This window comes from Acidovorax sp. GW821-FHT11A03 (assembly GCF_058809075.1).
On sequence record NZ_JBXASG010000007.1, the window covers coordinates 105574 to 218685 of the forward strand.

A 113112-nucleotide genomic window follows, 5' to 3' on the forward strand; every position below is an offset into this window, starting at 1 on the left:
GGTGGAGGTAAACGGGATCGAACCGATGACCTCTTGCATGCCATGCAAGCGCTCTCCCAGCTGAGCTATACCCCCACTGAATGACTCGAAACACACTGTGTTTGTTGTCATCATCTGAGCCTTGAATTATAGACAGATTTTTAGCGGTTTCGCAAACGCGCTACAACTTTTTCACGTCCGACCAATTCCAGCACGGCATCGACCGACGGAGTGTGGGCCGTGCCCACGGTCAGAACCCGCGCAGGCATGGCCAGTTGCGGCATTTTCAGTCCCTGGCTGGCAAGCACCTGCTTGAATGCAGCGCTGATGGAAGCCTTGTCCCATTCGCAGGCGGCCAGCGCATCGGCCAGCGCATCGAGCGCCGGGGCAATGGCTTCGGTGACGTGCTGTGCGCGCTCGGCATCCACCGGGGTCACGTCACCGTAAAACACCTGGGCCCAGTTGGCGAGCGCCACCGTCGTGTCGCACCGGTCCTTGAACAGCGCGCAGATCCGCGCGAGCCGGCCGTCGGCCAGTGCCTGGGCCGTAATACCGCGCTGCTGCAATTGCGGCGCCACCAGGGCGGCCAGCGCATCGTCGGCCATGGCCTTCAGGTGCTGGGCGTTCACCCAGCGCAGCTTGGCCTCGTCGAACTGGGCTGCGCTGCGGCCCAGGTGGTCCAGGTTGAACCATTCCAGGAACTGCGCGCGGCTGAATATCTCGTCGTCGCCGTGGCTCCAGCCCAGGCGCGCCAGGTAGTTGACCATGGCGTCGGGCAGGTAGCCCTCATCGCGGTACTGCGTGACGGGCTTGGCGCCATTGCGCTTGCTCATCTTCTCGCCCTGCTCGTTCAGCACGGTGGGCAGGTGGGCATACACCGGCGGTTCCTTGCCCAGGGCGCGGAAGATGTTGATCTGGCGCGGCGTGTTGTTCACATGGTCGTCGCCACGGATCACGTGCGTGATCTCCATGTCGATATCGTCCACCACGACGCAGAAGTTATAGGTAGGCGTGCCGTCGGGGCGCGCAATCACCAGGTCGTCGAGCTCGTCGTTGCTGATCTCGATGCGGCCCTTGACCTTGTCGTCCCATGCCACCACGCCGCCTTGCGGGTTCTTGAAGCGCAGCACGGGCTGGACGCCTTGCGGCACGGGCGGCAGGGTCTTGCCGGCCTCGGGGCGCCAGGTGCCGTCATACCGGGGTTTTTCCTTGGCGGCCATCTGCTTCTCGCGCAAGGCATCCAGCTCGGCCACGCTCATGTAGCAGGAGTACACATGGCCCGCCGCCTGCAGGTCGGCCAGCACCGCCTTGTAGCGGTCCATGCGCTGCATCTGATAGAACGGCCCCTCGTCGTGGTCCAGGCCCAGCCAGCGCATGCCCTCGATGATCACATCCACGGCGGCCTGGCTGGAACGCTCGAGGTCGGTGTCTTCAATGCGCAGGATGAAATCCCCGTCCGTCGCCCGCGCGAAGGCCCAGGGATAAAGGGCCGAACGGATGTTGCCCAGGTGGATGAAGCCCGTCGGTGACGGGGCGAAGCGGGTGCGCACGCGGCCCGTGCTGGAAGCAATGGTGGATGTTTCAGTCATGTCAATAAGTTCTGGCCCCTCTCGGGGCCAGTTTCAAGATTCAGTCCGTCCGAAGGCAGGGGCGCCAGGCCGCGCCCCTGCCCCGGTACCCGGCAATTCAGGGCAGGGCACAAGGCGCCCTCCCCCCGTCACGCCTCCTGCGCGTTCGGAAGCGCCAGGCGGGAAGTATCCTCCTCGCCCTCTTCCATGCCCACGCGCCCCTCGTTCAGGCGGGCGATGTCGGCGGCGGTGATATCCCCCGTGACGTACACGCCGTCAAAGCACGATGCATCAAACCCCACGATGGACGCATTGAGCGAGCCCACGGCCTTCTTCATGCCATCCACATCCTGGTAGATCAGCGCATCGCAGCCGATGGCCTGGCGGATCTCTTCGACCGTGCGGCCGTGTGCCACGAGCTCGCTGCTGGTGGGCATGTCGATGCCGTACACGTTCGGGTAGCGCACCGGCGGGGCGGCGCTGGCCAGGTACACCTTGCGGGCGCCAGCGTCGCGCGCCATCTGCACGATTTCGCGGCTGGTGGTGCCGCGCACGATGGAATCATCCACCAGCAGCACATTGCGGCCCTTGAACTCGCTGGCGATCACATTGAGCTTCTGGCGCACGGACTTCTTGCGCACGCCCTGCCCCGGCATGATGAAGGTGCGGCCGACGTAGCGGTTCTTGACGAAACCTTCACGGTACGGAATACCCAAAAGGTGCGCCAGCTGTGTGGCGCTCGGACGGCTCGACTCGGGGATCGGGATGATCACGTCGATCTCATTGGGCGGCACGGTGGACACCACGCGCTTGGCCAGCGCTTCGCCGAGGTTCAGGCGGGCCTGGTAGACCGAAATCCCGTCGAGCACCGAGTCGGGACGCGCGAGGTACACGAACTCGAAGATGCACGGATTGAGCTGCGGGTTTTCCGCGCACTGGCTGGCATGCACCTTGCCATCGAGCGTGATGAAGATCGCCTCGCCAGGATCGATGTTGCGCTCGAACACATGCGAGGTGCCCTCCAGCGCCACCGACTCGCTGCCCACCATCACGGTGCCATCCTGGCTGCGCCCCATGGCCAGCGGGCGGATGCCATGCGGGTCACGAAAGGCCAGCAGACCATGGCCGGCGATCAGCGCGATCACGGCGTAGGAGCCCTTGATGCGCTTGTGCACGGCTCGCACCGCCGTGAAGACGTCCTCGGGCTGCAGCGGCACGCCGCGAGTCGACCGCTCCAGCTCATGCGCGAACACGTTCAGCAGGACCTCGGAGTCGCTTTCAGTGTTCGTGTGCCGGTGGTCGGTCAGGAACAGTTCGGTGCGCAGCTCGCGGGCATTGGTCAGGTTGCCGTTGTGCACCAGCACGATGCCAAAGGGGGCGTTGACGTAGAACGGCTGGGCTTCTTCCTCGCTGTAGGCGTTGCCTGCGGTCGGATAGCGCACCTGGCCCAGGCCCACATTGCCCGGCAGCGCCCGCATGTTGCGGGTGCGAAACACATCGCGCACCATGCCCTTGGCCTTGTGCATGAAGAATTTGCGGCCCTGCTGGGTCACGATGCCCGCTGCGTCCTGGCCGCGGTGCTGCAGGAGCAGCAATGCGTCATAGATCAGCTGATTGACGGGCGCTGGACTGACGACGCCGACGATTCCACACATAGTTGTATTCCATCCGTTTGCGGGAACAGCCCCGCGGCAACCTCGCAGCAGCAGCCTCTGGCCACTGCCGCATCGATATCAAGAAGGCAGATGCCTTCCAAATTCTTCCGGCAACGCCGGTTTCAAGCCCTTGAGCACTTCGGCCAGCAACGGTGCCCCCTGCGACTCCTGCCACCACGGCGCTTCTCGCAGGGGCGTGAGTCCGGCCACCACGGCCACCGCCAGCAGCAGCATCGCCCCTCGCAGCACTCCGAAAACGGCCCCCAGCGTGCGGTCCGCCGGACGCAGGCCGATGGAGTCCACCAGCTTCTTGATCAGCCAGGTCACGAACCCACAGGCAAATACCGAGGCGACAAACACCACCACGAAACCCACCGCATAGCGCAGCGAGCCCGCCGATTCGCCCATGGGCAGCACCGCCGCCATGTCCTCGGCAAACCACTGCGCCACGAAGAACGACACCACCCACCCCAGCAGGGACAGCACCTCGAACACCAGACCGCGCCAGGCGCCGATCAGCATCGATGCCAGCAGCACCGCCACGAAAATCCAGTCCAGGGCAGCCACGGATACGCTCAGCCTGCGCGCGCCTTACAGCGACAGCACGGACGCGGACAGGTCCAGCGCCTTGATCCGGGCTGCCGCCTTGTCGGCTTCGGCACGGTCGGCGAACGGCCCCACGCGAACCCGCGTGCGTTTTCCGTCCTTGGTATCCACCACCTGGGTATAGGTTTTCATGCCGGCGCGCTCCACCTTGGTGCGCGCTTCCCGGGCCTTGTCCGCGTCCGCGAAGGCACCGACCTGCACGATAAACCGGTTTTCATCGGCCTTGGCGGCAGCACCCACGGATTCCGCCGGACGGCCTTCCAGCAAGGCACGGGCGCGCGCAGCGTCGTCCGGACGCGGTGCTGCGGGCTTGTGTTCAGGCACGGGTTTGGGCTCAGGCCTGGGTTCGGGCTTTGCTTCCGGCTTGGCAGGCGTGACCGCCGCGGCCGGCCTGGATGCCGCGGGGCGCGACCCCTGCACCAGTTCCTCGCCCTCCGTCAGGCCATTGCCGGCCACGTTGCCACGTGCGGGGGGGGCCGGACGCTGGGCAGGCGCCTCCGGAGCCGTGGGTGTCGCAGGCCTGGGCGCTGGCGCTTCGGCCACGGGCCCGGGCACCACCAGGGGAGCGACCTTGTTGCGGTCCGGAATTTCGATGGGAATGTCCACCGGAATCGGGCGGGGCTGCGTGTCGAACAGCATCGGAAATCCGATCACCCCGATCAACACCAGGACGGCCGCGCCGATCAGCCGGTGGCGCGCACGCCGGCGCATCACTTCGATGCTCTCGGCCTGCGGGGTGCGCGGACGCTTGGACGGCTTTTCGGCCTGAGGTTGCTCACTGTGACCGGGCCACCGAAACTTGAAAAATGCCATGGAGTAACGACTCGTGCGGACCTTATGCGCCCAGATGTTTGGCGTGCAGGCGAGGTGTTCCATTGATCAGCACACCGCCCACCGTGTAAAACGAGCCAAAGACCACGATTCTATCAGCGGGGTCCGCCGCGGCGACTGCCGCCTGCAGGGCATCCATGGGGTCCGGGTGCAAGGTCGAGGTGACGTCGCGGCGCCCGCCCGCCACCATCTGCACGGCATTCCATTTCTGCTGCAGCACGGCGGCCGTCTCGGCCCGGGGCGTGGGCAGATTGGTGAAGTACCAGCGGTCGATCAGCGGCCCTACCTTGGCCAGCATGGGGGCCAGGTCCTTGTCGGCCATGGCCCCGAAGACCGCGTGGGTCGTGGGAAAGAAGCCCATGGCGTCCAGGTTGGCCGTGAGCGCGGCCACCGAGTGCGGGTTGTGCGCCACGTCCAGCACCAGCGTGGGCTGGCCAGGCACGATCTGGAACCGTCCCGGCAACTCCACCATGGCCAGGCCATTGCGCACCGCCTGGGCCGTCACCGGCAGGCGTTCGCGCAGGGCTTCCAGCGCGGCCAGCACGCCCGAGGCATTGATCAGCTGGTTCGCGCCACGCAGCGATGGATAGGCCAGCCCCGCGTAGCGGCGACCCCGGCCGGCCCAGTTCCACTGCAGCTTGTCGCCCGAGAAATTGAAATCCTTGCCGAACCGCCACAGATCAGCCCCGATTTCGAGGGCGTGGTCGGCGATGCTCTGCGGCGCCATGGGGTCGCTCACGATCACCGGGCGCCCCGTGCGCATGATGCCGGCCTTTTCCCGGCCGATGCTCTCGCGGTCCGGCCCGAGGAACTCGGTGTGGTCGATGTCGATGCTGGTGATGACGGCGCAATCGGCATCAATGATGTTGGTGGCATCCAGCCGCCCCCCGAGGCCCACTTCAAGGATGGCCACATCCAGCCGGGAATGGCTCATCAGGCGCAGGATGGCCAGCGTGGTGAATTCGAAGTAAGTAAGGGAGACTTCATCGCCATTTTGGGTCCTGGCGCTTTCCACAGCTTCGAAATGCGCTATCAGGTCCGAAGCAGGAATGATCTCGCCATGCACACGGCACCGTTCCTCGAAATGCACGAGGTGGGGCGATGTGTACACCCCGGTGCGGTAGCCCGCCTGCAGGGCCACGGCTTCCAGCATGGCGCAGGTGGAGCCTTTTCCATTGGTACCCGCCACGGTGACCACGGGGCAGTCGAACCGCAAGGCCATCCGGCGCGCCACTTCACGGACGCGGTCCAGGCCCATCTCGATATTGCGGGGGTGAAGCTGTTCGCAGTGGCGAAGCCAGCCTTCCAGGGTGTGGATTTTGGTATGCATACAGGGCGGGATTGTCGCCCAGGCCGCAATTGGCGGATGATGCGCGGCATGACAACCTCACACATCACCGTCTACGGCATTCCCAACTGCGACACCGTCAAGAAATCCCGCGCCTGGTTCACGGAACAGGGGCTGGACTACGCGTTCCATGATTTCAAGAAACAGGGCGTTCCCGCCGCCCGCCTCCCCGGCTGGATGTTGGCCGTCGGCTGGGAGAAGCTGGTCAATCGCCAGGGAACCACCTGGCGCAAGCTGGACTCGAACGTCCAGGCAGCCGTGCAAGGCGAAGACAGCGCCAGTGCCCTGATGCAGGCCCAGCCCAGCGTGATCAAGCGCCCGGTGGTCGAGTGGCAGCAGGGTGGCAAGACCCACATCTCGGTGGGTTTTGCCCCCGATCAGTGGCAAACCTGGATGGAACGGCCTGCGGCCGCGTGAATCAAGCGCACAGACCGGGGAAATTGCACAAATCTTTACGCAGATTTACGGCGACCAGGCCCTGGATTGACCTTGCCGGCCTAAACTTTTCCACAGTCTGGTGCGTTATGTACCGACCCGAAAGGAGTTTCTCCATGAAAAAGATCGTCATTTTTTCCGCCATGGCGGCCATCGCCACCATGGCCAGCGCGCAGGAGCAGGGCCGCGTGCTCTCCGCCACCCCCGTCGTGCAGCAGGTCGCCACGCCGCAGCAGGTGTGCGGCAATGAAACGGTGTACAGCGGCAACCGCACCAGTGGCGCTGGCGCCGTGATGGGCGCCATTGCCGGTGGCGCCGCCGGCAATGCCATCGGCAAAGGCAGCGGCCGTGCCGCCGCCACCGCCATCGGCGTGCTGGGCGGTGCCGTGCTGGGCAACCAGATCGAAGGCGGACAGCCCCAGTACCAGAACGTGCAGCGTTGCACCACCGAGACGTACTACGAAAATCGCACGGTCGGCTACGACGTGGTCTATGAGTACGCCGGGCGCCAGTACACCACCCGCACCCAGACGGATCCGGGCCGCTGGATTCCCTTGAGCGTGCAGCCCGCGGGCCAGACCTACTCCACGCAGCCCGACCCGTACGCTTCGCAAGGCGTGTACAGCCAGCCTGGCGTGGTGACCTCCACCTATCCCGCGCAACCGGTGTACCAGCAGCCCACCTATGTGACGCCGCCCGTCACCGTGATCGAATACGGCTACGACAGCCGCCCGTACTACCCGCACCACCGCAATCCCTACTGGCGCTGAGCCCCTGGCGCCAGCCATCGCAAAGAGCCCTTCGGGGCTCTTTTGCTTGGGCGATCTGCGGGCGGGGGGTTTTTAGTGGGGCCCCGCCAGCCAGGCCGCCGCCCCCCTGCCCTAAAATCGCGGGTTTCCTCCAACCTTATCCAGCGCACCCATGACCACCGAAAAAATCGACGGCGTGTCCGTCACCACCCAGGCCAATGTGTACTTTGACGGCAAGTGCGTGAGCCACGGCATCACCTTCCCCGATGGCACGAAGAAGTCGGTGGGCGTGGTGCTGCCAGCGACACTCACTTTCAACACCGGCGCGCCGGAAATCATGGAATGCGTGGCGGGCTCGTGCGAGTACAAGCTGGCGGGCACCGACAACTGGGTGAAGTCCTCCGCTGGCGAGAAGTTCAGCGTGCCAGGCAACTCCAAGTTCGACATCCGCGTGACCGAGGCCTACCACTACATCTGCCATTTCGGCTGAACCGGCATTTCCATCGACAAGAACAACGGACGACCGCACATGGCCACCATTCTCCAAAACCTGCCCCTGGGGCAAAAAGTCGGCATCGCCTTCTCGGGCGGCCTGGACACCAGCGCAGCCCTGCACTGGATGAAGCTCAAGGGCGCCGTGCCCTACGCCTACACCGCCAACCTGGGCCAGCCCGACGAACCCGACTACGACGCCATCCCCCGCAAGGCGATGGAGTACGGCGCCGAGAAGGCCCGCCTGGTCGACTGCCGCACGCAGCTGGCCCACGAAGGCATCGCCGCGCTGCAGGCCGGCGCCTTCCACATCTCCACCGGTGGCCTGACCTACTTCAACACCACGCCGCTGGGCCGTGCCGTGACTGGCACCATGCTCGTGGCGGCGATGAAGGAAGACGACGTCAACATCTGGGGCGATGGCTCGACCTTCAAGGGCAACGACATCGAGCGCTTCTACCGCTACGGCCTGCTCACCAACCCCTCGCTCAAGATCTACAAGCCCTGGCTGGACCAGCTGTTCATCGACGAGCTGGGCGGCCGCGCCGAGATGTCGGCGTTCATGACCCAGGCCGGATTCGGCTACAAGATGAGCGCCGAGAAGGCCTACAGCACCGACAGCAACATGCTGGGCGCCACGCACGAGGCCAAGGACCTGGAGTTCCTGTCCAGCGGCATCCGCATCGTCAACCCCATCATGGGTGTGGCGTTCTGGAAGGACGAAGTGACCGTCAAAGCCGAGGAAGTCTCGGTGCGCTTTGAAGAAGGCCAGCCCGTGGCCCTCAACGGCGTGGAGTTCAACGACCCGGTGGAACTGATCCTCGAAGCCAACCGCATCGGCGGGCGCCACGGCCTGGGCATGAGCGACCAGATCGAGAACCGCATCATCGAAGCCAAGAGCCGCGGCATCTACGAGGCCCCGGGCCTGGCGCTGCTGCACATCGCCTACGAGCGCCTGGTGACCGGCATCCACAACGAAGACACCATCGAGCAGTACCGCATGAACGGCCTGAAGCTGGGCCGCCTGCTGTACCAGGGCCGCTGGTTCGACCCGCAGGCCATCATGCTGCGCGAGACCGCCCAGCGCTGGGTGGCGCGCGCCGTGACCGGCACCGTGACGCTGGAGCTGCGCCGTGGCAACGACTACTCGCTGCTCAACACCGAATCGCCCAACCTGACCTACGCACCCGAGCGCCTGTCGATGGAAAAGGTGGAAGACGCGCCGTTCAGCCCGCTGGACCGCATCGGCCAGCTGACCATGCGCAACCTGGACATCTCGGACACCCGCGACAAGCTGGGCGTGTACTCGCGCGCCGGCCTGCTGTCGCTGGGTGGCAATGCGGCACTGGCGCAGCTGGAAAACGACCGCAAGTGATGCTGGCAAGGGCGCGGGCGGCCGGGAGCACGCCCGCCTCCGCGCCCTGCCAAACAGGCACAAAAACATGCCCTGCCGCTGGACAGGCAAGCGCGAAAAGCTATCAAATAAATAGCAAAGCCACCGATCAGGTGGCTTTTTTTTATGCGGCTCCGGCTGCCGGTGTTCTGGCGGACTCCGGGTGCCTGTGCAGAAGGCTATACCACCACGGGCTCGGGCTCCAGCCGGATGCCGAAGCGCTCGTACACGCTGGTCTGGATGGCCTTGGCCAGGGTCATCACCTCGCCGCCGGTCACGCTGTCGGCACCCCGCCCCCGGTTGACCAGCACGAGGGCCTGCTTTTCATACACGCCGGCCTTGCCGATGGACTTGCCCTTCCAGCCGCAGGCATCGATCAGCCAGCCCGCGGCCAGCTTGATGCTGCCGTCGGGCATGGGGTAGTGCACGATGCGCGGCTCGCGCGCGATGATGTCGGCGCACTGGTCCGGCGACACCGTGGGGTTCTTGAAGAAACTGCCCGCATTGCCCACCACGGCCGGGTCGGGCAGCTTGGCGCGGCGGATGTCGCAGACCCAGCCGAAGATCTGCCGCGCCGTGGGATGCTCCACGCCCTCTTCCATGCGGCGGCGCTCCAGGTCGAGGTAGCCCAGCACCGGTTTCCAGGGCTTGGGCAGGCGAAACCGCACATGGGTGATCACCGCCCGGCCTTCCAGGCCCATGCCGCGCGGCAACCCGCCCGCATCCAGTGCCTCCGACGGCGCATGCTTGAACACCGAATCCCGGTAGCCAAAGCCGCACTGGGCGGCATCCAGCGTGAACGACCGGCCCGTGGCCAGGTCCATCGCGTCCAGCGACTCGAAGCGATCCTGCAGTTCCACGCCATACGCGCCGATGTTCTGCACGGGTGCAGCCCCCACGGTGCCCGGGATCAGCGCCAGATTCTCCAGGCCCGCATAGCCCTGCTCCAACGTCCAGGCCACGCAGTCGTGCCAGACCTCGCCCGCGCCCGCCTCCACGATCCAGGCCTTGGGCGTGTCCTCCACCAGGCGCAGGCCCTTGATCTCCATCTTGAGCACGACGGGTTTCACATCGCCCGTCAGGATGATGTTGCTGCCGCCGCCCAGGACGAATTTGGGCGCCGCGGCCAGATCGGAATCGTTCAGCACGGCCAGCACATCGGCCGCCGAGTGCACGCGCACCAGGGTTTGGGCACGCGCAGCGATGCCAAAGGTGTTCCAGGGCTGCAAAGGGGCGTTTTTCTCGACTACCATTGGCCCGATTGTCGCACCGGGCCCTTCCGGCCCCCTGCGAATTGCACCGTTTCCCCTGAGATTGAGAGCCACCATGCCATCTTTTGACACCGTCTGCGAAGCCAACCTCGTCGAAGTGAAAAACGCGGTCGAGAACACGGCCAAGGAAATCGCCACCCGCTTCGACTTCAAGGGCACTTCGGCCAGCATCGAGATCAAGGACAAGGACATCACGCTGATCGGCGACGCCGACTTCCAGCTCACCCAGATCGAGGACGTGCTGCGCAACAAGCTCACCAAGCGCAACGTCGATGTGCGCTTTCTCGACCTGGGCGATGTCCAGAAAATGGGTGGCGACAAGGTCAAGCAGGTCATCAAGGTGCGCAATGGCATCGAGAGCGAGCTGGCCAAGAAGATCCAGAAGCTGCTCAAGGAGAGCAAGCTCAAGGTGCAGGGCGCCATCCAGGAAGACAAGGTGCGCGTGACCGGCGCCAAGCGCGACGACCTGCAGGCGGCCATGGCGCTCATCCGCAAGGACGTGACCGACGTGCCCCTGTCCTTCGACAACTTCCGCGACTGAGATGGAGCACCCCCTGAGTCGCTTCGCGCCTTCCCCGTCCAGGGGGACGACGCCCTCGCTGCGGGGCGGCCCTGGCTTGGCGTCCCTCACCTGGGCCGCGCCAGTTCCGAGGTACGGGGGAGGCGCACAGCGCCATCAACGAATGACGATCCACTCCTTTGCCCTGGCCGCGCTGGTTGCTCTGTGCTTGGCCCCGTCCTGGGCTCATGCGCAGGCGGTGGCGCTGGCGGGCATGCTGGGCAGCAAGGCCTTGCTGGTGGTGGATGCCACCCCCCCCAAGGCGGTGGGTGCTGGGGATGAGTACCAGGGCGTCAAGGTCATTACCGTCACCAAAGAAGAAGCCACCGTCGAAGTCAAGGGAGCGCGCCGCACCCTGCGGCTGGGCGAGGCCCCCGTGAGCGTGGGCAGCCGGGGAGGCAGCGGCAAGCGCATTGTGCTGATGGCCGACAGCCGCGGGCATTTCGTCAACAGCGGCACGATCAACGGCCGCGTGATGCAGTACATGGTCGACACGGGCGCCTCCACTGTGGCCATCGGGCGGCCCGACGCGGAGCGGATGGGCCTGAACTACCAGAGCGGCCAGCCCGTGCGCATGAGCACCGCCAACGGGGTGGCGCAAGGGTGGCGCATGAAGCTCGACTCGGTGCGCATCGGCGACGTCGAGGTGTTCGGGGTCGAAGCCGTCATCACCTCGCAGGCCATGCCCTACGTGCTGCTGGGCAACAGCTTCCTGACCGAGTTCCAGATGACCCGCATCAATGACCAGATGGTGCTGGAAAAGCGCAACTGAGCCCCCGACGCGCACCGCCATGTCCGTCCACCATCACGCCGGCCACCACCACGCCGAAGGCGAATACGAGGACCTGCTGAGCCTGTGGGCGGACCTGGAGTCCGCGCTGTCCGTGCTGCTGTCCCGCCCGCTGCAGGTGCAGGACTTCGCCGCCAAGGTGCGCCAGTTCGATGGCTGGCTGCAAGACCTGGTGGCGCACGATATCGACGCCGCCCTGTACCTGATGTTCCAGCTGGCCTCCACGTCCACCGTGGGCTACAGCGCCTCCCACGCCCTGGTGTGCGGCACGCTGTGCCACATCATGGCGCATGAACTGGAGTTGCCCGCGCGCGAGCGCGACAGCCTGGTGCGCGCGGCCTTGACCATGAACATCGGCATGACCGCCCTGCAGGACGAACTGGCCGAGCAGCGCGAGCGCCCCACCACGGCCCAGCAGGAGGCCATCAAGAGCCACCCGCTGGAAAGCCAGGCACTGCTGGAGCGCCTGTTCATCAATGACGCGCTCTGGCTGGACGTGGTCGGGCAGCACCACGCCAGCATTGCCGACCGTGTGCCGCTGGCCCAGCAAGAGCCCGAAGACCGCCTCACCCGCGTCCTGAGCACCATTGACCGCTACGCGGCCATGATCAGCCCGCGCAAGTCGCGCGCAGGCCGCAGCGCGACCGATTCGGTGCGCGCCCTCGTGGGCCAGGAGGTGGACCAGCGCGATGAAGTGAGCTACACCCTGGTGCGCTCCATCGGGCTGTGCCCGCCAGGCACCTTCGTGAAGCTCGACAACGGCGAGACGGCCATCGTGCTGCGCCGCAGCGAAAAGGCCAACCACCCTTTGGTGGCAAGCCTGCTGGACCGCAGCGGCCACCACCACGCCCAGCCCAGCCTGTACCAGACAGCCAGCGGAAAACCCCGCATCCAGTCCGCGCTGGCCCGCTCCGCCGTGGGGCTGGAGCTCAACCACCGCACCATGGTGCGCCTGGGACTGTATGCCGCACAGCACAGCGCGGGGCTGCGGGGACTCATCACCGGGCCAGGGTCCCTCTGACCCCGATGAAAAACCGGGTGGGGCCATGCAAAAAAAAGGCGGCTCCCGGCCGCCTTGGTGCCCGGCAGCGGCCAGCGCCGCCCGGCCTCAGCGCTTGCCGGGTGCCGCCTCGGCCCCCGGCTTGGCCTTCTTGCTGCCCAGGCGCGACTCCTTGCCTTCGATGAGCCGCTGGATGTTCTCCTTGTGGCGCCATGCCAGCAGCACGCCCATCACGACGATGGACGCGGCAATCGTGCCTTCGGCGTACCACACCACGCCATCCACCAGCAGGTAGTACACCGGAGCGAATGCCGCGGCCACCAGCGAGGCAAGCGACGAATACCGGAAGAAGAAGGCGATGATGAGCCAGGTGACGGCCGTGGCCAGCCCCAGCCAGACGCTGATGCCCAGCAGCACGCCCAGCGCCGTGGCCACGCCCTTGCCGCCCTGGAAGCGGAAGAAAACCGGCCACAGGTGGCCCAGGAAGGCGGCCAGACCCACCATGGCCACGGTGCCGTCCTCCAGCCCGTAGGGGCGGCCGAACCACATCACCAGCGCCACGGGCAGCCAGCCCTTCAGGGCGTCGAGCAGCAGCGTCACGATGGCCGCGGCCTTGCTGCCCGACCGCAACACATTGGTCGCCCCCGGATTCTTGCTGCCATAGGTGCGCGGGTCGCTCAGTCCCATCACGCGCGTCACGATGACGGCGAAAGAGAGCGAGCCCAGCAGGTAGGCGGCCACGGCGGCAAGAACGGGATAGACGGCGGTCAAAGCAACTCCTCGGTAATCGGATGGTTCAGCCCTTGGAGGCTGTTCAATGGCTATTCATGGGCTGTTTTTCCCGGCGGCCTATTCTGCCAGCGCGCAATGCACGGGCTTCGCCCCCAGCAGCCGCACACACACCTGCGGGTCCAGCTGCACCAGAAAGCCCCTGCGCCCGCCGTTGATGGCGATGCGGGGCAAGGCGAGGATGGTCTCCTCGATGTACACCGGCATGGCGCGCCGTGTGCCGAACGGCGAAGTGCCACCCACCAGGTAGCCACTGTGGCGGTTGGCCACCTCGGGGGCACAGGGCTCCACCGACTTGGCGCCGATCTGGCGTGCGAGGTTCTTGGTGGAGACCTTGCGGTTGCCATGCATCAGCACCAGCAGCGGCTTGGCATCCTGGTCCTGCATGACCAGCGTCTTGACCACGGTGAAGGGGTCGAGCCCCAGCACCTCGGCGCTGTGCAATGCGCCTCCGTGCTCCAGGTAGTCATAGGGGTGTTCGGTGAAAGCCACCTTGTTGGCCTTGAGCAACTGGGTGGCTTGGGTCTCGGAAACGTGTTCTTTCTTGGCCATGGTGCGGTGTGCGTAGGAAGCGAATGGTATCCAGTTGTGAACGCCCCTCGGCGGTCAGGGTGCGGCGGGCCGCATGGCCACCGCGGTCCTGCGCCGCCCCACCTTGCGCTTGCCGTACTGCTCGATGGCCGCCACCAGCGCCTGCGTGAACTGCAGCACCAGGGCCGACGGGACCCGCCCCTCGGCCGCCAGCACCTGCAGGCGCCGCTGCTGCAGCTGTGTTTCATCGAACGGCCTGGCCGCCAGCAGCCCGGCCTCCACCCAGCGCGCAGCCGTCAGATAGCTGGCCAGGGCCACGTCCTGGCCGCTGAGCAGCGGCAGCAGCGCCGAGGAAAAATTGCTCTCCACGGCAGGCACGTAGCGCAGGCCCTGCACCGCGCAGCTCAGGTCAAACAGCTGCCGCCCGGTGATGCTGCTGGCCCCCAGCAGCAGCGGGTAGCGCACCACATCGGCCACCGACACGCTGCGCTGGCGCGCGAGCGGGTGCTGCGCCGGCATGATGGCGTAGATCGGTGCAATGGCCGAGTGCAGCAGCTGCAGCCCCTTCTCGGGAGCGACGCTGTATTTCAGCGCCAGGTCGACCTCGCCGCGCAGCGCCAGGGCCGACACCTCGTGCGGCACGGCCACCTGCAACTGCAGCTGCACCCGCGGGTGCGCCTGCCGGAAGGCCGACATCACCAGGGGCATGAAGGTGGCGGCGAAGCCCTCGGTGCAGGCCACGCGCACGCGCACCGCGCCTTGGGCCGACAGCCCCCGCAACTGCGCCATGAGCTCCACGGACTGCACGTCATGGGCGTTGGCATGCGCCAGCAGGCGGGTGCCCGCCTCGGTCAAGGCCATGCCGCGCGCCTGGCGCTCGAACAGCACCACCCCCAGGCTGTCCTCCAGCTTGCCAAGCTGGCGGCTCACGGCGGACGCGGCCACATGCAGACGCTGCGCCGCCTGGTTGACGGAGCCGGTGCGCGCCACTTCCAGAAAGTAGCGCAGGGGCAGGCTGAGCAGTGAAACGGGCATGGTGGGGCAATGAACAAAAAGAGAATGGTCAATTGCCAAATCTCTATCCATGGCAATGGTAAACCGGCGCCCATCTTGCATGGTTTAAGGCTCCAATTCACCCATGGCCGTGTGCCACAGCGGTGCCGCCTTCAAGGTGGCACCGCCTGCGCCACGGGCCCCACCTTCCGGAGTCCGCATGAAACGCCTTGTTCAAGCCTCTTTGCTGTCCGCCGCCCTGTCCTGCGCCGCCAGCCTCTCCCATGCCCAGGCGGCGGCGCCCGCCGATGCGTGGCCCCAGCGCCCGGTGCGCATGGTCGTGCCCTTTCCGCCCGGCGGCGGCACGGATGCCGTGGCCCGCGCACTGGGCCAGAAGCTGTCGGTGCGCCTGGGCAAGCCCGTGGTCATCGACAACAAGCCAGGGGCCTCCACCATCATCGGGACCGAGGCCGTGGTGCGGGCAGACCCCGACGGCTACACGCTGCTGGTGTCTGGCTCCACCAGCTACACGGTGAACCCGGCCCTGCGCAGCAAGCTGCCCTACGACCCCGCCAGGGATCTGGTGCCCGTGGCCACCGTGGCCCGCGCGCCCCTGGTGCTGGTGGTCAGCGCCACCGCGCCCTACAAGGACCTGAACGCGCTGATCGCCGCAGCCAAGGCCGCGCCCAAGGGCATTCACTACGCCACGTTCGGTTCCGGCTCGGGCCCGCACCTGGCGGGGGCGCTGCTGGAGCAGGCCGCGGGCATCAAGCTGCAGGACGTGCCCTACCGGGGCAGCAGCCAGTCGCTGATGGCCCTCATCGGCGGGGAAATCCAGCTCGGCATCGACACCGTGGCCGCCGCCGCGCCGCAGGTGAAGGCCGGCAAGCTGCGCGCGCTGGCGATTGCGGGCAAATCGCGCTCGAGCATGCTGCCCGGCGTGCCCACGGTGGAAGAACTGAAGCTGCCCGATGCGGTGTTCGACGCCTGGTATGCCATTGCCGCACCCGCCAGGACACCGGCGGCCATCATCAGGAAGCTGGTGGCTGACGTGGAGGCCGTGACCCGCGACAGCGGCATGCAGGAGCAGATGCGCGCCCAGGGCATGGAACCCGTGCACCTGGGGCCCGCGGCCACGCGCGCCGTGATCGACGACGAGATCGGCCGCTACCGTGCGCTGGCCCACCGCGCGCAGATCGCGGTGGAGTGAAGCTGACACAAGGAGAACACGATGAACCGAGAGCAACTGATCCAGAACGTCCAGCGCTACTTCGACGACGGCCGCTTTGCCGGCGACCTGCGCCGCCGCGTGGCCTGGCGCACCGAGAGCGACACCGGCAAGGTGCCACCTGAACTGCGCACCTACCTCACCGACGAAATGGTGCCGTGGCTTGCGCCCCTGGGCTTCGAATGCCAAGTGCTGGACAACCCCTCGCCCCAGGGTGGGCCCTTCCTCATCGCCCGGCGCGTGGAAGACCCGGCCCTGCCGACCGTGCTGACCTACGGGCACGGCGACGTGGTCAATGGCCAAGAGAGCAACTGGCGCGAAGGCCTCTCGCCCTGGGAACTGACCATCGAGGGCGAGCGCTGGTATGGCCGTGGCACCGCCGACAACAAGGGCCAGCACACGGTGAGCCTGGCGGCCCTGGCCCACGCCATCGAGGCGCGCGGCGGCCGGCTGGGCTACAACGTGACCTTGATCATGGAGATGGGCGAAGAGGCCGGCTCGCCCGGCCTGGGCGCGTTCTGCGAGCAGCACAGCGACGCGCTGAAGGCCGACCTGTTCGTCGCCAGCGACGGCCCGCGCGTGAATGCGGGCCACCCCACCCTCTTCCTGGGCTCGCGCGGCGCGATCAACTTCTCGCTCACCGTGCGCAGCCGCGACAAGGCCTATCACTCGGGCAACTGGGGTGGCGTGCTGGCCAATCCGGCCACCGTGCTCACGCACACGCTGGCCACGCTCGTCGATGCCAAAGGCCGCATCCTCGTCAAGGGCCTGCTGCCGCCAGCGGTGCCCGGCAAGCTGCGCACCGCCCTCAAGGATGTGGTGATCGGCGCAGGCGCCGACGACCCCGCGCTCACGCCCGGCTGGGGCGAGCCGGGCCTCACGCCGGCCGAGCAGTTGGTGGGCTGGAACACGCTCGAAGTGCTGGCCCTGGGCGCGGGCTCTCCCCAGCGCCCGGTCAATGCCATTCCGTCCGGTGCGGTGGCGCACTGCCAGCTGCGCTTCGTGGTGGGCACCGACTGGCGCAACGTCGAGCGCACGCTGCGCGAACACCTGGACGCCCGAGGCTTCACCGACGTGGCCATCGGCATGGGCATGGTGTGCGGCGCCACGCGGCTGGACCTGCACAACCCCTGGGTGGACTGGACGCTGGCATCGCTGCAGGCCAGCGCGGGCCAGCGCGCCACGCTGCTGCCCAACCTGGCGGGCTCGCTGCCCAACGACATCTTCGCCGACCAGCTGGGCCTGCCCACGTTGTGGGTGCCGCATTCGTACCCGGCCTGTGCCCAGCACGCGCCCAACGAGCATCTGCTGGCCTCGGTGGCGCGCGAAGGGCTGGCGGTGATGGCGGGCTTGTTCTGGGACCTGGGCGAGGCCCAAGGCGTGCCGTGGAAAGCCGGCGCGCTGAGCACACCAGAAGCCCCGGCGGCGGCGTGAGCTACTGGCCGCGACCCATTGCGCGTGGCCTGAAAAACTGGCGCGGCCCCAGGCGAGAGACACCAGGCAAGGGCCGCCCCGCAGCGAGGGTGTCGTCCCCCTTCAAGGGGGAAGGCGCCGCAGGCGACTCAGGGGGAGCCCTTACAGTGCCGGGTCGCGCACTTCCCAGCGGATCGCGTCGATCGCCTGCAGCACCTCGGGCGGCAGCTGGGTGCCCCAGGCGTTCAGGTCTTCGTCGAGCTGCGCCACCGACGTGACGCCGATGATCGTGCTGGCCACCTGCCACTTGGTGTAGCAGAACGCCAGCGCCATCTGGGTGGGCGTGAGGCCGTTGTCGCGGGCCAGCTGGTTGTAGCGGCGCGCGGCGGCCAGCGCCTCGGGGCGGCCCCAGCGCTGCTTGCGCACGGATTCATACGTGGCGATGCGCGCACCCTGCGGGGCACCCGGGCCGGTGAGGCCGCTGCCGTCGTACTTGCCCGTCAGCAGGCCAAAGCCCAGGGGCGAATACGCCAGCAGCCCGACATTCAAGCGATGGCAGGTTTCATCCAGGCCGTTTTCCCAGGTCCGGTTGATCAGGCAATACGGGTTCTGCACCGTGGCCACGCGCGGCAGGCCGTGCTGCTCGGCCAGGCGCACGAACTCGTGCACGCCATAGGGTGTTTCGTTCGACAGGCCGATGTGGCGCACCTTGCCAGCCTTGACCAGGCCCGCCAGCGCGTCGAGCTGCTCGCGGATGGGGTTCTGCGACGTTTCCTTGGCCGGGTCGTAGTACAGGTTGCCGAAGGCAGGCACGTGGCGCTCGGGCCAGTGGATCTGATAGAGATCGATCACGTCGGTCTGCAGGCGGCGCAGGCTGCCCTCGCACGACGCCACGATGTCGGCGGCGGCCATGCCCTTGCCTTCGCGCACCCAGGGCATCCCGCGCGAAGGGCCCGCCACCTTGGTGGCCACCACCAGCTTCTGGCGCGCGCCGGGGTTCCGGGCAAACCAGTTGCCGATGATGGTTTCGGTGGCGCCAAAGGTCTCGGCCCTGGCGGGCACCGAGTACATCTCGGCCGTGTCGATGAAGTTCACGCCACGGTCGAGCGAGCGCGCCAGGATGGCGTGCGAATCGGCTTCACCCACCTGCTCGCCAAAGGTCATGGTGCCCAGACAGATGGGAGTGACCTGCAGATCGCTGGTGCCGAGTTGGATTTTTTGCATGGGAAGAAGGAGTACGGGCAAACGAAGGACTGCGCAGAATAATGGATTTCGCCGTGCTCTGCAGGCCGCCTCGCCATGCCCGAAGGCCCCTGCCCCGCCATCCCGCGCGAGCTGGCTGCCGCCCTTGCCGGCGGGGCGATCGAGGGCTCCGACCACAACACGTCCATCGGCAAGGACCGTCCAGCTCCACCCGCAAGTCCACCGCATCGCCGCTGAGCCACCAGCCGCGCAGGCGACACCGAGGGCGGCAGGCATCCGGCCGCCCCATTACCATCCGGGGGCACCCGCAGGCCCTGGGCTTTGCGGGACTTTCCTGCCGCCCCACTTCGCGCCGCCGCCCATGTACACCCCGCTCAAGCCCTCCCGCAGCAGCACGCTGCCCCTGCGCCACCTGAACTACCACGTCCGCCACTGGGGGCCCGAGCAAAGCCCGCTGCCCACGCTGGTGCTGCTGCACGGCTGGATGGACGTGAGCGCGTCCTACCAGTTCACGGTGGACGCGCTGCGGCAGGAGCGCCGCATCATCGCGCCCGACTGGCGCGGCTTCGGCCTGACCTCCGCCGCCCAGGCCGACCACTACTTCTTTGCCGACTACCTGGCCGACCTGGACCTGCTGCTGGACCACTGCGCACCCGGCGAAGCCATCGACCTCGTGGGCCACAGCATGGGCGGCAACATCGCCATGATGTACGCGGGCGTGCGGCCCGAGCGCATCCGCCGCCTCGTCAACCTGGAGGGCTTCGGCATGCCCGCCTCGCGGCCCGAGCAGGCGCCCAGGCGCTATGCGCAGTGGATCGACGAGCTCAAGCAGCTGCGCAGCGGCGAGCTGGCCCTCAAGACCTACGACAGCCAGGACGGCGTGGCCCGCCGCCTCATGAAGACCAACCCGCGCCTGTCCGAAGACAAGGCCCGGTGGCTGGCCGGCCACTGGGCCCGGCCCAACGCGCAGGGCCAGTGGGAAATCCTGGGCGACCCGGCCCACAAGATCACCAGCGCGCAGCTCTACCGGCTGGACGAGGCGCTCGCGCTGTACGGCCGCATCTCCGCGCCCGTGCTGGCCGTGGAGGCCAGCGACGACAGCCTGGGCCAGTGGTGGAAAGGCAAGTACAGCCTGGAGGAATACCACCAGCGCCTGACCCATGTGCGCGACGTGCGCACCGCCGTCGTGCAGGACGCCGGGCACATGCTGCACCACGACCAGCCCGGGCAGGTGGCACAGCTCATCGAGCAGTTTCTCGCCCCCTCCTGAGCAGCCTTCAAGCAAAAATGGCCTCCAGCGCTTATCCATCAAGCGCTGGCAGCTATCATTTTTGAAAGACCCGGCATCCGATGGCGCCACCACGGGCCAAGGCGGCCCGGGCGGGCGGCCCGCCTGGGGGCTTTGCCGGGGCGCGGTGCCGTCCCATGAGAAAATCGCTGGTTATTCCACAGAACACACAGGACAAGAATCATGGACGCAGAACGCATCAACCTCATCGGCACCACCCTCGGCGACCTGGCCCTGCGCACGCAAGAGTTACGGAGGTATCTTTGACTTCGATGCCAAATTCGAACGCCTGCGCACGGTAAACGCGTCGCTGGAAGACCCTTCGGTCTGGAATGATCCCAAAAAGGCCCAGGAGCTGGGCAAGGAACAGAAGTCGCTGAACTCCGTCGTGCTCACGCTCGACAAGCTCACGCGCGAGCTGGCAGACAACACCGAGCTCTATGAAATGAGCAAGGAAGAAGGCGACGAACCCGGCCTCCTGACCATCGAGGCCGAGACGGCCAAGCTGCGCCCGCTCATCGAAGAGCTGGAGTTCCGCCGCATGTTCAGCAACGAGGCCGACCCGCTCAACTGCTTTGTGGACATCCAGGCCGGCGCCGGCGGCACCGAGGCCTGCGACTGGGCCAGCATGCTGCTGCGCCAGTACCTCAAGTACGCCGAGCGCAAGGGCTTCAAGACCACCGTCGAGGAAGAAACCCCGGGCGACGTGGCGGGCATCAAGAGCGCCACGATCAAGGTCGAGGGCGAATACGCCTACGGCCTGCTGCGCACCGAAACCGGCGTGCACCGACTGGTGCGCAAGAGCCCGTTCGACTCGTCGGGCGGCCGCCACACCAGCTTCGCCAGCCTGTTCGTCTACCCCGAGATCGATGACTCGATCCAGATCGACATCAATCCGGCCGACGTGCGCACCGACACCTACCGCGCCTCCGGCGCGGGTGGGCAGCACATCAACAAGACCGACTCGGCCGTGCGCCTCACGCACATCCCCACCGGGATCGTGGTGCAGTGCCAGGACGGCCGCAGCCAGCACGGCAACCGCGACATCGCGTGGCAGCGACTGCGCTCGCGCCTGTACGACCACGAGATGCGCAAGCGCCAGGAAGAACAGCAAAAGCTCGAGGACACCAAGACCGACGTGGGCTGGGGCCACCAGATCCGCAGCTACGTGCTGGACAACAGCCGCATCAAGGACCTGCGCACCAACGTCGAGATCTCGGCCACGCAGAAGGTGCTGGACGGCGATCTGGACGCGTTCATCGAAGCCAGCCTGAAGCAGGGCGTGTGATGCACGCCGAGGCCATCATCTTCGACATGGACGGCACCATGATCGACTCCATGCCCTGGCACGCCAAGGCCTGGGTCGAATTCACCCGGCGCCGCGGCATGGACATCGACGTGCCCGATCTCATGGCGCGCACCACGGGCCGCAACGGCACCGAGTGCATCCGCGAGCTGCTGGGCCGCGATGTGCCGCAGGATGAGGCCGACGCGCTCACCCGCGAGAAGGAAGACATCTACCGCGAGCTGTTCGGGCCCCGCTTCACCGAAGTGGCGGGCTTTCGCCGCTTTGCCGCACAGCTCGGCGAACGCGGCCTGAAAGTGGCCGTGGGCACCGCCGGCGATATCCACAACGTGCAGTTCGCGATGACACGCCTGGGCCTGGAGCCCGCGCCCCTGGCCATCGTGCGCGGCGACGAAGGCCTGCCCGGCAAACCCCAGCCCGCGATCTTCCTGGAGGCGGCGCGCCGCATCGGCGCCAGCCCCGCACACTGCATCGTCTTCGAGGATGCGCCTTTCGGCATCGAAGCCGCGCGCCGCGCGGGCATGCGCGCCGTGGCGATCTGCAGCACGCACAGCGCGCAGGAACTGGCCGGGCCCCACGTGCTGGCCGCCGTGCGCGACTACACCGAACTCATGAACACCGACTTTCTGGAGAGCCTCCATGTTGCAACTGCATAAAGCCGACGGAAGCGGAGAAGGCGCCGGCCCGGCCGTCGCCATCCGCCGCGAGGACTACACCGCGCCTGCCTACTGGATCGACAGCGTCGAGCTCACGTTCGACCTGGACCCCGCCAAGACCCGCGTGCTCAACCGCATGCTGCTGCGCCGCAACCCCGAGGTGGCCGAGCAGCCGCTCAAGCTCGACGGCGAGGACCTGAACCTGGCGCGCGTGCTGGTCAACGGCCAGGGCACCTCGTTCAAGATGGAGGGCTCGCGCCTGGTGCTGGAGAACCTGCCCACGGGCACGAACGCCTTCGCGCTCGAGATATTCACCACCTGCTGCCCCGCCAAGAACACGCACCTGATGGGCCTGTACGTGAGCCAGGGCACGTTCTTCACGCAGTGCGAGGCCGAGGGCTTTCGCCGCATCACCTACTTCCTGGACCGCCCGGACGTGATGGCCAGCTACACCGTCACCCTGCGCGCCGACAAGGCCCAGTACCCGGTGCTGCTGTCCAACGGCAACCTGGTGGACAGCGGCGACCTGGAGGACGGCCGCCACTTCGCCAAGTGGGTGGACCCGCACAAGAAGCCCTGCTACCTGTTCGCCCTGGTGGCGGGCAAGCTGGTGGCCCGCGAGCAGAAGATCAAGAGCCGTTCGGGCACCGAGCACCTGCTGCAGGTGTACGTGCGCCCCGGCGACCTGGGCAAGACTGAACACGCCATGAATTCGCTGATGTACAGCGTGGCCTGGGACGAGGCCCGCTTCGGCCTGCCGCTGGACCTGGAGCGCTTCATGATCGTCGCCACCAGCGACTTCAACATGGGCGCCATGGAGAACAAGGGCCTGAACATCTTCAACACGAAGTACGTTCTGGCCAGCGAGGCCACGGCCACCGACACCGACTTCGCCAACATCGAAAGCGTGGTGGGCCACGAATACTTCCACAACTGGACCGGCAACCGCGTGACCTGCCGCGACTGGTTCCAGCTGAGCCTGAAGGAAGGCCTGACCGTCTTTCGCGACCAGGAATTCAGCCAGGACCTGGCGGGCAGCCCCTCGGCCCGCGCCGTCAAGCGCATCGAGGACGTGCGCGTGCTGCGCACCGCCCAGTTCCCCGAGGACGCGGGCCCCATGGCCCACCCGGTGCGCCCCGACAGCTACGTCGAGATCAACAACTTCTACACCGTCACCATCTACGAAAAGGGTGCCGAGGTGGTGCGCATGATGCACACCCTGGTGGGCCGCGACGGCTTCGCCAGGGGCATGAAGCTGTACTTCGAGCGCCACGACGGCCAGGCCGTGACCTGCGACGACTTCGCCCAGGCCATCGCCGATGCCAACCCCGCGAGCGACCTTGCACGCCTTCTGCCCCAGTTCAAGCGCTGGTACAGCCAGGCAGGCACGCCGCGCGTTCGGGCCACGGGCCGCTACGACGCCGCCACGCGCTGCTATGCGCTCACGCTGTCGCAAAGCTGCGCCCCCACGCCCGGCCAGCCCGCCAAGGAACCCTTCGTCATCCCCGTGGAGCTGGGCCTGCTCAGCGACAGCGGCGCCCCCCTGCCCCTTCACCTGGCGGGCGAAGGCGCCGCGCAGGCAGCCTCGCGCGTGGTGGTGCTGACCGAAGCCTCGCAGACGCTGACCTTCACGGACCTGGACAGTGAACCCGTGCCCTCGCTGCTGCGCAACTTCAGCGCGCCCGTGGTGCTGGACATCGACTACACCGATGCCCAGCTGCTCACCTTGCTGGCGCACGATGCCGACGCCTTCAACCGCTGGGAAGCGGGCCAGCGCCTGGCACTGCGCATTGCTATCAATGCAATAGCTGACAGCGCACAACAGACAAGCGCTGGGGGCCATTTTGACCACCAGATCCTGCCGGCCGCGTTTGTGGAAGCGATGCGCGCGGTGCTGCGCAACCCCCTGCTGGATGCAGCCTTCAAGGAACTCGTGCTCACCCTGCCGTCCGAGACCTACATCGCCGAGCAGCTCGATGTGGTGGACCCGCAGCGCATCCACGCCGTGCGCGAAGCCATGCGCGAACAGCTGGCCCTGTCGCTGCAGGCGGACTGGGAGTCGGCCTGGGAGCAGAACAAGGACACCGGCGGCTACAGCCCCGATCCTGTCTCTTCGGGCCTCCGCGCGCTCAGCGGGCTGGCGCTGCACATGCTGTGCATCGCCGCCCAGAAGACGGGCGATGTGGTCTGGCCCGGCAAGGCCTACCAGCGCTTCAAGGTGGCCAGCAACATGACGGACCGCTTCAACGCACTGACCGCCCTGGTGGCCAGCGGCAGTGAACTGGCCGCCCCTGCCCTGGCACGCTTCCATGCGCTGTTCAAGGACGAACCCCTGGTCATCGACAAGTGGTTCGCGCTGCAGGCCGGCGCGCCGGACCGTGGCGGCAACGTGCTGCCCGCCGTGCGCCAGCTCATGCAGCACCCTGACTTCAGCCTGAAGAACCCGAACCGCGCGCGCAGCGTGATCTTCAGCTACTGCAGCGCCAACCCCGGCGCCTTCCACCGCGCAGACGCGGCGGGCTACGTGTTCTGGAGCGACCGCGTGATCGAGCTGGACGCCATCAATCCCCAGGTGGCCGCACGCCTGGCCCGGGCCCTGGACCGCTGGAAGAAACTCGCAGACCCCTGGCGCACCTCCGCGCGCGAAGCCATCGCCCGTGTTGCCGCCAGGCCCGCGCTCTCCAACGACGTGCGCGAGGTCGTGACCCGTGCACTCGCCGAATAAACCACGACCAAGAAAGGACTGACATGGCAAAAAGCATCAGCCTGACCCGCTACCTCGTTGAACAGCAACGGGTGGACGGCCTCATCCCCTCGCAACTGCGCCTGCTGCTGGAAGTGGTGGCCCGCGCCTGCAAGAGCATCAGCCACGCCGTGAACAAGGGCGCGCTGGGCGGCGTGCTGGGCACGGCCAGCAGCGAAAACGTGCAGGGCGAGATCCAGAAGAAGCTCGACATCATCGCCAACGAGGTGCTGATCGAGGCCAACGAATGGGGCGGCCACCTCGCGGCCATGGCCTCGGAGGAAATGGACGGCATCTACCTGGTGCCCAACCGCTATCCGCAAGGCGAATACCTGCTGCTGTTCGACCCCCTGGACGGCTCCAGCAACATCGACGTGAACGTGAGCATCGGGACCATCTTCAGCGTGCTGAAAAAGCCCGATGGCGACCGTGGCGTGGAGGAAGGCGACTTCCTGCAGCCCGGCACCCAGCAAGTGGCTGCGGGGTATTGCATCTATGGCCCGCAGACCACGCTGGTGCTCACCGTGGGCGACGGCGTCGCCATGTTCACGCTCGACCGCGAACAGGGCTCGTTCGTGCTCACCGAGGAGAACGTGCGCATTCCCGAGGACACCAAGGAATTCGCCATCAACATGAGCAACATGCGGCACTGGGACACGCCCGTGAAGCGCTACATCGACGAGTGCCTGCAGGGCAAGGACGGCCCGCGCGGCAAGGACTTCAACATGCGCTGGATCGCCAGCATGGTGGCGGATGTGCACCGCATCCTCACCCGCGGGGGCGTCTTCATGTACCCCTGGGACAAGCGCGAACCCAACAAACCCGGCAAGCTGCGCCTGATGTACGAGGCCAACCCCATGGGCTGGCTGGTGGAGCAGGCCGGCGGCGCCGCCACCAACGGCAAGCAGCGCATCCTGGACATCCAGCCCACCCAGCTGCACGAGCGCGTCAGCGTGATCCTGGGATCAAAAAATGAGGTGGAGCGCGTGACAGCCTACCATTCCACGCTATAATCTGAGGCTTACGCCGGTGTAGCTCAGTCGGTAGAGCAGCTCATTCGTAATGAGAAGGTCGGGTGTTCGATTCATCTCTCCGGCACCAAGTCAGCAAAGAAAGCCCCGCTATTGGATAAATGGCGGGGCTTTATTTTTTTGCGCATGCCGGGAGGGCCTGCTGCCCGGCAGCATCGCCCTTTCTGGCCGCTCAGCGCCCAAAAACACGCAACCCGGCCAGCAAGAGCACGGCCAGCGCCAGCACCAGCGTGGCGGTCTGCCAGAAAACGACCGGATTGCGCTCCACCAGCGGTGCCGCCCTGCGGCGCCGGAACCGCAGCCCTGGGGACTGCAGGTCGTGGATGAACTCCGACACCGCCTCCTGGCGCCTGGCCGGATCGGGGTGCAAGGCCTTCTGCAGCACGGCATCCAGCCAATCCGGCAGGTCGGCCCGCAAGTGGCGGACCGGCACGTACCGCAGCCGTTTCACATCACCCGCCGAGCGGATGCGCACCACCTGCAGGCCATACGGCAACTGCCCGGACAGCATCTGGTACGTGAGCACCGCCAGCGAGAACAGGTCGGAACGCGCGCTGCCCCCCATGCCCGCAAAATACTCCGGCGCGGTGTACTGCAAGGTGCCGGCAATGGATGAGCCCATGTCCAGGCCGTGCGCTTCCTCGGCCAGGCCAGCGACCAGCGTGGAGCCGAAGTCGATGATCCGGGCGGTTCCCGTGCGGTCAATCATCACGTTCTCCGGCCGCAGGTCCTGGTGCAGCATTTCCTTGCCATGGAAGGCCTGCAGTCCCTTCGCCACTTGCGCCACCAGGCTGCGCACCGCGTCGAGATCCGGGCGGGGATGGTCGATCATCCACTGCGCCAGGGTCTGGCCCTCCACGAATTCCATGGCCACGTAGACATGCTGGCGCGGCCGGTCGCTGGTGTGTGGCCGGAGCACATGGGGACTATGGATACGCCGCGCCACCCACTCTTCCAGCAGGAAGCTGTTGAGATAGCCGGCGTCATCGCGCAACGCCGTCGATGGAGTCTTCAGCACCACCTGCTGCCCCGTCGCGTCGTCCACCGCGAGGTGCACGTGGCTGCGCGCGCTCGCGTGCAGTTCGCGCACCACGGTGTAGCCTTCGAAACGCATCCTGGGCGACAGCGGCGGCGCGAGCGCGAGGCCTTCGCGCAGCGCATGCAGGCGGTGGGCTTCAGGATCGGGCAGCGCATCGATGCGCAGGATCTGCACGGTCATGTCGTCGTCGGCGCCGCGGGCCTGCGCACCCTCCACGATATCTTGCGCGGCCTGATCGAAGTCCCCGGGAAACCGTGCCAGAGCCGCATGCACTGCGGCTGCATCGAAATGCGTGTACGCACCGTCGGTGGCCAGCACGTAGAGGGCCCCCACATCGGCCGGCAGGCAGCAATAGTCGATCTCGACATGGGCACTCGTGCCAAGCGCGCGGCCCAGGAACGATTCGGCCGACGACAGGTGGACACGGTGGTCCTGCGTCAGCTGCTCGAGCGACTGCCCGTGAAGGCGATAGATGCGCGCATCCCCCACATGCAGCACATGGACATCGCGGCCTTTCAGGATCAGCGCGCTGAAGGTGGTCACATAGCCGCGGTCCTTGTCGAAACGCGCGTGGCTGCGCATGGTCTGCGCATGCAGCCACGCATTGGTGGCACTCAGAACGCGCTGGGCCGAGCGGCGCACCGACCAGGCGTCGGAGGTGGCGTAGTAGTCGTCCAGGAAACTGCGCACCGAGGCCGCGCTGGCCTCCTGACTGACCGTGCTGGACCCTATGCCATCGGCCAGGGCGACGACGATCCCCTTGGAGCCGCGCAGCGGCTCGCCGGGCAACATGGCACCATGGAAGTCCTGGTTGACGCCCTTGCGCCCCGCCCGCGAGTGCTGGCCCAGCGTGACGCGCAGCCCGCCCGGATCCGTGCCGTGGCCCATCAGCGGTCCATGGCGCTGCACGCCACCGCCAGCCCATGCAACCGGCGCGGCCCACCCGCCAGCCGCCGCGCGGGGGTCGCCCCGCCGCGCTGGCGGCGTCCCCATGCCCGAAGCGCGCAGCGGCGAGGTCGCTCAGGGAGAAGCTCAGACATGGTGGCGCTTGGGCGCGGTCTTGTAGTGCGTGGAATACAGCGTGGCACCGACGAAGGTCAGGCCTCCGACCAGATTGCCGAGCACCGTGGGAAGCTCGTTCCAGATCAGATAGTCCATCAGCGTGAACTTGCCGCCCAGCATCAGGCCGGTGGGAAACAGGAACATGTTGACGATGGAATGCTCGAAACCCATGTAGAAGAAGATCATGACCGGCATCCACATGCCGATGGCCTTGCCCGAGACCGTGGTGGACATCATCGCGGCGACCACGCCGGTGGAGACCATCCAGTTGCACATCACGGCACGCACGAACAGCGTGAGCATGCCGGCAGCGCCATGGGCGGCATAGCCCACCGTGCGGCCCTCGCCGATGTGGCCGAGCTTCTCGCCGACGGCATTGGGCGCCTCGCTGAAGCCGAAGGTGAAGATGATGGCCATGAAGACCGCCACCGTCAGTGCGCCCGCGAAGTTGCCCACGAACACCAGGCCCCAGTTGCGCAGCACGCCCGCCCAGGTGGCGCCTGGGCGCTTGTCGAACACCGCCAGCGGTGCGAGCGTGAACACGCCCGTCAGCAGATCGAAACCCATCAGGTACAGCATGATGAAGCCCACGGGGAACAGCATGGCGCCGACCAGCGGGTTGCCGGTGTTGACCGTGACGGTCACGGCAAACGCGGCCGCCAGCGCCAGGATGGCGCCGGCCATGTAGGAGCGGATCAGCGTGTCGCGGGTGGACATCAGGAGCTTGGATTCACCGGAGTCGACCATCTTGGTCACGAACTCGGCAGGGGCAAGGTAGGCCATTGAATTTCCTTTGGGACGGGAGACTATTGACAGCGTCCCGGACGGCAGGCCGGCGGAACGCGCAAGGAGGAAAAAAGAAAACGGCGTCCGCTGCGTCTCCTCCAGTCATCTGGAGGAGACGCAAGGGACGCCGTTATCCTTGGATGCGCGATTCCTTTGCCTGCGGAAGACTGCAGACGGTGGGTTGGCAAGCCGCCTTTAGCCGACAACCACTTCTCTCCATGCAAGTTCCATACCCCTGATGGAATGGTGCATCGGAGCGTGGCCCGTCCCTCTCTGGCGCATGCGCGGCGACCATCGCAAGAAATGAGCCTCCACTCGGTGCGGCACCGGCACCACAGTGGGTCACCAGTGCCTGCCCGCCCCGTTGCGGGGCACCGCGACGCTATCTATGAGGACTTGGCGCCTGACAGCGCAGACTGCGCAAAGGCGAGATCGGGCAGGGACAGCGTGGCCTCCGCCACCTCGAGCAGCCGGCGGTTCTGGTCCATCGAGGTCTTCTGCAACACGCGGAAGGCGACTTCCTCGTTCATGCCCAGGCGGGCCATCAGCACCCCCTTGGCGCGCTCGATCACCTTGCGTTCGTTCAGCGTGCGGCGCGCCGCCTCCAGCTCGGCCTCCATGCTGGCCATGCGCGCCGACTGGGCCTGCAGCAGTTCCAGCAGCGAAGCCGATTCGGCCCCGTGCGTGCCGGCCGCCGCCTCCGGCACGGACGTGGGTGCAACCGCGATGTCGAAGAACCGGTCTACCGCGTGCGTGCGCTGCGGCGGGTTGTCGCGCAGGCCGCGCAGCAGGCCCCTGGAGTCCTGCAGGTCCTGCTGCGCTTCGAGGATGCGAGCCTCGCAGTCCTCGCGCAGACGCTGGACCAGTTCGACCTGCAGTTGCCACAGCGCGTTGATGCGCTCCGTGCACACGTCGAACCAGGCGTCGCTCAGGTTGCTGTCCAGGGCGGCGCCGGGGCGCACCACGCACAGCGTGCGCCGCAGCCGCTCCAGCTGGGCCATGCCGGGGGCAAGCTGCTGCTGCTCCCAGCGTCCACGCAGAGCCGGATCGGCAAACTCGGAAAACACGCGCAGGCTGCGCTCCTGCGCGTCGATGAGGTGCAGCACCCGCTGCTGGTGCGCGTCGCTACCCTGGCCAGAGGCATAGAGCAGCGCGCCCATGGCGCGCTCCTGGCCCGCCTCTTCCTGCGCCTGCACCAGGTGCAGCAAAGCCACCAGCTGGCGCGATACGCTGGGCAGCCCCGCCGCATCGGCCACATGGAAGACCAGCTCGATCAGACCCGCGATCAGGTGGCTGAACGCAGCGATCGAGTCGTGTGCGGTCATCGCCTGCTTGTCGATCTGGCTGCGCAGCGCGGGCAGAGAATCAAGCCCCAGGAGGGCCCACGCCATGAGCGACAAGGCCTTGGCCGTCGCGCCCTGTTCGGGTTCCACATGCTGGGCAAATTCCTGGCGCAGTCGCGCCTCCAGTGGCAGCACCTCCTGGATGATCCGGCTGCGCATGTCGGCAAAACGCTGGGCATTGGACGCCAGGTAGGCGCCCGATGCGCCGCGCTCGCGCTGCAGACCTTCTATCAGCTGGCCGATCGTGTCCACCAGAACGGCCCGGCTGGCGAGGTGGCGCACCGCGTCGATCTCCAGCTGGCGCGAGCGCAGCACAAGGGTCGAAACGGTCAGGGACGCGGCCTGGTCGGGCATGCGGGAACTCCAGAAAATCGATACGAGGGAATGCTAACCCCAGAACCTGCCGCGCGCCCGCCAAGCCTCCAGGGGCCTGCGCGGAACGCGATGCAATGCACTTCCGCACAACCCGGCCCGAAGAGTTGCCGGGACACGGCCTCAAGAGACCTCAAGGGCAGGCCCTCAGGCCATTGCAATGCTGATGCGCCCACCCTCGGCGCGCACGCCGTGCGCCCGCACCGAATGCTCGGGCGCCTCCAGGCATTCGCCCGTGCGCAGGTCGAAATGGTTCTTGTACAGCGGCGAGGCGACGACGACGCGCTCGCCCAGGTTGCCGATCAGCCCGCGCGAGAGCACGCTGGCGCCCGACTTCGGGTCCACGTTGTCGATGGCGAAGAACTGGTCGCTGCCGGTGCGGAACACCGCCACATGGCGGTTGGCCACCAGGGCGCAGACGCCGGTGCTGGGCAGGATGTCGTCGACCGCGCAGATGTCGGTCCAGGCAAGGGGGTCGGTACTGTTCATGGGAAGTGCGCTCATGGGAGTTCTCCGTTATTGATTCATTGCGCTACAGGTTGCCCGCAGCGCGCGCAACTGGCGCAGCCGACACCAGTGCCCCACGCAAGGGCCGCCCCGCCGCGAAGGCGGCGTATCCAGCGCATGCGCTGGGGGCGTCCCCCTCCCGGACTCGCACAGCGCGTCGAGAGAAGGGTGAAGGCGCGAAGCGACTCAGGGGCTGCTTCATGTCAGGCGGCCTGGCGGATGGGGATGACCTTGGCGCCGCGCTCCTCCGCGCGGGCCGGGCGGATCTGGCCGCGCTCCTCGACGAAGAGCACGTTCTCGTCGGCCTTGTCGCTGTTCACGAACGAGCGGAAGCGCTTGCGCGTCTCGGGGTCGGTCACGGCGGTCTTCCATTCGCACTGGTAGGTATCGACCACGTTCTGCATCTGCGATTCGAGCTCGGCGCACAGACCCAGGCTGTCCTTTTGCAAGACGTCCTTGAGGTAGTCGAGGCCACCTTCGAGGTTCTCGCGCCAGGTGCTGGTGCGCTGCAGCCGGTCGGCCGTGCGCACGTAGAACATCAGCACCCGGTCGATCATGCGCACCAGGTCTTCCTTGGACAGGTCGGACGCGAACAGCTCGGCATGGCGCGGCTTCATGCCGCCGTTGCCGCAGATGTAGAGGTTCCAGCCCTTTTCGGTGGCGATGACGCCGATGTCCTTGCCCTGCGCCTCGGCGCATTCGCGCGTGCAGCCCGAGACGCCGAACTTGATCTTGTGCGGGGCGCGCAGGCCCTTGTAGCGGTTCTCCAGCTCCACGGCCAGGCCCACGCTGTCGCCCACGCCATAGCGGCACCAGGTCGAGCCCACGCAGCTTTTGACCGTGCGCAGGGACTTGCCGTAGGCATGGCCGGACTCGAACCCGGCGGTGATCAGCTCCTCCCAGATCAGCGGCAACTGCTCCAGCCGCGCACCGAACATGTCCACCCGCGCACCGCCGGTGACCTTGGTGTACAGGCCGTACTTTTTGGCCACCTGGCCCACGGCGATCAGGCCGTCGGGCGTGACCTCGCCACCGGGCATGCGCGGCACCACCGAGTAGGTGCCGTCCTTCTGGATGTTGCCCAGGTAGTAGTCATTGCTGTCCTGCAGGCCGGCCAGCTCCTTCTTGAGCACGAACTCGTTCCAGCACGAGGCGAACACGCTGGCCGCCACCGGCTTGCAGATGTCGCAGCCCATGCCCTTGCCGTGCTGGGCCAGCAGCTCGCCGAAGCTCCTGATGTTGCCCACGCGCACCAGGTGGTAGATCTCCTGGCGCGAGTAGGCGAAGTGCTCGCAGATGTGGTTGTTCACGGCCATGCCACGGCGCGCCATCTCGGCCTTCATGACCTGGGTGACCAGGGGCACGCAGCCGCCGCAGGTGGCGCCGGCCTTGGTGCAGGCCTTCATCTCGGCGATGGTGCAGGCGCCATTGCCCACGGCTTCGCAGATGCCGGCCTTGGTGACGTTGTTGCACGAGCAGATCTGTGCCGTGTCGGGCAGGGTATCCACGCCCAGGCCGGGTTTGGCCTTGCCATCGCTGGACGGGAAGATCAGGAACTCGGGGTCCTCGGGCAGCGTGATGCCGTTCAGGGCCATCTGCAGCAGCGTGCCGTATTCGGTGGCATCGCCAATCAGCACGGCGCCCAACAGTTGCTTGCCGTCTTCGCTGATGACGATCTTCTTGTAGACCTGGCGGCGCTCGTCCACATACTGGCAGGTGCGGCTGTGGGGCGTTTTCGCATGGGCGTCGCCGATGCTGGCCACGTCCACGCCCATGAGCTTGAGCTTGGTGCTCATGTCGGCGCCGACGAAGGCGGCGTCGGTCTCGCCTGCGATGTGGCGGGCGGCCACACGGGCCATGTCGTAGCCGGGTGCCACCAGGCCGAAGGTCTGCTCGTTCCACGACGCGCATTCGCCGATGGCGTAGACGTCGTGGTCGCTGGTACGGCAGGCGCTGTCGATGGCCACGCCACCGCGCGGGCCGACGGCCAGCAGGCTCTGGCGCGCCAGCTCGTCGCGCGGGCGGATGCCGGCGGAGAAGACGATCATGTCCGTCTCCAGCCAGGTCCCGTCGGCAAACACCATCCGGTGGCGCGCACGGGCGCCATTGGTGATCTCCTGAGTGTTGCGGCCGGTGTGCACCTGCACGCCCAGCTCCTCGATCTTGGCGCGCAGCACGCGGCCACCGCCCTTGTCCACCTGCACGGCCATCAGCCGGGGGGCGAACTCGACCACATGGGTTTCGAGGCCCATGTCGCGCAGCGCCTTGGCGCATTCCAGACCCAGCAGGCCGCCGCCCACGACCACGCCGGTCTTGGACTTGGCGCCCGAGGCCTGCATGGCCTCCAGGTCCTCGATGGTGCGGTAGACGAAGCAGTGGTCACGGTCGCGCCCCGGCACCTGGGGCACGAAGGGGTTGGAGCCGGTGGCCAGCACCAGCTTGTCGTAGTGCAGCACCTCGCCGTCGACCGTGGTCACGGTGCGAATGCGGCGGTCCACCGATGCGGCCCGCGCCGCCAGGCGCAGGGTGAAGCCGGTGCGCTCGAAGAAGCCGGGCTCGACCAGGGAGAGTTGCTCGGCCGTGGTGCCGCTGAAGAAGGCGGAGAGGTGCACCCGGTCGTAGGCGGGGCGTGGCTCCTCGCACAGCACTGTGACCTCGACGCCGGTCATGCCGGTCTCGGCCAGGCTTTCGAGGAACTTGTGGCCGACCATGCCGTGGCCAATGAGAACGATTTTCATGCTAGTGATCCTGCAATGGACCGGGCCGCCCGGAGGGCAAGTGCAGGGATGCTGTGCATCGGCAGCCCCGAGGGAGGCAACCAGTGCACCTCACCCTCCGCAACGGCACGGGTGTGGATTGGAACGACCCCACGAGAGGCTCATAGCCTCGCTCGTCCGGGGGTTCCGCCATCATTAGCGGAGGGTGTTGGTCGGTCCGACGGCAGCTTCACCGGCAGACATGCAACGGTAGATCGCAATATCCATGCCGCCCTTTCAGCCCCTGCGGCCACATAGCGCTCGCCAGGAGCGGGCAAGCGGGTTGGCATCAGCGACCCGGCCGGCACGGAGTCGCATCAATGCGGTGCAAACCATCACCAAATCAGGGCATCGCCTCAGGTTGGGACAAATTGCCGCAGGCAGACCGCGTCGGAATGCCCCAGGGACAGCCAGGAGTTCTGGTACCTGGAACGCGTGCCGTGTGTTGGTTTGTTGCCATTCTTTCTTTTTCAAACGTGCCCGCCTCATGCAGACTGAGACGATGCAGTCCGGCCGGTCAGGACACCTGTTCAGTGCTCCTGAAAGGATGGCCAGCCAGGGCAGGAATCCCAGAGCTTTTTTCCTATATGAGGACTACCAACATGAGCGTGGAACGCAGAGGCAGCGCGGACAGGCGCAGCGGAAAGGACCGCCGGCAAGTGGAAAAAGGGCCGCCCACCAACTATGAACGCAGGCGCACGGTCGAAGCGCGGCAACCCGAGCTGACGGAACTGCACCTGAGCGAAGAAGAACTCAAGGCACTGGGATTCGCGCAGGACCAGCCTGCACCCCAAAAACCAACCTGATCGCTGCGACCTGGCAGCAGCCACGTTTTCAATGCTGTTTCGTGCGCGGCAGGGTATCCGTCGCAAGCACCGCCCAGGCAGGCGGCCGGACTCGCCCACCCTCTCCTCTTGCACCGCCCGCTGGCACGTCACGCCGCGGCGAGCGCGAGCCGCAGAATCAGTTTTGCATCGCCTTGTTTTTTATTCGCCGTGCAGCGTGAGCAGGCGGTGCGCGACCATGTCCAGCGCGGGCCGCGTGTTTCCCTGCTTGTCCGTCCAGACTCTTGGCGTGATGCTTCCCGCCAGCGCCACAGAGTCTCCATCGCGCAGGGCGTGCATGGAGGCGCAGACCCCTGCCTCAAATGCAATCACGTTGACGAACAGCGTCTCGCCATCCGCCGTGCTTGCTCGCACCTTGGAGACGGTAAAAGGCTTCCCGGCCTTGTCAGTACGCCGCTCGGCCTCGCCATACAGCCTGCCGGCCACCAGTCCATCGATCATGAGAGTCCTTTGCGGGGCGAGCCGCTACTTTGGTTTTGGCGGGTGCAACCGCAACACGGGCTGACCACATGTCAGCACTACCTCGACAGGGAGCCTGCTGATCAGCGGGGGCTCGGTATCGCCACCATGCCTGCACAGCACGCAGCAGCAAGCCGCCTTTCATTTCACCCCAGGCCGTGTGGCATGTTTTTCCGCGACCAAGCAAAAAAGCCCAGAACCTTTCGGTTCTGGGCTTTTGCTAACAATGGTCGGCGTGGCGGGATTCGAACTCGCGACCCCTTGCACCCCATGCAAGTGCGCTACCAGGCTGCGCTACACGCCGACAAGACTTAGATTATATGCAGAAAAAAGGTCAACCCAGAGAAAGTAGCGCCCGAATTTCAAATAATTCTTTGCGCACCGCATTGGAGTCCAGCGTGATGCCCATCGCATCGATGGAAAGATCGCGTGCACTGTCCACCAGCATGCTGGGCATCTCGGAATCAAACCCGTTCATCGCGCCGTCGGCCCCTGCCTCATCACGGGCGGGATGCGCAAGCTCCTGCAGGCGATTGCGCGCGCCACTGATGGTGAACCCCTGGTCATACAGCAGGTCCCGGATGCGGCGGATCATGAGCACTTCATGATGCTGGTAGTAGCGCCGGTTGCCACGCCGCTTCATCGGGCGCAGTTGAGTGAACTCCTGCTCCCAGTAACGCAATACATGGGGCTTGACGCCACAAAGCTCCGCGACCTCACCAATCGTGAAGTAGCGCTTGGCGGGGATCGAAGGAAGGGGGGTGCCCATGGGTGGTGGATTCAAACCGGTCAGCCAGCTAGCGTACTGCAGACGCGCACGGACCGCCAGTCATCGGCAACATTCTGGTCACAAAAACGGCACAAATTCACGATCCGGCAGCCGTCTGGATCTGTTCCTTGAGTTTGCTGCTGGCGTGAAACGTCACCACGCGGCGTGCCTTGATCGGAATGGCCTCGCCCGTGCGCGGGTTGCGCCCGGGCCGTGGTGCCTTGGTGCGAATCTGGAAGTTGCCGAAACCCGACAACTTCACATCCTTGCCCTCCACCAGGCTCTGCGAGATCAGGTCGAAGAATGCGTCGATCATGTCCTTGGACTCGCGCTTGTTCAAGCCAATCTGGTCAAACAGCAGATCGGCCAGTTGTGCCTTGGTCAGCGCTGGCGTTTCCAGGCTTTCGACGGCGAATTCGATCATGGCGTCAGCTCCCTTGAACATCATCAGACACGCAGCCGTGCGCCCATGCGCTGGGCCAATTGCCCCACCACCGCTTGAACAGCGGCATCGATCTCGGCCTCGGTGAGCGTCGCCTCGTCGCTGCCCAGAGTCAGGCGCACCGCCAGGCTCTTCTCCCCAGGAGCCAGGCCACCGGCGGGTGCATCTTCGCCCGCACGCAGCGCCTTGGGCCGGTACACATCGAACAGCACGGCCGAACGCAGCATTGCGCCGGGCACCGCTTGCTGGACCGCCGCCATGACCTCGGCATGGGTGACCCGCTCAGCGACCACCACCGCCAGATCACGTTCGACGGACTGGTGCTTGGCCACGGACTTGAATTGGGGCACTGCACGCTGCAATACAGCATCCAGTTCGAGTTCAAACATCACCGGCGCTTGCGGGAGCTCCCACGATTGGCGCCACTGCGGGTGCAGCTCGCCCACGAAACCCACGGCCCGCCCGTTGAGGAGCACCCGCGCGCAACGGCCGGGGTGCATCGCAGGATGGACGGCCGGCTCGAACGTGGCTTGCAGCGGCGCCAGCAAGGCCTCGAGATCGCCCTTCACATCGAAGAAGTCGATCGACTGCTCCTTGCGGCCCCACTGGAGCGCATCGTTGGGTCCATAAGCCAGACCGGCCACGCGCATGGGCTGGTGAAAGCCTTCCACCGTGGTGTCGGTGTTGGCCACGCTGGCATCCCGCAGGAACACACGGCCCAGCTCGAACACGCGCACGCGCTCGGCGCGGCGATCCAGGTTGAACTTGAGCACCTGCAGCAGCGAGCCCAGCAGGCTCGAGCGCATCACGCTCATCTGGCTGGCGATGGGGTTGAGCAGCTTGATGGGCTGCACGTTGGCCGCCAGCTCCCGCTCCCAGCGCTCTTCCACGAAGCTGAAGTTGATGGTTTCCTGGTAGCCCAGGCCCGCCAGCGTACGGTGCACGGCGAACGGGCTGCGCGTGGCCTCGGGCGGCAGCTTGGGGGTGATGGGGGCCAGCGGCGGCGTCGTGGGCAGGTTGTTGTAACCCACCATGCGCGCAACCTCTTCGATCAAGTCTTCTTCGATGGTGATGTCGAAGCGGTAGGCCGGTGGCGCCACGGTGAGAGTGCCATCGCCTTCCGTGAACGGCAGGCCCAGGCGCCTGAACACGTCCGCGCACTGCACCTGCGTGAGCGGCATGCCGATGACCTTGGCCGCGCGCGCCACGCGCAGCGTGACGGGCTGGGGCACGGGCAGGTTCACGCGCTGGTCGTCCATCGGGCCGCAGGCCGTCTCGGGCGTGCCGCAGATGTCGATCACCAGCTGGGTGATGCGCTCGATGTGCTCCACCGTCAGCGCAGGGTCCACGCCGCGCTCGAAGCGGTGGCCCGCATCGGTCGAGAAGTTGTAGCGGCGCGAACGCCCGGCCACTGCCTTGGGCCACCAGAAGGCAGCCTCGATGTAGATGTGCTTGGTGTCGTCCGAGACGGCGGTGGCGTCCCCGCCCATGATGCCGGCGAGCGACTCGACCTGCTGGCTGTCGGCGATCACGCCGACCTTTTCGTCGACGGTGATGGTGTTGCCGTTGAGCAGCTTGAGCGACTCGCCCGCCTTGCCCCAGCGCACATCCAGCCCGCCATGGATCTTGTCCAGGTCGAAGATGTGCGAGGGACGGCCCAGCTCGAACATCACGTAGTTGGAGATGTCCACCAGCGGCGACACGCCGCGCTGGCCGCAGCGCGCCAGGCGGTCGAGCATCCACTGCGGCGTGGTGGCGCGGGTGTTCACGTTGCGCACCACGCGGCCGCTGAAACGGCCGCACAGGTCAGGGGCACTGATCTTCACGGCCAGGGTGTCCGGGACTTTGGAGGCCACTGCCGGGAAGGCCGGCTGCGAGAGGGGCACGCCGGTCAGCGCGGAGACTTCGCGGGCGATGCCGTACACGCTCAGGCAGTGCGCCAGGTTGGGCGTGAGCTTGAGTGTGAACAGCGTGTCGTCCAGGTTCAGGTGCTCGCGGATGTCCTGGCCCACGGGCGCGGAGGCATCAAGTTCGAGCAGGCCGCCGTGGTCTTCCGACAGCTTGAGCTCGCGCGCCGAGCACAGCATGCCCTGGCTTTCCACACCGCGCAGCTTGCCGACCTTGATCAGGAAGGGCTTGCCGTCGTCGCCCGGCGGCAGCTCGGCGCCCACCAGGGCGCAGGGCACCTTGATGCCCACGCGCGCATTGGGTGCGCCGCACACGATGTTGAGCAGGGCGCCCTGCCCCACGTCCACCTGGCACACGCGCAGGCGGTCGGCATCGGGATGCTGCACGGCTTCCTTGATCTCGCCTACGACGATCTTCGCGAACGGCGGCGCCACGGGGCGCAGCTCCTCCACCTCCAGGCCGGCCATGGTCAGCGTCTCGGCCAGCTCGGCGGTCGAAAGGGGTGGGTTGCAGAACTCACGCAACCAGGATTCAGGGAATTGCATAGTCGAACTCTTGTACGGGGTCGTATACGGAAACTACCCTGCGCGGCCTCTCAGGACACATGCGCCAGGGTGAAAACGGCTGGGCGGACCGCCGGGCTGCCCGAATGGCAGCCGTCCGGCCCTGCTGGTTACTGGAACTGCGACAGAAAACGGATGTCGCCGTCAAAAAACAGGCGCAGGTCGTTCACGCCATAGCGCAGCATGGTCAGGCGGTCGGGGCCCATGCCGAAGGCAAAGCCGATGTATTTTTCGGGGTCCAGACCCATGTTGCGCACCACGTTCGGGTGCACCTGGCCGGAGCCGGCCACTTCCAGCCAGCGGCCGGCGAGCGGGCCGGTCTGGAACTGGATGTCGATCTCGGCGCTGGGCTCGGTGAAGGGGAAGAAGCTCGGGCGAAAGCGCAGCACCAGGTCGTCGCTTTCAAAGAAGGTGCGGCAAAACGCCGTGAAGATCACCTTCAGATCCTTGAAGCTCACGTTCTCGCCGATCCACAGGCCTTCGCACTGGTGGAACATGGGCGAGTGCGTGGCATCGCTGTCCACGCGGTAGGTGCGTCCCGGCGCGATGACGCGGATCTCGGGCATGGGCTGGCCGGCGTCGAGCAGCGCGCGGTGCTTCTTCACATGCTGCACCGCGTGGCGGATCTGCATGGGGCTCGTGTGCGTGCGCAGCAGGTTGGGCGCCTCGGGGGTGCCGCCTTCCACGTAGAAGGTGTCGTGCATGGAACGCGCGGGGTGGTCTTCCGGCGTGTTCAGTGCGGTGAAGTTGAACCAGTCGGTCTCGATCTCGGGGCCCTGGGCCACGTCGAAACCCATGGAGCCGAAGATGCCCTCGATGCGCTCGAGCGTGAGCGACACGGGGTGCAGGCCGCCCTGCCCGCGCTGGCGCCCTGGCAGGCTCACGTCCAGGGCCTCTGCCTTGAGCTGGACCTGCAGTTCCGCATCGGCCAATGCCTGGCGGCGCGCGGTGAGCGCGGCCTCGATGGCCTGCTTGGCGACGTTGATGGCGGCGCCGCGGGACTTCTTCTCATCCACCGACAGCTGCGCCATGCCCTTCATGAGCTCGGTCACGCGACCCGACTTGCCCAGGAACTGCGCCTTGGCATTTTCCAGATCAGCAGGGGTGGCGCTTTGGGCAAACAGTTGCGTCGCGCTCTCGACCAGGGAATCCAACTCGTTCATATCGACTCTTGAAAATGAACAAGGGCTAGCGCCTTTTCAAGCCCTAGCCCTTGCTGTTATTGCGCAAGCAGCTATCAAAAAGATAGCAGCTCATCGTGAACTCAAGCAGCCAGCTTGGCCTTGACTTGCTCCACGATGCTGCCAAAGGCAGCCTTGTCGTGCACTGCGAGGTCGGCCAGCATCTTGCGGTCGATCTCGATGGATGCCTTCTTCAGGCCGTTGGCGAACTGGCTGTAGGTCAGGCCCAGTTCACGGGCAGCGGCGTTGATACGGGCGATCCACAGCTGGCGGAACACGCGCTTCTTGGTGCGGCGGTCACGGTAGGCATATTGCCCAGCCTTCATTACCGCCTGTTTGGCGATGCGGAAGACGTTACCGCGGCGACCACGGAAGCCCTTGGCGAGGGCGAGAACTTTCTTGTGACGGGCACGGGCCGTTACACCACGTTTGACGCGAGGCATGTGAGTACTCCTTGTTCGTCGTTATTAAAGGCCAGCACCGGGCAGCATTTGTGCGATAGAGCCCATGTTGGTCTCATGCACAGCAACTGCACCACGCAGGTGGCGCTTGTTCTTGGTGGTCTTCTTGGTCAAGATGTGACGCTTGAAGGCTTGACCGCGCTTGACGGTGCCACCGGGACGAACGCGGAAACGTTTTTTCGCGCTGCTCTTGGTCTTCATTTTGGGCATGTGAATGCTCCTTTTCGTTGTGCTCGTGAGGCGTTTGCAAACCGATCTGCAAACTTGTTGGCCCCGAGCCACTTTTTCAGCCGGTATTCACCGGCTGTGCGGCAGTGCCTTCGCACTGCCTATCGCCGGAAGTGTCCCTTGCGGGCCACCCCAGGCAAATCTCTGTCTCTTCTGCGCGGGCCGCTCAGGCCGCACTGCCCGAAGGCGTGCTTTCAGCGGCTGCCGGCTTGGGTGCAGCAGGCTTCTTCTTGCCCGGCGCGATCATCATGATCATCTGGCGGCCTTCCAGCTTGGGAAACTGCTCGATGATGATGGAATCGGCCAGCTCATCGCGAATGCGGTTGAGCAGCGCCAGACCCAGTTCCTGGTGGGTGATTTCACGGCCACGGAAACGCAGCGTGATCTTGCACTTGTCACCATCGGCCAGGAAGCGGCGGATGTTGCGCATCTTGATGTTGTAGTCGCCATCGTCCGTGCCCGGACGGAATTTGACTTCCTTGATCTCGATCACCGTCTGCTTGGCCTTCGCCTCCGCAGCGCGCTTTTGCTCCTGGTACTTGAACTTGCCGTAGTCCATCAGGCGGCACACCGGCGGGTTCGCTGTGGCAGCGATTTCCACCAGATCCACATCCAGCTCGCCTGCCATGCGCAGGGCTTCCATGAGGCTGACCACGCCCAAAGGCTCATTCTCTGGCCCGGACAGACGGACTTCCGGGGCCATGATTTCACGGTTCAGGCGGTGCTTGCGCTCTTCACGGTGGCGACGATCACGAAATTCAGTAGCGATGGCTATCTTCCTTCAATCAAAATACTACAAAAAATGTAGCTACAACCGCACAGCTGGCATGCGACAAAGCACGTTTTGAATCAAACTCAGGCTTTGGTGGCGATGTCCTGGGCGATCAGCTCAGCGAACGCTTCGATGGACATCACTCCGAGGTCACGATTGCCCCGGCCGCGTACTGCAACGGCGCCTGCGGCCTTTTCCTTGTCGCCCGCGACGAGGATGTATGGCAGCTTTTGCAACGAATGCTCACGTATTTTATACGTAATCTTCTCATTGCGCAGATCGACCGCCACCCTAAGGTCTTGATTCGGCAGCGCTTTTTGCAGCTTTGCAGCAATTTCGCGACAGTAATCGGCCTGCGCATCGGTGATGTTGAGCACCGAAACCTGCACGGGCGCAAGCCACACCGGGAATGCGCCCGCATAGTGCTCGATCAGCATTCCGATGAAGCGCTCCATGCTGCCCACCGTGGCGCGGTGCAGCATCAACGGGCGCTTGCGGCTGCCGTCTTCGGCCACGTACTCGGCGTCCAGGCGCTCGGGCAGGTTGGGGTCGATCTGCATCGTGCCGCACTGCCATTGCCGGCCCAGCGCGTCCTTGAGCGTGTACTCGATCTTGGGCCCGTAGAAGGCGCCCTCGCCTTCGGCGATCTCGAACTCGCAGCCCGAATGGCGCAGGCCATCCATCAGTGCCTTCTCGGCGCGGTCCCACGATTCATCGGTACCGATGCGCGCCTCGGGCCGCGTGGCCACCTTGTAGATGATGTCGGTGAAGCCGAAGTCCTTGTAGACCTTCTGCACCAGCGCCGTGTAGTTGGCGCACTCTTCCAGCACCTGTTCTTCGGTGCAGAAGATGTGGCCGTCGTCCTGCGTGAAGCCGCGCACGCGCATGATGCCGTGCAGGCCGCCCGTGGGCTCGTTGCGGTGGCAGGCACCGAACTCGCCGTAGCGCAGCGGCAGGTCGCGGTAGCTCTTGATGCCCTGCTTGTAGATCAGGATGTGGCCGGGGCAGTTCATCGGCTTGAGCGCGTACTCGCGCTTTTCCGATTCGGTGGTGAACATGTTGTCGCGGTACTTGTCCCAGTGGCCCGTTTTCTCCCACAGGCTCTTGTCCAGGATCTGCGGCCCCTTGACCTCCTGGTAGCCGTTGTTGCGGTACACGCGGCGCATGTACTGCTCCACCTCCTGCCACAGCGCCCAGCCCTTGGGGTGCCAGAACACCGTGCCCGGCGAATGCTCGTCCATGTGGAACAGGTCCAGTTCGCGGCCAAGCTTGCGGTGGTCGCGCTTCTCGGCCTCTTCCAGCATCGTGAGGTATTGCTGCAGCTCCTCCTTGGAGGTCCAGGCCGTGCCATAGATGCGCTGCAGCATCTCGTTGCGGTGGTCGCCGCGCCAGTAGGCGCCTGCCACCTTCATGAGCTTGAAGAACTTGAGCTTGCCCGTGCTGGGCACGTGGGGGCCACGGCACAGGTCTTCGAAATTGCCTTCGCGGTACAGGCTCACATCTTCATTGCTGGGGATGCTGGCAATGATCTCGGCCTTGTAGTGCTCCCCCAGGCCCTTGAAGTAGGCCACGGCTTCGTCGCGCGGCAGCACGCGCCGCACCACGGGTTCGTCCTTGGCGGCCAGCTCGGCCATGCGCTTTTCGATGGCCACCAGGTCTTCAGGCGTGAAAGGACGCTTGTACGCGAAGTCGTAGAAGAAGCCGTTTTCGATCACCGGGCCGATGGTCACCTGCGCCTCGGGGAACAATTCCTTGACGGCATAGGCCAGCAAGTGGGCCGTGGAGTGGCGGATGACTTCCAGCCCATCGGCATCCTTGGCCGTCACGATCGCCAGCGGGCTGTCGGCCGTGATCTGGTAGCTGGTGTCCACCACCTTGTCGCCAATCTTGCCGGCCAGGGCGGCTTTGGCCAGGCCCGAACCAATGGATGCGGCCACTTCGGCCACCGTGACCGGACCCGGGAATTCGCGCTGCGAGCCGTCGGGAAGCGTGATGTGAATCATGGGATAACTCTTTCTTTTCGATCAGTGCAATGGGTGCGGGCACGCGCCAGGCCCAAAAACAAAAAAGCGCGGAACGGGTCCGCGCTTTCTGGAGGAGGTGTGCAATCTCGTGCAGGCGCGAACAGCCAGCCTCAACGGCCGGTCAACATCTCCGATGTAGTTCGCGGTGTCATAACCAGATTGCCTTTCTCGCTCTTGTGCAGTGAATTTGCCTTCATTTTACCCCTGCCGCCCTGGATCCTCCATTTGTGCCGGCGTTTACCCGGGGTTCAATGGTTTTTGCGCCACACAGTTGCGTTGCAAATACACGCCACCGCCCTCGCGAACACCGCGTGATGCCTGGCGGCTCGCCAAAATGTGAGACAGTAATGCAGTAATGCAGTAATGCGCGCGAGCGCAGGCAGCACTCGAAACGACAGCGATACCACGCCCAGATGCCTGGCGAAGATGCCCCTGTGTGTATTGGCGCGTGACTTGACTTGCCTGCAAGGGCCGCCAGTGCTCTTGCCAGGACACGACCGCGCGCTCAGCCCGTGCAACGCACGCCCGCCCTGCAGACCAGCCGCCACGGGCCCATTGGCTTATGAGAACGTTTATGCACCCAGAGATTTCCGTCGTCATCCCGGTCTACTGCGAAGAAAAGGGAATCCACGTCACGCTGCACGAAGTGGATAGATTCCTCAGCGCGACAGCATCTTCCTGGGAAATCGTGGTGGTGGATGACGGGTCTCGCGATGACACCTGGGGCCAGCTCAGCGCCATCTCCCAGAAAATTCCGCAGTTGAGGGCCCTGAAGCTGAGCCGCAACTTTGGAAAGGAGGCCGCGGTCTCCGCGGGAATGGAAGCCGCCAGGGGCAAGGCGGTTGTCATCATGGATGGAGACATGCAGCACCCCCCTTCCCTGCTGCCCCAGATGATCGAAACATGGCGCAGCGGCACGGTCGACATCGTGGAGGCCGTCAAATCGAACAGGGGCGACGAAACCCGCCTGTCTGCGGCACGCGCCAAGCTCTTCTACTTCATATTGAGGGTGTTCTCCGGCCACGACCTCAAGGGTGCCTCAGACTACAAACTGCTGGACCGGCGGGTTGTCGACGCCTATCTCACCATGAAGGAGCGCAACGTTTTCTTCAGGGGCATGGTGAGCTGGATGGGTTTCCGCTCGATCCAGATTCCTTTCGAAGTGGAACCGCGGGTCGCTGGAGACTCCGGCTGGTCCGTCTTCGGATTGATCCGCCTTGCGGCCGTGGCAGTCACCAGTTTTAGCTCCTTCCCCCTGCACCTGATCACGATTTTCGGCGCGGTATTTCTGTGTTTCTCTGTGCTCCTGGGCATGCACACCATTTACATGAAACTGAGTGGAATGGCGGTTGACGGATTCACCACGGTCATACTGCTGCTGCTGATCATCGGCAGTTTTCTGATGATGGGCCTGGGAATCATTGGCGAATACCTGGCACGCATCTATGACGAAGTGAAGTACCGCCCGCGATACATCGTTTCCACGGAACTGCCCAAGGACGGGCCTTGACCCGATAAGCACCGGTGCCGCCAGGGCAGCGCCACTGTGCCTGGCACGGGAACACCATCCATGGCATGCCAGCAGACGGCCGGTGAAAGCAAACCTTTGTGGCAACAGCCCTTCCGCCACCGCCTGCCGCAAGCCCACACTCACAATTACGGATACCCGCCACTGCCATGCCAAAGCTATCAAAGCTCCTTCGCTACGGCGTCGTGGGCGTTATCGGGGCGGTGTCGCACATGTCCACGCTCTTCCTCCTGGTGGAATTCGATTTCGCGGGCCCTGTCGTCGCCACCACCGCCGGGTTTCTGGTGGCGCTGCTGATCTCCTACGCAATGAACAGGATATGGACGTTCGGCTTCACCGGAAGCTATTGGGCATCGCTCGTCAAGTACTGCATCGTCTCGGTGATCGGACTGGGCCTGAACATCCTCATCATCAAGCTGTTCACGGACTATCTGGGCCTGTGGTACGGATGGGGAGCCTTCTTCGCCGTGGGCGCCGTCGCACTCAACAATTTTGTTCTGAACAACGCCTGGACCTTCACCCAGAAAGCCCCGTCCCGTTGATGCCACACGGCAGATAGCTGTCTGCCAAGAACATCCACATGGAAACAGAAGACATGCCGACAGCACCCCCTCCATCTGCCGACAGATCGCCGAGTCATTGGATTGCACTGCTCTTCATCGCGCTGCTGGGCGCGATCCAGATCTATTTTTACGACATCACGTTCCACGGCCCGGATCAGATCAGGGACATGGAAATTGCACGGAAGCTGATTCACAACGGCGAATGGCCCTTGCGCGGCCCTCCACTTTTTGGAGAACGCCTGAGCCTGCCCCCCGGGTTTTACTATCTGCTCGCGGCACCCCTGCTGATCCGGGACAGCGAAGTTTCCGTATTCATCGCCTTCGGCATCCTCTTCGCGTTGTCGGTGTGGTACCTGTGGAGGAACATCAGCGCCTGTTTCGGCCCGCGGTGTGCGCTTGCCTACGCCGTGCTGGCATTCCCGGTCTTTTCATCGCTGTATACCCACAGCGCCTGGAATCCAGCACTGGTCATGACACTCAGCAACGTGGTTCTGGGTCTGTTCATCCAGCTCGTGCAACATCGCCGCCACGACTGGCTGGCACTTCCCCTCGTTGCATTCCTGCTGGTGCAGATCCATCCCTCTGCCGCACCGCTGCTCGTGGGTTTTGCAGCCTACGTGCTGCTGAACCCTCGTGTGCTCTCAAGCCCCAAGACGATCACCACCGTGCTCGTCATCATCGGCATGACGGCGTTGTGGGCCGTCAAGTCAGGCATCGTGGAAAAACTCCAATCCACAGCACCCCATCCAGCCGCAGCGCAACCCACCCAGGGGTGGCTCACCAATCTCCTGGATGTCGGCAAGTGGCACGACGTCCTCCTGATGCCCTACAGCACCATCGCGGCGATAGAGCCTGCCATAGCACCCTTGAAAATCCTCACGGGAATCCTGCTCGCGGTGATGCTGGCCGGACTCCTGCTGAGCATCGCCGCCTGCCGCACGGACCGCACCATTCGCTGGATATGGGCCACCACGGTGCTCTGGTTCGCGATGTCCATGGCGTTCCTGAGCCAGGGAGCCTTCTGGCACCTGGACGTCATACATCCCTGGCTTGCCTTGCTGGCTGCTTTCGGGCTGGCACGCGCAAGCGACAGGCTGCTGCTCTCCAGCCTGCGCTTTCACGGCCTGGCTGTCGCAGCCTTCGTGCTGGTCCTTTCGGCGCACGTACTTTTCTATGGCCAGCTTGAAAAACGCGGAAAGTACGACCTCCTGGTGGCCCCCTTGTTCTTCCCGAAGCTGGAAGAGGCGGGCTTCAAGATCCCGGGATATACATACAGATACCTGAACGACCTGCGCACAGCCCTGGCCGACCGGGGCATATGCCAGGCCGACATTGCAGGCCTGAGCTCCATGCTGGTGCGCGATGCCACGAACAGGACATTCCAGTTGCCTTCATGCGCCCCGGCAACCCCGCAGTCTCAGGACTATTTCATCCACTCCCGGCAGGATGCGGCGAGGTTTGATTTCACGAAGGGGCTGGAGATCGTCGATTCCGTCGGCGAGACGGATATCCATGCAGTAAGACCGCTGGGCATCAAGATCAACGGCATCGCCACGCACAGTGTCACATCGGACAGCAAGCTCGACTACATGACGTACCTGCCGGCACGGCTTGAAGGCGGGCTGACTATCGCACTTGCGCACCAACCGGAAATCACCCTGCGCGTGGCGTTGCGCTGCGGCAGGGACTATCCGATGCAGGAGCCAGAAAGCTGGGTACTCCAAGGCGCCAGCATCAAGAAGCCGCTGGTATCCGCGCACCACAGGTACCTGGGGTCCAACTACTACGATCTGGAGTGGACGCTTGCCTTGCCTCCCGGCGCATCGGACGCCACCGTCTCGTCGACGCTGGGCGCCATTGATTGCGATGTGTCGGCCATCGCCCGCGCGCCCACCGCGCAAGCTGCGCCGTGACGGCGGTAGTGCCCACCTTCGCCCCGTAGAGCGGGCACCTCACTGCGCCTGCCATTCGAGGAGCGGTGGAAGCTGCGGCGAAACCCCATGAAAAAAGCCACCCCGCAGGGTGGCTTCTTGTCTTGCTGTCTCCCCATCCCCCTGTGCGGGGGACGCCGGATCAGTGGAACTGCTCTTCTTCGGTCGAACCCGTCAGGGCCTTCACGCTGCGAACCGTCCTGGATCACCTCGGTCACGTCACACAAAATCTATGGAATCCCGGAGTTTGAGGGGATGCGAGCGTCTAGCTGCCGCGTTAGGCCGAGTAGCCCTAAGAGTCGGGAGAGAGGAGATGGTACCTTCTCTCAATCTCAGGCAGCAGACGCTGAATAACTTCGCTCAACTCAACGCACTGTATTGGCGTCATCACGGGAACAGTCATGGAAACTCCTTGCGACCTGTGCTGCACAGCAAATGCGTTTCCTTGTGCATGCGCTACCGCATCATTGCGGAAATCTTCGACCGCAGCTAGCCAGCTTCGAAATCGCAGCAGTTCTTCCCGCACAGGAAACGCGGCTACTTCAAGTTCTTCTCTTAGTGCCTTAATCTCTGGAGACTTGTTGCCCGCCACTTGATCACCGTCCGCATAACCGCTGTTGTATAGCTGCATGAAGTACACCGCAGCCAGTTTGTTCAGATGCATCGCAGCCTCGGAACATTCGCGCGGCAACGGCAATACGCGGTCGTAGCTAGCGAGCACTACAGCATCATCCGCGTAAGCCACTAGACGAGAGTATGGCCGCCCTGTTTGCGCTTCATAATGCTGATGCTGAGCCCTTTCGGTCGCCAAGATTGCGTCAGCTTCCGCCGCATACAGCAAGCGCGCCGCCAACTCTAGACAGGATTGCGCATCAACTAGAGCGGATATCCAGAGCAGTAAGCGCCCTCTCAATTCTTGACTCACAGTTAATCGTAAAAAAGTTGAAGAAGTGACAAATACCCCAGAGCCCTTTAGCGGGCGCTGGGGTGCATGCTGATTGGTGGTCCTGGGAAGAACTACACCACCGACACAAGGATTTTCAATCCTCGTGTCACTTGACCACAGATCAGTGGAACTGCTCTTCTTCGGTCGAACCCGTCAGGGCCTTCACGGAGGACGAGCCGCCCTGGATCACCGTGGTCACGTCGTCGAAGTAGCCTGCGCCCACTTCCTGCTGGTGCGACACGAAGGTGTAGCCCTTTTCGCGTGCTGCGAATTCTGGCTCTTGCACCATCTCGGTGTAGTGCTTCATGCCTTCGCCCTGGGCATATGCATGGGCGAACTGGAAGGTGTTGAACCAGTTGATGTGGATGCCGGCCAGCGTGATGAACTGGTACTTGTAGCCCAGTGCCGACAGGTCTTCCTGGAACGAAGCGATCTGCTTGTCGTTGAGGTTCTTCTTCCAGTTGAACGATGGCGAGCAGTTGTACGACAGCAGCTTGCCGGGGCAAGCGGCGTGCACGGCCTGGGCGAATTCACGGGCGAAGCCGATGTCCGGCACGCCGGTTTCGCACCACACCAGGTCGGCGTAGGGGGCGTAGGCCACGCCACGGCTGATGGCTTGCTCCAGGCCGTTCTTGACGCGGTAGAAGCCTTCTTGCGTGCGCTCACCAGTCAGGAAAGGCTTGTCGTTGGCGTCGTGGTCGGACGTGATCAGGTTGGCGGCTTCGGCGTCGGTGCGGGCCAGCACGATGGTGGACACGCCCATCACGTCGGCCGCGAAGCGTGCGGAAATCAGCTTCTCGCAGGCTTCCTGCGTGGGCACCAGCACCTTGCCACCCATGTGGCCACACTTCTTCACGGCCGCCAGCTGGTCTTCGAAGTGAACGCCTGCGGCGCCCGACTGGATCATGTTCTTCATCAGTTCGAACGCATTCAGCACGCCGCCGAAACCGGCTTCCGCATCGGCCACGATGGGCAGGAAGTAGTCGATGAATTCCTTGTCGCCGGGGTTGATGCCACGGCCCCACTGGATTTCGTCGGCACGCTTGAAGGTGTTGTTGATACGGCGGACCATGGTCGGCACCGAGTCATACGCGTACAGCGACTGGTCGGGGTACATCGTTTCGCTGGTGTTGCCGTCGGCGGCCACTTGCCAGCCCGACAGGTACACGGCTTCGAGGCCTGCCTTGGCCTGCTGCATGGCCTGGCCGGCGGAGATGGCGCCAAACGCGTTCACGTAGCCCTTCTTGGCGCCGCCGTTGATCTTGTCCCACAGCTTTTCAGCGCCACGCTTGGCCAGCGTGTGCTCGATGGGCAGCGAGCCGCGCAGGCGCACCACGTCAGCGGCGGAGTAGCCGCGCTTCACACCCTTCCAGCGGGGGTTGGTCGCCCAGTCTTTTTCCAGGGCGGCAATTTGCTGTTCGCGGCTCAGTTGTTCGTTGAGGGATTGGGGCATGAGATCACTCCAGGGGTTGGTTGAAAACGCCGGGCTGCTGCGTGCTGCCCTTGGGGACAACTTTAAGTCTTCTATAAGACCTGCGCAAGCTCTTATGTCTTATAGAAGAGATAAATTTTCTTCTTTCAAAACAACAGCTTACACACAACATTTCTCAATACAGAAATTGATTTCTCATATCGAGAAAAATTGCGGCAATGCAACATCTATCGTATTCCAAATCATGAAATCCAATTTCCGCATTGCAAAAGATTGATCAAGAATCGGCTGGCGGCTGCAGAGCCTGCAGCCAATCCCCCCCGGCGATGCGCTGGGCGGACTCCACGTACCTCGGGTTGACCTCATAGACTAGGCAGGAAACGCTGCGTCCTTCGACCTCGACCACGATGTCGCGCTTGGCATATTCGTCGCTCGGATTGGCGCCCAGGTCCTCGATCTCGTCCAGAACGGATTCCAGGGCCGGCGCGATGGCATAGACCTCGCCGGTCACCCACCGCCCTCCACCCAGCGTCATGCCGGGATACCCCCCGAGGTGATAGAGGCTGCCCGCCACCCGGGCCATCCCGATGAACCTTGGCGCCGGCCGCAGGCGGTTGATGTCGTTGGTGCCGCCGCGCCGCAGCGTTCCATAGACAAAGACATGGCGTGCGGGGGGGGCGGGCACGGATTCGTCGGGCATGATGCGCACTCTTTTTCGTTGAACGATCACCAGTCTAGTGAACACCACGCCCAGCCGCCCCTTCGCCTACGTGTGCCTGGCCCTCAGCATGGCGCTGGTCGGCAGCTATGTGGCACTGTCCAAGCCCCTGGCGACGGCACTGCCCGTGTTCCTGCTCGCATGGCTGCGCTTTGGCATTGGCGGCTTGGCGATGCTGCACTGGCTCAGAAAGCCTGTGGAGGAACCCCCGCTCACACGGCAAACCCGGCGGCTGCTGTTTCTGCAATCGTTTCTGGGCAACTTCCTGTTCACCGTCTGCATGCTGTACGGCGTGAGCCTGACCAACGCCGTCTCGGCCGGCGTCACCCTGGCCGCGATACCTGCTGCGGTGGCCGTGATGGGCTGGGTCTTCCTGCGCGAGAAGGTCGCGCCGCGCACCTGGGCGGCCGTGGCCTGCGCAGTGGCCGGCATTGTCTTGTTTTCGCTATCAACACAAGAGCATTCAGCGCACATTGCACAAACGCCAGATGCCCAAAACATGCAAGATCTGGCATGGCTGGGCCCCTTGCTTCTGGTGGGTGCCGTGGTGTGCGAGGCCGCCTATACGGTGATCGGAAAGAAGCTCACGGGCAGCCTCGGGCCCAAACGCATCACCTCGCTCATCAACCTGTGGGGCTTCGTGCTGTCCACCCCCTTCGGCCTGTATGCGGCCTGGCAATTCGACTTTGCCGCCGTGGGCTGGGGCACGTGGACGCTGCTGGTGTTCTACGCGCTGGCCGCCTGCGTGTGGACGGTCTGGCTGTGGATGACCGGCCTCAAGGCCGTCCCGGCGGCGCAGGGGGGCGTTTTTTCGGTGATGCTGCCTGTCAGCGCGGCCCTCGTGGGCGTGCTGGTGCTCGGCGAATCGCTCACAGGCCTGCAATGGGCGGCATTTGCCATTGCCCTGGCCAGCGTGCTGATGGCCACCCTGCCCTCACGCGCTGCCTTGCGCGTGGGCCGGCGTGCCAGCTGAGGCGCGGCCCACGGCCTGCGGCCTCCCCCCGTTCATGCAGCCAGGGGCCCCGCGCTGACCACGATGCCGTCTGCGTCGGCATACAGCCAGTCGCCCGGCCGCACCCAGACGCCCTGGATCTGCACCGCGACGTCGCGCTGCCCTTCGCCCCGACGCTCGGTGGGCAGCGGCATCAGCGCCAATGCGCGGATGCCCACGGCGGCCGCATTGAGTTCGGCCAGATCGCGCACGCAGCCATCGACCACAAGGCCCGCCCAGCCATTGCGTGCCGCGGCGGCAGCCAGGTTGCCGCCCACCAGCGCCCGGCGCAGCGAGGCCCCGCCGTCCACCACCAGCACGCGGCCCTCTCCGGGCGATTCCACCGCGGCCTTCACGTGGGTGTTGTCCTCGTGGCACTTGACGGTGCTGACCGCGCCCGCGAACGCAGCCACACCGCCAAAGCTCTGGAAGACCGGGGGCAGCACACGAAAGGCCCCGCCCATGTCCCCCTTGTGCACATCGCAGAAATCGCAGGTGCTGAATGCGTCGACAGGAAGTGCAGCGGTCATTTTCAAAGGCCTTTCAAACAGGAAAAGAAGGAAAGAGACGGGACGGGACCTGCCGCCAGCGGTCCGTTTCCAGCTGCGGGCGGGCCACCGGCGCCGTGGTGCGTCCGGCATTGTCATACAGACCTCCCGGACGCCATCCAGGCATGCGCTGCCATAGGGAAAACGCGTGCACACGCACCGCTTTGTCAAGGCAGGAGCGCCGCGCACGCGACTTATTGGCCCGCACGCGGCGCCACGGCTACAAATCGAGGCAAAAAAAGCCGTTTCTCCCTTGGAAACGCGTTTTTTTCCCAGTAGCATCAGCCTGCCAGTGGGACAGCCTAGTTTTCGCTGGTGAAAATTTACTTCCAACAAGGAAAACCCAACATGGCAACTGCAAAAAAAGCTCCGGCAAAAACAGCCCCCGCAGCCAAGACGGCTGCTGCCCCCGCCAAGAAGCGCACCCCCAACGCTGCCTTCATGAAGGCGCTCACGCCCAGCCCCGCGCTGGCCGCCGTGGTGGGCTCGGCACCGCTGCCGCGCACGGAGATCATCAGCAAGCTGTGGGTCTACATCAAGGCCAACAACCTGCAGGACGCCACCAACAAGCGCAACATCAATGCCGACGCCAAGCTCAAGGAATTGTTCGGCAAGCCCCAGGTGTCGATGTTTGAACTCGCCGGCCTCATTGGCAAGCACGTCAAGTAAGCGCTTCGCGCCCCCCGAAAAAGCCGGCTCTGCCGGCTTTTTTTCGTCCGTACCCAGGCAAAGTGTGGCGTGTAAACATCAATGCAAATGAGAATGACCCTCATTCGATGTAACATAAAGATGCACGAAGAAGCATGACTTTGTGACGTATTTCTCACAAGCGTCATTGCATCCGGCTCGTTTGCGGCGCACATCGGGCGCCGACCTGCACATCCCCCATCGACGGAGTCCATCTTGGCAAAATCACGCGCTCAGCGCCGCAGCACCGCGCTGCGTCAAACCGCATCCCCTGTTTCCACCGCCACCGGCGCATCGTCCGACATGGCCCTGCTGCCCCTGGGCGCCCTGATGCTGGCCGCCTCCATGGGCGCCATGGCCCAGTCCGGCACACCGGAAGCCACCATGTCCACCGTGACGGTGCAGGAAGCGGCCGAAGTGCAAGGCAAGGACACCCTGCTGCTCAAGAAGACCACCGTCGGCAAGGGCAACCAGGACATCAAGGACATCCCCCAGTCCGTGACGGTGTTCACCGAAAAGCTCATGAACGACCGCAACCAGGACGACTTCCGCGAGGTGCTGCGCACCACGGCGGGCGTGACCTTCCAGTCGGGCGAAACGGGTGAAGAAGACGTGCGCATGCGCGGCTTCTCGCTGGGCCTGGCCGGTGACATCTATGTGGACGGCATGAAGGACGCTCCACTGATCGAGCGCGACACGTTCAACAACGACCGCATCGAAGTCCTCAAGGGCTCGGCCTCCATGCTGTTCGGCAAGGGCTCGACCGGCGGCATCGTCAACCAGGTCAACAAGTACCCGCTGCTGATCGACCAGCACGAAGCCAGCTACACCTTCGGCACTGGCCAGTTCCACCGCGCCACGGGCGACTTCAACTGGAAGACCGGCGAAAACGCGGCCTTCCGCCTGAACGCCATGGTGCAGGAGTACGACAACTACGGCGCCAAGCAGGACAAGCGCGGCATTGCGCCCACCTTCGCCTGGGGCATCGGCACGCGCGATGAATTCTCGATCGGCCTGTACTACCTCGAATCCAAGGGCCGTCCGCTGTACAACCACCCCTGGCGCGTGGTCGACGGCAAGATCAACACGCCGCTGGATGCCCGCAACTACTACGGCCTGGCCAGCGACCACAACGACACCTCGTCGCAGTACGTGACGCTGGGCCACATCCACCGCTTCGACGACAACGGCGAGCTGACCACGCGCCTGCGCTATGGCAAGTACGAGCGCGACCTGCTGGCCAGCACCATCGGCTTTCAGAACGGCAGCATCACGCTGGGCCAGATCAATGGCAGCACCGTGCTGACCCGTGGCTCCAAGGGCCGCCTGGGCGAGAGCGAAGTGCTGCAGGTGCAAAGCGACTACAACAACACCTTCAACTGGGGCGGCCGCAAGCACGCGGTGCTGGCCGGCGTCGACTACTACGACGACGATGCCAAGCGCAACCAGAACTACGCCAACACCACGCCGCGCCCCAATACCACCGTGGGCTCGCCCAACGATGGCGCCTGGGTGGCCGACGGCCGCGCACCGGTGCAGTGGAACACCTTCACCTCGCGCAACCTGGGCCTGTACTTCCAGGACACGGTCGCGATCAACGACACCCTGAAGCTGGTGGGTGGCCTGCGCTACGACAACTTCAGGGCTTCCTACAAGAACGCCACCGGCGCGCTGAGCAACTCCCGCTCCGACAGCCTGGTCAGCCCCCGCGTGGGCCTGCTGTTCCAGCCCACCGAGCTGACCTCGTACTACGTGTCGTACGGCACCTCGTACAACACCTCGGGCGACACCTACCAGTTCGGCAACCCCGGCGCCGGCACGGCGCGCACGGCCAACACCGACCCTGAAAAGAGCCGCAACTTCGAGATCGGCAGCAAGTTCGAGCTGTTCGAGCGCCGTGCCCTGCTGGGTGTGGCCGCGTTCTACAGCCAGAAGTACAACGAGCGCAACACCGACCCCGACACCGCAGCCCAGCAAGAGCTGCTGTCCGGCAAGCGCCACGCCACCGGCATGGAATTCAACCTCGCCGGCCGCCTGACGCCCCAGTGGGAACTGTTCGCCAACCACACCTGGATCCCCTCGGCCAAGATCGACCACAGCAATGTGGTGGTGCCCGCCAACGGCGGTGGTGCCCAGGCGCAGGGCGACCGCCCAGGCCTCACGCCCAAGCACAGCGGCAGCGTGTGGACGACCTACGCCGTCACCTCCAAGGTGCGCGTGGGCGCGGGCGTGACCTACCGCGGCAAGCAAAACCCCGAAGGCTCGCGTGCCGTGTACGCCAGCGGCTTCGCGGTGATGGACGCCATGGTCGAATACGCGTTCGACGACAAGACCACGCTGAAGCTCAACGTCAACAACCTGTTCGACCGCACCTATGCGGACGGCCTGTACCGCGGCTTCTACACGCCGGGCACGGCGCGTTCCGTGCAGCTGTCGCTCAAGACGCGCTTCTGATGCACTGAAAGTGCCGATGTTCTGACGAAACGACTCCGCCCCTTCACTGGGGCGGAGTCACAATCAGGCCCCATGTTCCTGCACATCCAAGACGTACTGACGGCCGAAGAGGTCGCCCTGTTCCGGCAAAAGCTCTGGGCGGCCGACACCCCCTGGGTGGATGGCGCCCGCAGCGCGGGCAGCCAGGCCGTGCACCAGAAGAACAACCTGCAGCTCGCGCAGGGCAGCGAGCTGTCGGCCCAGCTGCAAGGCATCGTCAAGGCCGCGCTGGCCCGCAATGCGCTGTTCTTCTCGGCCGCCCTGCCCCGGCGCATCTACAACCCGCTGTTCAACAACTACGGCGACGGCGCCAACTTCTATGGCCGCCATGTGGACAGCGCCGTCATGCACTCCAAGGCAGACAGCTGCTGGGTGCGCAGCGACCTGTCGTGCACGCTGTTCCTGACCCCGCCGGACGAATACGACGGCGGCGAACTGGTCGCCACCGAAGCCTGGGGCGAAAAACGCATCAAGCTGCCGGCCGGCGACATGATCCTGTACCCCAGCAGCACCGTGCACCAGGTGTCGCCCGTCACCCGCGGCCACCGCATCAGCAGCTTCTTCTGGGTGGAAAGCATGGTGCGCGGACTGGAGCAGCGCCAGCTCTTGTTCGACATGGACATGGCCCTGCTGCGGCTGCGCCAGAGCGTGGGTGAAACGGATCCTTCGGTCATCGCCCTGTCGGGCACGTACCACAACCTGCTGCGCATGTGGGCCGACGTGTGAGCGTCGCCCCTTTCGCTCCTTTATTGATAGCACCTTGCGCGCTATGAACAAGCGCCAGGTGCTTTTTTCATTGCCATGACCCACGTTCCCGCACGCCAACCGCTTCCTCCGGGCATCGTCAGCCTGGCCGACCACGAGCAGCAGGCCCGGCGGCACCTGGACGACAACGCCTGGGCCTACTTCAGTGGCGGCGCGGCCGATGAGATCAGCCTGCGCAGCAACCGCAGCGCATGGGACGCCCTGCCCCTGTGGCCCCGCGTGCTGCGTCCGCTGGCGGGTGGGCACACCCGCGTCCAGCTGCTGGGCCGCACGCTGGCACACCCCATCCTGCTGGCACCCGTCGCCTTTCAGCGCCTGGCCCACGCCGACGGCGAGTTGGCGATGGCCTACGCGGCTGCGGCCCTGGGCGCGGGGGTGGTGCTGAGCACCCAGGCGAGCGTGTCGCTGGAGAGCATTGCTCAGGCCGTACTGCCCGACCCCGGCCGCGGTCCGCTGTGGTTTCAGCTGTACCTGCAGTCAGACCGTGGCTTGACCCGCGCACTGGCACAGCGCGCCGAGGCCGCAGGGTTCGAAGCCCTGGTGCTGACCGTGGACGCGCCCGCCAGCGGCGCACGCGACCGGGAGCGCCGCACAGGCTTTCGCCTGCCGCCCGGCATCGGCCCCGTCAATCTGGCCGGCATGCAGGCGCCGCCCACCCCACCCCTCGGCGCGGACCAGAGCGCGCTGTTCGACGGGCTGCTGCACCACGCCCCCACGTGGGACGACGTGGCGTGGCTGCAGTCCGTGACCCGGCTGCCCGTGCTGCTCAAAGGCGTGCTGCACCCGGCGGATGCGCGCCAGGCCGTGGCGGCCGGCGTTGCGGGCGTCATCGTGTCCAACCACGGCGGGCGCACGCTGGACACCGCCCCGGCCACGGCCACCGCCCTGCCGCGCGTGGTGCAGGCCGTGGGCGGCGCACTGCCGGTGCTGGTGGATGGCGGCATCCGGCGCGGCACCGACGTGCTCAAAGCGATGGCGCTGGGGGCATCCGCCGTGCTGGTGGGGCGCCCGGCCGTCTGGGGGCTGGCCAATGCGGGGGCCACCGGCGTCGCCCACGTGCTGCGCCTGCTGCGCGACGAGCTCGAGATCGCCATGGCGCTCACCGGCTGCGCCACGCTGGCAGACGCCACGCCAGCCTTGCTCACCGCAGACAGCCCCGGCTGAGGCGGCGCCTTTGCGCCGGTTTCTCCCTCATGGCAGAAATGGCTTATTGCAAATGCGATAGATTCTTATTTATAATGGCGACACCTTCAACAGCCAGCCACACTGCCTGCCGCCATGATCGTCTGTGTTTGCCGCCGGATTTCCGACCGTGAGATTGCCCGCCACGCACGTGCGGGCATGAGCTTTGACGAAATCCAGTTCGAGCTGGGCGTGGCCACCCAATGCGGATGCTGCGAAAGCTGTGCCCGCGACGTGGTGGCACAGTGCAGCGCATCGAATCCGGTGGCGGCCCTGCACAATGAGGCAGCGCCGCAAACGATCCAGCTTGCCAGCTCCATCCTGGAAAGCAAGTCATGGAACTCCTCTCAACGCTCGCTGGCAGCCTGATCCTCGTCGCAGGCTCGGCCTGGTGGATCTTTCGCAAATAATCAAGGTCTTTTAGGGCGCTAGCGCTTGATCCACAAGCGCTAGCTGCTATCATTTTTATGTCTCACCCAGATCGTTTTGCCACCCCCGGGGGGTTCAGCCGCAACACCGTGATCGTGGGCTCCGTCGTCGCACTGCATGTTGCGGGCCTCTGGGCCCTGCAGTCGGGCCTGCTGCGCCGCGCGGCCGAAGTCATCGTGCCGGCGGAATTGCTGACGGAATTCATCGCACCACCCGCGCCCCCCAAGGTCACGCCACCGCCTCCCGCGCCGCCACCCCCTCCCAAGCCGGCCCCGAAGGCCGCCCCGCGCCCCGCACCCATGCCGGTGGCCATCGCGGACCCCACGCCCGCCCCCAATGCCCCCACGGGCATCACCACCCCGCAGCCGCCGGCACCGCCCATCGAGGCGCCCATGGCCCCGCCCGCACCGGCGCCAGCTCCTCCAGCGCCCCCCGCGCCGCCCAAGATCGAACTGCCGTCCAGCGACGCCGCCTACCTAAACAACCCCAAACCCAGCTATCCGGCCATCAGCAAGCGCATGGGCGAGCAGGGAAAGGTGGTGCTGCGGGTACTGATCGGCACCGACGGCCTGCCCCAGAAGGTCGAAATCAACAAGTCCAGCGGCTTCGACCGGCTGGACCGACAGGCCCAGGAAGCCGTCATGCGCTGGCGCTTCGTGCCCGGCAAACGCAACGGCGTGCCCGAGACCATGTGGAACCTGGTCCCTGTCAACTTCGTTCTCGAATAACCAAATCACCGCAAATCACCGCTTTAGGGAGTTTTTCTCATGGAATCGCAATTCGGCATCGCCAACGTCTGGATCCAGGGTGACTTCGTCACCCGCGCCGTCGCCATCCTGCTGCTGGCCATGTCGCTGGCCTCGTGGATCGTCATCCTCATCAAGGCGCTGGACATCATCAAGTTCAAGAAGCACGCCCGCACCGCGCAGGACTTCTGGCACAGCGAGGACTTCGCCGCCGGCCTGACCAAGCTGGGCACGGACCCTACCAACCCCTTCCGCCACCTGGCGCTGGAAGGCCGTGAAGCCACCGCCCACCACCGCAACACCAAGGCCCACCTGCACGACACGCTGGACGTGAGCGACTGGGTCACCCGCTGCCTGCGCAATTGCATCGACGAGTTCACCTCGCGCCTGCAGTCGGGCCTGGCCATCCTGGCCTCGGTCGGCTCCACCGCCCCCTTCATCGGCCTGTTCGGCACCGTCTGGGGCATCTACCACGCGCTGCTGGCCATCGGCACCTCGGGCCAGTCCACCATCGACAAGGTGGCCGGCCCCATCGGCGAAGCGCTGATCATGACCGCCCTGGGCCTGGCCGTGGCCATCCCCGCCGTGCTGGGCTACAACGCCCTCGTGCGCGGCAACAAGTCCATCCTGGGCGGCCTCAACAGCTTCGCCCACGACCTGCACGCCTACTTCGTCACCGGCGCCCGCGTGAGCGCGGCGGGCGAACAGGGCAAGGTGCTGCCCATGAAGAAAGGCGGCTGAGCCATGGCTTTCGGAACGCAAGACGATGCCGATGACGTGATGAACGAGATCAACATGACGCCGCTGGTGGACGTCATGCTGGTGCTGCTCATCATCTTCATCATCACCGTGCCCGTCATGAAGCACTCGGTGAACGTGGACCTGCCACGCGCCACGAACCAGCCCGAGAACATCAAGCCCGAGACGGTGCGCCTGTCGGTATCGGCCGACGGCAAGTACTACTGGAACGAGTCGCAGGTCACGGAGGAAGAACTCTTCCCGCGCCTGCAGGTCGAGGCGGCCAAGGAGCCGCAGCCCGATCTGCACATCCGCGGCGACAAGGAAGTGCGCTACGAGCGCGTGGCCCAGGCCATGGCCGCCGCGCAACGCGCTGGCGTGCGCAAGATCGGTTTCGTGACCGACCCCGCGCCCTGAAGACAGTCAATCAGTCAGACAATCCGCCAGCGTCCTGCGCGCCAAAAACCCGCCCGGCCCGGCCGCTGCACCATTGGCTGCAGAGGACGCGCCGGGTTTGTTCGTCTTTGGGTCGTTTTTCCTGCCCAGCCCGATGTCGGCGGGGGATGTGAAATTCTTCCGTCGCCCAGTGACACGCTCGGGCGCCGAGAACGCCCTGGCTTCCTTCATCCTCTGAAGCGGCTCGCCCGGCGGTGGATAGGCGGGTCCCTGCAGAGAGCCCACCGTGGTCTCTGCCAAGACTGACCCACAGCGGCGCCGCATCCGGGATCAGTTCACACCTGGGCGGTTCCCGTCGGAGCGGGGTGACACCCGCCGCCCGAGACGTGACCGTTTCCGTTTCCCCCCGGCTGCTTGACCTACTTTCCCGCTTGAGACTGCGTAAATCGGCGCCAAAACCAGCGGCGCACCATTCGAAATCAAATGTCTCACCCAGAAGAACAAAAAGAAACACTCCTGTTGCTTGACTTGTAATTGCGAATCGTTATCATTAGCAAAACGCACTGCAACGCACCAGGAACAACCTCATGCAAGCCACATTGACCGCCGCTTCGATCCTGCGCCCCGCCTCCGCCAGCAAGGGGGTTTCGCACGCCGACGGACTGGCCAGCCAACGCACCGAGCCCAACACCCCTACCGCCGCCGTGGACAGCAGCTCCCTGCTGCAAGGCCAGAAGGCCGTGGCCATCAGCCACAACGGATCGGTGTACCGCCTGCAGGCAACCAAGCTGGGCAAGCTGATCCTGACCAAGTAGTCCCTGGCAGCGGGCTCCAAGTTTCATCGTGGGGCGACTCCCGGGCTTGCTACAAGCTCGAAAGGGTCGTTTTTGCCAGCCAACGGGTTCGCCCGCGTAGCCAGGCTTTTTTTGCGGTCCCATCCCCGCCCCAGATTTCTCCATCACGCCATGAAAAAACCGGCCTCGCGGGCCGGTTTTTTCATTGGGGGGCACAGGACCTGAAAGCTCTTCAGCCCCCTGCCCCCTGCGGGCCCACGCCCTGGAATCCCGTCAAAGCCCCAGAGCGGCGATGCCGGCGCGCGCCACCTGCGCGTCCTCGGTGGACTTCACACCGCTCACCCCCACGGCGCCAAGGCACTGGCCGTCCTTGAGGATCGGCACGCCGCCTTCCAGCAGGCCGTCGATGGCGGGCGCGCTCAGGAAGGCCGTGCGGCCGCCGTTGACGATGTCCTCGTACACCTTGCTCTCGCGGCGCCCCAGGGCGGCCGTGCGGGCCTTGGACGGGGCGATGTGGGACGACACCGCGGCGGCGCCATCCAGGCGCTGCAGCCACAGCAGGTGGCCGCCATCGTCCACGATGGCGATGGTCACGGCCCACTGGTTCTTGAGCGCCTCGGCTTCGGCGGCAGCGGCAATGGCCTTCACGTCGGCCAGTTCGAGTTCATGCTTGGTTTTCATTGGTATACCCGCAAAGGAGAAGAATGCCGGGCCGCGAGAGTCCGCGCCGGCGGGGGAAAGACGGCAAGCATAGCGGCATACGCCCACCCCCTCACCCCCATGCAGGGTGAAAGAACCCTTACCAAAAGTAGGTGACCGGACGCGGATATTGGAAGGCCTCCAGCCGCCACCACCTAGAATTTGCACTGTCTGCGTCGTGCAGGCCAACAAGGAGAGACACAAGATGAATGACCAAGTCACCACCCTGGGGCACTCTGCGGGCTATGGCATCTCGCAGGAGGAGCGCCACAAGGTGCTTCGCAATACCTACTGGCTGCTCGCGCTGAGCATGATCCCCACGGTGCTGGGCGCATGGGTCGGCGTCGCCACCGGCATCACCCAGTCGCTGCGCGGCGGCGTGGGCCTGATCGTGTTCCTGGGCGGCGCGTTCGCCTTCATGTTCGCGATCGAAAAGACCAAGCGTTCGGCAGCCGGCGTGCCCGTGCTGCTGGCCTTCACGTTCTTCATGGGCCTCATGCTCTCACGCCTCATCGGCATGGTGCTGGGCTTCAAGAACGGCACCGACCTCATCATGACGGCCTTCGCCGGCACCGCGGGCGTGTTCTTCGTGATGGCCAGCCTGGCCAGCGTGATCAAGCGCGACCTCTCGGGCATGGGCAAGTGGCTGATGGTGGGCGCGCTGGTGCTCATGGTGGGCGCCGTCATCAACGTGTTTGTCGGCTCCTCGGTCGGCATGATGGCGATCTCGGTCGCTGCCATCGGCATCTTCAGCGCCTACATGCTGTATGACTTGAAGCAGATCCTGGACGGCGGCGAAACCAACTACATCAGCGCCACGCTGGCCCTGTACCTGGACATCTTCAACGTGTTCCAGAGCCTGCTGGCCCTGCTGGGCATCATGGGCGGCGAGCGCGACTGACCCCGTGGCGCGCTCCCGGGCGCCACCTCAAGGCAAAAAGGCTCCTTCGGGAGCCTTTTTCTTGCGCTTCGCACCGCCAAGCCCTCAATAGCGCGGCCGGCGTGCCGATAATGCAAGCACATGTATCGCAAAACCCGCTCCACCGCACTGCGCATGCTGGCCCTGTGCAGCATCCTGCTGCTGGCCGCCTGCAACAAGATCCCTGGCCTGGGCCCGGATCCCAGGATCGTCCAGCGCGAGGAAGAAGCCAAGGCCATCGGCGGCGCCTGCCGCCACGCGCTGCGCGGGCTGGAAGACTGCTACACCCTGAACCCCAAGGCCGCCAAGGCCTCGGTGTTCGCCGGGTGGAAGGACATGGACGCCTACATGCGTGAAAACAAGCTGGAAGGCACGCCTTCGGTGCTCGGCAAGGTGGTCGAGAAACCCGAGCGCGCCGAACGGTCCGGCGATATCGAGACCGAGCCCCGCGACGCGGCTTCGAACCGCAACCGCAGCTAGGGCTAGCGGGCCGCTCTCCCCCCGTGCGCGGCCAGGCCGGCGCACACCGGCTGCGGCGGCCCTTTCTCCCCTCAGGCGCGGTCGAACACCGCCATGCTTTCCACGTGCGCCGTGTGCGGGAACATGTTCACCATGCCGGCCGCCGTGCAGCGGTAGCCCGCCAGATGCACCAGCAACCCGGCATCGCGGGCGAGCGTGGCGGGATTGCAGCTGACGTAGACGATGCGTTTGGGCGGGGTCCAGCCTTCGGCCCCGGCGGGCAGCGGGCCCGCGCCCTCGGCGCCGATGCGCGCCTGCTCGATGTCGGCGAGCGCCTTGGCCAGCGCGAACGCGCCTTCGCGGGGCGGATCGACCAGCCACTTGTCAGCCGCGCCGTCGGCCACCAGCATCTCCGGGGTCATCTCGAACAGGTTGCGCGCTACAAAATCAGTAGCTGCCAGCGCTTTATGGTCCTGCGCTGCAGCCTGATTCAATGCATAGTTCTCGCGCGAGCGGGCCACCAGGGCCTCGCTGCCCTCGATGCCCAGCACCTCGCGCGCCTGCGTGGCCAGCGGCAGCGTGAAGTTGCCCAGGCCGCAGAACCAGTCGATCACGCGCTCGTGGGGCTGCACGTCCAGCAGGCGCAGCGCGCGGGAGACGAGCACGCGGTTGATGTGCGGGTTCACCTGCGTGAAGTCGGTCGGCTTGAACGGCATGGTGATGCCGAAATCCGGCAGCGCATAGGAAAGCTGCTCGCCGCCCTCCTCGAGCAGCTTCACCGTGTCCGGGCCCTTGGGCTGCAGCCACCATTGCACGCCGTGATCGGCGGCGAAGGCACGCAGCCGGGCGATGTCGCCGGCGCTCAGCGGCTCCAGGTGGCGCAGCACCAGGGCCGTCACGCTGTCGCCGCAGGCCAGCTCGATCTGCGGGCAGGTGTCGCGGGCATCCATGTCGGCGATCAGGGCCCGCAGGGGCATCAGCATGGCGTCTACATGGGGCGGCAACACGGGGCACTGCTGCATGTCCGCAACGTAGCGGCTCTTGCGTTCATGAAAGCCGATCAGCACCTGGCCCTTCTTGATCACATGGCGCACCGACAGCCGCGCACGGTAGCGGTAACCCCAGGCGGGGCCTTCGATGGGGCGCAGCACGGTGCCGGCCTTGACCTTGCCCAGGTGCCACAGGTTGTCTTCCAGCACCCGCTGCTTGACGGCCACCTGGGCGCCCACGTGCAGGTGCTGCATCTTGCAGCCGCCGCAGGCTCCGGCATGCAGGCCAAAGTGCGGGCAGCCGGGGCGCACGCGCTGCGACGATTCGCGGTGGATCGCCGTCAGGCTGGCCTGCTCCCAGTTGTTCTTCTTGCGGTGGGTGTTGGCGGTGACCAGCTCGAACGGCAGGGCACCGTCGATGAAGATGACCTTGCCGTCGGGCTTGCGGGCGACGCCCTGGGCATCCAGGTCCATGGACTGGACCTGCAGCCAGCCCTCGGGCAGATCGCCGTGGGAATCCTGCGCGGTGGGTTCAAACGAGGGGGATAGTTCTTTCGGTTCGCTCATCCCCCGATTGTCTCAGGCCCGGGCCGGTGCCTGCCCGGGGACCGCCGCAGCCTGCCGGCTCGGTCAGGTCAGCCGCGGTCCGCGCGCGCGGGGCGGCCGCCGACGGATCCCATGGATCCCGTGGCGCCCTGCGCGGACGCCAGGGGCAGCTTGTTGACGGTGAGGTCGCAGTTGTAATTGTCCGGCGTGAACACCAGCGTGGCGCCCGGCGCCACCAGCGGCAGGGTCTGGTGGATCTGGTAGGACATGTCCACCGGCGGTTCGGGCGCGCGGTACACGATGTCCTTGTCGGGGCCGTAGACCACGTAGCACGAAGCCGCGGCCGACTGGCTGAAAAGGGCGCCCAGCAGCGCGGCGGCAGCGGCAGTGGCGTATGGGAAGCGGGTCATGGTTCTTCTCCTCGATCTGGCATGTCTGCCTGGGATTATGGAGGCTTTGGCGTGCCGAGCCAATGCAGCCGTGGCTCCATGGCAGCGGCGCGCACCGCCGGGCCCCGCGCGCCCCTTCAACGCAGGTGCAGGTGGTTGGTGTGCTTGACCTCTTCCATCACCGCATAGGTGCGTGTCTCGCGCACGCCGGGCAGTTGCCACAGCACCGCGCCCGCGAACACGCGGTAGGCGTTCATGTCGGCCGAGCGCGTCTTGAGCAGGTAGTCGAACCCCCCTGCCACCATGTGGCACTCCATGATCTCGGGATGCACCTGCACCGCCGCCTTGAACTGGTCGAACACATTCGGCGTGGTGCGGTCGAGCAGCACCTCCACGAACACCAGCATGCCCGCCCCCAGTTTCAGCGGGTTGAGCCGCGCCTCGTAGCCCAGGATGAAGCCGTCGCGCGTGAGGCGCTGTACGCGCGCCAGCACCGCGGTGGGCGACAGCGCGACGGCGTCCGCCAGCTTGAGATTGGCAATGCGCCCATCTTCCTGGAGGATTGACAAAATCTTGCGGTCAATACGGTCCAGATCGGTTTCCATCGTCATTTTGGATAGTGATTTATTCTGACAGACCGCCTATTTTCGACCATTTATTCATCCACAGACCAAGGATCATCGCATCCAGCCGCCCCCGGCAGGCCCTGGGGGCCCAACCACCAATACCCTTGATACCCACCGAAAGACACGCCATGACGCAGCCCATCGGCGCCCTGCCCTCTTCCACCAGCCCCGCCGGCTTTGCCCCGCGCTCGCCCCTGGCCAGCCCGTTGCGCGCCGCCATCACCGCGGCCTACCGGCGCCCCGAGCCCGAGGCCCTGGCCCCGCTGCTGGCGCAGGCCCGTTTGCCGCAGGCGATGGCGCAAGCGGCCGGGCAGCTGGCGCTGCGCATTGCGGGCGCCCTGCGCAGCCGCAAGAGCGCCGGGGGCCGCGCGGGCATCGTGCAGGGATTGCTGCAGGAGTTCGCGCTGTCGTCGCAAGAAGGCGTGGCGCTGATGTGCCTGGCCGAGGCGCTCCTGCGCATCCCCGACAAGGCCACGCGCGATGCATTGATCCGCGACAAGATCAGCAACGGCCAGTGGGAACCCCACCTGGGCAAGAGCCCTTCGCTGTTTGTGAATGCGGCCACCTGGGGCCTGCTCATCACGGGCAAGCTGGTGGCCACGCACAGCGAAGGCAGCCTGGGCGCATCGCTCGGCCGCCTGATCGGCAAGGGCGGGGAGCCGCTCATCCGCAAGGGCGTGGACATGGCCATGCGCATGATGGGCGAGCAGTTCGTGACCGGCGAGACCATTGGCGAAGCCCTGGCCAACGCCCGCCAGATGGAAGGCGAGGGCTTCCGCTATTCCTACGACATGCTGGGCGAGGCCGCGCTGACCAGCGAGGACGCCCAGCGCTACTACGCGTCGTACGAGCAGGCCATCCACGCCATCGGCAAGGCATCCGCCGGGCGCGGCATCTATGAAGGCCCCGGCATCTCGATCAAGCTGTCGGCCCTGCACCCGCGCTACAGCCGCGCGCAGTTCGCCCGTGTGATGGACGAGCTGTACCCGCTGGTGCTGCGCCTGACCGAGCTCGCGCGCAGCTATGACATCGGCATCAACATCGATGCCGAGGAGGCCGACCGGCTGGAGCTGTCGCTGGACCTGCTCGAACGCCTGTGCCACGAGCCTTCGCTGGCCGGCTGGAACGGCATCGGCTTCGTGATCCAGGCCTACCAGAAGCGCTGCCCCTTCGTCATCGACTACGTGGTGGACCTGGCGCGCCGCACGCAGCGCCGACTGATGGTGCGCCTGGTCAAGGGTGCCTACTGGGACAGCGAGATCAAGCGCGCCCAGGTCGACGGACTGGACGACTACCCCGTGTACACCCGCAAGGTGCACACCGACATCTCGTACATCGCCTGCGCAAGGAAATTGCTGGCCGCGCCCGAGGCCATCTACCCGCAGTTCGCCACGCACAACGCGGAAACACTCGCCACCATCTACCACCTGGCGGGCCACAACTACTATGCCGGCCAGTACGAATTCCAGTGCCTGCACGGCATGGGCGAGCCCCTGTACGAGCAGGTGGTGGGCGCCGTCACCGCCGGCAAGCTGGGTCGGCCCTGCCGCATCTACGCCCCCGTCGGCACGCACGAGACCCTGCTGGCGTACCTGGTGCGCCGCCTGCTGGAAAACGGCGCCAACACCTCGTTCGTGAACCGCATCGCCGACGAGACCATCGCGCTGGAGGACCTGGTGAAGAGCCCCGTCGAGGTGGTGGACCAGCAGGCCGCCGCAGAAGGCGGCGCAGGCCTGCCCCACCCGCGCATCGCCACGCCACGGGGCCTGTACGGCCCGCACCGCGCCAACTCGCGCGGGCTCGACCTGTCGAACGAGAACACCCTCGCGCAACTGGACGCGATCCTGCAGGCCACCGCCAGCCAGGGCTGGACTGCCGGCCCCTTGCTCGGCGCCGACGCCGCGCCGGGCGCGCCGATGCCCGTGCGCAACCCCGCGGACCACCGCGACGTGGTGGGCCAGGTGCAGGAGGCCACGGCCGCCGACGTGGATGCGGCCCTGCAACACGCCCTGCGGGCGGCCCCCTTGTGGGCCGCGACGCCCCCGGCCGAGCGCGCCGCCACGCTCGACCGTGCCGCGGGCCTGCTGGAGGACCGCATGCAGCCCCTGCTGGGTCTGCTGATGCGCGAAGCAGGCAAGAGCTGCAGCAACGCGGTCGCCGAGGTGCGCGAGGCGGTGGACTTCCTGCGCTACTACGCCGCGCAGGTCGAATCCACCTTCGACAACACCACCCACCTTCCGCTGGGCCCCGTGGCCTGCATCAGCCCCTGGAACTTCCCGCTCGCCATCTTCATGGGCCAGGTGGCCGCAGCCCTGGCCGCCGGCAACCCCGTGCTGGCCAAGCCGGCCGAACAGACCCCGCTGATCGCCGCCGAGGCCGTGCGCATCCTGTGGCAGGCGGGTGTGCCGCGCGGCGTGGTGCAGCTGCTGCCCGGCCAGGGCGAGACCGTGGGCGCCCGGCTGATCGGCGACCCGCGTGTGATGGGCGTCATGTTCACCGGTTCGACCGACGTGGCGCGCATCCTGCAACGCGCCATCGCAGGCCGCCTGGATGCCGCCGGCCGCCCCATCCCCCTGATCGCAGAGACGGGCGGGCAGAACGCGATGATCGTGGACTCGTCGGCGCTGGTGGAGCAGGTGGTGGCCGACGCGGTCTCCTCCGCGTTCGACAGCGCCGGCCAGCGCTGCTCGGCCCTGCGCGTGCTGTGCGTGCAGGAGGACGCCGCCGACCGCGTGGTGGAAATGCTCAAGGGCGCCATGGGTGAACTGCGCATGGGCAACCCGGGCGCGCTGCAGGTCGACGTGGGCCCGGTCATCGACGCCGAGGCCCAGGCAGGCATCACCGCGCACATCGATGCGCTCAAGACCAGGGGCCATCGCGTGTTCCAGCAGTGCCGCTGCAGCGCCGATGAAACCGCCCAGGGCACCTTCGTGCCGCCCACGCTGATTGAACTCCACGGCATCCAGGAACTGCAGCGCGAGGTCTTTGGGCCCGTGCTGCACCTGGTGCGCTATGCCCGCAACGACCTGGACCAGCTGCTCGGCCAGATCAACGCCACCGGCTACGGCCTCACGCAGGGCGTGCACACCCGCATCGACGAAACCATCGCCCGCGTGGTGAGCCGCGCCCATGCGGGCAACGTCTACGTGAACCGCAACATGGTGGGCGCCGTGGTGGGCGTGCAGCCGTTTGGCGGCGAGGGCCTGTCGGGCACGGGCCCGAAGGCGGGCGGGCCGCTGTACCTGCTGCGCCTGCTGTCGCGGCGCCCGGCCGATGCGCTGGCACGCTCCTTCGCCGCGGCGGACCGCACGGCGCCACCCGACGTGGCAGCGCGCGAACCCTGGCTGGCGCCCCTGCACGCACTGGAGCAGTGGGCACACACGCAGGGCCGCCCCGCGCTGGCGGACACCTGCCGTGCGTTCGCCTCCGCCACCCAGAGCGGCACGGCGCGCACCCTGCCCGGCCCCACGGGTGAGCGCAACGTCTACACCCTGGCCCCCCGCGCCCGCGTGCTGTGCCTGGCCCAGGCCGAAGGCGACCTGCTCACGCAGACCGCGGCCGTGCTGGCCTCGGGCGGCAAGGCCCTGTGGCCTTCCACCCAGGCGGGCTTGCGTGCACAGCTTGCCCCGGCCGTCCAGGCCAGCATCGCGGTGGCGGATCAGGTGCTGGACGACGGCCGCATCGAACTGTCCGCCGTGCTGCACCATGGCGATGCGGCTTCGCTGCACGCGGTGTGCGAGGCGCTGGCCCGCCGTCCCGGCCCCATCGTGGGCGTGACCGCATTGCCCCCAGGCGCCACCGACGTGCCGCTGGAGCGCCTGCTGATCGAGCGCGCACTGAGCGTGAACACCGCTGCCGCGGGCGGCAACGCGAGCCTGATGACGATTGGCTGAGGCGGCCTTGCCCGCAGGATCTGAATAAAAACTGCCCCCACGGCTTATCCTTCAAGCGCTGGCAGCTACTTTTTTTATAGCATTTGATTTGAACCGCCCCGCGGCGGCAGATCTTCGCCGGCCGGCGCGGATTGCCGGCCCTGCTCCGCCTGAAAAAAGGCCGGCTGGTCCAGGCCCCAGCGCCCCAGCACCTGGTAGGGCCCGGGCGAGCCGCGGCGGTTGTAGAGCAGCTGGAAGGCATCCACCCTCCAGTCAAGAGGCTCCACGCCGTGTTCCTCCACGGCAGAAGGGCCGTAGAGCAGCGTCATGTGCGGCGTGAACGATGGCTCGGCGCGCGCTGGCGCAGGGCCTGGCACGCACGCCCGCAGGGCTTGGCGCAGCGCCTGGTGCAGCGCCACCATGCCCGCCACGCCGGTTTCGCTGCCGCACAGGACCAGGGGCCGCCTGGACTGGCGCCCCTGAAAGCTCAGGCAGCGGTCCAGCCGCAGCGAAAACGCCGGTGCGCGAACTTGCGCGGCGGCCGCACACGCCCACCAGACCTTGCGGGGGCTGAACTCGGCATCCCATCCGAGCGAGGCCAGCGTCACATGCAACCGCTCGGTGCGCACCCTGTGGCCCTCCTCCACCTGGCGGGCGGCCGTCTCCTGGTCGCACAGCCGGACAGCGCGGGCGGCCACGGCGCCATCCGCCAGCACGGCGAAAAAGAGGTGGTGGTCATGGCGCCGCGCGGCTGGAGACAAGGGCAGGTTCTCCATCCCCGGCAGCCACCGCAGGCCGTCAGACATCCCGTTGGCTCCTGAAAAAAGGTGGCGTCCCCACGGCATACCGCTCCTTGCGGACAAGGGTGGCACCGGTACGGACTCGCCCACCGCAGCCCACTGGCCAAAAAGTACAGTTTTTACGCCTCTTACCGGAGGATTGCCAAGGACGAACTGGGAGACCATCGGAGCAAAGCCCAAAGAACCCTCGCCGGCCCAGTGCCACGCCATGGATCGCCCGCCCCACCGAAGGAGTCGCAAGATGTTCGATATTTCACAAGCCACCAACATGCTGACGTCCCTGGGCGTCTCCAGCACCCTGGCGGCCAAGGCGGCCGAACGCACAGCCCAAAAGCATGCGGACGCCGATCCCCTCACCTTCCTGAAAGAGTTGAAGACCACGCTGGAAGAACTGTCCGCGGAAGGCTCCCAGGGCAAGACGGCGGGGACGGCGGCGACACCCACCACCGTGTCGGAGACCCAGGCCTATCAATCAACCGCCGCCCTGTACAACAAGGACTCCGGGGCCACCACACAGGCCTCGGCCAAGGCCCCCTTCAGCAACCTGGAGGAATTCCGCGAGTGGGAAGACGGCCTGGGCGACACCTTCGCCGACGACTACGAGGTGCCGGACTATGTGCGGATGATCGCGATGTCGCTCGGGGGCGGCGACAGCGAGGCTGTCGGCCGCTACATGTTCTTCAAGAACCACCCCGAATTCGCGGCCGACTACGAATCCATTCGCAGTGGCAAGCTGTCAAAATTTCCCACGGACGGCTCCACGCTCGTCAAGAGCGATCTGTCTGAGATGCCCGACGCGACGGCCACCTTTTTCAAGAAGAACCCCGACCAGCTGCTGGCAGCCGAAGGGTTCAACATGGACCCGACCCTCGCAAAAATGCGCATGAGCGGAGAAGTGAAGCCGCCCGAAGGCGTCAACCCCTCGGAATGGCTCATGAGCAACAAGTGGACCCCGGACGGGATCGTGGCGCAGAACAACCGCGTGGTTTTTGCCCGGTCGGCATACGTCGGCCTGGATGGCAAGGGCGCCGACACGTACCGATTGACCACCTACGACTCCGCCACCAACAGCATCATCAACTACGACGGGATCGCCTACGACCCGATCACTGGCGAAGCCAAGGCGTAGCCCCGGCAGCCCACCGCCAGTGCGGGCGCTGGCACTGGCGCCTATATGAGCCGGTTCAGGAAGGGCACGCGATGGAAGATGAGCGCGACCACCAGCGAGCCCCCGAACACCAGGGCCGCCACGAACGGCACTGACAGCAGGGGTGCGTAGTCTTCGGGTTTCAGCACGTGCGCCCGCAAGGACTCCAGCAAGATGGGATGCACCAGATAGACACCCAGCGTCAGCCCGGAAACCCGCTGAATACCCCGCGCCCACAGGCCCGCGGGCTTCCATTGCCTGAGCATCAGCATCGCGCTGACCGACATGGGGATGACGAAAACGCTCAGGTATCCATAGAAGTACAACCCGCGTTCCAGGCCCTGCAGTTTGGCCAGCCAGTAGCAGCCCACTGCGGCCCCCCCCACCGCGGCCCCGAAAACCCCCAGCAAGACGGACAGGGGCACCGCCCTGTCACTGGTCTGGATCAGGTAGCCGCAGAGGAAGTACGGCAGATACGGCAAAAACCAGTTGATGAAAAGGCCCGCCCCACCGCCCGTGAAGGTCCGGTGCCACTCGTTCACGCCCGACAGCACAAACATCAAGACCACCAGCCACCAGAGATCGCGCCGCCTTGTGTGCACGACCAGCGTTCTCAGGAAGGGCACGAAAAGGTACAGGCACATGATCATGTACAGGAACCACAGGTGGTAGTGGGGCCACCCCCGGGCTATGCTGTGGACCACGTCCATCGCACGCAGCTGCGCCAGGGCGCCGCGGTGGTTCCAGAGGATGTAGACCACGCTCCAGAAGGCAATCGGCAGCAGGACCCTCGCGGCGCGCTTGCGGTAGAAATCGGCCACACCCTCTGTCTTGCGCGGATCCAGCAGCAGCGCGCCGCTGACCATCACGAAAACCGGCACGCACCAGCGAACGAGTGCATCGTAGAGATTGCCCTGCCACCAGGCCGACGAACCGAACGCGCTCAGGGTCACCACACTGCCGGCCACGTGCAGGATCACCACCGCCATGATCGCCACCACCCTCGCCGCATCAAGCCAGATCATTGTTTTAAGTCCTCGAAGAGAGCATCCAAGCCGTCGTTCCACCCGCGAAAATCATCCCCGCCACGCCCTGCATGTGGTGACGGAAAACCAGGTCGCATTCTGGGGGAAAAGTTCGTGAAACCGGCCGGGAGCCGCCGCGCCCCGGCGCATCGGTGCAGCGCCAATTCTGGCCAGCGGCTGGGCGCATTCCAAACGCTTTTCTCCTACATCGCACCGGGAACCCATGGCAACACCCGGGCCCGCATGGGAAGATAGCCTGAGCACCACCGGACAGAAATAGGAAACCGAGCCACCATGAGTATCGTCGTCTACTGGCAGGAACAGCCCGGGGTGCCTGGGATGGAGATTTTTGACTCCGGAAAACTCCAGGCCGCGCTGGCTCTGTGCGAGATCAAACGCAAGGAAGGAAAGCGCCATGTGTGCATCTCGAGCGAACTGGCGGAGAGCGTGGGGCATGCCGGTGTGAATACGGTGGCAGATCGGCGGCTGCCAGATGGCTCGCCCTACGATTGGACGAAGTCCCACCGTGGCGCGGGCCCCCAAAATCCTGGAGGCAAGACCGGCGGGCAGTGAAATCCCGCTGCGAGGAAGCTCTGCCCTGGCCACCCGGTGTGCAGCCGCGTCGCCGCACTGCCGCCCGCCAGCCAAAGCGACCCACTGGATGATTTTTCAACGTACCCAAGGGGCTGCCATGATCAATCCCATCCCCGCAAAACCCCAGACGCACGAGCCCGAAACTCCGGAGAGGCCGAATCCTGTGCCGAGCGAGTCCGAGCCGGAAAGCCGCCCCGTCCCCGCATCGGTGCCAGAGAAGCCCGGCGAGGTGAAACCCGCGTATCCCGAGCCGGAGATTCCCGGCCAGTAGCGCGGGCTGGACGCCCGCGCGGGCGCCTCCATCGGCAGCACGCAACACAACGCCTGCGTGGCCTGGATCGGCCCGTGATTCCAGTACACCCCGCCCGCCCAGGCGAGCACCCTGTATCCAGCGTTCCATACCCTCTTATTGCAATTGATAATTCATTTGCAATAATATGAACCCATGGAACACCGCCACCATCCCTACTTTCATCGCAAGGCCTGGAAGCGCATGCACCCAATTCGTGCCTGCCGGATCTCCATGGGCGGCATGGTGACGCAAGGCCTGGCGGCGCAGCGCCACGGTATGGTTTTGCAGGGGCGCAGCGCCGACTGCGCGGCCGAAGCGGCGGGCGCATGAGGGGTGTCGCAAGCCTGCTGATGGCCGGCGCCTGGAAACGGGTCGTGGGTGCGCTGGCGCTGATCGCGCTGCTGTGGCTCGCCGTGGCCTGGGCCATCTCCTGATGACAGCCCTCCCCCAACACGCGGCGATCCGCCTGCGCAACCTGACCGTGGCCTACCGCGGCCACCCGGCCGTGCACCACGTGTCGGGTGACTTCGCACCGGGTTCGCTCACCGCCATCGTCGGGCCGAACGGCGCGGGCAAGACCACCTTGCTGGCGGCCATCATGGGCCGCGTCTCGCCGGTCGAAGGGGAGGTGCAGCGCGCCGCCGGCCGCATCGCCTGGCTGCCGCAGCAGGCCGAGATCGACCGCAGCTTTCCGATCCGCGTGTTCGATCTGGTCGCGCTAGGCCACTGGTCGCGCGTCGGAAGCCTGCGCGGGCTCGACGCGCCGCAGCGCGAGGCCGTGCACCACGCACTCGATGCGGTTGGCCTGGCCGGCTTCGAACGCCGCGGGATCGCCGAGCTGTCTGCGGGCCAATTCCAGCGCGTGCTGTTCGCGCGCGTGCTGCTGCAGGATGCGCCAGTGATCCTGCTCGATGAGCCCTTCAACGCCATCGATGCGCGCACCACCGCCGACCTGCTCGCCGTGGTGGCCCGCTGGCACGCCGAGTCGCGCACCGTCATCGCGGTGCTGCACGATCTGGAACAGGTGCGCCGGCATTTCGACCGCACGCTGTTGATGGCGCGGCGCTGCGTGGCCTGGGGGCCGACCGCGCAGGTGCTGCACGCCGAGCACCTGTTCCGCGCCCGGCAGATGGCCGAGGCCTGGGACGACGGTGCGGCGCTGTGCGAGGAAGCCGCATGACGCTGGCATCCCTGCTCCTCCAGCCGTTCTCCGAGTACGGCTTCATGCGCCGCGCGCTGGTCGCGACGCTGGCCCTGAGCCTCGGCAGCGCGCCGATGGGCACGCTGCTGGTGCTGCGGCGCATGAGCCTGGTGGGCGATGCCATGGGCCACGCGCTGCTGCCGGGGGCCGCGCTGGGGTTTCTGATCGCCGGCTTCTCGCTGCCGGCCATGAGCCTGGGCGGCTTCTTCGCGGCGCTGGCGGTCGCGCTCGCGGCGGGCTTCGTGACGCGGACCACGTCGCAGCGCGAGGATGCGAGTTTCGCGGCCTTCTATTTGATCGCGCTCGCGCTGGGTGTGCTGATGGTCTCGACGCACGGCAGCAGCGTTGACCTGATGCACCTGCTGTTCGGCACCATCCTGGCCGTGGACGATGCGGCGCTGCTGCTCATCGCCAGCGTCGCCAGCGTGACGCTGGCCGTCCTGACCGTGATCTATCGGCCGCTGGTGGTGGAGTGCCTGGACCCTGGATTTCTTCGCAATGTCGGCGGCCGCGGCACGCTGGTGCACGCCGTCTTCCTGGTGCTGACCGTGGCGAACCTCGTGGCGGGCTTCCAGGCCCTGGGCACCCTGATGGCCGTCGGCCTGATGATGCTGCCCGCCACGGCGGCGCGCTTCTGGGCGGCGGAAGTCTGGAGCCTGGCGCTGGTGGCGGCCGTCATCGCGGCGCTCTCGGGTTTCATCGGTCTGCTGCTGTCGTACCACGCGCAGTGGCCGTCGGGCCCGGCCATCGTGCTGGTCGCGGGCATCGCCTATCTGCTCTCCGTCGCCGCGGGCCCCCGCGACGGCCTTCTCTGGCGCCACCGGCGCCGTCCACACCGCAAGGCCTGAAATGACTCTCTCCCGCCGATCTTCCGTCGCGGCGCTGCTGCTGGCACTGGCTGCCTCTCCCGCGTTGGCTCAGTCCGAACGGCCTCTGCGGGTCGTGGCCAGCTTTTCCATCCTGGCGGACATCGTTCGCGAAGTCGGCGGCGATGCCGTCGACGTCGTCGCCCTGGTCGGCCCCGATGCCGATGCGCACGTGTTCCAGCCCAGCCCGGCGGACGCCCGCCACCTGGCCCGCGCCGACCTGGTCGTGGTCAACGGCCTGGGGTTCGAAGGCTGGATCGATCGCCTGGTGCGGGCCTCGGGCTATCGCGGCAAGGTGGTCACTGCGAGCCAGGGCGTGAAGCTGCGCAAGGATGGGCACGGCCACGGGGGCAAGCCGGGCCACGGCAGCGACCCGCACGCCTGGCAGGACCTCGCGAACGCTGAGCGCTACGTTGCGAACGTGCGCGACGCGCTCAGCAGCGCGCGGCCTGCGCAAGCAGGCGTCTTCATCCAGCGCGCGGCGCGCTACACCGAGCAGATCCGGGCGCTCGACCGCGAGGTGCGTGCGCAGCTCGCGGCCGTGCCGCGCCCCAAGCGCCGGGTGATCACCTCGCACGATGCCTTCGGCTACTTCGGTGCGGCCTATGGCGTCGATTTCCTGTCGCCGCAGGGCGTGAGCACCGACGGCGAGGCTTCGGCCGCCGACGTGGCGAAGCTGATCGACCAGATCCGCCGGCAGGACGTGCGCGCGGTGTTCGTCGAGAACACCACCGATCCGCGCCTGGTGGAGCGCATCGCGAAGGAAGGCGGCGCGGTGCTGGGCGGCAGGCTGTACTCGGACGCGCTCTCGGTGCCCGGCACCGAGGCCGACACCTACCTCAAGCTCTTCGCGCACAACGCCAAGGCGCTGGCTTCCGGTCTGGCGGGGACGCGGTGACCGACGGATTGGCAGCCCACCCCGCGGCCTCGGGGCGCGCACCAGACTCTGTCTGTTCCGGCGTTGCCCATGGGCGTACCGCGAACGCGCGGTGCATGAGTTCTTCATCCCGTTGACGGTGACCGGCTGCGCGGCAATGCGGCGGCTTGCCCTTTCAGCACAGCCCCTGGCAGCTCAGTCCTCGTCCAGCGCCTGAAACCGGTCCGCCAGGAAATCCACCAGCGCCCGCACCGCCGGCAGCAGCCCGCGCCGCGAGGCGAACACCGCGTGGATGATCTCGCGGCGCGGCGCCCAGCCGGGGATCACGTGGACCAGCTGGCCGTGCTCGATCTGCTCGCGCACCATCATGGAGGGCAGCTGCACCACGCCCACGCCTGCGATGGCGGCGGCCCGCAGCGCCAGCATCCCGCGTGTGATCAGGCGCGGCCGGTGGCGAATGGCCGCCCGGGCATCCTCGGGGCCGACAAGGTTCCACACATGCTCATGCTGCGGCAGGCCCAGGTCCATGCTCGGCAGGCCCGCCAGGTCGGCGGGTGTTTTTGGTATGCCATTGGACAGCAGGCGCGGACATGCCACCAGGCATTGCCCGCGCTCCGCAAGCACGCGCATCACCAGGTCGCTGTCCTCGATCGGCGGCGGACGCACGCGGATGGCCACGTCGATTCCCTCGCCCACCACGTCCACGCGCCGATTGGTTTCCTCCAGATGGATCTCCACGCGCGGATGCGCCACCATGAAAGCCGCCACCATGTCGGCGATGCGCGCATCGAGCAGCGCCACCGGGCAGGTCATGCGCACGATGCCCCGTGGTTCGGCATGCGCCAGCGCAATGGCTTCGTCGGCGGCCTCGGCCTCCACCAGCATCGCCTTGCAATGGCCATAGTAGGTCTGGCCGGTCTCGGTGACGGCAAAACGCCGGGTGGACCGCTGGATCAGGCGCGTCCCCAGGCGCTCTTCCAGCAGCGCGATGCGCCGGCTCAGCTTGGACTTGGGCATGCCCAGCGCGCGACCGGCCGGCGCGAAGCCGCCGTGGTCCACCACCTGCACGTAGTAGTAAAGATCGTTCAGGTCTTTCATCAGGGACAGGCCTTATCGTTCCTTAAATAGAACTCTGATGGCAAATATTGCCAACTACCAGGATCATCGTTCAAACCATATTCTCTATCCATCGGCCAAGATCTTTGTCTGGCGACGCAAGGAGATGCAAATGAAGAAAGTTCTCGGTGTCTACAGCGCTCCCCGTCCACACTGGGTGGGCGATGGTTTCCCTGTCCGCTCGCTGTTTGGCTATGACGGCCTGGGCCAGCACCTGAGCCCGTTCCTGCTGCTCGATCACGCGGCGCCGACGCCCTTCGGGCCGGCCGTGCGCCCTCGCGGCGTCGGCCAGCATCCGCACCGAGGCTTCGAGACCGTGACCATCGTCTACCAGGGTGAACTGGAGCACAAGGACTCCACCGGTGCGGGCGGCCTGATCGGCCCTGGTGACGTGCAGTGGATGACCGCCGGCGGCGGCATCCTGCACGAGGAATTCCACTCGCGCGCCTTCACCGAACGCGGGGGCACCATCGAGATGGTGCAGCTCTGGGTCAACCTGCCCGCGAAGGACAAGATGGCCGCGCCGGGCTACCAGACCCTGGTGGATGCGCAGATTCCAACCGTGGACCTGCCCGAGGGCGCGGGCCGGGTGCGGGTGATTTCCGGCGAGTTCGACGGGCATCGCGGCCCGGCGCGCACCTTCACGGCGATGGACGTGTGGGACATCCGCATCGGCCAGGGCAGCGTGGGCCGCTTCGACGCGAAGGACGGCCATACGCTGGCGCTGGTCGTGCTGCACGGCACGGTGCTGGTCAACGGCAGTGCGGTCGCACGCGAAGGCCAGTTGGTGCACCTCGAGCGCGCCGGCAGCGGCGTGGAGATCGAGGCCCACAGCGATGCGACCGTGCTGTGGCTGTCGGGCGAACCGATCGACGAGCCTGTGGTGGGCTACGGCCCCTTCGTGATGAACAGCGAGGCCGAGATCCGCCAGGCCATGGCCGACTTCAGCAGCGGCCGCTTCGGCCTGATGACGGCCTGAGCACACGAGGCTTTCCAGAAGGAAGGCCTCCCCTCCTTTCCCTTCGGCGCAGTGTTGGCTTTCCGGACTTGCTGGCCGGAGGGGCACGGCTGCGTCCCATCCGCCCGTCCCGGGCAATTTGCAAACTCCAGGAGATGACCATGAACACCCCCAACACCATCGCCAACTTCAGCGGCGCACGACCGATCATCGACCCTGACAACGCGGCGATGCTCCTGATCGACCACCAGAGCGGCCTGTTCCAGACCATCAAGGACATGCCCTTCACCGAGGTACGCAGCAACGCGACGACGCTGGCCAAGGTGGCAACGCTGGCCAAGATGCCGGTCATCACCACAGCCTCGGTGCCACAGGGTCCGAACGGCCCGCTGATCCCCGAGATCCACAAATACGCACCGCACGCGCAGTATGTGGCGCGCAAGGGCGAGATCAACGCCTGGGACAACCCCGAGTTCGTCGCCGCCGTGAAGGCCACGGGGCGCAGGCAGCTCATCATCGCCGGCACCATCACCAGCGTGTGCATGGCCTTTCCGAGCATCGCGGCGGTGCATGAGGGCTACCAGGTGTTCGCCGTCATCGATGCCTCGGGCACCTACTCGAAGATGGCCCAGGAGATCACGCTGGCGCGCATCGTGCAGGCCGGGGTGGTGCCGATGGACACGGCCGCCGTGTGTTCTGAGGTGCAAAAGACCTGGAACCGCGAGGATGCGCTGCAATGGGCCGAGGCCTACAGCGCCGTGTTCCCGCCCTACCAGCTGCTGATTGAAAGCCATGCCATGGCGCAGGAAGTGGCAAGGAGCCACGAGCCACTGGATTCGCAGCGTTCCTGAATCAGGGGCGACCCCCGCCGTGGGGGTGAACGCTCCACTTCAGCAGCAGGTGTAGCAATGGTTGCCCCCCGCCAGAGCCATGCATTGCACGTCCGCAGGCATCGCCCTGAATGGATCTCACCCTCGCCCGACAAACGGCATCCTGGTGGCCATCACCGTGTGAAACAGCACGTTCGCCTCCAGAGGCAGGCTGGCCATGTACAGCACCGACTGCGCCACGATGTCGGCATCCATCAAGGGTTCGATGGCGATTTCCCCATTGGCCTGCGGCACCCCCTTGGCCATGCGCGACGCCAAGTCCGTCATGGCATTGCCAATGTCGATCTGGCCTACCGCGACGTTGTATGCGCGCCCGTCAAGTGCCGCAGTTTTCGTCAGACCCATCACGGCATGTTTTGTCGCGGTGTAGGCGGCCGAGTTGGGCCGGGGCGCGTGTGCAGAAATCGAGCCATTGTTGATGATGCGCCCGCCCTGCGGGGTCTGATCGCGCATGGTCCGAAAGGCCTGCTGCAGGCAATAAAACATGCCGTTCAGGTTCACATCCACCACGTCGCGCCACTGCTGCGGTGTCCAGTCCAAGAAGGAGCCGGGTGGATTGCCTCGTCCCGCATTGTTGAACAGCAAGTCCACGCGCCCGAAGCGGGCGACGGCCTGTGCAAAGAGGCTTTCCACGGCGGCGGGGTCGCACACATCGGTGGGCACACACAGCATGCGGGCTCCCGCGCCAAAGCTTGCCTGGGCCTGCGCAGCCACTTCTTCCAGGAGTGCGGCGCGGCGCCCTGCCAGCACGACGCAATAGCCGTTGCCCGCCAGGGCGAGTGCAACAGCCTTGCCAATACCGGAACCGGCGCCCGTGACCACGGCAACTTTTTCAGCGTTCATTCTTGGTGTCCATTCAATTTCGGGAAGACTGGCGGGCAAGCGCGCCATGCAGAAAGTCTAGCGGCACCGCGCCGAGGATGTCGGGTCGAAACGGGATCTCCTTGCGCTGGCTTGGCTGGCGGCTCTTCTCACGCAGTTGCGGCACCGCCCTCGGGATTTTTTTGCCGTGCGTGCTCCCGCAGGGTTGCCTTCAACGCCTTCTTCGCCACGTCAACGTGGGCGACAGGGGGCACCTTCCACAAGTTCAACAGATCGTCGTCGAGGGTCCGCTCTGGTTGCACAACGTTTGGGTGGGATGCCGAGGGACGCCGCAGGTCTCATCACGCGCCAAGGGGTTCGGCACTGCTGCTGCTCGTCAAAGAGCTGGGAGACGGAAGCGCCCCCTCACGGGGCAGGCGCAGGGGCCGTGGAGCCTTCGGGAAGGCCTTCGCGCCAGACCTTCACGCTGGGGAACTCGCGGGTGCAGCCAGTGCACACCAACCTCTCCGCGTAGCGCATTGCTCCGGCAGCATCCCGCGCGACGACGCGCCGGTAGCTGGTTGCGCCGCAAAAGCTGCAGCGGTTGGTGGAGGTTTGCTTTTGGGGCTGCATGGAGAGGAATTTGTACATCGACTTCAGGGACGCACCGGCCAGCCCGTTGGCCGGGTGCCGGTACAGCTTCTGCGAAAAAAAGGGGGCATGCAGTGTGCCGATGATAGATGCGGACGGCCCGGCCGGTGCGCCGCGCAGGCAGTTGGCGGGAGGGTCATTGGGCATTCCCCGGCGGCACCGCGCGAAAAACCTCCCGATCAGCAGCCAGAGAGCGACGCAAGCCCAGGCTTTCAACCTCTTCCCGGGCGCCTGCGGATGATGGGTTTTGACCGTTCGCGTCCAGACGGCGCAGAACGCCTTCAATCCAGTGCGAGCGCAGCCAGCGCCTTGCGCGGGCCCATCTTGCGCACCTCGTCAATCCGGGCCAGTTGCGCCGCACGCGGGGTGACGCCGCGCGTCTCCCATTTGTAGACCGACAGCGAAGAGACGCCCAGCAAGGTGGCCAATTGCACCTGCGTGATGCCCAGCGCCGTGCGCATCTGGCGGAGCACATCGGGCTGGAATTCGCCGTGCGGCTTCGCGGATGCACGCTCTGCAGACGCAGCCTCCGGCTCGGCCGCTTTGGGGGCATGCCGCCGGGTGGCCTTGAGCTGAGACGCCAGCGCTTTGACCTCGCGCTTGAGCGCTGCGATCTCGGCCACCCCAGACGATGGACGTCTTGTGCGGGCTGAAGAAGGAAGTCATCTTTCCCGTCCTCCCGATCACTGCTTGCTCAAAGCTGGGAGCATGGTCGAACACCCAGGACCGTGCACCGCGTCGGCGCGTCAGCCGAGCAGCCGTGGGCGCAGTTGGGCCCAGGTGGTGGCTGAGGCTTGTCCGTCACCGGCAGCCGCAAGCGCTTCCAGTCGCTTTGCCACCCGGCCGTCCTCTGCCCAGCCCAAGGTGCGGAACACTGTGGCCAGACTGTGAGACAGGCGCTGCAGCGCCACGAGGTCGCTCGACTGCAAGGCGGCATCACCCGCAACCAGGTCATCTGCAAACTGCACAAGGCACTTGGCGCGGTATGCGCGAAACAGCGCGGCGTCGCCACCAAAATAAGCATGTATGGCGTCGCTTTCCACGCTGCTGGAGGCGGCATGCTCCGGCGGTACACCTGAAAGGGGTGGCGGGGCACTGTCATGTCCCACAAAAGCATCCAGAACGCACGCCTGCAATTGGGCAACCGACGCCGGCTTGCGCAGGATGCGCCATATGCTGCGGCCTTCAAGCCGATGCTGGTTGTCCACGCTCATGCCAGCGCTGAAGATGACCACTTTGGCGCCCCCGCGAAGCGCAGGCTCGTGATGCAGCCGGTCCACCAGATCGAAGCCAGACAAACCGGGCAGCATCAGATCCGTGATGACCAGCCCCACCGGCCCCTTTTGCAGCTGGGCCAAGGCAGTTTTCACGTCACCGCACACGGTCAAATCCACCCCTTGGTCTTCCAACGCCATGTCGATGAAGCGTGCAATCGAGGCGTCGTCTTCCACCAGCAACACGCGCCGAACCGACACAACAGACGCGTTGGTCATAGAACCCTCGCTGTGCTCAGGAAGCTGCCCTGACTTCCGCACTCTGGGCAAGAAGCAGGGGCAGCTCGGCCACTAGCCGTGGCTTGTGGATGAGGTTCACCCCCTGCAGCGCAAACGCATAGGGGGCACGCTGGGATTCATCCAGCGAGGTCACGACGATGAGGCGGCTCCTGGCGAACTGGGGGTGCGAACGCAGCGTGGTGATGAGGGTCGCTCCATCGATTCCGGGCAGCAGAATGTCCACGATCAGGATATCGGGCTGAATCTGCCCATACATCGCCAGCCCCGTAATGCCGTCATTGGCAATGTGCAGCTGCCATGCTGGAAAGTGCCGCTCCACCAACAAAGACACCAGGTTCTGGAAGTGGATGGAGTCCTCGATCAGCAGCACCTTCATATCGCCAGGCGCCTGCACTCGCCCATCTGCAAGCTCCGGGATCGGTATGACTGGGTGCCTGAAAGGTTCATGTGCTGCGGCAGCTGAAAACTGCGCATCAGCCGCAGGCGCAGATCCGCCAGAGCGCGAGCGCAACCACTGCTCCACAGAGCGGCGCGAAATACGCCGGTGCCCTCCCGGCGTCTTCCATGCCTGGAGTTCGTTGCGATCCACCATCAGTTGCACGGAACGCACGGCCATTCCGAGCATCCGCGCAGCCTCGAAGGTGGTGAGCTGGTCAGCGGGGGGAGAAACGTCTAGAGATTTTTCATTTTTCATCGCTACACCATTTTACTTGCAAATAATTTTTATTAAACGGCATTGTAAATGATTTAAATGATCTATATGATTCAATAACAGGGCAATTCTGGCATATTTCATCAATAGACCAACAACTTCAACGGGCACCTCATGAAAAAAGTACTTATCGTCGAAGACCACGCCGACATCCGCAAGCTGCTGCGCATGACCATGGAATTTGAGAATTTTGAAATCTATGAAGCTGCCAACGGCGATATGGGGCTGGAAATGGCCCGCACCCACTCGCCCAACGTGGTACTGCTGGACGTCATGATGCCCGGCACCCTGTCGGGTCTGGAAGTCTGCCGCTGCATCAAAGGCAATCCCGCGCTCAAGCACACCAAAGTCATCATGCTCACGGCACGCGGCCAGGCTGAAGACCGGCGCGACGGGATGAAAGCGGGTGCAGACGCCTACCTTGTCAAGCCTTTCAGCACCTTGCAGGTGCTGGAGATGGTTTACCGACTGGAGGCAACTGTATGACGCACGCCCTGGAGCGCGCGCAAGTACTGCCAGCAGGCGCGATGAGGTGTTTTGATGAAGCTGCAGCCGCGCAGATGGAGCGCTTCATCGAAGACTTCGGGCACATGTACCGCGAGCGCAACGAGGCACTGCGCGAAGTCACCCGAGCTCACCATGAGGCCTTGCTGCACCTGTGCACAGCCGCCGAGTTTCGCGACGACGACACCTCGGTGCACATCATCCGGATTGGTTTCCTGGCCGAAGCGCTGGCGCTGCTGCTGGGATCGGCGCCGAGCTTTGCCAGCATGCTGCGGCGTGCTGCGCCCATGCACGACATCGGCAAGATCGGCACGCCGGACCATGTGCTCAAGAAAGCCGGACCGCTCACCGACGACGAACGCGAAGTCATGAAACGCCATGCAGCCACGGGGGCCCAGATTCTGGGTAGTTCCCGCGTGCCTGTCTTGCGCCTAGCAGCAGAGGCAGCCCTCACCCACCACGAGCGCTACGACGGCACGGGTTATCCCCGCGGGCTGACAGGCCTGGATATTCCGCTGTCAGGCCGCATCACGGCAGTCGTGGATTTCTACGATGCATTGACGATGGACCGCGTCTATCGACCCGCATTCAGCCCGCAAAAGGCCTTGTCCATGCTCATCGAACAGCGCGGCACGGCGTTCGACCCCGTGATCGTGGACACTTTCGTCCAGCACTTCGATCATCTGGACACTCTGCGGAGCAAGATCACGGAGCAACGCCCCACCTTCGCCGATCTGATCGACGCCCCCTGACGCCCCCTGAATCGTCCTACCACCAGGATAGCGCCATGCCTTTCATCCTTCGAATCGCCTTCACAAGCGCACTTGCCAGCCTGATGTTCTGCGGACCCGCTCTGGCCGGCCCGGCGCAGGAAAAGGTATCGGCCCGGCAGGCCGTGCGCGTCTGCATCTGGCCAGATTACTACGGCATCACCTTTCGAAACCCGCGCACCCAGCAACTGTCAGGGATCGACATCGATCTGTCGGCCGAGCTGGGCAAGGACCTCAAAGCGAAAATAGAGTACGTCGAGTCGTCCTTTGCCACCCTGGTCGAAGACCTGCTGGCGGACCGTTGTGATGTGGGCATGTTCGCCATCGGCATGCTGCCCCAGCGGATGGCCCACCTCAGATTCACCCAGCCCTACCTGAGCAGTGACATCTACGGCATCACAACCAAGAGCAATGCCGTCATCAAGCAATGGTCCGACATCGACCAGCCCGGCGTGCTGGTAGCAGTCCAGGCAGGCACCTTCATGGAACCTGTGATGGGCGAGCGCCTCACGCATGCCAAGCTGGTGAGGATATCTCCCCCCACCACGCGCGAACGGGAGCTCGAAGGTGGCCGGGTGGACGTGTTCATGACCGACTTCCCCTACAGCCGGCGCTTGCTCGACAATGCCGATTGGGCACGCTTGGTGTCACCGCCCAAGCCGGTGTTCGTGCTGCCCTATGCCTATGCCGTGAAACCTGGCGGCGATGCCTGGCTCAAGACCATGGATGACTTCGTGGCACGCATCAAGCGTGACGGCCGGCTCGATGCTGCGGCAGCCAGGCACGGGCTGACCGAGATCGTTGTACATTGACATGGCACAGTCCTTCACTCGCGGTGCACCGTGGCGCCATGCTCAGGGCCTAGTGAAGCTCAGCCGCAAAGGGAGCAACACCGCGCTCCTCTGCGGCCTGCTGCTCGTGGCAGGCATCCTGGCGGCCACGGCCTGGATAACCCTGAACGACCGCACCAAGGCCATCGCCTCGGACACTGAGAAAGCCGAGCTCCTGGCGCGCGTGCTCGAAGACCAGACAACCCGCACGGTGGAAAGCGGCCTCTTCATCCTCGCCACAATGAGCGATGCCAATGCATTGCACGCCCCCGGGGCCGATCTGCCGCGCACCGAGGCATTCCTGCGAGAGGCGCTGGCAGGTGTCCCCTTCTTGCGCACGATTCTGGTTTCCGATGCCACAGGGCTGGTCATCGCCAGCAGTTCGCCGCAGGAGTCGGGGGTGACCATTGATCTTCGCAAACTGGGGCCGAGCCCGCAGAAGGGCAAGACCACCTTTGGTCCCTGGATCGCGGGCCGGGGGGTGGGTAGCCTGCGCGCCGACGCACCGCGAGGCGCCACCCCGACGGGCCTGGGCTTCATTCCGCTCATGCGCAAATTCGTCACGCCCGATGGCCAGGACCTGTTGCTGATCGGGCTGATCAACCCCGACTCGCTGGCCAATCAGCAGCAGTTGGCCGTAGGCCAGGTCGGCTTCAACTCTGCGATCGCATCGTATGACGGAGAGATTCTCGCGACCTCTCAAGAGACTTCACTCCGCAGCGGACAGGCCAGCGACATCCCCGTACTTCGCGGGGATCTCCCCTCGCGCGAGCATGGCAGCTACGTGGGCCAGGGACTGGGTGGTGGCAACCAGATCGTCGCATTCCGCCTGTCCAGGACGCAGCCGTTTGTTGTTCTCGTTGAGGAACCACTGGATGCCGCGATCACCCGATGGTGGACCGAATCACAGGACTACATCTGGCTCAGTTGCGCAGCGACCATGGTGGTGCTGCTGCTTACCCTCGTGGCATGGCGCAGCCTTCGCTCACGGGAGGCCGCCAGCCACGCCTCCCGACAGGCCCAGATCCGCATTGAACACAGTGAACGCGAGCTCGCGGTGCTAATGCGCAGCGTGCAGGAGGTCATCTTTCGCACCGACACCGCGGGACGAATCACCTTCGTCAACGCACGCCTGGCATCGCTGATTGGTGGCAGCGAATCTGCCGCCATAGGCCGTCCGCTGCAGGAACTGGTGGAGCCCGGCAGCAGGCCTGCGGTGGAAGGTCTGTTTGCCAACGGCGAAGCGGGCGGTGTGCGCAACTGCCAGGCCATGATGCATATCGAAAATGGACGCCAACTATTGTTCGACGTGGCACTGGTGCCGCTGCTCGACGAGGGCGCAGTCATAGGCTTCGCGGGCAGTGCGGTGGACGTGACAGAGCGCTGGGTCGCACAGCAGAGCCTCCAGGCCGAGCTGGAATTTCGCGGCCTGATGCTGGAGATGAACCCCCTGCCGATCTCGATGACCGACATGCAGAGCCACCTGGTACTGGTGAACCGCGCCTGGGAGGAATACAAGGGGCGCCAGCGCGCAGACGTGATAGGGCTACGCCTAGCGGACTTCCTGCCCTCAGAAGAGGCCGCCGTTCATCAGGCTGCAGATAGGCAGTTGCAGCACCAGGGCGGCCAGGTGATGTTCGAGACCCGCGTGCTCTACGGTGGGAAATCCTGGCGCGATACGCGCGTGACGAAAGCGGTGGTGATAGATCCCCGCGGACGGGCCACCGGTATTCTCTGCACGCTGATGGATATCAGCGACTTCCGCGAAGCCGAGCGGCTGACCCGCGAGGCGCACGAGGCCGCAGAGGAGGCGTCTCGTTCCAAATCCGAGTTCGTGGCCAACATGAGTCATGAGCTACGCACACCGCTGCAATCCATCATGGGGTTTTCGGAACTGGGCATGCTGCGTGGCAAGGCGGATGCCCGTACAGCCGGCATGTTCGAAGACATACACCGCTCCGGCGAACGCATGCTTTCGCTGGTCAACGACCTATTGGACGTAGCCAAGTTGGAGAGTACCGTGGGCACTTTCCACCTGGAGCGGGTGGATCTGCGTGGCGTCATCCTCCCCGTGCTGCGCGAGCTGGAGCCACTGCTGGCCCAGCGCAAGCAGCACCTGGAAGTAGCGCTTGGCGACCTGCCGCTCACGGCCAAGGTCGATCCGGTGCGTTTCCAGCAGGTGATCCGCAATGTAATTGCCAATGCCATCAAATTCTCTCCCGAGGCATCGTCCATCACCCTGTTGGGCAGGATCGACCGCAGGGGCCAGATCCGGCTGGCCGTGCGCGACCACGGCCCGGGCATCCCGCACGAAGAGCTCAGCGCCATCTTCGAGGCCTTCAAGCAGTCAAGCAAGACCAAGGACGGCTCGGGTGGTACGGGCCTGGGCCTGGCCATCTGCAAGAAGATCGTAGAGGCCTTGGGCGGGCAGATCTACGCAGAGAACGTGCGGCAAGGCGGCGCGGTGTTCCACATCATCCTGCCCGCACGCGGCGCCAGCGTAACCATGCCGGCCGAGCTTTAACAGCAAGCCACGCTCGCTCCTGAGTTGCAGCGAACAGCTTCGACAGGAAACCTGCGCCTGCAGGCTTTCGAAGACCACCTGTCAACCCGCATATCACCGCCGCATCGGCGCTGGCACCTGCCTCACGAGCACCCACTTTCCGGGACATGAAAGAAGCGCCTCGCCGCCCGCATCCCGAAGCCGTGGCCGCCTCAACTCCAGCAATCCAGAGCATCGGAATTGATTCTTCAATTCGGCAAAAACGATGAATAAAGATCTCTAGCCACAAGAAAAGTGACAAAACCACTTGTATTTATCATTTTCATCATTACAATCACTGGAAATCACTTTCACCCGATGGAGATGACAGGTATGAATTCAGATAGCACTCATTTTGCCCCTCACATGCGTTCGAGCACCGTGCTGACGGCCGGGGAGTACCTCGCATTTCGCCTAGGCCAAGAAACCTACGGTGTCAGCATTCTGGGGATCCAGGAAATCCGCTTCTATGAGCAACCGACACGCATTGCTGGATCGCCACCCTACGTGCGAGGCATTCTCGACCTGCGCGGGGTGAGCGTACCGGTACTCGACTTGCGCGTGTGCCTTGGACTAGAGGCCCAATTTGATGCCGCCACCGTCACCGTGGTGATCACCCCGGACGGACAGCAAACCGTGGGAATGGTTGTCGACTCAGTATCGGACGTAGTTGCCTTGCAGGAAGACCAACTGCGCGCCATGCCCGCGCTGAGCGAGCACGAAGAAGCCCACTACATCCAGGGGCTGGCTTGCATCACGCAAGAGGGCCTGGAGCGCACCTTGCTGCTTCTGGACATTCCCCAATTGATGAACCACGTCCAAAGCGGTGTTACCGAAACCATTTAAGAGAATTTTCCATGAACAACTTTCACAACATGACAGTGCGCGCGAAGCTGACCCTGGCCTTCGGGGGGCTTGCCATTCTGGTGCTGCTGATCTCGGGCTTGTCCTGGAAGGCCCTGTCAGATGCCAATGGTGCCTTCGAGCACTATGTCACGGGCATCAATGCCCGCGGCGACATGGCCCAGAGCGTTCGCACCGCGGTTGACCGGCGCGCCCTGGCTGCGCGAAACCTGGTCCTGGTAACCAAGCCCGACCAGCTGGCCGAAGAAAAGGCTGAAGTGCTCAAAGCCCAGGAGGACGTGAAGGAGCGGCTGGGCAAGCTCAAGAGGATGATCGCCACGGCGGACGACGCCAGCGAGAAAGCGCGTGGCTTGGTGGCCGAAATGGACGCCATTGAGGCACGCTATGGCCCCGTTGCCCTCGCCATCGTGGATCTGGCGCTGAACAACAAGCGTGACGAGGCCATCGCCAAGATGAATGACGAATGTCGACCTTTGCTTGCCGCACTCATCAACAAGACGAGCGAATATGCAAGCGTGACGAACAAGCGTGCAGACGAAATGACGGAGGAGTCAGCCGCACGCTTTGCGGTGCAGCGCAATTTGCTGCTGGCAGCATGTGTGATGGCGTTCTTGGCCGCCGCCCTTGCTGGCACACTCATCACCCGCAGCCTGACCCGCGCACTGGGAGCCGAACCGGCCGAACTCGGGGAGGCAGCACAGCGCGTGGCCAATGGCGATTTGAGTCCTGTGCACGGTGTCAGCAATGCCCACGGCGGCAGCGTGCTGGCTTCATTGGGGTCGATGCAGGTCAAGCTCGCAGAAATCGTGGGCCAGGTGCGCGGCGCGTCGGACTCGATTGCCACCGGTTCTACACAGATTGCCACCGGCAACATCGACCTGAGCCAACGCACCGAAGAACAGGCCAGCGCACTACAGCAGACGGCATCCACCATGGAAGAGCTTGGCACCACTGTGCGGCACAACGCCGACAACGCCAACCAGGCCAACCAGTTGGCCGTGGGTGCAAGCCAGGTGGCAGTGAAAGGCGGCCAAGTTGTTAACCAGGTCGTGGATACCATGAAGGGCATCAACGACAGCAGCAGGAAGATTGTCGACATCATCAGTGTGATCGACTCCATCGCCTTCCAAACCAACATCCTGGCGCTCAATGCCGCAGTGGAGGCGGCCCGCGCCGGTGAACAGGGGCGAGGTTTTGCTGTGGTAGCGAGCGAAGTGCGCAGTCTCGCCCAGCGCAGCGCGCAAGCCGCGAAGGAGATCAAGACCCTGATCACCGACAGCGTCTCACAGGTGGAGCAAGGCTCAGCGCTGGTGGACCAAGCAGGCCACACCATGCAGGAAATCGTGGACTCCATCCGTCGCGTAACCGACATCATGGGCGAGATCAGTGCCGCGAGCCGTGAGCAAAGCACCGGCGTGAGCTCTCTGGGCCAATCGGTGGCACAGATGGATCAGGTCACGCAGCAGAACGCCGCCCTCGTCGAGGAAAGCGCCGCCGCCGCGCAGAGCCTGCAGCTGCAGGCCGAGCAACTCGTGCAAGCCGTTGCCGTATTCCAGCTACCAGAGCTCGATGGGACGCACGCAGCGGCGCCACGCCTCATCCCCGCTGAGCGCCGCAAAGCCGACCGCAGCAGCAATCTCGGCGTGGCACGCATCTCGGGTACACGCCCAGTGAAGGCTGCAGCCGCCACCTCCGGTGCAAGCGAAGGCACTGGAGAATGGGCAAACTTCTGATCCGCAGCAGTTGCCGCGTTGAATCCGCCGGGACATCAATGCCACCACGGGCCTAGCTGACGATCCTTGTCCCACCAGCGATGAGCACTGTCAGCGGGCGGCGTGCGGCAAGCCAGACTGCGGGTCGCGCCTCTCCTGGAACATGGAACGGCGCGGTAAACGCGGCCGAGCTCCTTGCTCCCTGACAGGCAAGCAACGAGGCGGTCCAGACACCGCGAAGAATCCATTGGCCTCCGTATGAATCTTTCCGACCTTATTGTTTCTCAAGCGCCTGATGGCATCCTTTTTGTATCGGACAGCGGTGCAATCGCACTCGTGAATGAAGCCCTGTGCCACCTGTCTGGATACCAGGCCTACGAACTGATTGGACAGCCCATCGAGCTATTCTTGCCAGCCGACCTTCGCAGACTGCATGTGGAAAGCAGAGTGGTCTACCTCCAGGATCCCAAGCGGCGGGCCATGGGAGCCGCAGGCGATCTGACCCTGCTGCGAAAAGACGGTCGCAACGTACCCGTAGACGTTGCGCTGAGTCGCGTTGATGACCAAGGTCAGACCGGTACGATCGCTTTTGTTCGTGACACCAGCGAGACCAAACAGTCCCAGCGGCAGATGCAGCACCAGGCAACGCACGACGCTCTGACTGGACTGGCCAATCGCTGGCTGCTCACTGAATGTCTCCATCAGTCTCTTTCAGCCGCTAGGCTCTCTGGCCGACAGGTGGGACTGCTGCTTCTGGATCTTGATGGCTTCAAGTCGGTCAACGACTCGTTCGGGCATGCCATCGGGGATCATTTGCTGGCGGAAATAGCCGCAGTTCTTAAGGCGCAAGTCCGGGCCAGCGACGTCGTTGCACGCATTGGCGGAGACGAGTTTGTCGTTCTGCTGCGGGACATCGAGAAACTTTCCGATGCAGTCCTAGTTGCAGACAAACTCGTAGCGGCGCTGTCGCGTCCTCGCACAGTCGATGGGTTCCCGGTCAAGACCGGCTGCAGCATGGGCATAGCGATGTACCCCGTAGACGCACAAGGGCCTGAAGAGCTACTGCGCTGCGCTGACCTCGCCATGTACCACGCAAAAGCACAGGGCCGCGGGCGCAGCATCGTGTTTTCACCGGGCATGTCTGATGTGGTCGCAGCAGCCAGACGTACCTGAACGGGCGATACAAAACGTCGCTTCAATGCGCACTCAGTGTAGCCAGAGAGCGGTCCAACCGGTGCCACCACCAACCGTGGGCAAGGTGCACGCAGTGCCGAGCCCATGTTCCGAAACTCATCATGCTAAAAAGAATCCACATTGGACACCTCGACCTGGGCATGTACGTGCACGATTTCTGCGGCTCCTGGATGGACCACCCCTTCTGGCGGGCCAAGTTCCTCCTTAAGGATTCCAAGGATCTGGCGCGCATCAAGGCAGCCTCGATCGAGGAGGTCTGGATCGACACATCCAAAGGGTTTGACGTGGCCGCCGGTGTGCGATCTGTCTCGCGCGAGGAGGCCGACTTCCAGGTGGAGACCGATTTCGGCATGCTCGACAAGCTGCCGCCTCTGCAGGTGGACCCACCTTCCCCGCCCTCGCCTCCCCCTGCACCCCGGCGCGCGCGTGGCCGGGCCGCCGCCAGCATGCACAGCGAGTTGCAAGCGGCGGCCTCGATCTGCGGCGAGGCCAGGCAGGCCATGGTCTCGATGTTCAGCGAGGCGCGCATGGGCAAGGCGGTCAACGCGGAGAACGCCCGCAGCTTGGTCGAAGAAATTTCGGACTCGGTCACCCGCAACCCAAGCGCCCTGATCAGCCTGGCTCGCCTGAAGACGGCCGACGACTACACCTACATGCATTCGGTAGCGGTGTGCGCGCTGATGGTGGCACTGGCCAAGCAGATTAACCTGAACGAGGAGCACACGCGCGTGGCCGGGATGGCGGGGCTTCTGCATGACCTGGGCAAGGCGGTTATTCCTCTGGCCGTGCTCAACAAGCCAGGCAGGCTCACCAATGAAGAGTTCACCGTGATCCAGAGCCATCCCGAGCAGGGTTACCTCCTGCTCAAGGAGGGAGGCAGCGTGGAAGACGCCGTTCTGGACGCATGCCGTCACCACCACGAGAAGATGGATGGATCGGGCTACCCTGACAAACTCAAGGGAGAAGAGATTAGCTTGATCGCGCGCATGACAGCTATCTGCGACGTCTACGACGCCATCACCTCCGACCGCCCCTACAAACGCGGATGGGACCCCGCGGAGTCGCTGCGCCGCATGGCCGAGTGGACCAAAGGCCATTTCGATCCCCGCCTGTTCCAGGCGTTTGTGAAGAGCATCGGTATCTACCCGGTGGGCTCGCTCGTGCGGCTGAGCTCCGGTCGCCTTGGCGTGGTGGTCGAGCAGGGGCAGAAATCACTGACCTCGCCCAAGGTGAAGGTCTTTTTCTCTACCAAGTCGGACATGCGCATTCCGCCCACCGTCATCGATCTGGTCGACCCCAATTGCACGGAGAAGATCGCGGCCCGGGAGGACCCGGACCAATGGAAGTTTTCAGACCTGAACGAGCTGTGGTCAGGCCTCCCATTACCGGTCCGCTGAACGCAAGATGCAGCAGCCCCGGGCGAAGGCGATAGCCCGCCACGCCGGCTGTCCACCACCCATATGATCGGTATCCACGTGAATTTCTTCGGAGTTCCTGTGATAAGCCGGGTATAGAGTCACCGACCTGCGCGAAGTAGGCATGCAAGGTATCGTCCACCTGGGGTCGATTAAGAGCATGTCCAAACTACAAGGCTCGCCCTTGTCCAAGCTCCGCTCGCTGCGGGCGCGGCGCTTTTCTTTGCTACATCCGATGCCGGGGACTTCGGCCCTGCGGGCCTATGCGCTGCGCTTGCCTCCAGGGAATCGGCCATGCGGTCCCATCCCCGCCGCGCTGCGCTTGGCGCCCCTTCAAGACCGCCGAAAAAGGCTGCGCCTCATCGGCCTACGCGCCTGGCGGCGCTGCGCGCTTCGCTTGCGTGGTGCCGGCGCCGACATCGACCCTTGCCGCACTCGCCGTCATTCTCGAGTCCATCACCTTGTCCGCGACTGTAGCCCCCGGCCATGTGCCGTCAAGACGCGCCGGGCCGTGTCCTCGACTGGCGCCTGCGGGCCGCACCAACCCGGCGCTTGTTTCCTTGACGGCCCCTGTCCACGGGCTCCTGACGTCTCGGGCGATGAACTCAGGAAAGACGGTGACAACGAGGTCGACCTGGTTCTTTGCGCCGACACCACCGGAAGCCCGGGGAGAGCTCTGAATCTAGAAATCCGGCGCGGGTTCTTCAACAGCCAACCTCATTGGAGAAAGACATGCAACTCGCATCCCCTTTCGCATCGTATTCGCCGGTGCTGCGCTTGGAACAGCCCTTGTCGGATGACCAGATCAGGACGGTGGACCCATCCATCTTCACGGCGGCCCCGCACGACAGCAGCTCGCACCGCTACAGCGACATCCCTACGGCGACAGTGCTGCACAAGCTGCGCGGCGAAGCGTCCAGCCTTTCATGGCGTGCCAGACCCGCGTGCGGCAGGAAGGGCGGCGCGACTTCACCAAGCACATGCTGCGGCTGCGACACGCCAGCCAGATCAACGGCTGCGAGGCCAACGAAATCATCCTGCTGAACTCGCATGACGGCACCGGCAGCCACCTGGGGCCGATCCCTCCGGGCTCGCCGCTGCGGCTGCGCGGCTGGGCAGAACGCCTGAGCGACCGCAGCGTGATTTTTCGCGTGCGGGCTCACGACGCGCACGAAGTTGTCTGCGAATCCGGCACAAGTTCACCCGGGCCTATCGACCCCAGACCAATGGCAAGGCAGAGCGATTCATTCAATCGGCGCTGCGCGCGTGGGCCTATGGCTGGAGCTACCAGAACTCAGCTGAGCGAACTGTGGCCTTGGCAAGCTGGCAGCATCACTACAACTGGCACCGGCCGCACGGTGGCATTGGTGGCTTGGTGCCCATGGCCAGACTCGATCCAACGGGAAACAACCTCTTGACTCTTCACAGCTAGCTGCTGGGTAGCGTTCATGCATCCAGCTTGAACACAGCCACAGAATCCACTAAACCCTGGGCCTGCTGGCTCAGGCTGCTGGCGGCCGCGGCCATTTCCTCCACCAGGGCCGCGTTCTGCTGCGTCACCTGGTCCATCTGCGTGATCGCCTCGCCCACCTGCGACACGCCCTGGCTCTGCTCGCTGCTGGCCGCGCTGATCTCGCCCATGATGTCCGTCACGCGGCGGATGGAGGACACCACCTCGGTCATGGTGACACCGGCCTTGTCCACGAGCACCGAGCCCTGCTCCACGCGCTCCACGCTGGCGGTGATCAGGGCCTTGATCTCCTTGGCAGCCTCGGCGCTGCGCCCGGCCAGGCTGCGCACCTCGCCCGCCACCACGGCGAAGCCCCGGCCCTGCTCGCCCGCGCGCGCCGCCTCCACCGCCGCGTTGAGCGCCAGGATGTTGGTCTGGAAGGCAATGCCGTCGATCACGCTGATGATGTCGGCGATCTTCTTGCTGCTGTCGTTGATGCCCTTCATGGTCTCGACCACCTCCGACACCACATCGCCGCCCTGCCCCGCCACGGTGGATGCGCTCATCGCCAGCTGGTTGGCCTGGCGCGCGTTGTCCGCGTTCTGCTTGACGGTGGAGCTGAGCTCCTCCATCGACGCCGCCGTCTCCTGCAGCGCGCTGGCCTGCTGTTCGGTGCGGCTGGACAGGTCGTTGTTGCCCGACGCAATCTCGGCACTGGCAGACGCCACACCCTGCGCATTCCCGCGTACCCCCGATACCACATGGGCCAGGTTGTCGCGCATGGTGGTCAGGCCGCCCAGCAGCAGGGAGATCTCGTCCCTGCCCCGCGCATCGATCGGCACCGTCAGGTCGCCCCGCGCCACCGAATCGGTGATCTGCACCGCATTGCCCAGGGCGCGCGATATCTGCCGGATCATGGCGCCGCCCATCAGCACCGCCAGCACGATGCCCAGCACGACGGCCGTGAGCGCGACGGCGCGAATCGCCTGAAAGCTCGATTCGGCCCGGTCGTACTCGGCCTTGGCCCGGTCCAGCTGCACCTGCATGAGCAGGCCCAGCACATCCTGCAGCGGGTCGATGGCGGGGTACATCTCCTTGGCGGCGAACGCCGTCAGCGCCGCCGTGTCGCCCGAGCGGAAATGGCCGGTCAGCGTGTCGGCGGCCGCGTCGGCCTTGGCCTGCAGGGGCTTGAAGCGCTCGACCAGCTGGGCTTCCTCGGGCACGAGGTGCGTGGCCAGGTAGGCCTTCCAGTTGGTGTCGATCGCCTTGCGCGCATCGGCCACCGACTGCTGGCCCTGGGCAGGCGTCATGGCCCCGTCGCGCACCTTGTGCGCGGTATCGACCACGTTGACCGCATACATGTCCGCGACCACCTTGATCTGCTTGAGCGGCACCACCCGGTCGTCATACACCGACTTGAGCCCCGCGTTGGACTGCCCCATGCCGAACAGGCCCGCCGCGCCCACCAGCAAAACGAGCAGGCACAGCGCCGCCAGCAAGCCGGCGAGGCGCGTGGATATCTTGAACTGGCTCATGGCAGCGCTCCTGAAGTGGGGAAAGAGAAAGGGGACCGGGAACTGGACGGCAGCCCGGGGCGCCCGCCGAGGCGATGACGCCATGGCGCGCGCGGGCGAAGGAGAGCGGGATTGCGGGCGATGCGGGGCCCGTGCAGGCAGGCACCGCGCCACGGGCGGGCAGTGCGGGAATCAGCAGAGTCGGAGCCGCGAACCATGAGAGAACTCCCGGCGGAAGACCAACACGTCCCAAGGGCGGGCCCGCCGCCCTGGAATCGGTGCACGCGCACGGTCCGGGCCGGGGCCCCTGGCACCCAGCATAGCGCGTTCTGTTACGTTTGCGAACGCCGTGAGGGCGATAAACCACAGGCCCCCGCCGGGAGGCCTTGCGGGCCTACCTGGCGACCTGGGCGATCAGCCCGGTCTCCTCGCTGCTGAGCAGCGCCTCGATGTCCATCACGATCAGCGTGCGCTCGCCCAGGCTGGCAATCCCGGTGATGAAGGCCGGGTCCACATGGCCCTGGCGCTCGAACTGGGGGGCGGGCTTGATGAGGTCGGCGGTCAGCGAGGCCACGTCGGCCACGGCGTCCACGACCACGCCCACCACGGCCGTGCCGATGTCCAGGATGATGACCACCGTGAACTCGGTGTAGCTTGCCTCGGGGCACTGCAGCTTCAGGCGCAGGTCCAGGATGGGGACGATGCGCCCGCGCAGGTCGATCACTCCCTTGATGAAAACCGGGGAATGCGCCAGGCGCGTCGGCTGCTCGTAGGAGCGGATTTCCTGCACCCGCAGGATGTCGATGCCGTACTCCTCCGCCCCCAGCCGGAAGGTCAGGTACTCGCCCGCAGGCGCGGCGGCGGTGGCCGCTGCGGCGGGACGGGACGAGGAGGCAGGGGCTGCGATCATGGCGCGGGCTTTCGGAAAGCAAGGGATGGAGGGGCCGAGGAACGTCTGGACGGTCTCCCGCAGGCGGGGCGGGCCGCGCGGATGCGTGCGGGCGCGGGCACAGCAGCATAGCAGCCGGCGATGGCCAGGACCTGCCTCGCGGCGCGGGGCCCGCCGTCCCCGGGACGCCAGCGCAGGCATCGCGGCCTGGAATTGGAGAGCTAGCTCCATTCGGGCGCCCTGCCCGCCCTCGAAAAAATGCTACCGTCGCCCACGGTGCGCCGTGCGGCCCTTCCCTTCTTTTCCTGGAAGGCCCTGCACGGCACACCCGCAAGCCACACGACATGGCGCCCCGCTTTGTTTGAAATGATGAACCGATGCCCTTCTTCAGCAAGAAAGAAACCGATCCCGCCGACATCCCGCCGCCAGGCCTGCCGCTGCTGGCCCTGGAACTGCGGGCCCCTTGGGAGTTTGGCGCGGTGCTGCCCGCCTGGCCCGTGCTGCAGCGTGCCCCGCTGGGCGATGGCCACACGGTGATCGTGTTCCCCGGCCTCACGGCGGGGGATGCCACCACGGTTCCGCTGCGCCGCTACCTGGAGTCGCGCAACTACGAAACCCAGGGCTGGGGCCAGGGGTTGAACCTGGGCCCCAGGGACGGCGTGCTGGAAGCCGCCAAGCGCCAGCTGCAGGAGGCCAGCGAGGCCAGCGGCGGCAAGGTGAGCCTGGTGGGCTGGAGCCTGGGCGGCATCTATGCGCGAGAGCTGGCCAAGGAAATGCCCGGCCTGGTGCGCTGCGTGGTGACGCTGGGCACGCCTTTCGCCGGCCCGCACACCTCCACGAACGCGTGGCGCATCTACCAGTTCGCCAGCGGCCGCAGCATCGAGCGCGAAACCGAGAGCTACAACCTGCCCGAGGCCCCGCCCGTGCCCACCACCAGCATCTACTCGCGCACCGACGGCGTGGTGGCCTGGCGCGGCAGCATCCAGTCGCCAGCCGCGCACAACCCCCACACCGAGAACATCGAGGTGGTCGCCAGCCACTTCGGCATCGGCCTGAACCCCAGCGCCTGGTGGGCCGTGGCCGACCGGCTGGCACAGCCCCACGGGCCGGACGCCATGTGGCAGCCCTTCGAGCGGCCGGGCCTGCCGGGGCTTCAGCTGATCTACCCCGACCCGGAACGCTGAGCCGCCCGCGCAAGAAAAAAAGTACGCCCGAGGACTCCTCCTCCCGCGTGCTTTGTTTTTGATAGCTGCCAGCGCTCGGGTATCAAGCGCTAGCAGCCCATTTGGCTTGCACTTTTCGCAGGCTCCCGCTCAAAAGCTTTCCCAATCGTCATCGCTGCCCGCCGGCGCGGCGGCGGCGGGCTTGGGGGCGGGCGGGGCCGCGGGCCGGGGGGCTGGCAGGTGGGCGGCAGGGGCCGTGCCGTTGCGATGGCCATCCCGTGCCGCCGCCGTGCCGCCGCGCGGGGCCAGCGCGGGCGGCGGGGGTGCCGCCGCCACCCGCCGGGCCGCGGCGGGGGGCCGCACCGGCGCCGCCGTTCCGGGCTGCGCCCCGGCCTCCAGCTTGAACACCGCCACCGCATTCACCAGGTCTCCGGCCTGCGCATTGAGCGCGCTGGCGGCGGCCGCCATCTCTTCCACCAGGGCCGCGTTCTGCTGCGTGGCCTGGTCCATCTGCGTGACCGCCTCGCCCACCTGCGACACGCCCTGGCTCTGCTCGCTGCTGGCCGCGCTGATCTCGCCCATGATGTCCGTCACGCGGCGAATGGCCCCGACCACCTCGCTCATCGTGGCGCCCGCCTTGTCCACCAGCGCGGTGCCCTGTTCCACGCGCTCCACGCTGGTGCCGATCAGGGCCTTGATTTCCTTGGCGGCCTGCGCCGAGCGCCCGGCCAGGCTGCGCACCTCGCCGGCCACCACGGCGAAGCCCCGGCCCTGCTCGCCCGCGCGGGCCGCCTCCACCGCCGCGTTGAGCGCCAGGATGTTGGTCTGGAACGCGATGCCGTCGATCACGCTGATGATGTCGGCGATCTTGCGGCTGCTGTCGTTGATGCCCTTCATGGTGTCCACCACCTCGGCCACCACGTCGCCGCCCTGCTGGGCGACGGTGGAGGCGCTCATCGCCAGCTGGTTGGCCTGGCGCGCGTTGTCCGCGTTCTGGCGCACCGTGGAGCCCAGCTCTTCCATCGAGGCGGCCGTCTGCTGCAGCGCCGAGGCCTGCTGCTCGGTGCGGGCCGACAGGTCGTTGTTGCCCGAGGCGATCTGCGAGCTGGCCGAGGCCACGCCTTCGGCGTTGCCGCGCACGCCCGAGACCACGCGCGCCAGGCTGTGGCGCATCTCGCCCAGGGCGGTGAGCAACTGGCCCATTTCATCCTTGCCGCCGGGCGGCACCTCGGAGGTGAGGTCGCCCCCGGCGATCGCACGGGCGGCCTGCACGGCATGGCGCGCAGGGCCCGTCACGGCGCGGGTGATGCCGATGCCCAGCACCGCCGCCAGCGCCACGCACACCGCCAGCGTGCCCAGCACCCAGATACGCGCCAGCGAGAAGACCTGGTAGGCATCCTCCTTGGCCTGCTGCGCGGCCTCGGTGTTGATCTTCTGCAGCTCGCCCAGTGTCTCGGCGGTGGCCACGAACGCGGCCTCGGACTCGCCCGCATAGAGCATGCCCAGCGCGTCGCTCGTGAGCTCCAGGGTTTCGGTGGTGCTGAAGTCCACGTTCCGGGCGATGTCCATCAGCTTGGCCTGCAGCTCCACATAGGCGGCCTTGCGCTTCTTGTAGGCGCCGTAGACCTCGCGCTCCCTGGGGATGTCGATCAGGGCTTCGTACGTGGTTTCGACGCGGTCCAGGTCCTTGTGGCGCGCGGCCACCTGTTCGGAGAACGCCTTGACCTCGGCCGCGTTGCGCGCGGTGACCACCCCCGCCTCCGAGCGGCGCATGCGGTTGAGCAGCACCCGCAGTTCGCCGGTCTGGGACACGCTGGGCAGCAGGTTGGTGGCGATCTCGTCGGCATTGGCATGGATGCGCGACATCTGCACCAGCGCGATGGCGCCCAGCAAGGCCGTGAACAGCACCAGCGACAGGAATCCCACGCCCAGTTTGACGCCGATGCGCAGGTCGGAAATTTTCATGAATCACCCTTCCGGAGGGCGCCGCCACGGCCGCCCCCATTTGTAACAAAATGCTGAGCCAGTCTATCAGTCCGGCGCGGCATCTTCTCTCAGGTGTTTCACGGTTTCGGCGTCCACGCCGGGCGCGGCCTGCGGCCGCAGCGGCCTCCAGACGCTTCCAATTCGATAGCTGCCCACGCCATGCCGGCGGGCACCGGGCGGCCGCCGGGCGCCTCAACCGGGCGCCGCGCGCCGCTCCCAGGCGCTACTGCGGCAGCACCTCGAACACGATGAACTGGCTGGCCTGGGTGTCGGCCGTGAAGTTGTTGTCGGCCGCCAGCACGAGCGTGCGGTGGCCGTTGGGCAGCGTGTGGCCCCAGGTGATGGCCTCGATGTTGTCCAGCTTCACGCCCTGGTAGGCCAGCGGCATCTCCAGCAGCACCCGCCGCGTCATGGGCGCATAGGTGGCGCCCGCCAGGCGCGGGGTGCCGATCACATCGGTGGTGGCGCCGGTGATCTCGGTCCACACCAGGCGGATGGTGTTGCCCACGCCCGAGGCAAAGGCACGCTCCACCGCGATGAACTGGCCGTTGCCCACGGCCAGCAGGTCCGACAGGCCGTTGTCGGGCCCGAACGGCGCGCCCGGCGCCGCGTCCACCGGAATCGGGGGCAAGGCGTACGCGTACTGGCCCCGGGGCCGGCCGGTGCCTGGGTCGAAGGCCGTCACGCGCACCACGCTGCCGGCCTGCAGCGTGGTGAGGGGCCCGTCCTGGACCAGCGCGTCCTCGTTGGCCGCGTACACCGTGCCGTCGGGTGCCACCGCCAGCGCCTCGAAGACCTTGTTGCTGCGCGCGCCTTCCGTGGCGTTGTCCACGTAGCGGTACATGGCGGGCATCGCCAGTTCGCGCACGAAGGCTCCCTGGGCCGTCATCTGCCGCACGAACGGCTGGAAGCGGCTGGCGGCCGTGGGGCTCCAGTTGCCTTCCGAGGCCCAGTACAGGCTGCCGTCCGGTGCGGTGCGGATGGCTTCGGGGTCCACCGTGCGGGCCGTGGCGGGGAACGGCGTGCCGTCCTCGCGCAGCATGTTCGCCTGGCGGTTGATCTTGACCGTGACGTTGCCGCTGGCACCGTAGTCGATGCCCAGGTTGTAAAAGCGCGGCGTGCCCCGCTCGCCGCCCCGGTCGTCCGAGATCGCCCAGTAGCTGCCGTCCGCCGCCCGGTCCAGACCCGAGATGCCGCCGAACTCGACCCCTTCGAACACCGTGCCCGTGGGCAGTGACGCACTGCCCAGCAGCCGCAGCGAGGCAATGGGCTGTGCGCGGCCATCGTCACCGTTGCCGCCGCAGCCCGCCAATGCAGCCGCCATCGCCACGGCGGTTGCCACGCCCACGGCCATGCGCCGCCATGAATGCACCAGTGCCATCGCCGCCGCTCCCGCCCTGCCGGGCCGTTGATTGAATGGAATGAATGAATGAATGAACCAGGAAAGCGCCAGAGCCTAGGACGGCCGTGTTGCGGGACCATGACAGACGGGACCGGGGGCGGCAGACCGGCACCGCGCGGGCGTGCCGCCCCCCGGCCATGAAAAAAGCGCACAGGCCAGGAACCTGTGCGCTTTCACCAATTGCTTCTATTTTGATAGCTGCCAGCGCTTTACCATCAATCGCTGGCGGCCTCCACGGCCTCCAATCCGGCACGAACGGCCGGTGCGGAGGCCGGGTGCGGGAATCAGGCGTTGCCGGACTTCTTGTAGGCCTCGATGCCGTCCGTGATTTCCTTCTTGGCGGCGTCCAGGCCTTCCCAGCCCAGCACCTTGACCCACTTGCCCTTTTCCAGGTCCTTGTAGTGCTCGAAGAAATGGGCGATGGCGTTGCGGCGCATGGCGTTCACGTCGTCGATGGTCTTCCAGTGGTCATACATGGGCAGCACCTTGGAGGTGGGCACGGCGATGACCTTGCCGTCCACGCCGGCCTCGTCTTCCATCATCAGGATGCCCAACGGGCGGCAGGGCACGACAACACCGGGGAACAGGGGGTAAGGCGTGATCACCAGCACATCCACCGGGTCGCCGTCGCCCGACAGCGTCTGCGGCACGTAGCCGTAGTTCGTGGGGTAGTGCATGGCCGTGGTCATGAAACGGTCCACGAAAATGGCGCCCGATTCCTTGTCCACTTCGTACTTGATCGGGTCGGCGTTCATCGGGATTTCGATGACGACATTGAAGGCGTCGGGGACGTTCTTGCCTGGGGGGACGTTGTTGAGGGACATGTCTTTGGATAGTGGTTTGAAAACGATAACCCGCGAGGCATCCGGCGCTGACGCAGCGCAATGAAGCGTCGGGATTAACCCTGATTTTAGGCGCACGCCCCTTTCTGCCCGCTTGCAAACCGGCGTTTGCCTGTAAATTGGGCCCGTTGGCCAATCGACTCCTGCCGCGAAATGCCCAGGGAGCACGAGGAAGCAACGCAACGGAAGCACCACCGTCCCGCGTTGTGATGTTTCCTTCCGTGCAACTGAATATTTCAAGGAGTGACGAATGGCTGGAAATACAGCGCTGACTGCCCCTCTGATACTGGCTCTGGTTTGCGGATTGATTGCGGTGGCCTATGGCATCTGGGCCCGGGGATGGATCCTGGCCAAGGACCCCGGCAACGCCCGCATGCAGGAGATCGCCGCCGCCATCCAGGCCGGCGCCGCCGCCTACCTCGCCCGCCAGTACAAGACCATCGCCATCGTCGGCGTGGTGCTGGCGGTTCTCATCGGCATCTTTCTGGACGGCACCACGGCCGTGGGCTTCGTGGTGGGCGCGGTGCTCTCGGGCGCCTGCGGCTTCATCGGCATGAACGTGTCGGTGCGCGCCAACGTGCGCACGGCGCAGGCCGCCACGCACGGCATCGGCCCGGCGCTGGACGTGGCGTTCCGTGGCGGCGCCATCACCGGCATGCTGGTGGTGGGGCTGGGGCTGCTGGGCGTCACGGGCTTTTACTGGTTCCTGGCGGGCAACGGCAACCTCACGCCCACGGCCAACCTGGCCAATCTGCTCAACCCGCTGATCGGCTTTGCGTTCGGCTCGTCGCTGATCTCGATCTTCGCGCGGCTCGGTGGCGGCATCTTCACCAAGGGCGCCGACGTGGGCGCCGACTTGGTGGGCAAGGTGGAGGCCGGCATCCCTGAAGACGACCCGCGCAACCCCGCCGTGATCGCCGACAACGTGGGCGACAACGTGGGCGACTGCGCCGGCATGGCGGCCGACCTGTTCGAGACCTATGCGGTGACGCTGATCGCCACCATGGTGCTGGGCGCGCTGCTGGTGGCGGCGGCTCCGGTCAATGCCGTGGTGTACCCGCTGGCGCTGGGCGCCGTGTCCATCGTGGCGTCCATCATCGGCTGCTTCTTCGTCAAGGCCTCGCCCGGCATGAAGAACGTGATGCCCGCGCTGTACAAGGGCCTGGCGATCGCGGGCGTGCTGTCGCTCATCGCCTTCTACTTCGTCACGATGTGGATCATGCCGGACAACGCCATCATGGCCAGCGGCAGCCAGATGCGCCTGTTTGGCGCGTGCTTCACCGGGCTGGCGCTGACGGCTGCGCTGGTCTGGATCACCGAGTTCTACACCGGCACGCAGTATTCGCCCGTGCAGCACATCGCGCAGGCCTCGACCACCGGGCACGGCACCAACATCATCGCGGGCCTGGGCGTGTCGATGCGATCCACCGCCTGGCCGGTGATCTTCGTGTGCCTGGCCATCCTCTCGGCCTACCAGCTCGCGGGCCTGTACGGCATTGCGGTGGCGGCCATGTCCATGCTGTCCATGGCGGGCATCGTGGTGGCGCTGGACGCCTACGGCCCCATCACCGACAACGCCGGCGGCATCGCCGAGATGGCAGAGCTGCCCAGCAGCGTGCGCGACATCACCGACCCGCTGGACGCCGTGGGCAACACCACCAAGGCCGTGACCAAGGGCTATGCGATCGGCTCGGCCGGCCTGGCCGCGCTGGTGCTGTTCGCCGACTACACGCACAAGCTGGAGAGCTACGGCCGCGCCATCACGTTCGACCTGTCCGACCCGCTGGTCATCGTGGGCCTGTTCATCGGCGGCCTGATCCCCTACCTGTTCGGCGCCATGGCCATGGAGGCCGTGGGCCGCGCGGCCGGCGCCGTGGTGGTGGAGGTGCGCCGCCAGTTCAACACCATCCCCGGCATCATGGACGGCACAGGCAAGCCCGAGTACGGCAAGGCCGTGGACATGCTGACCACCGCCGCCATCAAGGAGATGGTGATCCCCAGCCTGCTGCCCGTGGTCGTGCCCATCGTGGTGGGCCTGCTGCTGGGGCCCAAGGCGCTGGGCGGCTTGCTCATGGGCACCATCGTCACCGGCCTGTTCGTGGCCATCAGCATGTGCACCGGCGGTGGCGCCTGGGACAATGCCAAGAAATACATCGAGGACGGCCACCACGGCGGCAAGGGCAGCGAGGCCCACAAGGCCGCCGTGACCGGCGATACCGTGGGCGACCCCTACAAGGACACCGCCGGCCCGGCCATCAACCCGCTGATCAAGATCATCAACATCGTGGCGCTGCTGATCGTGCCGCTGGTGGTCAAGTTCCACGGCGGGTAGGTCGCCCGCGCCAGGCAGTCACCAGGCCTGACCCGCCTGGAATAGAGGGCAACCAGGGGCTTCGGCCCCTTTTTGCCGCGTACCATGATGGCTACCGGTATCTCTTCAGAGAAGATGGCCTTGAAACACACCGCATCGTCCGCCCCTGCCCCCTCCGACAGCCACGCCACGCCGTACCAGCGCATCGTGCACGGCGTGGTGGCGGAGTCCAGGCACCTGATGGAGCGCGTCGCCGAGGCCGCGCGCATGTCCCTGCAGGCGCGCCTGGACACCGCCCGCACCCCCGGCGAGCACCATGCCATGCTGGAAGCACGGCAGCAGCTCTCGCGGCTGGCCTTCGTGATGAGCGAGCGCTATCCCGACGCGCTGCGCAAGGCGCTCGACCAGGAAACCACCCGCAAGGATGAAAAATCCTCGCGCTCCCTGTTCACCGTCCATTTCGATGAACTCGAACTGATGGACGAGTCGCAGATCAGCGAAAGCGTCGAGCGTGCCCGTGCCCGCCAGATCCTGATCTCCGCCGTCGAGGGGCCGCTGGCCGACCTGGACGCCCTGGTGTGCGCGGCGCAGGGGCTGCCGAAAGTGCTGCCCGACCAGAACCCCCTGCGCCCCGAGGTCTTCCTGCAGGCGCTGCAGGCCGTGGTGTCGCAGATGCAGGTCACGGACCAGGTGCGGCACGACTGGATGGGGCACCTGGCGCAGGCGCTGGGTACAGAGCTGCGCGGGCTGTACCTCGCCCAGACCGCGCAGCTGCGGCAAAGCGGCGTGCAGCCCGTGGGCTACGCCATGCGGCAGGCCGACGGCCAGGTCGTCTATGTCGCGCCGGCCGAGGGCGGCGCGTCCCCCGGCTTCGCCGCCGACACCGACCTGTCCGCCTCGGGGGGGGCTGCTGACCCGCTGCTCACGCTCGACCGCCTGCGCCGGCTCCTGCTGGGCGAACTCAGCGACAAGCCCGCCCCGGTACCGGAGCACGGGCCTGCGCCCCAGGAGAACTTCGCCGAGCGGTTCGCGCGCGAGTTCGAGAACCCCGATCAGCTTCCGGCGCTCGATCCACCCCCCACGGATTTCGCCATCACCGTGCCCGCCGCCTTCGAGGCACTGCAGGAGATGAACCAGGTCGGCCACATGATGGAGCGCCTGGGAAACCAGCGCCCTCCGGCAGGCGGCGGCGAGGGAGCGAGCTCCGCGGCCACGCCGCGCCGGCACGCCAGCGGGCTCGGTCAGGCCCTGAGCATGGAGGTGGTCGCGCTGATGGTGGACAACATCGCGCGCGACAGCCGGCTGCTGTGGCCCGTGCAGCAGTTCGTGCGGGCGCTGGAGCCCGCGCTGATGCAGCTGGCGCTGGCCGACCCCCGTTTCTTCAGCCACAAGGAACATTCCGCGCGCCGCCTGCTGCAGGACATCACCGACCGCAGCCTCGCCTTCAACAGCACCGAGGCGCCCGGTTTCCAGAGCTTCATGCGGTCGCTCATGAACATTGCGGGCCCGCTGGCCACGGCCACCATCGAGGGCCCCCACGATTTCGAGCAGGTGCTGCAGCAGCTGCACGCCAAATGGGAGCAGAAGGAGCAGGCGGGCAAGCAGGAGCGCTTGCGCGCCATCGAGGCGCTGCAGCACGCGGAGCAGCGCCACCTCCTGGCGGCCAAGATATCGCGAGACATCTGGCTGCTGCCCGACATCGGCAAGGTTCCCGACGCCATCTCCCGCTTCCTGCTCGGCCCCTGGGCCAAGGTCATGGCCGAGGCGCGCCTGGCCGACAAGACCGGCAGCACCGACCCGGGCCGCTACCAGGAAGTGGTGGACGCGCTCATCTGGAGCGCGCAGCCCGAGCTGACGCGCATGAACACGGGCCAGCTCGCGCGCCTGCTTCCCAAGCTGCTGGCCAAGCTGCGCGAGGGGCTGGCGTCCATCGACTACCCCCCGGACCGGACCGAGGTCGTCTTCACGCTGCTGATGCAGCTGCACCAGCAGGCCTTCAAGCCCACGCCGAGGCCGGCCGCTGCGCCGCCCGCGCCCTGCGCACCGCCCGCCGAGGCGAAGGCGGCGGCGCCAGCGCAGCCCGCCCCCCTCGAGGACGAAGAGCCCTGGGTCGCGCCCTCCGAAGCCAGGGAGTCGGGCTTCATGGAATCCTCGCAGTCTCCCGAGTCCGAGAGGCCGGAGCCCGTGCCGGCGCCCGAGGCGGGCGAGGCGCCGGGCATCCCCCCGCTGGCCATCGGCAGCTGGGTGAACCTGCTGGTCGCAGGCAAGTGGGAGCGGACCCAGCTGTCGTGGATCGGCTCGAACGGAACCTTCTTCCTTTTCACCAGCGCCTCCGGCCACACCCAGTCGATGACCCTGCGGCTGGTGGACCGGCTCATCCAGCAAGGCGCCCTGCACGTGCTCTCCCAGCAGACCGTGGTGGACGGCGCGCTGGATGCCGTGGCACAGATCGCCATGCGCAACAGCGTGGAGAGCAGGCTCTGATCCGCTCCTGAATCAAGAGCAGCCAACGCATATTTCACACGCGCTGAGGGCTTTCTTGCCTGCCACCGCGCGGCGAGCCGCGCCGTCCGGCCGCCCAAGGTCCCAAATATCGTGGCACGGCCTATCGTTCCCCTGATGGTCAAACGCCACGGCGGGTGATAGGCTCTCCACGTCCAGTCCAAGGCTTTGCGACATTCGAGAGATCGAGGGGATTTGTCAGGGCCTTAGCCCGCTTCGGCGGGCTTTTTTACGCCGGTGCCGCTCCAGCAGGCCTTTTTACACAGCCTCCCGCGCGGCGGGCAACGCAAGCACCACCCGCAGGCCGCCCAGGTCGGCCGGCTCCAGATCCAGCCGCCCGCCGTAGATGGCCGCCAGGTCCTGCACGATGGCAAGGCCCAGCCCCGTGCCTGGCACCGTCTCGTCCAGCCGCACGCCACGTTCCACAGCCTGCGCACGCTGCGCGGCACCGATGCCGGGGCCGTCATCCTCGACACTGACCACAACCTGTGGCTGCCGCCCGCCGAGGGCCTGCGCCTGCAGCCGCACGGTGGACTGCGCCCATTTGCAGGCGTTGTCCAACAGGTTGCCCAGCATTTCCTGCAGATCCTGCGCCTCGCCTGCAAAGAACAGCGGAGCATCGGGCAGCGCTACCCTGATGTCCAGGCCCCTCCCGGCATGCACCTTGTTCATGACGCGCACCAGTCCGCCCACCACCGGCTCCAGCGCCGTGCGCTGGCCGGGCAGGCGCGCCGATGCGGCCAAGCGTGACCGTGCCAGGTGCCAGTCGATGTGGCGCCGCGCGACCCGCACCTGGTCGTGCACCAGCGCCGCCAGCGCGCCCCCATCATCGGATGGTGGAGCGCGCGCCGCGTTCTCCAGCACGGTCAGCGGTGTTTTCAAGGCGTGCGCCAGATTGCCCGCCTGGGTGCGCGCGCGTTCCACCACCTCGGCGTTGCGGCCCAGAACGGCGTTGAAGTCATCTACCAGCGGCTGCACCTCGACAGGGAATGCGCCCTGCAGCTGGGTGGCCCGCGCCTGCTGCACATCCAGCAAACCCCGCTGCAGCGCCCGCAAGGGCTTGAGCCCCACCGCCACCTGGGCCCAGGCGGCCGCTGCCAGCAGCACCAGCAGCGCAGCCAGCGACAGCGCCAGCACGCGCGTGAAGCGCGCGGTGGCCGCCTGCGTGGCCTGCAGATCGGCCGCCACGATCAGGCGCCAGCGCGCCGTTTCCGCGCCCTCGGCACGCACCGAGCGCTCCAGCACCAGCAACGGCGCGCCCTGCGGGCCAGCCACTTCATGCACATGCACGGCGCCATCGGTCAGCGCATCCACCTGCAAGGCCAGGCTGGTGTCCCACAACGAGCGCGAACGCAGCACCCCGGCACGGCCGTGTCCATCGGGGGCCATGGCGTCCACCTGCCAGTACAGGCCGGAATAGGGTTTGAGCCAGCGCGGGTCCGACAGCGCCTGCGCAGCGATCGCCGGCCGGCCCTGGGCATCAAACTCCAGGCGCGCCGTGACCTGGTCCAGCTGCTGCAGGAGGGCCGCCTCGAACTGGCGCTGCACATGCTCGCGGAACAGCCCGCTGAGCACCACGCCAGCCAGCACCACGGCCACCGCCACCCCCGCCACCGTCACGGCCAGCAGCCGAAACCGCAGGGAGCGCGACCAGTGCAGACCGCTCCAGCTCATGGCGGCACCAGGCGGTAGCCCATGCCACGCACCGTCTCGATACGGGCAGCGTGGACCGACAGCGAATGCAGCTTTTTTCGCAAGCGCCCGACAAAGACTTCGATGGTGTTGGAGTCCCGGTCAAAGTCCTGTGCGTAGATGTGTTCGGTCAGCTCGGCGCGCGATACCAGCACGCCGGGCCGGTGCATGAGGTAGGCGAGCACCTTGTACTCATGCGCCGTCAGCGCCACGGGCTGGCCCGCGCAGGTCACACGGCCACTGCGGGTGTCCAGCGACCAGTCGCCACACTGCAGCACCGCCGACGCCAGCCCGCTGGCGCGGCGGATGAGTGCGCGCAGGCGCGCCAGCAGTTCTTCCTGGTGAAATGGTTTGGTCAGGTAGTCATCGGCACCGGCGTCGATACCCGCCACCTTTTCGTGCCAGTTGTCCCGCGCGGTGAGGATCAGCACCGGCATGTTGCGCCCCTCGGCCCGCCAGCGCTTGAGCACCGTGAGCCCGTCCACCACCGGCAGGCCCAGGTCCAGCACCACGGCATCCACCGCCTCGGTGTCGCCCAGAAACTGCGCGTCGCGCCCGTTGTCGGCTTCGTCCACGGTGTAGCCAGCGCCGTGCAGCGCCGTGCGCAGCTGGGCGCGCAGCAGCGTGTCGTCTTCTACCAGGAGGATGCGCATGGATGGCTAATTGCGAGGCCGCTCTTGCCGATGCTCTCGGCCGGTGCGTTGATCGTCGCGCGATTTGATGCGCAATACCTCGGTCGTGCGCGCATCCAGCTTGACCTTGGTCAACCGCCCCGCAGGGGTGAGCAGCTTGATCTCGTAAATCCAGCGATCCTGCTCCTGCTCCAGCTCCACTTCCAGCACCTGGCCGGGCACTTCGCGCTGCAGACGCTCCAGCACCACGGGCAACGGCAGCACCTGGCCCGCCTGCACGGCCTGCCGGGCGCGGTCGTGGTCTTCCTTGCCGCTGGCCAGAGCGTGTGGCGTAGCCAGCGCAGCGGCCCACAGCACACACGCCGCCACGTCCAGGCGCGCAACCCGGCAGCTTGTGAAGGCGCGGTAGGGGATGGAAACCATGGGTGCATTGTCCTGTGCGGTGTCTGAACGGCCGATGAACAGCCCTTTCACGCCCCGTTCAGGCAGCCATTTCAACAATGGCTGCACACGAAACAACCCACAAGGACAACACAATGCCCGCCCTCCGCACCCTGGCACTGACTGCGCTCTGCGCAATGGCGGCCACCAACATCAGCCACGCCGCAGACACCACCGCCGCCCGGCAGCTCGCGCACTGGAGCGCACAGGCTGGCAGCCCGGGCCACGCCGACAAGGGCAAGGTGTTCTTCACCACCCGACATGGCGGCGAGTGGTCTTGCGCCTCGTGCCACGGCACGCCACCCACCACGCAGGGCAAACATGCCAGCACCGGCAAGTCGATCGCACCCCTGGCCCCCGCCTTCAACCCCAGGGCCTTCACCGACACGGCCAAGATCGACAAGTGGTTTCGCCGCAACTGCAACGACGTGCTGAGCCGCGAATGCACAGCGATCGAGAAGGCCGATGTGCTGGCCTACCTCAACGCTCTCAAGCCCTGAGGCCATCGCATCATGAAAAAATCTGTTCCCCTCCGCCCGGCGGCCAGGGCCGCCGCCGTGTGCGCGCTGACGCTGCTGTCGCTCTCCAGCGCCCGTGCGGAAGGCGGGAGAGCCATGCCCCGCAACGTGCCCGCCGCCTACACGCAGGAATGCGCGGCCTGCCACACCGCCTACCCACCCGGTCTGCTGCCCGCCGCATCGTGGAACCGCGTGATGACGGGCCTCGACAAACACTACGGCACCGACGCATCGCTGGACGCGGCCGCCGTGCGCCAGCTCAACCAGTGGCTGCAGGCCCACGCAGGTACCTACAAGCGCGTGAACGAGGAGCCCACGGAGGACCGCATCACCCGCTCGACGTGGTTTGAACGCAAGCACCGAAGGATTGCCTCCGCCACCTGGAAGCTCGCCAGCGTGAAAAGCGCCGCCAACTGCGCGGCCTGCCACACGGGCGCGGACCAGGGGCGGTTTGATGAACACAACCTGCGCATGCCGGCGGGGCTCGATCCCCGATCGCGCCGCGCATGGAACGACTGACCGCCACGGACAGAAACCTTCGGCGTCCCCACCAGGAGAACACGATGAACAACACCCCGTCCCTTCACCCTGCCAGCACCACGGCGCAGCCAGCCCCTGCCAAGGCCTCCGGCCGCCGGGTGACCGATGCGCCCACGCGCATGTTCCACTGGCTGTTCGCACTGTGCTTTGCGGGGGCCTACGCCACGGCCGACGGTGAACACTGGCGGCTGCTGCACGTCACGCTGGGCTACACCATGGCGGGCCTGCTGGGCTTTCGCTTGCTGTACGGCATCTTCGGGCCACGCACATCGGGCCTGGGCCTGCTGTGGCGCAAGCTGGCGGGGGCCCCGGCATGGCTGCGCACCCTGCCCCAGGCCACGTCGATCGCAGGGATCAACTGGCGCCAGGGCCAGAACCTGCTGATGGCGCTGGCCATCGTCTTGCTGCTGGCGCTGGTCGTGCCCCTCACGCTCAGCGGCTATGCCACGTACAACGACTGGGGCGAAGCGCTGGGTGGCGACTGGATGGAAGAAGTGCATGAGTTTGTTGGAAACGCCTTGCTCTTGGTGGTGCTGGCTCACATCGCACTGATTGCAGGCTTGAGCGTCCTGCGGCGCAAGAACCAGGCAATGCCCATGCTGACCGGTCGGGTGGAGGGCAAGGGGCCAGACCTGGTCCCCAAGAACCGTGCCTGGCTGGCCGCCCTGCTGCTGATCGCAGCCCTGGCCTTCGGCGCCTGGCAATGGCAGCAGTCACCCAGCGGCTGGACCGCCGGCAGCACATCGGCCCAGCGCCAGCAGCACCACGAGGACGACTGAGCCACGGCAACCATCACTGAAGGAAACCATCCCATGAAAATCTACATGTGCGTCGTCTGCGGGTGGATCCATGACGAAGCCGCTGGCAGGCCCGAAGACGGGTTGGCGCCCGGCACCTGCTGGGCCGACGTGCCTGAGGACTGGCGCTGCCCCGAGTGCCATGTCGGCAAAGCGGACTTTGTGATGTGCGAGGTGTGATGAAGGCAGATCGGGTGCGGCGCACTGCGCTGCGTCAGGGACGCAGACACCTGCGCGCGGTATAACAGTTGCACCGTTGCAGCCCTCTGTACAACGCTGCCCCACGCCCCCATGCCCACCCCAGACTCCCCCACCGGCCTCGACCCGGCCCTGGCCGCCCAACGCCTGCGTGAAGAAGGCCCCAACGAACTGGGCATCAGCCAGCGCCGCACGCTGCGCGACATGGCCCGGGAGGTGGTCACCGAGCCCATGTTCCTGCTGCTGCTGGGCGCAGGCGCCATCTACCTCGCCATGGGCGACGCGCACGAGGCGATGATCCTGCTGGGCTTTGTGGTCATCATCATGGCGATCACGGTGCTGCAGGAGCGCCGCACCGACAACGCGCTGAGCGCCCTGCGCGACCTCTCCAGCCCCCGCGCGCAGGCGCTGCGCGGCGGCACCCTGGTGCGCATTGCGGGCCGCGATGTGGTGCGCGAAGACCTGCTGATGATTGCCGAAGGCGACCGCATCCCCGCCGACGGCCTGCTGCTGCAGGCCCACGAGCTGGCCACCAACGAATCGATGCTGACCGGTGAATCCGAGCCCGTGGCCAAGCAAACTGCCGACAAGGTGTTTGCGGGCACGCTGGTGGTCGGCGGCCAGGGCCTGGTTCGGGTCACGGCCGTGGGGCGCCACACCGAGCTGGGGCGCATTGGCCAGTCGCTCGACACCATTGCGCTGCAGGCCTCGCCGCTGCGCGAGGAAATGGCGCGACTCACGCACAAGCTGGTGCTCATCGGGCTGTCGCTGTGCGCGCTGCTGGTGGCCCTGTTCTGGGCGCTGCGCGGCGACGCGCTGCAGGCCGTGCTGGCGGGTATCACGCTGGCCATGGGCATCCTGCCGCAAGAGCTGCCCGTGATCATGATCGTCTTCCTCGCCCTGGCCGCGCGGCGGCTGGCGGCACAGCAGGTGCTGACGCGGCGGCTCAACGCTATCGAGACGCTGGGGCAGACCACCGTGCTGTGCGTGGACAAAACCGGCACCCTCACGCAAAACCGCATGGCCGTGGCGGCGCTGTGCATCGCCGGCCAAGAGCTGGATGTACAGAACCTGCGCGCAGCAGCAGGCGGCACGGCGCTGCCGGAGGCTTTCCACGAACTGCTGGAATACGCCGTGCTGGCCAGCGAGATCGAACCGCACGATCCGATGGAGCAGGCCTTTCACCGCATGGCGGGCGACCATCTGCTGGGCACTGATCATTTGCACCCCACATGGTCGCTGGCGCGCGAATACGAGCTGTCGCCCCGGCTGCTGGCCATGAGCCACCTGTGGCGCGACGGCACCTCGGCGCACGACACCGTGGCCACCAAGGGCGCGCCCGAAGCCGTGGCGGACCTCTGCCACCTGCCCGATGCCGAACGCGCCGCCGTCAGCGCCCAGGCCGCCCGCCTGGCCGACCGGGGCCTGCGGGTACTGGGCGTGGCCAAGGCCCGGCACCGCGCACAGGACACCTGGCCTGACATTCAGCACGACTTTGACTTTGAGTGGCTGGGCCTGGTGGCCCTGGCCGACCCGCTGCGTCCCGAGGTGCCCCAGGCCGTCGCGCAATGCCGCCAGGCGGGTATCCGCGTGGTGATGATCACCGGCGACCACCCTCGCACCGCCCGCGCCATTGCGGCCCAGGCGGGCATTGCCCATGAGAGCGTGGTCACCGGCGATGAGCTGGCCCAGATGCCGCCACAGGTACTGGCCGACAAGGTACGGCAGGTCAGTGTGTTTGCCCGCATCAAGCCGCACCAGAAACTGGCGCTGGTCGAAGCCCTCAAGGCCCAGGGCGAGGTGGTGGCCATGACGGGCGACGGTGTGAACGACGCCCCGGCCCTCAAGGCCGCCCACATCGGCATCGCCATGGGACAGCGCGGCACCGACGTGGCGCGCGAGGCCGCAGCCCTGGTGCTGCTGCACGACGATTTCGCAGCCATCGTGTTGGCGATTCATCGGGGGCGGCTGACCTTTGCCAACCTGCGCCAGGCCATGGTCTACACGCTGGCGGTGCACGTGCCCATCATTGGCCTGGCGCTGCTGCCGGTGCTGCTCGGGCTGCCCCTGGTGCTGGCGCCGCTGCACATCGCGTTTCTGGAACTGGTCATCGACCCGGCCTGCTCGATCGTGTTCGAGGCCGAGGAAGGCGCTGCCGATCTCATGCAGCAGCCGCCGCGCGGGGCTGGCGAGCCCATGC

The 113112-nt window shown here is 65.9% G+C and carries 106 protein-coding genes, 3 tRNA genes and 2 pseudogenes (1 of these 111 only partly in view); 61 read left to right on the forward strand and 50 right to left on the reverse strand.

The annotated features are described in order from the left end of the window. Positions 1-2: 2 nt before the first annotated feature. The 6 genes from AC1RVY_RS18315 to folC form a co-directional block, all read right to left on the reverse strand. Positions 3-75 (reverse strand) — tRNA-Ala (locus tag AC1RVY_RS18315). Positions 76-140: 65 nt separating this feature from the next. Then, positions 141-1568: a glutamate--tRNA ligase gene (gltX, locus tag AC1RVY_RS18320; protein WP_369642355.1), complete on the reverse strand. Its 1428-nt coding sequence runs from the start codon at positions 1566-1568 to the stop codon at positions 141-143. A gap of 128 nt (positions 1569-1696) precedes the next feature. Continuing rightward, positions 1697-3202 carry an amidophosphoribosyltransferase gene (gene purF / locus AC1RVY_RS18325; RefSeq protein WP_218338764.1) on the reverse strand — a complete coding sequence of 502 codons (1506 nt, stop codon included), beginning with the start codon at positions 3200-3202 and terminating at the stop codon, positions 1697-1699. A gap of 78 nt (positions 3203-3280) precedes the next feature. Then, positions 3281-3769: a CvpA family protein gene (locus tag AC1RVY_RS18330; protein ID WP_492807602.1), complete on the reverse strand. Its 489-nt coding sequence runs from the start codon at positions 3767-3769 to the stop codon at positions 3281-3283. A gap of 24 nt (positions 3770-3793) precedes the next feature. Continuing rightward, positions 3794-4621, reverse strand: coding sequence for an SPOR domain-containing protein (locus AC1RVY_RS18335; RefSeq protein ID WP_492807604.1), 828 nt, complete (start codon positions 4619-4621; stop codon positions 3794-3796). 22 nt (positions 4622-4643) lie between these two features. Continuing rightward, a complete protein-coding gene (gene folC / locus AC1RVY_RS18340; protein ID WP_218297512.1) occupies positions 4644-5969 on the reverse strand; it encodes a bifunctional tetrahydrofolate synthase/dihydrofolate synthase in 1326 nt (441 codons plus the stop codon). A 48-nt stretch (positions 5970-6017) separates the two neighbouring features. Here folC and AC1RVY_RS18345 point away from each other — a divergent pair, with 48 nt between their 5' ends. The 4 genes from AC1RVY_RS18345 to argG all read left to right on the forward strand — a co-directional run bounded on the left by AC1RVY_RS18345 (position 6018) and on the right by argG (position 9038). Next, positions 6018-6404 carry an arsenate reductase gene (locus AC1RVY_RS18345; RefSeq protein WP_218297513.1) on the forward strand — a complete coding sequence of 129 codons (387 nt, stop codon included), beginning with the start codon at positions 6018-6020 and terminating at the stop codon, positions 6402-6404. 134 nt (positions 6405-6538) lie between these two features. Beyond that, the gene (locus AC1RVY_RS18350; protein ID WP_218297514.1) at positions 6539-7192 is read left to right on the forward strand and encodes a glycine zipper 2TM domain-containing protein; all 654 of its coding nucleotides are present in this window, start codon (positions 6539-6541) and stop codon (positions 7190-7192) included. A 151-nt stretch (positions 7193-7343) separates the two neighbouring features. Then, complete coding sequence (gene ppnP / locus AC1RVY_RS18355) at positions 7344-7661, forward strand: pyrimidine/purine nucleoside phosphorylase (protein WP_218297515.1); 318 nt, start codon at positions 7344-7346, stop codon at positions 7659-7661. Between the two features lie 39 nt (positions 7662-7700). Further along, positions 7701-9038 carry an argininosuccinate synthase gene (gene argG, locus AC1RVY_RS18360; RefSeq protein WP_218297516.1) on the forward strand — a complete coding sequence of 446 codons (1338 nt, stop codon included), beginning with the start codon at positions 7701-7703 and terminating at the stop codon, positions 9036-9038. A gap of 197 nt (positions 9039-9235) precedes the next feature. On the opposite strand, the gene murB is transcribed toward argG, so the two are convergent. Then, complete coding sequence (gene murB / locus AC1RVY_RS18365; RefSeq protein WP_492246201.1) at positions 9236-10309, reverse strand: UDP-N-acetylmuramate dehydrogenase; 1074 nt, start codon at positions 10307-10309, stop codon at positions 9236-9238. 73 nt (positions 10310-10382) lie between these two features. Here murB and AC1RVY_RS18370 point away from each other — a divergent pair, with 73 nt between their 5' ends. The 3 genes from AC1RVY_RS18370 (at position 10383) to AC1RVY_RS18380 (ending at position 12697) form a co-directional block, all read left to right on the forward strand. After that, positions 10383-10868 (forward strand): YajQ family cyclic di-GMP-binding protein, encoded by a 486-nt coding sequence (locus tag AC1RVY_RS18370; RefSeq protein WP_218297518.1) that lies wholly within the window; start codon positions 10383-10385, stop codon positions 10866-10868. A gap of 142 nt (positions 10869-11010) precedes the next feature. Next, the gene (locus AC1RVY_RS18375) at positions 11011-11658 is read left to right on the forward strand and encodes a retropepsin-like aspartic protease family protein (RefSeq protein ID WP_492246200.1); all 648 of its coding nucleotides are present in this window, start codon (positions 11011-11013) and stop codon (positions 11656-11658) included. Positions 11659-11677: 19 nt separating this feature from the next. Continuing rightward, positions 11678-12697 (forward strand): HD-GYP domain-containing protein, encoded by a 1020-nt coding sequence (locus AC1RVY_RS18380; protein ID WP_218297520.1) that lies wholly within the window; start codon positions 11678-11680, stop codon positions 12695-12697. Positions 12698-12784: 87 nt separating this feature from the next. On the opposite strand, the gene plsY is transcribed toward AC1RVY_RS18380, so the two are convergent. The 3 genes from plsY to AC1RVY_RS18395 all read right to left on the reverse strand — a co-directional run bounded on the left by plsY (position 12785) and on the right by AC1RVY_RS18395 (position 15031). Beyond that, a complete protein-coding gene (gene plsY / locus AC1RVY_RS18385) occupies positions 12785-13447 on the reverse strand; it encodes a glycerol-3-phosphate 1-O-acyltransferase PlsY (RefSeq protein ID WP_218297521.1) in 663 nt (220 codons plus the stop codon). Between the two features lie 78 nt (positions 13448-13525). Then, positions 13526-14017, reverse strand: coding sequence for an aminoacyl-tRNA deacylase (locus AC1RVY_RS18390; RefSeq protein ID WP_492255221.1), 492 nt, complete (start codon positions 14015-14017; stop codon positions 13526-13528). 54 nt (positions 14018-14071) lie between these two features. Beyond that, positions 14072-15031, reverse strand: a complete 960-nt coding sequence (locus AC1RVY_RS18395) for a LysR family transcriptional regulator (protein ID WP_492807606.1) — start codon at positions 15029-15031, stop codon at positions 14072-14074. Between the two features lie 178 nt (positions 15032-15209). Between AC1RVY_RS18395 and AC1RVY_RS18400 the strand changes: the two genes are divergently transcribed. Both AC1RVY_RS18400 and AC1RVY_RS18405 read left to right on the forward strand, forming a co-directional pair. Then, positions 15210-16199, forward strand: coding sequence for a Bug family tripartite tricarboxylate transporter substrate binding protein (locus tag AC1RVY_RS18400; RefSeq protein WP_492807608.1), 990 nt, complete (start codon positions 15210-15212; stop codon positions 16197-16199). A 21-nt stretch (positions 16200-16220) separates the two neighbouring features. Beyond that, positions 16221-17651: a M20 family metallopeptidase gene (locus tag AC1RVY_RS18405; RefSeq protein ID WP_492807610.1), complete on the forward strand. Its 1431-nt coding sequence runs from the start codon at positions 16221-16223 to the stop codon at positions 17649-17651. A 141-nt stretch (positions 17652-17792) separates the two neighbouring features. Here the strand turns inward: AC1RVY_RS18405 and AC1RVY_RS18410 are convergent, their stop codons facing one another. Then, the gene (locus AC1RVY_RS18410) at positions 17793-18854 is read right to left on the reverse strand and encodes an aldo/keto reductase (protein ID WP_218297526.1); all 1062 of its coding nucleotides are present in this window, start codon (positions 18852-18854) and stop codon (positions 17793-17795) included. A 75-nt stretch (positions 18855-18929) separates the two neighbouring features. Here AC1RVY_RS18410 and AC1RVY_RS18415 point away from each other — a divergent pair, with 75 nt between their 5' ends. From AC1RVY_RS18415 to AC1RVY_RS18445, 7 genes are all read left to right on the forward strand, one after another. Then, on the forward strand, positions 18930-19070 hold the full coding sequence (locus AC1RVY_RS18415; RefSeq protein ID WP_492807612.1) for a hypothetical protein: 141 nt from the start codon (positions 18930-18932) through the stop codon (positions 19068-19070). A gap of 124 nt (positions 19071-19194) precedes the next feature. Then, positions 19195-20103 carry an alpha/beta fold hydrolase gene (locus AC1RVY_RS18420; RefSeq protein ID WP_492807614.1) on the forward strand — a complete coding sequence of 303 codons (909 nt, stop codon included), beginning with the start codon at positions 19195-19197 and terminating at the stop codon, positions 20101-20103. A gap of 201 nt (positions 20104-20304) precedes the next feature. After that, positions 20305-21409, forward strand: a protein-coding gene (prfB, locus tag AC1RVY_RS18425; protein ID WP_218297528.1) for a peptide chain release factor 2 whose coding sequence is annotated in 2 segments (ribosomal slippage) — positions 20305-20385 and positions 20387-21409 — 1104 coding nt in all. Because the reading frame shifts where the segments join, the coding sequence is not laid out codon by codon here. Continuing rightward, the gene (locus AC1RVY_RS18430) at positions 21409-22083 is read left to right on the forward strand and encodes an HAD family hydrolase (protein WP_218297529.1); all 675 of its coding nucleotides are present in this window, start codon (positions 21409-21411) and stop codon (positions 22081-22083) included. Before prfB ends, AC1RVY_RS18430 begins: the two co-directional genes overlap by 1 nt. Then, a complete protein-coding gene (gene pepN, locus AC1RVY_RS18435) occupies positions 22067-24808 on the forward strand; it encodes an aminopeptidase N (RefSeq protein ID WP_492807617.1) in 2742 nt (913 codons plus the stop codon). The genes AC1RVY_RS18430 and pepN overlap by 17 nt, the downstream gene beginning before the upstream one ends. A 23-nt stretch (positions 24809-24831) precedes the next feature. Then, positions 24832-25839 carry a class 1 fructose-bisphosphatase gene (locus tag AC1RVY_RS18440; RefSeq protein ID WP_218297531.1) on the forward strand — a complete coding sequence of 336 codons (1008 nt, stop codon included), beginning with the start codon at positions 24832-24834 and terminating at the stop codon, positions 25837-25839. Between the two features lie 12 nt (positions 25840-25851). Continuing rightward, a tRNA-Thr gene (locus tag AC1RVY_RS18445) sits at positions 25852-25927 on the forward strand. Between the two features lie 102 nt (positions 25928-26029). Here AC1RVY_RS18445 and AC1RVY_RS18450 read toward each other — a convergent pair. The 5 genes from AC1RVY_RS18450 to nirB all read right to left on the reverse strand — a co-directional run bounded on the left by AC1RVY_RS18450 (position 26030) and on the right by nirB (position 33704). Further along, entirely contained in the window at positions 26030-27784 is a 1755-nt protein-coding gene (locus AC1RVY_RS18450) for a bifunctional protein-serine/threonine kinase/phosphatase (protein ID WP_492807619.1), read from the reverse strand. A gap of 144 nt (positions 27785-27928) precedes the next feature. After that, positions 27929-28741: a formate/nitrite transporter family protein gene (locus tag AC1RVY_RS18455; protein ID WP_218297533.1), complete on the reverse strand. Its 813-nt coding sequence runs from the start codon at positions 28739-28741 to the stop codon at positions 27929-27931. Positions 28742-29130: 389 nt separating this feature from the next. Continuing rightward, on the reverse strand, positions 29131-30441 hold the full coding sequence (locus AC1RVY_RS18460) for a nitrate- and nitrite sensing domain-containing protein (RefSeq protein ID WP_492807621.1): 1311 nt from the start codon (positions 30439-30441) through the stop codon (positions 29131-29133). Between the two features lie 165 nt (positions 30442-30606). Next, positions 30607-30963 carry a nitrite reductase small subunit NirD gene (gene nirD, locus AC1RVY_RS18465; protein ID WP_369642344.1) on the reverse strand — a complete coding sequence of 119 codons (357 nt, stop codon included), beginning with the start codon at positions 30961-30963 and terminating at the stop codon, positions 30607-30609. 206 nt (positions 30964-31169) lie between these two features. Beyond that, complete coding sequence (nirB, locus tag AC1RVY_RS18470) at positions 31170-33704, reverse strand: nitrite reductase large subunit NirB (RefSeq protein ID WP_492807624.1); 2535 nt, start codon at positions 33702-33704, stop codon at positions 31170-31172. A gap of 620 nt (positions 33705-34324) precedes the next feature. Between nirB and AC1RVY_RS18475 the strand changes: the two genes are divergently transcribed. Continuing rightward, the gene (locus tag AC1RVY_RS18475) at positions 34325-34528 is read left to right on the forward strand and encodes a hypothetical protein (RefSeq protein ID WP_218297537.1); all 204 of its coding nucleotides are present in this window, start codon (positions 34325-34327) and stop codon (positions 34526-34528) included. A gap of 180 nt (positions 34529-34708) precedes the next feature. On the opposite strand, the gene AC1RVY_RS18480 is transcribed toward AC1RVY_RS18475, so the two are convergent. The 10 genes from AC1RVY_RS18480 to thrS all read right to left on the reverse strand — a co-directional run bounded on the left by AC1RVY_RS18480 (position 34709) and on the right by thrS (position 43353). Next, complete coding sequence (locus AC1RVY_RS18480) at positions 34709-35008, reverse strand: single-stranded DNA-binding protein (protein ID WP_218297538.1); 300 nt, start codon at positions 35006-35008, stop codon at positions 34709-34711. A gap of 245 nt (positions 35009-35253) precedes the next feature. Continuing rightward, positions 35254-35330, reverse strand: a tRNA-Pro gene (locus AC1RVY_RS18485). Positions 35331-35360: 30 nt separating this feature from the next. After that, a complete protein-coding gene (locus AC1RVY_RS18490) occupies positions 35361-35795 on the reverse strand; it encodes a MerR family transcriptional regulator (RefSeq protein WP_218297539.1) in 435 nt (144 codons plus the stop codon). 97 nt (positions 35796-35892) lie between these two features. Then, entirely contained in the window at positions 35893-36219 is a 327-nt protein-coding gene (locus tag AC1RVY_RS18495; RefSeq protein WP_218297540.1) for an integration host factor subunit alpha, read from the reverse strand. Positions 36220-36242: 23 nt separating this feature from the next. Next, entirely contained in the window at positions 36243-38690 is a 2448-nt protein-coding gene (gene pheT, locus AC1RVY_RS18500) for a phenylalanine--tRNA ligase subunit beta (protein WP_492807627.1), read from the reverse strand. A gap of 128 nt (positions 38691-38818) precedes the next feature. Beyond that, complete coding sequence (pheS, locus tag AC1RVY_RS18505) at positions 38819-39871, reverse strand: phenylalanine--tRNA ligase subunit alpha (protein WP_218297542.1); 1053 nt, start codon at positions 39869-39871, stop codon at positions 38819-38821. A gap of 101 nt (positions 39872-39972) precedes the next feature. Continuing rightward, the gene (gene rplT / locus AC1RVY_RS18510) at positions 39973-40332 is read right to left on the reverse strand and encodes a 50S ribosomal protein L20 (protein ID WP_005795139.1); all 360 of its coding nucleotides are present in this window, start codon (positions 40330-40332) and stop codon (positions 39973-39975) included. 24 nt (positions 40333-40356) lie between these two features. Further along, on the reverse strand, positions 40357-40560 hold the full coding sequence (gene rpmI / locus AC1RVY_RS18515) for a 50S ribosomal protein L35 (RefSeq protein ID WP_056645539.1): 204 nt from the start codon (positions 40558-40560) through the stop codon (positions 40357-40359). Positions 40561-40744: 184 nt separating this feature from the next. Continuing rightward, the gene (gene infC, locus AC1RVY_RS18520) at positions 40745-41353 is read right to left on the reverse strand and encodes a translation initiation factor IF-3 (RefSeq protein WP_492807827.1); all 609 of its coding nucleotides are present in this window, start codon (positions 41351-41353) and stop codon (positions 40745-40747) included. Positions 41354-41433: 80 nt separating this feature from the next. After that, complete coding sequence (gene thrS / locus AC1RVY_RS18525; protein WP_492807630.1) at positions 41434-43353, reverse strand: threonine--tRNA ligase; 1920 nt, start codon at positions 43351-43353, stop codon at positions 41434-41436. Between the two features lie 595 nt (positions 43354-43948). Here thrS and AC1RVY_RS18530 point away from each other — a divergent pair. From AC1RVY_RS18530 to AC1RVY_RS18540, 3 genes are all read left to right on the forward strand, one after another. After that, a complete protein-coding gene (locus tag AC1RVY_RS18530) occupies positions 43949-44884 on the forward strand; it encodes a glycosyltransferase family 2 protein (protein ID WP_492807632.1) in 936 nt (311 codons plus the stop codon). A gap of 167 nt (positions 44885-45051) precedes the next feature. Further along, a complete protein-coding gene (locus AC1RVY_RS18535) occupies positions 45052-45444 on the forward strand; it encodes a GtrA family protein (protein WP_218297545.1) in 393 nt (130 codons plus the stop codon). Between the two features lie 38 nt (positions 45445-45482). Beyond that, the gene (locus AC1RVY_RS18540; RefSeq protein WP_492807634.1) at positions 45483-47378 is read left to right on the forward strand and encodes an ArnT family glycosyltransferase; all 1896 of its coding nucleotides are present in this window, start codon (positions 45483-45485) and stop codon (positions 47376-47378) included. Between the two features lie 310 nt (positions 47379-47688). Here AC1RVY_RS18540 and AC1RVY_RS18545 read toward each other — a convergent pair whose 3' ends face one another. Together AC1RVY_RS18545 and aceA are read right to left on the reverse strand one after the other, a co-directional pair. Then, positions 47689-48321, reverse strand: coding sequence for a hypothetical protein (locus AC1RVY_RS18545; RefSeq protein ID WP_492807636.1), 633 nt, complete (start codon positions 48319-48321; stop codon positions 47689-47691). 142 nt (positions 48322-48463) lie between these two features. Then, positions 48464-49795 carry an isocitrate lyase gene (aceA, locus tag AC1RVY_RS18550; protein ID WP_055402695.1) on the reverse strand — a complete coding sequence of 444 codons (1332 nt, stop codon included), beginning with the start codon at positions 49793-49795 and terminating at the stop codon, positions 48464-48466. On the opposite strand from aceA, the gene AC1RVY_RS18555 reads away from it, so the two are divergent. Further along, positions 49794-50051 carry a hypothetical protein gene (locus tag AC1RVY_RS18555; protein ID WP_492255210.1) on the forward strand — a complete coding sequence of 86 codons (258 nt, stop codon included), beginning with the start codon at positions 49794-49796 and terminating at the stop codon, positions 50049-50051. The two genes, aceA and AC1RVY_RS18555, sit on opposite strands and share 2 nt — an antisense overlap. Here AC1RVY_RS18555 and AC1RVY_RS18560 read toward each other — a convergent pair whose 3' ends face one another. Then, complete coding sequence (locus AC1RVY_RS18560) at positions 50052-50474, reverse strand: gamma-glutamylcyclotransferase family protein (RefSeq protein ID WP_492807638.1); 423 nt, start codon at positions 50472-50474, stop codon at positions 50052-50054. 88 nt (positions 50475-50562) lie between these two features. Here AC1RVY_RS18560 and AC1RVY_RS18565 point away from each other — a divergent pair, with 88 nt between their 5' ends. Next, a complete protein-coding gene (locus AC1RVY_RS18565) occupies positions 50563-51465 on the forward strand; it encodes a DMT family transporter (protein ID WP_492807828.1) in 903 nt (300 codons plus the stop codon). A 32-nt stretch (positions 51466-51497) separates the two neighbouring features. On the opposite strand, the gene rraA is transcribed toward AC1RVY_RS18565, so the two are convergent. Next, entirely contained in the window at positions 51498-52013 is a 516-nt protein-coding gene (gene rraA / locus AC1RVY_RS18570) for a ribonuclease E activity regulator RraA (protein ID WP_492807640.1), read from the reverse strand. Between the two features lie 366 nt (positions 52014-52379). Here rraA and AC1RVY_RS18575 point away from each other — a divergent pair, with 366 nt between their 5' ends. From AC1RVY_RS18575 to AC1RVY_RS18615, 9 genes are all read left to right on the forward strand, one after another. Continuing rightward, positions 52380-52700: an SWIB/MDM2 domain-containing protein gene (locus tag AC1RVY_RS18575; RefSeq protein WP_055402700.1), complete on the forward strand. Its 321-nt coding sequence runs from the start codon at positions 52380-52382 to the stop codon at positions 52698-52700. Between the two features lie 321 nt (positions 52701-53021). Then, positions 53022-55172 carry a TonB-dependent receptor gene (locus AC1RVY_RS18580; protein ID WP_255590906.1) on the forward strand — a complete coding sequence of 717 codons (2151 nt, stop codon included), beginning with the start codon at positions 53022-53024 and terminating at the stop codon, positions 55170-55172. 72 nt (positions 55173-55244) lie between these two features. Then, positions 55245-55937 carry a Fe2+-dependent dioxygenase gene (locus AC1RVY_RS18585; RefSeq protein ID WP_218338802.1) on the forward strand — a complete coding sequence of 231 codons (693 nt, stop codon included), beginning with the start codon at positions 55245-55247 and terminating at the stop codon, positions 55935-55937. Positions 55938-56012: 75 nt separating this feature from the next. Next, on the forward strand, positions 56013-57140 hold the full coding sequence (locus AC1RVY_RS18590) for an alpha-hydroxy acid oxidase (RefSeq protein WP_492807643.1): 1128 nt from the start codon (positions 56013-56015) through the stop codon (positions 57138-57140). A gap of 114 nt (positions 57141-57254) precedes the next feature. Then, the gene (locus tag AC1RVY_RS18595; RefSeq protein WP_218297553.1) at positions 57255-57527 is read left to right on the forward strand and encodes a (2Fe-2S)-binding protein; all 273 of its coding nucleotides are present in this window, start codon (positions 57255-57257) and stop codon (positions 57525-57527) included. A 98-nt stretch (positions 57528-57625) separates the two neighbouring features. Continuing rightward, entirely contained in the window at positions 57626-58315 is a 690-nt protein-coding gene (locus tag AC1RVY_RS18600) for an energy transducer TonB (RefSeq protein ID WP_218297554.1), read from the forward strand. 39 nt (positions 58316-58354) lie between these two features. Then, positions 58355-59074, forward strand: a complete 720-nt coding sequence (locus tag AC1RVY_RS18605) for a MotA/TolQ/ExbB proton channel family protein (protein WP_218297555.1) — start codon at positions 58355-58357, stop codon at positions 59072-59074. A gap of 3 nt (positions 59075-59077) precedes the next feature. After that, complete coding sequence (locus AC1RVY_RS18610) at positions 59078-59488, forward strand: ExbD/TolR family protein (RefSeq protein ID WP_218297556.1); 411 nt, start codon at positions 59078-59080, stop codon at positions 59486-59488. Between the two features lie 566 nt (positions 59489-60054). Continuing rightward, positions 60055-60282, forward strand: coding sequence for a hemin uptake protein HemP (locus AC1RVY_RS18615; RefSeq protein WP_492255206.1), 228 nt, complete (start codon positions 60055-60057; stop codon positions 60280-60282). A 252-nt stretch (positions 60283-60534) separates the two neighbouring features. Here AC1RVY_RS18615 and AC1RVY_RS18620 read toward each other — a convergent pair whose 3' ends face one another. Beyond that, a complete protein-coding gene (locus tag AC1RVY_RS18620; RefSeq protein WP_218297558.1) occupies positions 60535-60942 on the reverse strand; it encodes a GlcG/HbpS family heme-binding protein in 408 nt (135 codons plus the stop codon). 223 nt (positions 60943-61165) lie between these two features. On the opposite strand from AC1RVY_RS18620, the gene AC1RVY_RS18625 reads away from it, so the two are divergent. Together AC1RVY_RS18625 and AC1RVY_RS18630 are read left to right on the forward strand one after the other, a co-directional pair. Further along, on the forward strand, positions 61166-61861 hold the full coding sequence (locus tag AC1RVY_RS18625) for a Bax inhibitor-1/YccA family protein (protein WP_010458089.1): 696 nt from the start codon (positions 61166-61168) through the stop codon (positions 61859-61861). Positions 61862-61981: 120 nt separating this feature from the next. Further along, positions 61982-62359 (forward strand): hypothetical protein, encoded by a 378-nt coding sequence (locus AC1RVY_RS18630; protein WP_218297559.1) that lies wholly within the window; start codon positions 61982-61984, stop codon positions 62357-62359. A gap of 71 nt (positions 62360-62430) precedes the next feature. Here AC1RVY_RS18630 and rlmD read toward each other — a convergent pair whose 3' ends face one another. The 3 genes from rlmD to AC1RVY_RS18645 all read right to left on the reverse strand — a co-directional run bounded on the left by rlmD (position 62431) and on the right by AC1RVY_RS18645 (position 64873). Further along, entirely contained in the window at positions 62431-63894 is a 1464-nt protein-coding gene (gene rlmD, locus AC1RVY_RS18635; RefSeq protein ID WP_492807648.1) for a 23S rRNA (uracil(1939)-C(5))-methyltransferase RlmD, read from the reverse strand. A gap of 68 nt (positions 63895-63962) precedes the next feature. Beyond that, positions 63963-64283: a hypothetical protein gene (locus AC1RVY_RS18640; protein WP_218297561.1), complete on the reverse strand. Its 321-nt coding sequence runs from the start codon at positions 64281-64283 to the stop codon at positions 63963-63965. Positions 64284-64399: 116 nt separating this feature from the next. Next, a complete protein-coding gene (locus AC1RVY_RS18645; protein WP_218297562.1) occupies positions 64400-64873 on the reverse strand; it encodes an Lrp/AsnC ligand binding domain-containing protein in 474 nt (157 codons plus the stop codon). 143 nt (positions 64874-65016) lie between these two features. On the opposite strand from AC1RVY_RS18645, the gene putA reads away from it, so the two are divergent. Next, positions 65017-68781 carry a trifunctional transcriptional regulator/proline dehydrogenase/L-glutamate gamma-semialdehyde dehydrogenase gene (gene putA, locus AC1RVY_RS18650; RefSeq protein ID WP_492807650.1) on the forward strand — a complete coding sequence of 1255 codons (3765 nt, stop codon included), beginning with the start codon at positions 65017-65019 and terminating at the stop codon, positions 68779-68781. Positions 68782-68855: 74 nt separating this feature from the next. Here the strand turns inward: putA and AC1RVY_RS18655 are convergent, their stop codons facing one another. Further along, entirely contained in the window at positions 68856-69566 is a 711-nt protein-coding gene (locus AC1RVY_RS18655; RefSeq protein ID WP_492807652.1) for a 2'-5' RNA ligase family protein, read from the reverse strand. A 235-nt stretch (positions 69567-69801) separates the two neighbouring features. On the opposite strand from AC1RVY_RS18655, the gene AC1RVY_RS18660 reads away from it, so the two are divergent. Next, entirely contained in the window at positions 69802-70689 is an 888-nt protein-coding gene (locus tag AC1RVY_RS18660; RefSeq protein WP_369642329.1) for a hypothetical protein, read from the forward strand. A 41-nt stretch (positions 70690-70730) separates the two neighbouring features. Here the strand turns inward: AC1RVY_RS18660 and AC1RVY_RS18665 are convergent, their stop codons facing one another. Continuing rightward, entirely contained in the window at positions 70731-71732 is a 1002-nt protein-coding gene (locus AC1RVY_RS18665) for an acyltransferase (protein ID WP_492807654.1), read from the reverse strand. A 294-nt stretch (positions 71733-72026) separates the two neighbouring features. Between AC1RVY_RS18665 and AC1RVY_RS18670 the strand changes: the two genes are divergently transcribed. The 6 genes from AC1RVY_RS18670 to AC1RVY_RS18695 all read left to right on the forward strand — a co-directional run bounded on the left by AC1RVY_RS18670 (position 72027) and on the right by AC1RVY_RS18695 (position 75583). Next, entirely contained in the window at positions 72027-72305 is a 279-nt protein-coding gene (locus AC1RVY_RS18670) for a hypothetical protein (protein ID WP_218297565.1), read from the forward strand. Between the two features lie 118 nt (positions 72306-72423). Beyond that, positions 72424-72597 (forward strand): hypothetical protein, encoded by a 174-nt coding sequence (locus AC1RVY_RS18675; protein WP_218338810.1) that lies wholly within the window; start codon positions 72424-72426, stop codon positions 72595-72597. Positions 72598-72771: 174 nt separating this feature from the next. Beyond that, complete coding sequence (locus AC1RVY_RS18680) at positions 72772-72948, forward strand: hypothetical protein (protein WP_369642327.1); 177 nt, start codon at positions 72772-72774, stop codon at positions 72946-72948. Positions 72949-73051: 103 nt separating this feature from the next. Further along, positions 73052-73798 carry a zinc ABC transporter ATP-binding protein AztA gene (gene aztA, locus AC1RVY_RS18685; RefSeq protein ID WP_492807655.1) on the forward strand — a complete coding sequence of 249 codons (747 nt, stop codon included), beginning with the start codon at positions 73052-73054 and terminating at the stop codon, positions 73796-73798. Then, the gene (locus AC1RVY_RS18690) at positions 73795-74667 is read left to right on the forward strand and encodes a metal ABC transporter permease (RefSeq protein WP_492807657.1); all 873 of its coding nucleotides are present in this window, start codon (positions 73795-73797) and stop codon (positions 74665-74667) included. The genes aztA and AC1RVY_RS18690 overlap by 4 nt, the downstream gene beginning before the upstream one ends. Before the next feature lies 1 nt (position 74668). Then, positions 74669-75583: a metal ABC transporter substrate-binding protein gene (locus AC1RVY_RS18695; RefSeq protein WP_492807658.1), complete on the forward strand. Its 915-nt coding sequence runs from the start codon at positions 74669-74671 to the stop codon at positions 75581-75583. A 174-nt stretch (positions 75584-75757) separates the two neighbouring features. On the opposite strand, the gene AC1RVY_RS18700 is transcribed toward AC1RVY_RS18695, so the two are convergent. Continuing rightward, positions 75758-76660 (reverse strand): LysR family transcriptional regulator, encoded by a 903-nt coding sequence (locus AC1RVY_RS18700; RefSeq protein ID WP_492255196.1) that lies wholly within the window; start codon positions 76658-76660, stop codon positions 75758-75760. 130 nt (positions 76661-76790) lie between these two features. Here AC1RVY_RS18700 and AC1RVY_RS18705 point away from each other — a divergent pair, with 130 nt between their 5' ends. Next, positions 76791-77657: a pirin family protein gene (locus AC1RVY_RS18705; protein ID WP_492807660.1), complete on the forward strand. Its 867-nt coding sequence runs from the start codon at positions 76791-76793 to the stop codon at positions 77655-77657. A gap of 140 nt (positions 77658-77797) precedes the next feature. Then, complete coding sequence (locus AC1RVY_RS18710) at positions 77798-78487, forward strand: hydrolase (RefSeq protein ID WP_492255194.1); 690 nt, start codon at positions 77798-77800, stop codon at positions 78485-78487. Positions 78488-78604: 117 nt separating this feature from the next. On the opposite strand, the gene AC1RVY_RS18715 is transcribed toward AC1RVY_RS18710, so the two are convergent. The 5 genes from AC1RVY_RS18715 to AC1RVY_RS18735 all read right to left on the reverse strand — a co-directional run bounded on the left by AC1RVY_RS18715 (position 78605) and on the right by AC1RVY_RS18735 (position 82186). Then, positions 78605-79369: an SDR family oxidoreductase gene (locus AC1RVY_RS18715; RefSeq protein WP_369643894.1), complete on the reverse strand. Its 765-nt coding sequence runs from the start codon at positions 79367-79369 to the stop codon at positions 78605-78607. A gap of 384 nt (positions 79370-79753) precedes the next feature. Further along, entirely contained in the window at positions 79754-80125 is a 372-nt protein-coding gene (locus AC1RVY_RS18720; protein ID WP_218297573.1) for a hypothetical protein, read from the reverse strand. Positions 80126-80259: 134 nt separating this feature from the next. Then, positions 80260-80601, reverse strand: a complete 342-nt coding sequence (locus AC1RVY_RS18725) for a helix-turn-helix domain-containing protein (protein ID WP_492807663.1) — start codon at positions 80599-80601, stop codon at positions 80260-80262. Positions 80602-80724: 123 nt separating this feature from the next. Further along, positions 80725-81471, reverse strand: a complete 747-nt coding sequence (locus AC1RVY_RS18730; protein WP_492807664.1) for a response regulator — start codon at positions 81469-81471, stop codon at positions 80725-80727. A 16-nt stretch (positions 81472-81487) separates the two neighbouring features. Next, positions 81488-82186, reverse strand: a complete 699-nt coding sequence (locus tag AC1RVY_RS18735; protein WP_492244985.1) for a helix-turn-helix domain-containing protein — start codon at positions 82184-82186, stop codon at positions 81488-81490. A gap of 132 nt (positions 82187-82318) precedes the next feature. Between AC1RVY_RS18735 and AC1RVY_RS18740 the strand changes: the two genes are divergently transcribed. The 10 genes and pseudogenes from AC1RVY_RS18740 to AC1RVY_RS18785 form a co-directional block, all read left to right on the forward strand. After that, positions 82319-82690: a response regulator transcription factor gene (locus AC1RVY_RS18740; protein WP_492244986.1), complete on the forward strand. Its 372-nt coding sequence runs from the start codon at positions 82319-82321 to the stop codon at positions 82688-82690. Then, on the forward strand, positions 82687-83460 hold the full coding sequence (locus AC1RVY_RS18745) for an HD-GYP domain-containing protein (RefSeq protein ID WP_492244987.1): 774 nt from the start codon (positions 82687-82689) through the stop codon (positions 83458-83460). The genes AC1RVY_RS18740 and AC1RVY_RS18745 overlap by 4 nt, the downstream gene beginning before the upstream one ends. A gap of 35 nt (positions 83461-83495) precedes the next feature. Further along, positions 83496-84290, forward strand: a complete 795-nt coding sequence (locus AC1RVY_RS18750) for an ABC transporter substrate-binding protein (RefSeq protein WP_492244988.1) — start codon at positions 83496-83498, stop codon at positions 84288-84290. A gap of 1 nt (position 84291) precedes the next feature. After that, positions 84292-86832: a sensor histidine kinase gene (locus tag AC1RVY_RS18755; protein ID WP_492807667.1), complete on the forward strand. Its 2541-nt coding sequence runs from the start codon at positions 84292-84294 to the stop codon at positions 86830-86832. Positions 86833-87216: 384 nt separating this feature from the next. Then, positions 87217-87696, forward strand: a complete 480-nt coding sequence (locus AC1RVY_RS18760) for a chemotaxis protein CheW (protein WP_492807669.1) — start codon at positions 87217-87219, stop codon at positions 87694-87696. An 11-nt stretch (positions 87697-87707) separates the two neighbouring features. After that, a complete protein-coding gene (locus AC1RVY_RS18765) occupies positions 87708-89447 on the forward strand; it encodes a methyl-accepting chemotaxis protein (RefSeq protein ID WP_492807671.1) in 1740 nt (579 codons plus the stop codon). 237 nt (positions 89448-89684) lie between these two features. Next, positions 89685-90599 carry a diguanylate cyclase domain-containing protein gene (locus AC1RVY_RS18770; RefSeq protein ID WP_492807673.1) on the forward strand — a complete coding sequence of 305 codons (915 nt, stop codon included), beginning with the start codon at positions 89685-89687 and terminating at the stop codon, positions 90597-90599. A gap of 122 nt (positions 90600-90721) precedes the next feature. Beyond that, positions 90722-92017, forward strand: a complete 1296-nt coding sequence (locus AC1RVY_RS18775) for a cyclic di-GMP phosphodiesterase (protein WP_492807675.1) — start codon at positions 90722-90724, stop codon at positions 92015-92017. 750 nt (positions 92018-92767) lie between these two features. Continuing rightward, positions 92768-93105, forward strand: a pseudogene (locus tag AC1RVY_RS18780) (DUF932 domain-containing protein); the annotation flags it as partial. 98 nt (positions 93106-93203) lie between these two features. Continuing rightward, positions 93204-93467 (forward strand): annotated as a pseudogene (locus AC1RVY_RS18785) (integrase core domain-containing protein); the annotation flags it as partial. Positions 93468-93481: 14 nt separating this feature from the next. Here AC1RVY_RS18785 and AC1RVY_RS18790 read toward each other — a convergent pair. After that, positions 93482-95020 (reverse strand): methyl-accepting chemotaxis protein, encoded by a 1539-nt coding sequence (locus AC1RVY_RS18790; RefSeq protein WP_492807677.1) that lies wholly within the window; start codon positions 95018-95020, stop codon positions 93482-93484. Positions 95021-95393: 373 nt separating this feature from the next. After that, entirely contained in the window at positions 95394-95909 is a 516-nt protein-coding gene (locus tag AC1RVY_RS18795; protein WP_369642754.1) for a chemotaxis protein CheW, read from the reverse strand. Positions 95910-96265: 356 nt separating this feature from the next. Here AC1RVY_RS18795 and AC1RVY_RS18800 point away from each other — a divergent pair, with 356 nt between their 5' ends. Continuing rightward, positions 96266-97072: an alpha/beta fold hydrolase gene (locus tag AC1RVY_RS18800; RefSeq protein WP_218340960.1), complete on the forward strand. Its 807-nt coding sequence runs from the start codon at positions 96266-96268 to the stop codon at positions 97070-97072. 129 nt (positions 97073-97201) lie between these two features. Here the strand turns inward: AC1RVY_RS18800 and AC1RVY_RS18805 are convergent, their stop codons facing one another. From AC1RVY_RS18805 to ppa, 3 genes are all read right to left on the reverse strand, one after another. Then, on the reverse strand, positions 97202-99016 hold the full coding sequence (locus AC1RVY_RS18805; RefSeq protein WP_492807680.1) for a methyl-accepting chemotaxis protein: 1815 nt from the start codon (positions 99014-99016) through the stop codon (positions 97202-97204). 244 nt (positions 99017-99260) lie between these two features. Continuing rightward, positions 99261-100418 carry an esterase-like activity of phytase family protein gene (locus AC1RVY_RS18810; RefSeq protein WP_492253456.1) on the reverse strand — a complete coding sequence of 386 codons (1158 nt, stop codon included), beginning with the start codon at positions 100416-100418 and terminating at the stop codon, positions 99261-99263. A 305-nt stretch (positions 100419-100723) separates the two neighbouring features. Further along, positions 100724-101263: an inorganic diphosphatase gene (gene ppa, locus AC1RVY_RS18815; protein WP_218297607.1), complete on the reverse strand. Its 540-nt coding sequence runs from the start codon at positions 101261-101263 to the stop codon at positions 100724-100726. Positions 101264-101531: 268 nt separating this feature from the next. Here ppa and AC1RVY_RS18820 point away from each other — a divergent pair, with 268 nt between their 5' ends. Next, a complete protein-coding gene (locus AC1RVY_RS18820; RefSeq protein ID WP_369642757.1) occupies positions 101532-103613 on the forward strand; it encodes a sodium-translocating pyrophosphatase in 2082 nt (693 codons plus the stop codon). A 114-nt stretch (positions 103614-103727) separates the two neighbouring features. Next, entirely contained in the window at positions 103728-106076 is a 2349-nt protein-coding gene (locus tag AC1RVY_RS18825) for a DUF1631 family protein (RefSeq protein ID WP_492807682.1), read from the forward strand. A 276-nt stretch (positions 106077-106352) separates the two neighbouring features. Here AC1RVY_RS18825 and AC1RVY_RS18830 read toward each other — a convergent pair whose 3' ends face one another. From AC1RVY_RS18830 to AC1RVY_RS18840, 3 genes are read right to left on the reverse strand one after another with little or no spacing between them, the layout of a single operon-like run. After that, positions 106353-107768 carry a sensor histidine kinase gene (locus tag AC1RVY_RS18830; protein ID WP_492807684.1) on the reverse strand — a complete coding sequence of 472 codons (1416 nt, stop codon included), beginning with the start codon at positions 107766-107768 and terminating at the stop codon, positions 106353-106355. After that, positions 107765-108439 (reverse strand): response regulator, encoded by a 675-nt coding sequence (locus AC1RVY_RS18835; protein WP_218297611.1) that lies wholly within the window; start codon positions 108437-108439, stop codon positions 107765-107767. The genes AC1RVY_RS18830 and AC1RVY_RS18835 overlap by 4 nt, the downstream gene beginning before the upstream one ends. Positions 108440-108445: 6 nt before the next feature. Further along, the gene (locus tag AC1RVY_RS18840) at positions 108446-108841 is read right to left on the reverse strand and encodes a PepSY domain-containing protein (RefSeq protein WP_218297612.1); all 396 of its coding nucleotides are present in this window, start codon (positions 108839-108841) and stop codon (positions 108446-108448) included. A gap of 113 nt (positions 108842-108954) precedes the next feature. Here AC1RVY_RS18840 and AC1RVY_RS18845 point away from each other — a divergent pair, with 113 nt between their 5' ends. From AC1RVY_RS18845 to AC1RVY_RS18865, 5 genes are all read left to right on the forward strand, one after another. Next, complete coding sequence (locus tag AC1RVY_RS18845) at positions 108955-109359, forward strand: DUF1924 domain-containing protein (RefSeq protein ID WP_218297613.1); 405 nt, start codon at positions 108955-108957, stop codon at positions 109357-109359. 12 nt (positions 109360-109371) lie between these two features. After that, positions 109372-109896 (forward strand): diheme cytochrome c, encoded by a 525-nt coding sequence (locus tag AC1RVY_RS18850; RefSeq protein ID WP_218297614.1) that lies wholly within the window; start codon positions 109372-109374, stop codon positions 109894-109896. Between the two features lie 44 nt (positions 109897-109940). Beyond that, positions 109941-110696 (forward strand): cytochrome b/b6 domain-containing protein, encoded by a 756-nt coding sequence (locus AC1RVY_RS18855; protein WP_218297615.1) that lies wholly within the window; start codon positions 109941-109943, stop codon positions 110694-110696. 33 nt (positions 110697-110729) lie between these two features. Further along, positions 110730-110894 (forward strand): rubredoxin, encoded by a 165-nt coding sequence (locus AC1RVY_RS18860; RefSeq protein ID WP_218297616.1) that lies wholly within the window; start codon positions 110730-110732, stop codon positions 110892-110894. Between the two features lie 111 nt (positions 110895-111005). Further along, positions 111006-113112 carry the 5' portion of a cation-translocating P-type ATPase gene (locus tag AC1RVY_RS18865; protein WP_492807686.1) on the forward strand. The gene runs 437 nt beyond the window's last position, so 2107 of the gene's 2544 nt are visible here — the first part of the coding sequence; its start codon is at positions 111006-111008; the stop codon falls past the right edge of the window.

Coding starts and splice junctions, on each gene's coding strand:
- AC1RVY_RS18580 (WP_255590906.1), top strand. CDS start 53,022: ATGGCCCTGCTGCCCCTGGGCGCCCTGATGCTGGCCGCCTCCATGGGC.
- AC1RVY_RS18805 (WP_492807680.1), bottom strand. CDS start 99,016: ATGAAAATTTCCGACCTGCGCATCGGCGTCAAACTGGGCGTGGGATTC.
- AC1RVY_RS18610 (WP_218297556.1), top strand. CDS start 59,078: ATGGCTTTCGGAACGCAAGACGATGCCGATGACGTGATGAACGAGATC.
- AC1RVY_RS18730 (WP_492807664.1), bottom strand. CDS start 81,471: ATGACCAACGCGTCTGTTGTGTCGGTTCGGCGCGTGTTGCTGGTGGAA.
- AC1RVY_RS18345 (WP_218297513.1), top strand. CDS start 6,018: ATGACAACCTCACACATCACCGTCTACGGCATTCCCAACTGCGACACC.
- AC1RVY_RS18690 (WP_492807657.1), top strand. CDS start 73,795: ATGACGCTGGCATCCCTGCTCCTCCAGCCGTTCTCCGAGTACGGCTTC.
- AC1RVY_RS18380 (WP_218297520.1), top strand. CDS start 11,678: ATGTCCGTCCACCATCACGCCGGCCACCACCACGCCGAAGGCGAATAC.
- purF (WP_218338764.1), bottom strand. CDS start 3,202: ATGTGTGGAATCGTCGGCGTCGTCAGTCCAGCGCCCGTCAATCAGCTG.
- putA (WP_492807650.1), top strand. CDS start 65,017: ATGACGCAGCCCATCGGCGCCCTGCCCTCTTCCACCAGCCCCGCCGGC.
- AC1RVY_RS18335 (WP_492807604.1), bottom strand. CDS start 4,621: ATGGCATTTTTCAAGTTTCGGTGGCCCGGTCACAGTGAGCAACCTCAG.
- AC1RVY_RS18745 (WP_492244987.1), top strand. CDS start 82,687: ATGACGCACGCCCTGGAGCGCGCGCAAGTACTGCCAGCAGGCGCGATG.
- AC1RVY_RS18790 (WP_492807677.1), bottom strand. CDS start 95,020: ATGAGCCAGTTCAAGATATCCACGCGCCTCGCCGGCTTGCTGGCGGCG.
- AC1RVY_RS18565 (WP_492807828.1), top strand. CDS start 50,563: ATGGCGCTGGTCGGCAGCTATGTGGCACTGTCCAAGCCCCTGGCGACG.
- rpmI (WP_056645539.1), bottom strand. CDS start 40,560: ATGCCCAAAATGAAGACCAAGAGCAGCGCGAAAAAACGTTTCCGCGTT.
- AC1RVY_RS18735 (WP_492244985.1), bottom strand. CDS start 82,186: ATGAAAAATGAAAAATCTCTAGACGTTTCTCCCCCCGCTGACCAGCTC.
- AC1RVY_RS18710 (WP_492255194.1), top strand. CDS start 77,798: ATGAACACCCCCAACACCATCGCCAACTTCAGCGGCGCACGACCGATC.
- AC1RVY_RS18755 (WP_492807667.1), top strand. CDS start 84,292: ATGGCACAGTCCTTCACTCGCGGTGCACCGTGGCGCCATGCTCAGGGC.
- AC1RVY_RS18615 (WP_492255206.1), top strand. CDS start 60,055: ATGCAAGCCACATTGACCGCCGCTTCGATCCTGCGCCCCGCCTCCGCC.
- AC1RVY_RS18855 (WP_218297615.1), top strand. CDS start 109,941: ATGAACAACACCCCGTCCCTTCACCCTGCCAGCACCACGGCGCAGCCA.
- AC1RVY_RS18665 (WP_492807654.1), bottom strand. CDS start 71,732: ATGATCTGGCTTGATGCGGCGAGGGTGGTGGCGATCATGGCGGTGGTG.
- AC1RVY_RS18585 (WP_218338802.1), top strand. CDS start 55,245: ATGTTCCTGCACATCCAAGACGTACTGACGGCCGAAGAGGTCGCCCTG.
- AC1RVY_RS18490 (WP_218297539.1), bottom strand. CDS start 35,795: ATGGGCACCCCCCTTCCTTCGATCCCCGCCAAGCGCTACTTCACGATT.
- rlmD (WP_492807648.1), bottom strand. CDS start 63,894: ATGAGCGAACCGAAAGAACTATCCCCCTCGTTTGAACCCACCGCGCAG.
- AC1RVY_RS18705 (WP_492807660.1), top strand. CDS start 76,791: ATGAAGAAAGTTCTCGGTGTCTACAGCGCTCCCCGTCCACACTGGGTG.
- AC1RVY_RS18655 (WP_492807652.1), bottom strand. CDS start 69,566: ATGTCTGACGGCCTGCGGTGGCTGCCGGGGATGGAGAACCTGCCCTTG.
- AC1RVY_RS18630 (WP_218297559.1), top strand. CDS start 61,982: ATGTATCGCAAAACCCGCTCCACCGCACTGCGCATGCTGGCCCTGTGC.
- AC1RVY_RS18680 (WP_369642327.1), top strand. CDS start 72,772: ATGGAACACCGCCACCATCCCTACTTTCATCGCAAGGCCTGGAAGCGC.
- aztA (WP_492807655.1), top strand. CDS start 73,052: ATGACAGCCCTCCCCCAACACGCGGCGATCCGCCTGCGCAACCTGACC.
- AC1RVY_RS18530 (WP_492807632.1), top strand. CDS start 43,949: ATGCACCCAGAGATTTCCGTCGTCATCCCGGTCTACTGCGAAGAAAAG.
- AC1RVY_RS18440 (WP_218297531.1), top strand. CDS start 24,832: ATGGCAAAAAGCATCAGCCTGACCCGCTACCTCGTTGAACAGCAACGG.
- AC1RVY_RS18795 (WP_369642754.1), bottom strand. CDS start 95,909: ATGATCGCAGCCCCTGCCTCCTCGTCCCGTCCCGCCGCAGCGGCCACC.
- AC1RVY_RS18695 (WP_492807658.1), top strand. CDS start 74,669: ATGACTCTCTCCCGCCGATCTTCCGTCGCGGCGCTGCTGCTGGCACTG.
- ppa (WP_218297607.1), bottom strand. CDS start 101,263: ATGTCCCTCAACAACGTCCCCCCAGGCAAGAACGTCCCCGACGCCTTC.
- AC1RVY_RS18460 (WP_492807621.1), bottom strand. CDS start 30,441: ATGCCCGACCAGGCCGCGTCCCTGACCGTTTCGACCCTTGTGCTGCGC.
- nirB (WP_492807624.1), bottom strand. CDS start 33,704: ATGAAAATCGTTCTCATTGGCCACGGCATGGTCGGCCACAAGTTCCTC.
- AC1RVY_RS18640 (WP_218297561.1), bottom strand. CDS start 64,283: ATGACCCGCTTCCCATACGCCACTGCCGCTGCCGCCGCGCTGCTGGGC.
- AC1RVY_RS18775 (WP_492807675.1), top strand. CDS start 90,722: ATGCTAAAAAGAATCCACATTGGACACCTCGACCTGGGCATGTACGTG.
- AC1RVY_RS18860 (WP_218297616.1), top strand. CDS start 110,730: ATGAAAATCTACATGTGCGTCGTCTGCGGGTGGATCCATGACGAAGCC.
- nirD (WP_369642344.1), bottom strand. CDS start 30,963: ATGAGCGCACTTCCCATGAACAGTACCGACCCCCTTGCCTGGACCGAC.
- AC1RVY_RS18720 (WP_218297573.1), bottom strand. CDS start 80,125: ATGCCCAATGACCCTCCCGCCAACTGCCTGCGCGGCGCACCGGCCGGG.
- AC1RVY_RS18430 (WP_218297529.1), top strand. CDS start 21,409: ATGCACGCCGAGGCCATCATCTTCGACATGGACGGCACCATGATCGAC.
- AC1RVY_RS18670 (WP_218297565.1), top strand. CDS start 72,027: ATGAGTATCGTCGTCTACTGGCAGGAACAGCCCGGGGTGCCTGGGATG.
- AC1RVY_RS18475 (WP_218297537.1), top strand. CDS start 34,325: ATGAGCGTGGAACGCAGAGGCAGCGCGGACAGGCGCAGCGGAAAGGAC.
- AC1RVY_RS18555 (WP_492255210.1), top strand. CDS start 49,794: ATGAGATCACTCCAGGGGTTGGTTGAAAACGCCGGGCTGCTGCGTGCT.
- aceA (WP_055402695.1), bottom strand. CDS start 49,795: ATGCCCCAATCCCTCAACGAACAACTGAGCCGCGAACAGCAAATTGCC.
- AC1RVY_RS18620 (WP_218297558.1), bottom strand. CDS start 60,942: ATGAAAACCAAGCATGAACTCGAACTGGCCGACGTGAAGGCCATTGCC.
- AC1RVY_RS18675 (WP_218338810.1), top strand. CDS start 72,424: ATGATCAATCCCATCCCCGCAAAACCCCAGACGCACGAGCCCGAAACT.
- rplT (WP_005795139.1), bottom strand. CDS start 40,332: ATGCCTCGCGTCAAACGTGGTGTAACGGCCCGTGCCCGTCACAAGAAA.
- AC1RVY_RS18750 (WP_492244988.1), top strand. CDS start 83,496: ATGCCTTTCATCCTTCGAATCGCCTTCACAAGCGCACTTGCCAGCCTG.
- murB (WP_492246201.1), bottom strand. CDS start 10,309: ATGGTAGTCGAGAAAAACGCCCCTTTGCAGCCCTGGAACACCTTTGGC.
- AC1RVY_RS18350 (WP_218297514.1), top strand. CDS start 6,539: ATGAAAAAGATCGTCATTTTTTCCGCCATGGCGGCCATCGCCACCATG.
- AC1RVY_RS18700 (WP_492255196.1), bottom strand. CDS start 76,660: ATGAAAGACCTGAACGATCTTTACTACTACGTGCAGGTGGTGGACCAC.
- thrS (WP_492807630.1), bottom strand. CDS start 43,353: ATGATTCACATCACGCTTCCCGACGGCTCGCAGCGCGAATTCCCGGGT.
- AC1RVY_RS18830 (WP_492807684.1), bottom strand. CDS start 107,768: ATGAGCTGGAGCGGTCTGCACTGGTCGCGCTCCCTGCGGTTTCGGCTG.
- AC1RVY_RS18825 (WP_492807682.1), top strand. CDS start 103,728: ATGGCCTTGAAACACACCGCATCGTCCGCCCCTGCCCCCTCCGACAGC.
- AC1RVY_RS18760 (WP_492807669.1), top strand. CDS start 87,217: ATGCGTTCGAGCACCGTGCTGACGGCCGGGGAGTACCTCGCATTTCGC.
- gltX (WP_369642355.1), bottom strand. CDS start 1,568: ATGACTGAAACATCCACCATTGCTTCCAGCACGGGCCGCGTGCGCACC.
- AC1RVY_RS18810 (WP_492253456.1), bottom strand. CDS start 100,418: ATGGCACTGGTGCATTCATGGCGGCGCATGGCCGTGGGCGTGGCAACC.
- AC1RVY_RS18535 (WP_218297545.1), top strand. CDS start 45,052: ATGCCAAAGCTATCAAAGCTCCTTCGCTACGGCGTCGTGGGCGTTATC.
- AC1RVY_RS18600 (WP_218297554.1), top strand. CDS start 57,626: ATGTCTCACCCAGATCGTTTTGCCACCCCCGGGGGGTTCAGCCGCAAC.
- AC1RVY_RS18715 (WP_369643894.1), bottom strand. CDS start 79,369: ATGAACGCTGAAAAAGTTGCCGTGGTCACGGGCGCCGGTTCCGGTATT.
- pepN (WP_492807617.1), top strand. CDS start 22,067: ATGTTGCAACTGCATAAAGCCGACGGAAGCGGAGAAGGCGCCGGCCCG.
- AC1RVY_RS18660 (WP_369642329.1), top strand. CDS start 69,802: ATGTTCGATATTTCACAAGCCACCAACATGCTGACGTCCCTGGGCGTC.
- AC1RVY_RS18540 (WP_492807634.1), top strand. CDS start 45,483: ATGGAAACAGAAGACATGCCGACAGCACCCCCTCCATCTGCCGACAGA.
- AC1RVY_RS18845 (WP_218297613.1), top strand. CDS start 108,955: ATGCCCGCCCTCCGCACCCTGGCACTGACTGCGCTCTGCGCAATGGCG.
- AC1RVY_RS18395 (WP_492807606.1), bottom strand. CDS start 15,031: ATGCCCGTTTCACTGCTCAGCCTGCCCCTGCGCTACTTTCTGGAAGTG.
- AC1RVY_RS18625 (WP_010458089.1), top strand. CDS start 61,166: ATGAATGACCAAGTCACCACCCTGGGGCACTCTGCGGGCTATGGCATC.
- pheS (WP_218297542.1), bottom strand. CDS start 39,871: ATGAACGAGTTGGATTCCCTGGTCGAGAGCGCGACGCAACTGTTTGCC.
- AC1RVY_RS18420 (WP_492807614.1), top strand. CDS start 19,195: ATGTACACCCCGCTCAAGCCCTCCCGCAGCAGCACGCTGCCCCTGCGC.
- AC1RVY_RS18820 (WP_369642757.1), top strand. CDS start 101,532: ATGGCTGGAAATACAGCGCTGACTGCCCCTCTGATACTGGCTCTGGTT.
- AC1RVY_RS18850 (WP_218297614.1), top strand. CDS start 109,372: ATGAAAAAATCTGTTCCCCTCCGCCCGGCGGCCAGGGCCGCCGCCGTG.
- AC1RVY_RS18835 (WP_218297611.1), bottom strand. CDS start 108,439: ATGCGCATCCTCCTGGTAGAAGACGACACGCTGCTGCGCGCCCAGCTG.
- AC1RVY_RS18645 (WP_218297562.1), bottom strand. CDS start 64,873: ATGACGATGGAAACCGATCTGGACCGTATTGACCGCAAGATTTTGTCA.
- AC1RVY_RS18450 (WP_492807619.1), bottom strand. CDS start 27,784: ATGGGCCACGGCACGGATCCGGGCGGGCTGCGCGTCACGCTGGGCCAG.
- rraA (WP_492807640.1), bottom strand. CDS start 52,013: ATGACCGCTGCACTTCCTGTCGACGCATTCAGCACCTGCGATTTCTGC.
- AC1RVY_RS18800 (WP_218340960.1), top strand. CDS start 96,266: ATGCCCTTCTTCAGCAAGAAAGAAACCGATCCCGCCGACATCCCGCCG.
- AC1RVY_RS18575 (WP_055402700.1), top strand. CDS start 52,380: ATGGCAACTGCAAAAAAAGCTCCGGCAAAAACAGCCCCCGCAGCCAAG.
- AC1RVY_RS18390 (WP_492255221.1), bottom strand. CDS start 14,017: ATGGCCAAGAAAGAACACGTTTCCGAGACCCAAGCCACCCAGTTGCTC.
- AC1RVY_RS18840 (WP_218297612.1), bottom strand. CDS start 108,841: ATGGTTTCCATCCCCTACCGCGCCTTCACAAGCTGCCGGGTTGCGCGC.
- AC1RVY_RS18740 (WP_492244986.1), top strand. CDS start 82,319: ATGAAAAAAGTACTTATCGTCGAAGACCACGCCGACATCCGCAAGCTG.
- AC1RVY_RS18605 (WP_218297555.1), top strand. CDS start 58,355: ATGGAATCGCAATTCGGCATCGCCAACGTCTGGATCCAGGGTGACTTC.
- AC1RVY_RS18590 (WP_492807643.1), top strand. CDS start 56,013: ATGACCCACGTTCCCGCACGCCAACCGCTTCCTCCGGGCATCGTCAGC.
- AC1RVY_RS18410 (WP_218297526.1), bottom strand. CDS start 18,854: ATGCAAAAAATCCAACTCGGCACCAGCGATCTGCAGGTCACTCCCATC.
- AC1RVY_RS18765 (WP_492807671.1), top strand. CDS start 87,708: ATGAACAACTTTCACAACATGACAGTGCGCGCGAAGCTGACCCTGGCC.
- folC (WP_218297512.1), bottom strand. CDS start 5,969: ATGCATACCAAAATCCACACCCTGGAAGGCTGGCTTCGCCACTGCGAA.
- argG (WP_218297516.1), top strand. CDS start 7,701: ATGGCCACCATTCTCCAAAACCTGCCCCTGGGGCAAAAAGTCGGCATC.
- AC1RVY_RS18595 (WP_218297553.1), top strand. CDS start 57,255: ATGATCGTCTGTGTTTGCCGCCGGATTTCCGACCGTGAGATTGCCCGC.
- AC1RVY_RS18400 (WP_492807608.1), top strand. CDS start 15,210: ATGAAACGCCTTGTTCAAGCCTCTTTGCTGTCCGCCGCCCTGTCCTGC.
- AC1RVY_RS18495 (WP_218297540.1), bottom strand. CDS start 36,219: ATGATCGAATTCGCCGTCGAAAGCCTGGAAACGCCAGCGCTGACCAAG.
- AC1RVY_RS18480 (WP_218297538.1), bottom strand. CDS start 35,008: ATGATCGATGGACTGGTGGCCGGCAGGCTGTATGGCGAGGCCGAGCGG.
- pheT (WP_492807627.1), bottom strand. CDS start 38,690: ATGCAATTCCCTGAATCCTGGTTGCGTGAGTTCTGCAACCCACCCCTT.
- AC1RVY_RS18415 (WP_492807612.1), top strand. CDS start 18,930: ATGCCCGAAGGCCCCTGCCCCGCCATCCCGCGCGAGCTGGCTGCCGCC.
- AC1RVY_RS18370 (WP_218297518.1), top strand. CDS start 10,383: ATGCCATCTTTTGACACCGTCTGCGAAGCCAACCTCGTCGAAGTGAAA.
- ppnP (WP_218297515.1), top strand. CDS start 7,344: ATGACCACCGAAAAAATCGACGGCGTGTCCGTCACCACCCAGGCCAAT.
- AC1RVY_RS18560 (WP_492807638.1), bottom strand. CDS start 50,474: ATGCCCGACGAATCCGTGCCCGCCCCCCCCGCACGCCATGTCTTTGTC.
- AC1RVY_RS18770 (WP_492807673.1), top strand. CDS start 89,685: ATGAATCTTTCCGACCTTATTGTTTCTCAAGCGCCTGATGGCATCCTT.
- AC1RVY_RS18405 (WP_492807610.1), top strand. CDS start 16,221: ATGAACCGAGAGCAACTGATCCAGAACGTCCAGCGCTACTTCGACGAC.
- AC1RVY_RS18455 (WP_218297533.1), bottom strand. CDS start 28,741: ATGGCCTACCTTGCCCCTGCCGAGTTCGTGACCAAGATGGTCGACTCC.
- AC1RVY_RS18375 (WP_492246200.1), top strand. CDS start 11,011: ATGACGATCCACTCCTTTGCCCTGGCCGCGCTGGTTGCTCTGTGCTTG.